Genomic DNA, 115,343 nt, shown 5'->3' on the forward strand with positions numbered 1-115,343 from the left:
CTCGTCACGGATGACGGGGATGCCGCCTCCACCTGCGCATACCACGGTGGTTCCGGCGTCGATAAGGGCGCGGATGGTGTCGATTTCGATGCACCGGGTGGGCTGGGGGGAGGGGACGACGCGGCGGTAGCCGTTGCCGTCGGGTTTGACGGTCCACCCATAGGTGGTGGCGAGTTTTTCGGCTTCTTCTTGGGTGTACATTTCGCCGACGAATTTGGTTGGGTTGTTGAAGGCAGGGTCGTTGGCGCAGACTTCGGTCTGGGTGATGAGTGCGGAGATTTTGTGGTTTGGTAGTTCGTTTTGGAGTGCTTGGAGGATCCAGTACCCGATCATTCCTTGGGTTTCGGCGCCGAGGGTGTCGAAGGGGTAGGGGTCGTTGAGGCGCTCGTCGTGGATGGATTCGAGGGCGAGGACACCGATTTGGGGGCCGTTGCCGTGGGTGAGGACCAGTTCGTGTTCAGCTGCGAGGGTGGCTAGTACGGCTGCGGCGTGTTTGACGTTTTCGATTTGGGGTTTGGCGTCGGGGGATTGCCCTCGTCGCATGAGGGCGTTGCCTCCGAGGGCGGCGACGATGCGCATTAGAGTCCCTCTCCTTCTCCGAGTGTGGCAACCATGACTGCCTTGATGGTGTGCATGCGGTTTTCTGCTTGGTCGAAGACGACGGAGGCGTCTGATTCGAAGACGTCGTGGGTGACTTCGAGGGACTCTATGCCGGTCTTTTGGTAGATGTCTTCGCCGACGGTGGTGTTGCGGTCGTGGAAGGCGGGGAGGCAGTGGAGGAATTTGACGTTGGGGTTACCGGTGGCGGCCATGAGTTCTTTGTTGACTTGGTAGGGCTTGAGTTGGGCGATGCGTGAGTCCCAAACCTCTTTGGGTTCACCCATGGAGACCCATACGTCGGTGTAGATGAAGTCGCATCCTTCGACGCCCTTGGTGGGGTTGTCGGTGATGGTGACGGTGGCTCCGGTTTCTTTGGCGAGGCGTTCTGCTTCTTCGCGGACGGAGTCTTCGGTGGCGAGTTCTTTGGGGCCAACCATGCGGACGTCCATGCCCATGAGGGCACCGGCGATGAGGAGGGAGTTGGCGACGTTGTTGCGGGTGTCACCGACGTAGGCGAAGGTGATGTCTTTGTAGTCTTTGCCACAGTGTTCGTGCATGGTGAGTTGGTCGGCGAGCATCTGGGTGGGATGCCATTCGTCGGTGAGGCCGTTCCAGACGGGGACTCCAGAGAGTTCTGCGAGTTGTTCGACGTGTTCTTGTTTCTTGCCGCGGAATTCGATGCCGTCGTAGTAGCGGCCAAGAACGCGTGCGGTGTCGGCGACGGATTCTTTGTGGCCCATTTGGGACCCGCTGGGGTCGAGGTAGGTGACGTTTGCGCCTTGGTCGTGGGCGGCTACTTCGAAGGAGCAACGGGTGCGGGTGGAGGTTTTTTCGAAGATGAGGGCGATGTTTTTGTTGGCGAGGTAGTGCTGTTCGCGGTTTTCTTTTTTGGCTGCTTTGAGTTCGGCGGCGAGGGTGAGCAGGGAGAGCCATTCGTCGCGGCTGAAGTCGAGCTCTTTGAGGAAGTGGCGTCCGTGGAGGGCGTGCTTTGCCATGGGGGGTCCTTTCGGTGGTTTTGGGGGTGTGTGTAGTGGTGAGTTGTGGTTAGTAGTTGATGGGGTCGCGGTCGATGGGGCAGGTCATGCAGTGGCCGCCGCCGCGTCCGCGTCCGAGTTCGTAGCCGGGGATTTCAAGGACTTCGATGCCGGCTTTGCGGAGGTTGTCGTTGATGGAGTGGTTGCGGTCGTAGGCCACGACGACGCCGTCGTCGAGGGCGACGACGTTATTTCCGTCGTCCCACTGTTCGCGTTCGGAGCCGAGGCGGCCTGCGGAGGAGGAGACGGGGTGGAGCTTTGTGCCGAGGGCGTCGCTGACGACGTCGATCCAGTTGCCTTCGTCGTGGGTGACTTCGATGCCTCCTCGTGCTGTGTCACTGGGGCGCAGGGAGAAGGCGGTGAGTTGTTCGACGACGGGTTCGTAGACGTTGACGACTTCGCGGGAGCAGAAGGTGAAGATGGTGTCTAGATGCATGGTGGCGCGGTCGCGGGGCATGCGTGCTGCGATGACGCGTTCGGCGCCGCCGCCCTCGAAGAGACCTTTCGCCAGGCGGGAGACTGCTTGATAGGTGGAGCGTTCGCCCATGCCTACTAGGACGATGCCGTTTCCGATGGGCATGATGTCTCCTCCTTCGATGAAGGAGTGTCCTTGGTTGCCTTCGGATGCGTCGAACCAGATGGGGAAGTCGTAATTGAATTCGGGGTGGAATTGGTAGATGGCTTTGACGAGGGTGCTTTCCCAACTGCGGGCGCCCCAGAACATGGAGTTGATGGAGACGCCTTGGTAGATCCAGGCGGAGTTGTCGCGGGTGAAGATTGAGTTGGGTAGGGGAGCGATGAGTAGTTCGGGCTCGTTGGTGTTGACGTGGTATGGCTTGATGCCGCTGCCGAAGAGGTCTTGGGGGACTTCATCGGAGACCAGGCCGCCGACGAGGTAGTCGGCGAGTTCGCTGGCAGGTAGTTCGTCCATCCAGGCTCGCAGGTCTTCGGAGACTCCGTAGCCCATGGTGCGGTGGGTGACGCGTCGGTCGAGGATCCAAGCGCGGTGTTTGGGCGTGTTGAGAACGTCGGCGAGTAGTTCGGTGAAGTTCAGGACTTTGATGTCTCGTTCTTCCATGAGTGAGACGAATTGTGCGTGGTGTTTTTGTGCTTGGGAGACGTTGAGGACGTCGTCGAAGAGTAGGCCGTGACAGTTGGTGGGGGTGAGGTGTTCATGGGCGCGTCCGGGTGGGCAGACCATGACTCTGCGCAGTTTTCCAGCTTCTGACCAGACGCCTTTGGTGGTTGCGGCCATGACGTTTCCTTTCGTGCGTGTCACGGGTGTGGCTGGTGTGGGCGGGGTTTTAGAGCGATAGGTGGCCGGTGCTTAGGCCCCAGATCGCGTATATGGAGGTGAAGAGGAAGAAGAGGAAGACGATGGTGTCGATCTTGTCGAACACTTTGAGGCCGGATTTTTTACGTGCGACGACGTAGAACGGGGTGCCGATGAGGTAGAAGAGGCCTACATAGAGCAGGTAGGTCAGGCCGGCTGCGTAGAGGAGCCAGAAGGCGTAGATAGTTCCTAGGAAGCCGACCAGGATGGCTGCGGTGGAGCGGCTTTCTTTGGCGCGGAAAGCTTCGAGTAGTTGGAAGGCTGCGGAGAAGAGGTAGGGCAGGAGGATGAGTGCTGAGGCTAGGACAACCAGTTGGGTGTAGGTGGATGAGTTGAACAGGGTCCAGATGAGCATGAGCTGGACGCAGATGCTGGTGAGCCACATGGCGCCGGCGGGGGTGCCGTTGTTGTTTGCTTTGCCGAACCAGGCGGGGAAGGTGTTGTCCAGGGCGGGGGCGCGGAGGATTTCGGCGCACATGAGGGACCAGGACAGGAGTGCACCGATGAGGGAAATAGCTAGTCCGAAGGCGATGATTTTGGCGCCCCAGGGGCCGACTGCTGCGGTGAGTACTCCGCCCAGGGATGGGTTGGCGAGGTTGGCTAGTTCGGCGCGGGGGACGATGCCGTAGCTGAGGATGTTGACGAATAGCAGTAGTGCTAAGACGGAGACGAAGCCGATGATGGTGGCTTTGCCGACGTCAGCGCGGGTGCGTGCGCGTTCGGAGAAGATTGATGCGCCTTCGACGCCGATGAAGACCCATACGGTGACGAGCATCATGCTTTTGACCTGGTCGAGGGTGGAGCCGAGGTTGGTGTCGGCGGTTCCCCAGAAGTCTGCGGAGAAGATGCCTGCGTCGAATGAGATGACTGCGATGATGATGAAGACGAGCAGGGGCAGGATTTTCGCGATGGTTACGACGAGGTTGATGAAGGCCGCTTCGCGCATTCCTCGTAGGAGGAGGAAGTGGTAGACCCAGACGAGGATGGAGGCTACTGCGATGGCTTGGGGGGTGTTGCCGTCGCCGAATCCGGGGAAGAAGACACCCAGAGCTGACATGAGTAGGACCATGTAGCCGACGTTGCCCATCCAGGCGGAGAGCCAGTATCCCCAGGCGGATGAGAAGCCGGTGTAGTTACCGAATCCGGCTTTTGCGTATCCGTAGACGCCTGCGTCGATCTCTGGGCGGGAGATGGCTAGGCGTTGGAAGACCATTGCGAGCATGAGCATGCCGAAGCCGGTGATGATCCAGCCGATGATGAGGGGGCCGGGGGCGGCGGCGCTGGCCATTTGGGAGGGGAGGGAGAAGATTCCGCCGCCGATCATCGAGCCGATGACGAGTGCAGTCAGGGCGGTTACGGAGATTGTGCCCGGTTTAATACTGGTGGGTTCTGTGTTGTTGGTGTCGTCTGTTTGTGTGGACACGGGGACCACTCCTTCGTGGGGTCCGAAGTGGGGTGACTTCGTAAACATAGTGGGTTTTTTGTGGATTTGAATAGGTAATTAGGGGGTAAATCTATTACCGATCCCCTGTATACATATGAAAATATACATGCGTATAGATGTGGTTTTCAGTTGTTTTGCGCCCTCCTGTGGGTCAGTGGATCACTGGCGGGTATTTATATTCCTGTTGTTTCAGGAGTGTTCACACTGATTTTGGGGCCTAGTAGGTCGCTGAGTGGTTCGATGAGTTGTTGGGCTGTGGAGGGGTCGTTGCAGATGAGGAGGACGGAGTCGTTTCCGGCGATAGTGCCAAGAGTCCCAGGGAAGTTGGCGCGATCGACGGCGCGCGCTACGTAGCTAGCCCCTCCGGCAACGGTACGGATGAGGATGCGGTGGTTAATAACCTGGAACGAGGACCAGAGTCCTTGTTTCCGTAATGGTTCGGTGGGGTCAATGCCGTGGCGGGTCCAGCGTGTACCTGGGCTTGGGAGACTGGTCGTGTCATCGTCCATGGTCTGAGTGCTCCGGTTGTGTTGCTTTATGGATGCGTGGAAAGCGTGGTCAGGCTAGTCCTCTTGACTGGGTATCTCTCGAGGTGGTGAAGGGGGGAGAGGGCAAAGAGCGGTGTAAATGTGATTTTCGACATTTTATTGTCAACAGTCTTGGTTTTCCCTCATTTAGGGGAGTATTTTGTTTATCTTACGGGGGGGGGGATTTAGCTGCGTTTTATTCGGCTAATTCATCATATGGATGAATAGTTTTAAACTCTTCTCTGGTGTGGTGGGGGATGAGGGGTGTGCGGTTTAGATACACCAAGGTTTATTGGTAGTGAAATGTGTGCGTGGCGGTAACCAATGCGTTGTTGGTTACCGCCACGCACACATTGTGTGAGGGGTGGTGACTAGGCGTTGCTGTGATCTCGGTGGATTTCTTCGGCTACGGCGAGGTAGTGGCCAGCGAATCTGGGTTGGGTTTCAGCGAGGTTGAGTCCTGCCGCGACTGCCGCAATTCCGGCTTCTCGGTAGGTGGGTTCGTTGAATTGCGTTCCGTACGTAACTAAAGCTCCGGCTAGTGCTGACTGTCCGCAAGGTTCGGCGTTGTCACCGCTGGTTTGGGGGGTGATGACGAGTTGGGGACAGTGGTCAGGAATATCAACAAAACCTCCGTGTCCGTCGCTGTAGTGGGCGAGCGCTTCGTCGAGCAGGAGGCGTGCGGCGTCGGCCCATCGCTGTTCTTGTGTTGCTGAATACAGATGCAGCAGTCCGGCGGCGAGGTTGCCCAGGTCGTCGCTGGTGGCAGGTGCGTCGCTACGGTTGCCGTCGAGGCTTACTCGTACGGGATGGTCTAGTCCTTCGATGTGTGTGGTGAGTATGGCTTCTGCGGCGCGTTCGGCGGCGGTGATGAGGTCGGGACGTTGCAGGGCGCGTGCTGCGTCGACTAGTCCAGTGATGGCTAGACCGTTCCAGGAAGCAATGACTTTGTCGTCGCGGGCGGGTTGTGGGCGTAGCCGGCGGGCTTGAAGGAGACGTTGCCGGGTTTGTTCCCACCAGGTGGTGTCGTCAGGGTCGTTGTGGAGTTGGAGGGTGGAGGTGCCGTTTTCAAAAGTGCCTTTTTCAGTGACGGAAAGGAGTTCCGCGGCGCGGTGACCATCGTCATCGAGTACGGCGTTAAGGGCGGCTGGTGTCCAGATATACGTGAATCCTTCGAAGGTGCCTCCTCCGGGCAAGGTGGTGTCGGCATCGAGGGAGGAAACGAAAGCGCCTTGGGCGTTGCGTAGCTCATTGAGCATGAACTCGGCGGTGGCGGTGGTGATGCGGGTGGCAAGTGGTGAGCGTGTTTTTTCTGCTAGGCGTGCGTAGACGCTCAGGAGTTGGGCGTTGTCGTACAGCATTTTTTCGAAGTGAGGTACGGCCCAGTCTTCGTCAACGGAGTAGCGGGAGAATCCTCCGGCGAGTTGGTCAAATATGCCGCCGCGCGCCATGGCTTCGGTGGTGACTTCGATGGCGTGGAGGGCACGGGGTGTGCCGGTACGGTCGTGATGGCGTAGTAGCCAGTCGAGGATCATCGATGGTGGGAATTTTGGTGCTCCTGCAAAGCCGCCTTTTTCCCAGTCAATTTCGTCTGCGATGGCTTCTTCGGCGGCGGCGAGTTGTTCGTGGAGGGTAGGTGCGTCGATGCCCGAAGCGGTGGGGATGGAGCCTTGGTATTCGCGCAGGGCGGTGGTGATGCGTGAGGCACTGGCGTTAACTTCTTCACGGCTGCCCGCCCAAGCTTCAGCGAGTTGGGTGAGCAGGGTGAGGAATTGTTGTTTGGGGAAGTAAGTTCCGGCGTAGAACGGTTCGCCGTCGGCAGTCATGACAACGGTCATGGGCCAGCCTCCACGGCCGGTGAGTGCTTGGGTTGCTGTCATGTAGACAGAGTCGACGCAGGGGAGCTCTTCGCGGTCGACTTTGATGTTGATGAACGCAGTGTTCATTACCCCTGCGATTTGGGGGTCTTCGAACGATTCGTGGGCCATGACGTGGCACCAGTGGCAGGAGGCATATCCAACGGATAGCAGGACGGGCAGGTCGCGTTTGCGCGCTTCTTCGAATGCTTCAGGACACCATGGCCACCAGTCAACGGGGTTGTCGGCGTGCTGGCGTAGATATGGGGAAAGGGCGTCGGTGAGGCGGTTTGGCATGCCTACACGGTAGGTGAGGTGGCGCGTCGGGCGCGATGCTGGGTCGGGTGGATGTGTCAGCGGGGGTGGGGGGTAAGCATGTGTGTGCTCCCCCCACCCCCACTGGATGTTGGTGTTTTAGGTCAGGCGAGAGCTTTAAGGGTTGCTTCGTAGTTTGGCTCTTGCCCGATTTCGGGGACCTGTTCGGTGTGGATGATGGTGCCGTCGGTGTCGATGACCACGATGGCCCGGGAGAGTAGTCCTGCGAGGGGGCCGTCAGTGAGGGTGACTCCGTAGTCCTGGCCAAAGGTGGAGCGGAAGGCTGAGGCGGAGGCGACGTTGTCGATGCCTTCAGCGCCGCAGAAGCGTTTCAAGGCGAAGGGCAGGTCCATAGAGATGGCTAGGACTGTGGTGTTGTCGAGTGAGGCGGCTTTTTCGTTGAACTGGCGTACCGATGCGGCGCAGACGTCGGTGTCGATGCTGGGGAAGATGTTCAGGACGATGCGACGACCTTTGAATGTGTCGAGGTTAATGTCAGACAGGTCGGCTGCGGTGAGGGTGAATGCTGGGGCTTGGGTGCCGTTGGTGGGTAGGGAACCAATGGAGTTGATGGGGCTACCGCCGAGGGTGATCTGTGCCATAGGCACGTTTCTAACAGACCCGGATGTGATGCGACAGATTGTTCTGCTGTGTGTTTGCTGGAGGTTGCGGTGACATGTCTGGTAGGTCAGGGCGAGAGTTGTGAGTAGAGCGTTGTTATTCGGGGCTGCTCGTGTCGTTGCTTGCCTGTATTCGTGTGTTGTTGTGGGTCAGGGGGCGTTTTTAGGCGATTCCGGGTAGGGGGCGGGCTTGTGAGCCCCATTCGGTGGCGTGAGTTTCGATGGCAGTGGCGCGTCGTCGGGTGGCGTTATAGCAGGTGGTACTAGTTTTGGCTGCGGTGGGGAGGGCGGCTATGAGTGTGTCTGTGAGGGTGTGTAGTGCAGTGGTGGCGGTGTGGCTGAGTTGTGTTGGCGTGGTGGGTTGGCTGTGGGGGTATCCCAAGGGGGGTGCTTGGGTGGGAGCGATATTGGCGGCGTGGGTGAGGTCATGGATGAGTTGGTTGATGGTGGTGAGCGTGGCGTTTGCGGTGGTTCGGGTTTTGTCGCTGGTGCGGGCTGCGACGATTTCGAGGGTGTAGCGGGTGGCGTGTGCGTGTTGATAGATCGTCTGTGCAGTGTTGGTGGGTAGGTGGGTGAACCCGTCTGTGGGGTGGGTGGTTTCGGGTTTGTTGTGTAGGAGGCGGGCGAAGGTGCCGCGGGCGGTGTGGATGGACCCGATGAGGAGGAGGTCCGGTGGGGCGGCGGTTGACCAGGTGGTGGTGTTGTTGGGGGTGTTGTTAAGGCCGTTGAGTTGGGCTTGGGCTGCGGTGGCGCGGTCTTGGGGGGTGGGGTTAGTGGAGGGTTGGGGTGGTGGTGGGGGTGTCTGGGGTGTGGCGTGCAGGCTGGTGAGTCTGGCGCGTAGCGCGTGGAGCTGTTTTTCGTGGAGAGTGACTAGGGGGGTGGCTCCGGCGGTTATGCAGGCGTGGTATGCGGTGGTGACGTGTTGTAGTTCGGTGGTGAGTAGTTCGGTGGTGGGGTGTCTTTCGTGGGGGAGGAAAGGTAGGTCCCCAGCATCGGCTTCCCAGCGCAGGCCGCAGCTGCTGAGGGCGAACGTTCCGGTAAGTGTGAGTGCGGCTGTTGCTGTGGTGCGGAGGAAGTTTCGGCGGGTGAGAGCGGTGTTGTGCGGGTGGGTTGCTTGGTCAGACACGTGCACGATCATGGCATCTAGATAGGTCGCGTCCCTGATGCCCGGTACAGTGGTCCGGGCGTTGGCGTTGTTGTGCTGGCTGAAGTTGGAGCGTTGGCTTGGTTGTAAGGCTGGGTTTTCGCGTTTTTTAGCGGTTACTGCGGCGTTTTTTCTGACCACAATAGGATCACCACAATCGGATAAGCGTGGGGTGCGTAATGACTGACACCGATCGGATCGCTACATTGACTGAGCTTGCTAGCCGGTGTGCGCAACCGCATGGCTTGACCGTTGAGGCGGTGACATTGACACCTGCTGGTCGCCGTCGTGTGTTGGCTGTGGTGGTTGACACGGATATCAGTGGTCTTAAGGCTGATGACGCCACTTCGCGGGTGGAAAGCGTGGATATGGACGCGGTGGCGGAGGTGACGCGGGATTTCGCGGCTGCGTTGGATGAGGTCAATGTTATGGGTGAGATGCCCTATACGTTGGAGGTTACTTCTCCAGGGGTTGGTCGACGGCTGGAGCGTTTTGATCAGTTTCGTCGCAATGTGGGGCGTAAATTGCGGGTGAGGTTTGCTGCTGCGGGGGTGGAGGTTCCTGCTGGTCTTTCTGTTGATGCCGCTGGCGTGGTCGAGGCGACTGGTCGGCTGTTGAGTGTCACTCGGGAGGCGTTGGAAATCGCTCCTGACCCGATTCGTTCGAGCCCGGGTGCCAAGCCCAAGCCGGTTGCCGATGTGCTCGTGCCGCTTGCATCCATTACCCACGCGAATGTCGAGATCGACTTCGCGAGCCATGAGGAGGACAACTGATGGACATCGATCTTGCTGCTCTGCGTTTGTTGGAGCGGGAGAGGGACGTCTCGATGGACGTCCTTATTCCTGCCATTGAGCAGGCGCTGTTGTTGGCGTATCACCGTACGGATGGTTCGTATCGGAATGCGCGGATTGAGCTGAATCGCAAGTCGGGTCACGTGGTGGTGTGGGCGCGTGAAGAGGCTCCGATTTTGGAAGATGGCAGCCGTGGTGAACCGGGGCCGGAGTTTGATGACACGCCGGATGATTTTGGTCGGGTTGCGGCCTCAACGGCTCGTCAGGTCATCATGCAGCGTTTGCGTGACATTGAGGATGATGCGGTTCTGGGTGATTTCCGTGGTCGTGAGGGCGACATCATTACGGGGGTTGTTCAGCAGAGTCAGGGCCGAAATGTTCTGGTGGATTTCGGGACGGTTGAAGGAATGCTTCCTGCAGCTGAGCAGGTTCCGGGTGAACGTTATCGGCATGGTGATCGGATCAAGTGTTATGTGGTGAGCGTTAAGCGCGGCCCTAAAGGTGCGCAGATTGGCTTGTCGCGGACACACCCGAACTTGGTGCGGAAATTGTTTGCGTTGGAGGTGCCAGAGATTGGTGACGGCACGGTGCAAATTGCAGCGTTGGCGCGTGAGGCGGGGCATCGCACCAAAATGGCTGTGTGGTCTAAGTCGCGTGATGTAAACGCTAAGGGCGCATGTATTGGCCCGATGGGTGCGCGTGTGCGTGCGGTGATGAATGAGTTGGGCGGAGAAAAGATCGACATTGTCGATTTCTCAGAGGATCCGGCTGAGTTTGTTGCTGCTGCTCTTTCGCCTTCTCGGGTGACGTCGGTCGAGATCGTAGATCCGCGTGCGCATGCTGCTCGTGTGTTAGTGCCGGATTATCAATTGTCTTTGGCTATTGGTAAAGAAGGACAGAATGCCCGTTTGGCGGCCAAGCTCACTGGGTGGCGAATTGATATTCGTCCGGATACTTCTCCGGAGACGCCGCAGAGTATGTCTGTGGCTACCCCGGACGGGGAGTAAAAGTGGCTGTGGCTTATACCCGTGTGGGCATGAGCCACAGCCTGCGCATGTGTCAAAGAGGGGACAGCGCGTTAAGATGTACAGGTTGATGCCGAGTTGTTCATGGCCAACTAATTGGTTTTTCCCTTCACCTGGGGCTCCGATGTCTCTGGTCTCCTGGTGGAGGCGCAGCAACTGGGCGGTGCGTACATGGGCGTCCTGAAAAAGGAACTGCAACGGCTGGATAGTCCATCCGTTGAGGGTCCGGTACGTACCTGTGTGGGGTGTCGACAGCGCGACGCACGTGCGCAGCTGCTTCGTCTTGTTCTTGACGAGACGGAAGGCACCACGCGTGTTCGACCAGATGTTGCAGGCCAGCTGCCCGGCCGTGGTGCGTGGTTGCACGCTACACCGCGGTGTTGGGAGTTGGCTGTTCGGCGACGTGCAGTAGGTAGAGCTTTACGTGCCGGGTCCGCGGTGGATACCGCGCTGGTAGAAGCTTTTCTGGCTGTTCAAGCCGATCACGTGGTTTCTGCTGTGGAAGCCACGGGAACACACAAGATCCAGTGATGGATCACCGAAATGACCGAAAGCGGGTTCGACGCTGATGAGCATCCGATGAGTACTCAGCGATGAGCAGCACCCACTAACGCGGTCCGAGAACATGTCGTCTCGGGCGGACCTTTCGAAGGCCGCCTCCTCGACTCGGGGCTCGGACCACAGATTGAGGAGAGAATGGCCAAGGTTCGGGTCTACGAGCTTGCAAAAGAGCTTGGAGTCGAGAGTAAGACACTGCTTAACCATCTGAAGGAACAGGGCGAGTTTGTTCGCTCAGCCTCGTCGACGATCGAGGCACCTGTAGTACGGAAAATCAAAGACACCTTCCCAGGTGCAAAGGAGAAGTTGAGCGAAGGCGCTGCTGACGCTCCGACTAAGCCCGCTGCACCTGCCCCGAAGCCAGCTGCGCCCAAGCCTGCGCCGAAGCCTGGTGCACACATGCCTAAGCCTGCCGCGCCGAAGCCTGCCGCGCCGAAGCCTGCCGCGCCTGGGCCTAAACCTGCTGCGCCGAAGCCTGCCGCGCCTGAGTCGGCGCCTGCGCCTGCGGAGGCACCCGAAGCTGCGCCAGCGCCAGCGCCTGCGCCGAAGCCTGCACCGGAGAAGCCGCAGTTTGCTTCTGCTGCGGATGCAGCTCCTAAGCCTGGTGGTGCTCCTAAGCCAGGTGGTGCTCCCAAGCCTGGAGCAGGCCCCAAGCCTGGTGGTGCTCCCAAGCCTGGAGCACGCTCGGGTGCGCCTAAGCCCGGCGGTCCACGGCCTGGTGGGCCTCGTCCTGGGAACAACCCCTTCTCATCTAGCCAGGGTATGCCTCGACCCGGCGGTAGCCGCGGTGGTCAAGGCGGCCAAGGTGGGCCTCGTCCTGGGAACAACCCCTTCTCATCTAGCCAGGGTATGCCTCGACCCGGCGGTAGCCGCGGTGGTCAGGGCGGCCAAGGTGGGCAAGGGCAGGGCGGACGTCCCGGTCCTCGTCCAGGCGGTAACCGTGGTGCACAAGGCGCACCTCAAGGCCGCGGTGGTCAGGGCGGCCAAGGTGGCCAAGGTGGGGCACGTCCAGCATCCCGTCCTGGGGCACCTCGTCCTAACCCGGGAATGATGCCGCAGTCTGCAGCGGTGCCCCGTCCAGGAGAACGCCCCACGCGCGGTGGTGGCGGTCGTAGCGGTGGCGGCGGTGGCTTCCGCGGTCGCCCTGGCGGTGGCGGTGGTGGAGGCGGTGGCTTCCGCGGACGTGGTGGCACCCAGGGCGCGTTCGGGCGTGGCGGTAAGCCAGCACGCGGGCGTAAGAGCAAGCGCGCGAAGCGCCAAGAGTTTGAGCAGATGCAGGCCCCCTCTATCGGTGGTGTGCACGTTCCTCGCGGTAGCGGTGACACGGTCATCCGTGTGCGCCGTGGTGCTTCTCTGAGCGACTTCGCTGACAAAATCAATGCAGATCCCGCGGCATTGGTGACTGTGTTGTTCCACCTCGGTGAGATGGCTACAGCTACACAGTCGCTGGATGAGGAAACATTCCAGCTGCTTGGTGCCGAGCTGGGCTACGACATTCAGGTCGTTTCGCCTGAGGATGAAGAGCGTGAGCTCTTCGAAAGCTTCGGTATCGACCTTGAGAACGAAGCTGAAGCCGAAGATGACGAGCTCCTAGAGCCGCGGCCTCCGGTGGTCACAGTTATGGGTCACGTTGACCACGGTAAGACGCGCCTGCTGGATGCTATTCGTAATGCTCATGTGATCGAGGGCGAGGCCGGTGGCATCACCCAGCACATCGGTGCATACCAGGTGACGACCGATCTCGAGGGCGAAGAACGCAAGATTACATTCATTGACACCCCCGGTCACCAGGCCTTCACGGCTATGCGTGCTCGTGGTGCCAAGGTCACCGACATTGCGATCTTGGTCGTGGCTGCAAACGACGGCGTTATGCCGCAGACGGTTGAGGCGTTGAACCACGCCAAGGCTGCTGGTGTGCCGATCGTGGTTGCGGTGAACAAGGTCGACTTGCCGGAGTCCAACCCTGACAAGGTTCGCGCTCAGTTGGCCGAGTATGGCCTCATCACTGAGGAGTACGGCGGCGACACGATGTTCGTCAATGTTTCTGCGAAGCAGAACCAGAACATCGACGGTTTGCTCGAAGCTGTTCTGCTGACTGCGGATGCGGCTTTGGACCTGCGTGCTAACCCGGACAAGGACGCACGTGGTGTTGCGATCGAGGCCAATCTGGACCGCGGCCGTGGTGCTACTGCCACTGTCTTGGTGCAGTCTGGAACGTTGGCTGTCGGTGACTCGATTGTCACCGGATCTGCCTACGGTCGTGTGCGCGCCATGCTGGATGAGCATGGCAACAACCTGGATGTGGCTTTGCCTTCACGCCCGGTGCAGGTCTTGGGGTTGTCTAGCGTTCCACGCGCTGGCGACACCTTCGTGGTGGCTCCTGATGATCGCACTGCTCGTCAGATCGCTGAGAAGCGTGAGGCAGCAGACAGGCAGGCATCCCTGGCGAAGGCACGTAAGCGGATCAGCCTTGAGGACCTCAACGAGGCTCTCGCGGCAGGCAAGGTTGACACTCTTAACCTCATCCTGAAGGGTGACGTGTCGGGTTCGGTCGAGGCTCTTGAGGACTCGTTGCTGCAGATTGATGTCGGTGATGAAGTTGACTTGCGGATTATTGACCGCGGTGTCGGCGCCATCACGATGGACAACATCAACCTTGCTGTGGCCTCTAACGCCATCATCATCGGCTTCAACGTTCGAGCTGAAGGCCAGAACGCTGAGTATGCCGAGCGCGAAGGCGTTGACATCCACTACTACTCGGTTATCTACCAGGCAATTGAAGAGGTGGAGGCTGCTCTGAAGGGCATGCTGAAGCCGGAGTACGAAGAGCGCGAGACTGGCTCTGCTGAGATCCGTGAGATCTTCCGTAGCTCTAAGTTCGGCAACATTGCCGGTTCGTTGGTGCAGTCGGGCACGATCAAACGTGGCTCCAAAGCACGCATTACCCGCGATGGTGTGGTTGTCGTTGAGGGGCTGGAGATCAGCGGTCTGCGTCGCTTCAAGGATGATGTCACTGAGGTCCGCGAAGGATACGAGTGCGGTATCAACCTCGGCTCGCACAACGACATCCAGCTTGGCGACTTGGTTACCACCTACGAGATGGTCGAGATCCCTCGCACCTGATGAGATAGGTAAATACCTTCATAACTGGTGGCCGTGTCCTTGCGAGGGCACGGCCACTGGCCGTACGTATGGGATTTTCTAGGGTGTTGTTCTGATTTGTGCGATCGGACGCCTGGGCAGGCAGGTATCAGGATCATCTAGGATGTGTCATCTGTGTGCACCTGCGCTGTGTTGAGGTTGTTATCCGCGGTGCTTGGCAGATAGAGACGGTTAGAGCCCGTAGGGAGCGTTCTGCTGCGGGAATGCACGGAAGGTGGAAGTTATGGCGGATCCTGCACGCGCCCGTAAGGTTGCAGATCGAGTTCAGGTTCTTGTTGCTGAGGCGTTACGTGAACGAGTCAAAGATGAGCGGATCGGCATGGTCACGATCACCGATGTGCGCGTAACGGGAGATCTTCAGCAGGCTACGGTCTTTTATTCGGTTCTTGGCGATGAGGAAGAGCGGGAACGGAATGCTGAGGCGTTGGCTGAGAACAAGGGGCGCATTCGCTCCTACGTCGGTAAGGGGTTAGGCATCCGCTTGACTCCTACTTTGGAATTTGTGCTTGATGCGCTTCCTGAGGGAGCAGCGCATATCGAGGAATTGCTGGCGGAAACGCGTAAACGTGATGCTGAGCTGGCTGCGGCCCGTGGCGCTCAGTTCGCAGGAGAAAGCGACCCGTACAAGCATGAGAGCGCTGGCGAGGAGCGAGACTGAGTCGTGGCACGCGCGATCGACCCGACGGTGGGGGATGGGCTTCTCGTAGTTGATAAGCCCGCTGGATGGACTTCGCATCAGGTGGTCGGTCTGTGCCGGCGCCTTGCTGGCACTCGCAAAGTGGGTCATGCAGGCACTCTTGATCCGATGGCAACGGGTGTGCTGGTCGTTGGAGTGAATAAAGCGACGCGTATGCTCACGTACATCGTCGGAGCGGATAAGACGTACACCGCTACGGTTTGCCTCGGTGTTGGCACGATGACAGATGACGCGGAAGGGGTAGCAACTTCCGTGGCGCCAGCAGGCTCTATTGAAGCGCTGTCTGATGAAGATATTCACAAAGCTGTTGCTTCTCTCACCGGGGATATTCTTCAGGTGCCTAGCACGGTGAGCGCTATCAAAATTGATGGGAAGCGTTCGTATACGCGTGCGCGAGCTGGAGAGGAAGTTGTTCTTCAGGGCAGGCCGGTTCGGGTTTCTACTTTCCATGTTCACCAGGTAAGTCGTGGGCAAGTAGTTCCCCCGCAGGAAGAGGCACAAGATCCTGCTGCGATTCATCGGCGTGAACGAGGCGAAGAGGTTTCTTCTCTGGTGCCGGTATCTGCTATTCCTGCTGACCCTGTTCCGGCTATTTTCCTTGATATTGAGGTGACTGTCTCCTCGGGTACGTATGTGCGTGCTTTAGCTCGTGACTTGGGGACTTTGCTGGGCGTCGGTGGTCACTTGACGGTGTTACGGCGCACTCGGGTAGGGGAAATAACGCTTGATCGCGCTTCTACCGTGGAAGAGCTTGAGCAGGCGCGAGCTGCTGGTGCTCCTCGCAATGGTGACAATCCGCAAGTGGGTACTTCTGGCTTGCCTTTGGTGTCGTTGGAAGAAGCGGCGCGTGCTTCTATCCCGGTTCGGGAGCTGGATAAAGATATGGCTGAGCAGCTTTCGCATGGGGTGCGTATTCCTGCAGAACTTCCAGGGCGGATTGGTCCGGTTGCTGCGTTTGGTCCTGATGGGAAGTTAGTCGCGATTCTTGATGAGTCGTCGTCGCGTGTGATGCCTGAGGTTGTTTTCTCTGCTCCCTGATTTTCGGGGGCAGTGTTCAAGGTGTGTATGCGTTGTGGGTGAGGGGCGTAATGCAGGTCGAGGAGGGGCAGCACTTGTTGGAAGATGCTCAAGGCGAGAAGATCGAGGCCTTCTGGGAGGAGGCAAAGCTGCGGGCGATGTTGAATCCTGTGCCTGTGGTTTTTGGTCCGAACGCCGGTGATAGTTTGCGCCCTCCTGCGTGGGCTTTTGGTACCTCAGCAGAGGAGGCAGATCGGGCTGTTCAGTTGATTTTGCAGGGTAAGAAAACTGCAACGGCGGCCGCGGCGTGGGATTACGAATTGGTTGGGGCTGATTTGCCGCAGGTGGGAGCGATGGGGATTGTGCTTGATGGGGTGGGCGATCCGCGTGCGCTGGTGGTGACGACGCAGGTGCGGGTGGTTCGTTTTGATGAGGTAGATGCTGAGCATGTGCGCGCGGAAGGCGAAGGGGATGGGGCGGTGTCGTCGTGGAAGCATACGCGCCGTCGCGAACTTGTTGATCAGGCTGCTCATGGTCGAGATTTCGCCGATGATATGCCAGTGGTTTTGGAGCGTTTCCGCGTTCTTTTCCCGTAAGGAATTTTGAGGACGGGTGGGCGTGTGGGGCGGCGTAGCGTGTGGCTATGTATGTTCCAGCGCATTTTCGGATGTCTGATGAGCAGGTGCATGGATATATAGCGTCTGCGCAGACTGCTGATGTGGTGACGGTGACTGATGGGGTTCCTGAGGCGACTTTTCTGCCTTTGCAGTGGGTTGATGACGGAACGCTATGGGGCAGGCTGCGCATGCATGTGGCGCGAAATAACCCGATTGTGCGTGATTACGGCCGGCGGGAGCCAGAGGAGCAGGCGTTAGTTATTGTTCGGGGCCCGGACGAGTATGTTTCGCCTGCTGGGTTGCCGTCGCACGAAGATACAGGTCGGGTTGTTCCTACATGGAATTACGTTGCTGTGCATGCGTATGGGCCTTTGCTATTGCATGAGGATTTGGTGTGGTTACGTGAACATGTGACTCAGTTGAGTGGCAGGTTTGAGTCTGGTTCTTCTGAGCAGTGGCGCACGGATGATGCTCCAGGGGATTTCATCGAAAAGATGTTGCGCGCAGTGGTGGGAGTTGAGATTCCGATTGAGCGCGTGGTCGCCAAATGTAAGTTCGCGCAGAACAAGACCCCTAGTGATGTGCAGATGCTTTTGCGCCGTGCTGAATCTCGTGGAGATGAGCAGTGTGCTGCGATTTATCGTGATATTGCGTTGCCTGCGGCGCGTGCGCGCGCTCAGACGTTGCGTAGCCTGCGCAGAGGGTAGAGGGCGGGCGATACAGTAGTCGTCGTGCTGCGCTGGAACCAGGTATCTGATCTGCCCGCCGATCTCGGCCCCACTGCCGTGACTATAGGAACTTTCGACGGTGTGCATCGGGGGCATCGAGCGGTGTTGAGCGCATTGAATTCGCAGGCTGCATCGCGGGGGGTGACTTCTGTGGCGATTACATTCGCGCAGCACCCATTGGCTGTGCTTCGTCCAGAAGACGCTCCGGAGATGGTGTGCAGCACTTCTCAGCGGTTGGATCGGATGGCTGATAGTGGATTGGGTGGCGTGCTGGTTTTGGATTTTACTGCGGAGTTTGCGCAGTTGAGTCCGCGAGAGTTTGTGCAGCAGGTGATCGTGGAGGGGCTTAACGCTAAGGCGGTCATTCTGGGCCGTGACAGTAGGTTTGGGCACCGTAATGCGGGCGATGTGGAGACGATGCGTGCGCTAGGTGAGGAGTTTGGATTCGAAACGGTGGTTCTTGATGATGTGGGGGTGTGTGCTGGCTCAGAGGCTGCTGTGCAGCGGTGGTCATCGTCGATGACGCGGGATTTCCTTGCTCGTGGTGAGGTGGGGGAGGCGGCCAAGGTTTTGGGGCGTCCGCATGTTGTCTCTGGTGAGGTGGTTCACGGGGATCACCGTGGGCGTGAGCTGGGGTATCCGACAGCTAATTTGAGTACGGACAGTGAGGGGCTTGTTCCTGCTGATGGGGTGTATGCGGGGTGGTTGATTCGGCCGGGGATGCCGGTTGGTTCGGCTGAACGTATGTTGCCGACGGCTATTTCGGTGGGTACGAATCCTACGTTTGAGGGCACGCAGCGGCGCGTAGAGGCCTATGTGCTTGACCGAACAGATCTGGATTTGTACGGCGAGCGTGTGAATGTTGAGTTTGTGAAGATGTTGCGGCCTACGTTGAAGTTTGACTCGGTGGAGGAGTTGTTGGAGTGCATGGAGCAGGATGTGGCACAGACAAGGCAGATTCTTTCGTCGGTGGTGCCGTCGGTATGAGTGCACAGTTCTTTGGGGGGCAGGTCCCGCTTCTTGAATATGACGCAGATGTGCGTGACTTTGTTGGTGATGGGCATCGTGCGGCTGAGGCTGGTAATGATCCGGTTTTGCCGCGGCGGATTGTGTTGGCGTTCCTTGGGGATGTGGTCCAGAAGTTCGCGGCGGCTCAGGGATGGCAGGTGGGGTTTGAGTTTGATCTCATCGCTGGAGTCGTACCGATGTGGGTGGGGGAGTACCAGGGTGAGCAACTTGCACTGGTAAATATGCCGGTGGGGGCGGCTGCGTCGGTGACGGTTGCTGAGCGTGCAGTGATGCTTGGCGTAGATACGCTTGTGGCGGTGGGGTCATGTGGCTCGTTGGTGCCGCACGAGGCGGGGGCGTTGATTCTTCCGACGAAAGCTTTGCGCGATGAGGGCACGTCGTACCACTACCTTCCTGCTGGCCGGTGGGTAGAAACTGATGCGCAGGTGCGTGCTGCGTGTGGCGAGGCGATTGAGGGGTTGGGGTTGGAGTTCGTGGAGGCTGCGACATGGACGACAGATGGGTTTTTCCGTGAGACTCCGGGAAAGGTGGCTGCTCGTCGAGGGCAGGGCTGCGAGGTTGTCGAGATGGAGTGCTCGGCTTTGTCTGCGATGGCACAGTTCCGTGGGGTGAGGTTTGGGCAGATTCTCTATTCGGCGGATAGTTTGGCTGCGGAGGTCCACGATCAGCGAGGTTGGGGTAGTAGCTTTCGGGAGATTGCGTTGAATGCGGCTCTTGATGCGGCGCTCAAACTTTGAATTATCTCGTTTAATGCGCGAATAGTGTTGAGTGCGGCGCGATTGGGATGAAGATCACCCCACGCATACCCTGGTGGTATGCGTGGAACCTCGAGAATCGACCAACTCGAGCCGCTGCTCGGAGCGGTCAATAAACCCATCCAATACCTCGGTGGCGAGATGAACAGCCAGGTCAAGGATTGGGATTGCGGTGGTTTCGCCACCGGACCTGATGGGGAGCAGCAGGAATTGACTGCTCGTTGGGCTCTTATGTACCCAGATGCTTATGAGGTGGGGCTGCCCAATCAGGGACTGATGATCCTTTATGAAGTGCTGAATGAGCGTTCTGATGCCCTGGCTGAGCGTACGTATGCAGTGTGGCCGGATTTGGCTGAGAGTATGCGTGCTTCGGGGGTGCCGCTGTTGACGGTGGATGCGCACCGTGCGGTGTGTGAGTTCGATGTTCTTGGGATTAGTTTTTCCACGGAGTTGAACTACACGAACATGTTGGAGGCGCTGGACCTGGCTGGGATTCCGCTGCATGCGCATGAACGCGGTGTTGATGACCCGATTGTTCTTGTCGGTGGTCATGCCAGTTTTAACCCGGAGCCAATTGCGCGGTTTATTGATGCCGCGATTATTGGTGATGGTGAGGCAGCAGTATTGAAGGCTAGCGAGATCATCACTGCGTGGAAGAAGGAGGGGCGCCCTGGTGGCCGGACGGAGTTGTTGACTCGTTTGGCTGTGGATGGGGGCGTTTATGTTCCTGGTTTTTACGAGGTGACGTACCGGGCCGATGGGTGTATTGAACAGGTCTGCTTGAAGGATGAGGCTTTGGCTGCTGGCGTTCCTGAACGGGCAGTGAAGCATACGGTTACGGATTTGGATGAGTGGCCGTATCCGAAACAGCCGATCGTGCCGATTGCTGAAACGGTGCATGAGCGGATGAGTGTAGAGATTTTCCGTGGCTGTACGCGAGGGTGCCGGTTTTGTCAGGCCGGGATGATTACCCGTCCGGTGCGGGAGCGCTCGATCACTGGTATCGGTGAGATGGTGGAAAGCGGTTTGGCTGCGACGGGGTATGAGGAAGTCGGCCTTTTGTCGTTGTCGAGTGCGGATCATTCGGAGATCGCTGAGATCACGAAGGGGTTGGCGGATCGCTATGAGGGGACGAATACGTCTTTGTCGTTGCCTAGTACGCGGGTGGATGCGTTCAATATCGATCTTGCTAATGAGTTGTCTCGTAATGGACGCAGGTCTGGTTTGACGTTTGCTCCCGAGGGAGGGAGTGAGCGTTTGCGTCGTGTGATTAACAAGATGGTGAGTGAGGACGATCTTATCCAGACGGTTTCGGCGGCGTATGGCGCTGGCTGGCGTCAGGTGAAGTTGTACTTCATGTGTGGTTTGCCCACGGAGACTGATGAGGATGTGCTGCAGATTGCGAAGATGGCTTCTCGGGTGATTGAGGAGGGCCGAAAGGTCAGCGGCAACAAAGATATTCGTTGCACTGTGTCGATTGGTGGGTTTGTGCCGAAGGCGCACACTCCTTTCCAGTGGGCGGGGCAGTTGTCGCCAGAGGAGACAGATGCTCGTTTGGTGAAGTTGCGTGATGCGATTCGGGCAGACAAGAAGTACGGAAGGTCTATCGGGTATCGCTATCACGATGGCAAGCCAGGTCAGATTGAGGGTTTGCTTTCGCGCGGTGATCGTCGTGTGGGTGAGGTCATTGAGGCGGTTTGGCGTGATGGTGGAAAGTTTGATGGTTGGAGTGAACATTTTTCACACACACGGTGGGTGACTAAGGCTGCAGAAGTGTTCGACGTGATGAACGATGAACATGGGTGGCCTATTGATTTGGCGTGGTACACCACGCGTGAACGCACTGAAGAAGAGGTGCTTCCGTGGGATCACATCGACTCTGGTTTGGATAAGGAGTGGTTGTGGGATGACTGGCAAGACGCTCTTGAAGAGGTGGAGCAGGACGACTGTCGTTGGACGCCTTGTTTCGACTGTGGGGTGTGCCCAACGATGGGGACGGATATCGAGATTGGTCCTACAGGGGCGACGTTGTTGCCTTTGACAGTGTTGCGGGATGGAGCTGAAAAACTCACGGAGAAAGTTGGGTGAGTCGTCCGTGCACTGAGTTTGCTTTAGGCGCAGTGCGTTGATTTGAAGATGCGGGGCGGCGTGAGTGAAAAGCTCGCGCCGCCCCGTCGTGGTGTAGGCAGGTAGTGCGGTGCCCAAGGCCGCGGTGAAGAGAGCGTGTGTATGCTCGTTTTTACGACAGGGGAGCGCAGACAGCGCTGAGAGTGCGGGTGTTCCGCAGACCCTCGAACCTGATCCGGTTAGTACCGGTGTAGGGAGTCGGGATCTTCTCGTGGGCGTCTATCAAATGGCGCCTATTCCCCGTGTGGCACCGCAATCGCGGTGAGAAACGGGTGTTCTGATGGCAGTAGGAACAGAAGCGCCGCGAAGCGGCGATGAGCGGGCACGTTTTGCAGTGGCACGTGGTGGGCCAGCAGCGTGGCGCGGGCTTGATTTCGTGACTCTGGCGATGTTGGGCGTCGCGTTCGGAGTGGCGTTCTGGGCGTGGGATGTTTTGCTCTATCCCTTTGTGAAGCTGGCTTTGGTGTTTCCGCCACTGATGTCGTTGACCTTGGGTGTGTGGCTGCTGCCGTGTGTTGTCGGAATGCTTATTGTGCGTCGGCCAGGTGCAGCAGTGTTTATCGAGTGTATTGCTGCTTTTGTGGAGATGGCGCTTGGTAATGAGTGGGGAGCGATGGTGATGGTTTCCGCCACGTTGCAGGGGCTGGGGGTTGAGACTGCATTCGCGTTATTCCGGTGGCGTCGGGCAGGCGTAAGCGTTGCGATCCTTGGTGGTTTTCTTGCCGCGGTCGTGGAGATTGCTGGTTATGAGTGGTGGGTTTATCAGGTTGAATATGCGTGGGTGTGGCGTTTTGTGTCGTTGGGTGCTGCCGCAGTTTCGGGTGTGCTTATTGCCGGGTGCGGTGGGTGGAGCATCATGCGTGCCCTTGCCTCGACGGGGGCGTTGCGGGCGTTGCCTGCGGGGCGTGATGCTCTTCAGCAGCCAGGTTTGGATTGCAGGCACTGATCGTGTCGGGTAAAAACCTGCCTCTCGGTGCAGTGCGTTTAGAAGGTCTGACGTGGATACCGGAGGGTCAACAGACTCCGGTACTGCATGAGGTTGATCTTCAAATAGACCCTGGTGAGCGAGTCCTTCTTATTGGTCCTTCTGGTGCGGGAAAATCTACGTTGCTGCATGCGATTGCTGGTGTTCTAGGCGAGGTTGATCCTGGCGTTTTGCATGGTTCGCTGCAGCGCGGAGGCAATGTTGGTCTTCTTACTCAAGATCCTGCGGATGCACTGGTGGCAGCCACGGTTGGTCGTGATGTTGCTTTCGGCTGTGAGAACGCTGCGATGCCTCGCTCAGATATTCATGTGGCTGTTCGGGAAGCTTTGGAGTTGGTGGGATTCCCTTACCCAACGTCGCGTTCGACTTTAGCGCTTTCTGGGGGTGAGGCTCAGCGGCTTGCCCTTGCGGGGGTGATTGCTCCTCGCCCTGAGGTGCTGCTGCTGGATGAGCCGACTGCCTGTCTTGATGAGGAGTCGTCAGCTGTGGTTCGTGATGCTGTTGATCAGTCGGTGAGTGCTCGGGGGAGCACTCTAATTGTGGTTGAGCATCGTATTGAGCCGTGGCTGCCTCTTGTTGATCGAGTGTTGGTGATGGGCGCTGAGGGTTCTCTTGTGTCGGATTTTCCGGTCAGTCATGTGGACACGTGTCGTGAGATGTTGTCGAGTTTGGGGGTGTGGGTGCCGGGTGTGTCTGATCCGGCACCGCTGCCTCTTCCTGAAGGGCTGTTTGTCGCGGGGCATGTGGAGAGAAAACGGCCTGCTTTTGGTGATGTGTTGATGGTGGCGGAGCAGGTTGAGTGGCTCCGTACTCCGCCGCGTTCGTTGACGCGGACGCGGCGCGCGCCGGTGCAGGTGCTTACTTCTACTGATGCGTGTGTGCGAGCTGGAGAGGTTTTGGGGATACAAGGGCGTAGTGGGGCGGGTAAGTCGTCTTTTTTGCGGCTTTTAGCTGGTCTTGCAGCGCCTACGTCGGGTTCGGTTCGGGCCACGTCTGCTCTTTTTGGTGAGGGTTTTATGGGTTCTTCTTCGCCTGCAGAGTGGAGTTCGCGCGTGCTCGCTGCGCGTGTTTCGTGGGTGCCGCAACGTTCTTCGCAGACGGTGGTGGCTGACACTGTCTGGGACAGTTTGGTGGCGACGGCTCGTGTTTTGGGTCTGGTGGGTGTTGAGCAGCGCGGTGAGCAAGTCGCTGAAGCGTTGTCTTTGGGGCATGTGTTGGGCCGTAATCCGCATTCTCTTTCTGGAGGGGAAAAGCGTCGTTTAGCTGTTGCTTCTGCGGTGTTGCACGGCCCTGGTTTTGTTGCTCTTGATGAGCCTACTGTTGGTCAAGATCGCGGTACGTGGGCGGCTGTTGCTGGTGTTATGAGTGTGATGTGTCAGGTGGGGGCGGGTGTCGTTGTGGCCAGTCATGATCGGTCACTGTGTGGGAGTTCGGGGTTAGTTGATAGCACGGTTGAGGTTTCCTGATGAGTGATGCTGGTTTGTCAGGGGGCCGGGGGGGATGTCGGGCCGGTTTTTTGGGGTGCCAGGCTGGGCCGCTTTCTCTTATGGGATTTTCGTTTCTTGTTGCCGTTGGGGGGGTGAGTATTTGGTCTTTGCCCGTGGCGGGTGTGGCTTTTTTGGTTGTTGTGGTTGTCACGGTGGGGATCGCGGGGCGGGCTGCTTGTGACTGGCGTCGGATGGTTCCTCCGGTGCTTGCGGTGGCTTCGGTGACTTGGTCGAATTGGTTGCTTGCTGAGGATTCGTCGTTAGCTGTGGCTGCGACGGCTGGGTTGCGAGTTGCGTATTTTGCGTGGCCGGGGGTTGTGATTGTTGGTTTGGTGGATGTCTCGCAGCTGGGGGATCACTTGGGGCAGCGGTTGCGTTTTCCTGCGCGCGCGGTGCTTTCTGCTGTGGCTGCGTTGCAGCGGTTGGATTCGTTGTCGCAGGAGTGGCAGGAGTTGAGGTGGGCGCGTCGGGTTCGGGGCGTGGCGGCTGATCGAGGTGTGTTGGGTAGGGCAGGGGAGTTGTGGCGGTTGACGATTGCGTTGTTGGTTGAGTCGTTGCGGCAGGCTGGGGTGGTTACGGTGGCGATGTCGGCTCGCGGGTATGAACGGTTGGGGGGGCCAGGGGTGCGGCGTACGTGGGTTGAGCCTGCGGTATGGAATCGATGGGATTTTGTGGTGATTTTTCTTGGTGGATTTTTGGCGGTGTTGCCGTGGTTTTTGAGTGTTTTGGGGCTATGAGGCTGTTCAGGTATGGGGGTGTTGGGGCTCACCGAGTTGAGCTAGGCGTGGGGGCAGTTAGGCTTTTGGGCCATGTCTAGTAGCGATACCACTGCAGAGCAGGCGTTGTTGACCGGCGGTGAATCTGATGCGGTAAAGACGTCGGAGAAGTCGGTGTCGCAGCCTGCGAAGAAGCGACGTCAGCGGGTTCCTACTGGACCAGCGCCGGATCCTGCGGTGCAGAAACTACGTATTCGTTATGCGAAGCGGGGGCGGCTGCGGTTTACTTCTACCCGTGATTTTCAGCGTGCGCTGGAGCGGGCTTTGCGTCGTGCAGCGATCCCGGTGGCGTATTCGGCTGGATTCCATCCGCACCAGAAAATTTCGTATACGAATGCAGCTCCGACAGGTACCGCGAGTGAGGCTGAGTATGTCGAGATTTCGGTGACTCGCCGGTTGGATCCGCAGGCCGTTTGTGAAGCTTTGGATGCTGCTTTGCCGGATGGGTATGGGGTAGTTGAGGTGGTTGAGGGTGTTGGTGGCTCGTTGGCTGAGTTGATGGAGGGGTCATTGTGGCGTGTGGAGTTTGGTGAGGTTTCTCAGGAGGAGCACGCCGAGTTGGATCGGGCGGTAGCTGCGTATCTGAGTTTGGAGAAGGCTGAGATCACGCGGGTGTTGAAGAAGGGGCCACGCACTTATGACACTCGCGAGGCGGTGTTGTCGATGCACTCGGTATCGGAGTCGGCTCCGTGTGCGATACTGGAAATGGTAGTGCGGCATACCACGCCCGCCGTACGCCCCGAAGATGTTCTTGCTGCGATGCGAGCAGCCGTAGATTTGAATGTTGCGCGTCCAGTTAAGGCGACGCGCTTGGCCCAAGGCCCGCTCGAGCTCGCAGCCGCAGCGGTGGCCGATCCATTCGCTGCCGGAACTGCTTCGGCTACTCCGTGAGGTGACGCGTGACCGCGAGCCCGTGGGGTTGGAGATCAGACTTTTAGTGGATCGGATACACCGGTTCCATAGGCGCTGACGAACATTGGCGCGCGCGGTGCAGAGGTTATGGGCGTGGTCGCCGTTGGCGTGCTGCGGGAAGGAATGCCAGATGGCTTCCGATGAAAAAAACACATCACATGCGCAGTTGGATGAAGTTATGGCTGTCTCTGGTGGATCGGCTGCAGCACCTGTGGGTGCAAGTTTTGGGTTGATTTTTCAGGCTCCCGATCCGACTGCCGTGACGACGGTGCGTCGTCGTGTGCGTTCTGAGCGGGTGGAGGTGAACGAGTCCTCGGCTGATGAAGTTGAGGAGCCGCAGCCGCGTGAGGGTAGTGATGACGGCGAGGACGAACGGGAATCTCGTGGTGCGCGGCGTAGTCGTCGCGGGCGTCGGGGTGGGCGTGGGGCTCGTCACCGCAGTGATCATGAAGGGGATGTGGAGCTGGAGGCTCCACAGGAAGATGTTGTTGATGGCGATCTGCAGGCAGATGTCGCTGAGGCTGAAGAGCGGCAGGATGGCGCTGATGAGTCTGAGCCCAGTGAGAGCCGCACCCGTCGACGTCGTCGGGGTGGGCGTGGACGGCGCCGTTCGTTGGGGGAGGATAACGAAGATGCGGTGAAGTCTGTTGACGAGGAATCTTCGTCGACAGATGAGGACACTGATGACTCTTCGAGTGATTCTTATTCGGACGGCGATGAGTATGAGGGTGGTGAGGATGAGGAAGGCCGTTCTAGCCGTCGGCGTACCCGGCGTCGTCGCCGTGCAGGGTCTTCGGTAGAGGCTCAAGAGGATGTGCCTGGTGTAACGACTCGTGTGCGTGAGTCGCGTAAGAGCCGTGATGAGGCGACTGGGATTAAGGGTTCAACCCGCCTGGAGGCGAAGCGGCAGCGGCGTCGGGATGGTCGTGAGGCTGGTCGGCGCCGCACGATCATCACGGAGGCGCAGTTTTTGGCGCGTCGTGAAAGTGTCGAACGGGTTATGGCGATCCGTGAGATTGATAATCGGATTGAGATCGGTGTGCTTGAGGATGGTGTGCTAGTTGAGCACTATCTCTCTGGCGCTGATGGCAGTGCTGGTGGTAGCTCTGGCGCAAGCAGCGTGGGTAACGTCTACTTGGGTCGTGTTCAGAATGTGTTGCCGTCGATGGAGGCAGCGTTCGTTGATATCGGTAAGAACCGTAATGGTGTGCTGTATGCCGGTGAAGTGAATTGGGATGCTGCTGGTCTTGAGGGTGGTAGTCAGCGACGTATCGAGAATGCTCTTTCGCCGGGGCAGAACGTGCTGGTGCAGGTGACCAAGGACCCGATTGGTCATAAGGGTGCTCGTTTGACGAGTCAGGTTTCGTTGCCTGGACGGTTCCTTGTGTATGTGCCGGATGGCTCTATGACGGGGATTTCTCGTAAGTTGCCAGACACAGAGCGTGCGCGGTTGAAGTCGCTGTTGAAAAAGATCGTGCCTGAGGACGCTGGCGTGATCGTGCGGACTGCTGCCGAAGGCGCCAGCGAGGAGGAATTGACCGCTGATGTGAAGCGTCTTGCGCGTCAGTGGGAAACAATCCAGAAGAAAGCGGCGAGTGGTCATGGGCCGGTGCTCTTGCACGGGGAGCCGGGGCTGACTGTCCGAGTTGTTCGTGACATCTTCAACGAGGACTTCTCGAAGCTTGTTGTTTCGGGAAGTAACGCGTGGGCGACGGTGAGTGAGTATGTGGAGTCGGTTGCTCCTGATCTGCGTGATCGTGTGACCCAGTGGACTGAGAAAGCAGATCTTTTTACGACTTACCGCATTGATGAGCAGCTGGCTAAGGCGATGGACCGTAAGGTCTGGCTGCCCAGCGGCGGTTCGTTGATTATTGACCGCACTGAGGCGATGACGGTCATCGACGTGAACACGGGCAAGTTTGTTGGTGCAGGCGGAAACCTGGAAGAAACCGTCACTAAAAACAACTTGGAAGCGGCTGAGGAGATCGTTAATCAGCTGCGTTTGCGCGATATCGGCGGCATCATTGTGGTCGACTTCATTGACATGGTGTTGGAGTCCAACCGTGAGCTGGTGGTTCGTCGCCTGGTTGAGTGCCTTGGGCGTGACCGGACTAAGCACCAGGTTGCTGAGGTGACCTCGCTTGGTTTGGTGCAGATGACGCGTAAGCGAGTCGGCGCCGGGCTGATTGAGGTGTTCTCTGAGACGTGTGAGCATTGTCATGGGCGTGGAATCATCGTTCGGAATACACCTAAGTTGCCTTCAGGTGAGCCTGATGGTGAGGGGCGTAAGGCACGTAAAGGTCGTAAAGGTAAGAATGCCGAAGCGCCTGAGCCTAAGCCGCAGGAAGTTGAGCTGGTCGAAGAAGTTATTGAGCCGGTCGAAGAGGTTCTAGAAGAGTCTGGTGAGGAGCGCCGCGGCGTTTCCGCTGCTGCTATGGCGAAGGTAGCGGCTGCGCTCAAGAGCGTTCCGGACCAGGTGGCAGCTGAGGGCGAGGCGCCTGAGCCAGTAAAGAAGCGGACTCGCCGTGCAGGTCGTCGTGCTGCAGGAGCGCCGCGCACCGCTGTGGGTGAGGCGGTGACTGCCATTGTTGCGACGGAGCCGGAGGTTGTTTCGCCTGTTGAGTCTGCCGAAGCAAAGGTCGAAGAGGCAGCAGCGCAAGTAGTGGCTTCGGAGGCGGAAGCGGTTAAACCGGAAGTTACTAAGAAGCGGACTCGCCGTGCGGGGCGTCGTGCTGCGAGCGCGCCATCGGGAGCCGCAGATAGTAGCGGTATGGGGCTGATGACTGTGCAGGAAGCTGCTGTGGTGGATGCTGCGCCGTTAACTCAGCTCGCAATGGTTGCATCTGTCGTGTCGGATGAGCCTGCTGAGGTTGAGGTATCTGTTGCTGAAGAGGCTGTTGCTCCGAAGAAGCGGACTCGCCGTGCGGGGCGTCGTGCTGCAGGAGCGCCTGCAGGTCCTCCGGCTGCTACGGGTGAAGTTGCTGCCGGTGGAGAAAGTAGCACCGCTGAGTGATCGTGTGCGTTTGGGTGACTTCCCAGCGCACGGTACAGTGATATGTCGTGCGTCCACCGTGACTCGTGCCATTCGGGCGACGGGCCGGTAGCAAGCGGCGCAGCAACCCCAGAAAGTGAGTGTGTTTACGTGTACGCGATTGTTCGCGCCGGTGGCCGCCAGGAGAAGGTGGCAGTTGGCGACAAGCTCCTGGTCGACAAGATTGATGCCGAGCCCGGTTCTAACATCGAACTCACTCCGGTGTTGCTCGTTGACGGTGACAAGGTGACTGCAGGCGCCGAAAAGCTCGGTAAAGCCACTGTTACCGCTGAGATCGTGAAAGCCGCGAAGGGCCCCAAGATCTCCATCGTTAAGTACAAGAACAAGACGGGTTACCGCAAGCGTCAGGGCCACCGTCAGCCCCTCACGCAGATCAAGATCACCGCGATCAACGCCTGATTTTTCGTCGTCGTAAGAGAGGTTTGACATGGCACACAAGAAGGGTGCATCCAGCTCCAAAAACGGTCGTGACTCGAACGCGCAGCGCCTTGGTGTGAAGCGTTTTGGTGGTCAGCTGGTCAACGCTGGTGAGATCATCGTCCGTCAGCGTGGCACGCACTTCCACCCTGGCGTGAACGTCGGCCGTGGCGGCGATGACACGCTGTTCGCCCTCTCCGCTGGTGCGGTTGAGTTCGGCACCAAGCGTGGCCGCAAGGTCGTTAGCATTGTGGAGCCCGTCGCTGCTGAGTGACGCCCCATCGAGTTTGTTATAAAAACGAGCCAGTCATGACTGACTGGCTCGTTTTTATAACGTGTGAATATTTACTGGGTACTTCTGATGAGTCACCGCTTGGAGGGGCATTTCTTTGCTGCAAGCCACTGACGTGCTGCCTCATCAGCTGATTCATTCTCGCTGTGCTCATCTGGTTGGAGGGGCTTCTCGGCTAGGTTGTTACCAAAGCGGTCGAGATAAAGATTTTTCGTGAGTGTCAATGTGGCGCCGTCGTAGAGTCGTGGCGTGACACTTCCTGAAGTGTGGCCAGCTGTTGGCGTCCCGAAAGTTCTCACGTGGGGCAGCCCACGAAGAGCTGTGACTACTGCTTCACCGCTGGCGGATGTTTGTTCTCCGTGAAGTACTGCTATGGGCGCATGTGTTCGTTTGATTCGATCACCAACAGAGATGACTGTGCCTGCGACACCTGCGCCGTCGGAGTGTGTTGTTACTTCTACGCGGGCATCTTCTCGAGTGGCGAAAATGACGGAGACTCCGTTCGGTATGAGTGCAGTTATCCCTGACAGTAGGGGGTACATGTTTTTTCCTGAGTTGTTCCGCACATCGACGATGTATCCGCATGTGCTCGGGGCGGCTTGGTCGATTCCGTCAGCGATAACTCGTGCGTAGCGTGCTTGGGACTCTGCGTCCACCATGCCGAGGGAAGGCATCGTCACTGTAGTGACGGAAGGGTGCTTGGCTGTTGCGCCCGCGGCAGGTGCAACGGTGGGGGTGTGGAACACAGGCGCAGGTAATGACTGAGCAGGGGGTGCGGGTATCAGTTGGGAGTTTTTCCCACCAGCTATTTTTGCAGCTTTGGCTAGTACTGGGTGAAGGTCATCGTATGAATTAGCTGTACTGATTGCTTCTTCTACCTCGGCGCGCATCTGTTCCCATGCTGGTCCTGATGCGTATACCCCTTCGTCGAGAATATTGAGAGCTATCTGGCCGTAACGCTGCATCGATGGCGGCATGATGTAAAGGCCAAAGATAGGGCCAAAGGTATATGTCGCAGATATGCCACCGACAGTCACACCTGTGACGACAAGAAAGCCTGTGATAAAACGAGTCAAGAATGCACGTTTGCCAGGCTCGGTGGAGTCTTTTACGGCCATAGGGCAACTCTGACTGACAACGGGATGTAACGTCATCGTTCTTCGGTATGTCGGTGGTCTCAGAAAAGTACGACTACGGTCGTATCTTTCACAGTCATGGGGGTAGCTGCGAGGTTCCTCGAAAAGAACACGGCCTGGCAGCACAGGTGTGAGCTGGATTTACCACCTATTCGCGCGCATGTGATGATGGGGATCATGCCTGCATTCGTCGATCGCTGCGTCCTTCATGTCACCGCCGGTAATGGTGGTCACGGATGCGTTTCTGTTCACCGTGAAAAGTTCAAGCCCCTCGGTGGCCCTGACGGCGGCAATGGAGGTCATGGCGGTGATGTCATTTTCCGTGTGGATCATCAGCTGACCACTTTGCTTGAATACCACCACAGCCCACATCGCAAAGCGAGTAACGGACGTCCGGGGGAAGGTGATGAGCGTAATGGTGCGCGCGGTGAGGACCTCATCCTTCCTGTTCCAGATGGCACTGTGATTTCTACCCGTGATGGACAGGTCTTGGCCGATCTTGTTGGCGAGGGGACGGAGTTCACCATCGTTGAGGGCGGACATGGTGGTCTGGGGAACAAAGCTCTTGCCTCCACGAAACGTAAGGCGCCTGGCTTTGCTCTGATGGGAGAACCCGGTGAAGAGGCGGAAGTTGTTCTCGAGCTTAAAACTCTGGCTGATGTCGCGCTGATCGGGTACCCCTCGGCCGGTAAATCTTCTTTGGTTTCTGTGATGAGCGCCGCGAAACCAAAAATTGCGGACTATCCGTTCACCACGCTCGTGCCGAATCTTGGCGTTGTCACTGCGGGGAGTGCCCGCTACACCGTCGCCGACGTTCCTGGCCTGATCCCGGGTGCGCATGAAGGCCGGGGGCTTGGATTGGAGTTCTTACGGCATGTTGAGCGATGCCATGTGCTTGTGCATGTCATTGACTGCGCAACCCTTGAAGCGGATCGCGACCCGATGAGTGACCTCGATGTTATCGAGCATGAATTAGCGGAGTATGTTCCCGAGTCCACGCTGGGGGGGCGCCCTCTTTCGGACCGCACCCGCATCGTCGTGCTCAACAAAGCTGACGTGCCGGAAGCTAAAGAGCTGGCTGAATTCGTCAAACCTGACTTGGAAGCACGTGGTCTAGAGGTGCATGTCATTTCGGCGGTGGCGCGTACTGGGCTGAAAGAGCTTTCTTTCTCGCTTGCTAAACATGTTGCTCAAGCCCGTGCTCGTGTTGCTTCTGAGCAAGAAGAACAACCTCGTCGTCGAATTACGATTCGGCCGAAGGCTGTGGATGAGACCGGCTTCGAAGTGCGCCGTGAAATGGAGTCTACGGGCCCGGTGTACCGCGTTATCGGAGATAAAACCACGCGGTGGGTGCGGCAGACTGACTTCGCAAATGATGAGGCTGTTGGGTTCCTCGCAGACAGGCTTGCCAAAGCTGGCGTGGAGGACGCCTTGGTTAAGGCAGGTGCAGTGGCAGGGGACACCGTTTATATCGGCCCAGAAGACAGTGCTGTGGTGTTTGATTGGCAACCGTCGATTACTGCTGGTGCTGAGTTGCTTGGTCCTCGTGGAACGGACCTGCGACTTGAGGACATGCATCGCCCCACTCGCGCTGAGAAACGCAAGGCTTATGACGAGCGCAGAGCATCGCGGGCTGCTGCACGGGCGCAGTTTGATGAGGAGCGTCGTGCTGGGTTGTGGACGGACCCTTCTCACGATGAGTGAGTGAACGATGGTGTGGTTCTCTTTCTTCGAAGAAAGAGAACCACACCATCGTTGTGCACATCTTCCCTGGTCAGATGGCCAGAACGGTTTTACTTTGATCGTTCTTAAATACACGCTGTCATGCTGTACAGGGGAGTCATGTTGATTATCGATGTGCGTTTGCCGCAACCGGTGACTCCGCCTGTGCCTGCTGTGGTTAAAGCGGACGCTTCTGCTACATCTACAAGCGCTGAGCGTTTTCCGGTGATTCATCGGGGCGAGCGCCGTGTCCGTCGTTCTAGCGCCCCCGATACGTCTCTTCTTAGTGCTGCTGATATCGAATTGATTCACGTGGTGACGGGAGAGCGGTTGTACGGTACGGGAATCGTTAATGGGGAGGATCTTCAACCGTTCAGTTTGCAACTAGTTCTTGATCGGCATGACGGTGTTCTTCCTCGGGGGGTTGAAGTGAGCGTGTCTTACCTTCATCGTCGTGGGAAAGCACTACTTCGCAGTGGCCACTTGAACCCTTACTCCGGTGCTGAGCTGACTCGAGCTGAGCGGTATCTTGCTTCGCGACACTCTGGTGGCGTGGACGTCTCCCTTTAGCGGTGGGGCCAGCTCGCGATACTGGTCCGTTTCATCTGAACGTATTGGTGTTGGGCTGTTCTTCAGACTGAACACAATAAGTGTGCGATGGGGAAGACCACATGTGCTTCTCGGGGCGGATGTGGATACGGTTTCCTCATGAGTCAACAGATCGTCCGCGCGCACGTGCGAGACATCGCGAAGGTTAAGCCTCTGTGGAAGCAGATGGTCAGCGAATACGCGACTATTTCTGGTGGGAAATGGCGCGTGCTTGAGCCTCATGAGGCGTGGCAGCTGCGTTTTCAGGAGTATTTGGCCTGGATCAACGATGCCAGCGGTTTAGTTTTTATCGCGATTGACCAGACTCCTGACGAGAACGGAAACGTTGAGGATAAGGCAGTAGGGTACGCCGCTATACGTTTTGTCTCGCCAGACTCGACCTTCGATATGGGTGAAACACGAGGTGAGCTGGAATCTCTCGTAGTTTTACCTGACTATCGTGGGCGCGGTATCGCATCAGATCTTCTCTCTGCGTGTCGGAAAGAGCTGATGCGGCGTGAAATTTCTTACTGGACTACGAGCACTCTCACTGACAACGCTGCCACCATTCACCTCTTCCAAAAGAACGGTTTTAAGCCTTTTCTCTTGCGTATGGGGCAGCGTCTTGAAGATGACTGAGCTGTGTATCGAAAATTAGTCGGCTGTGTGGCCGCGCCTGTATGTCAAAAATTCATGGTTGCGCAGTGGCCTGATGAAGGTGAGAAAGCCACGGTAGAACACGGACTGGGAGTGGAGTTTCTCGATGCTTGTTGTAGGCGCCTCCAGGATGAAGCGTTAGCGGATTGAGCCCGAGTGCTTCTTTGGTGTTCGAGTGGGTCGTGTTCGATTCCCGTCGCTTCCCCGATGCGTGGCAGGATCGGCAGTATGGAAGGTTCCGAAGTACGTAAGCTCGCAGCTCTCGAAGACAACCACTGGTGGTACAGGGAGCGTCGTCACATCCTCAAGAAGCTTCTCGAGGGGCGTACCCCTGGTCGCGCTCTTGATGTTGGCGCAGCCGGTGGGGGTAACACACGCGTGCTGCGGGACATGGGGTGGCAGGTCTCTCCGCTGGAGTATGGCCCTGAAGGCGCGGAAGTGGCAAAGGAACGTGGACTAGCTGTCATGCGCGCTGACGCCATGCAGCTTCCGCTATCGGATGCCAGCCTTGATCTCGTTACTGCTTTTGATGTGCTTGAGCACCTCGAAGAAGATGATCGCTGTGTCAAAGAGGTGGCACGCGTACTCAAACCGGGTGGAGCTTTCCTGGTAGCTGTTCCAGCGGATCCGAAACTGTGGAGCTCTCACGACGTAGCTGTGTCTCACCTTCGCCGATACACCCGCGAGACTCTCACCCAGGTTCTGGACCAGCCAGGCTTCCGTTTGGAGTGGATGAAGTCGTGGATGGTTTTGCTTCGACCAGCTGTTGCTCTTCGCCGCTCTTCATCGAGCGGCAGCGACCTACAGCCGATGAACCCCATCGTCAATGCCGGGCTTTCTGCTGTGGTCGCTGCCGAGCGTTACTTGCCGGTTTCCTCGCTTCCGGGAGTGAGCTTGTTTGCTGAGGTGCGTCGTACCGCCTGACGGGCTTCGGCGTCGATCATTTGTGTGCGGGGGGTATCCGGTTGGGCGCCCTCCGCAGCTTCACCAGAAGCGGTCACGAGCGCAGGCTCGGTGGCCGTTTCTTCGTATGCGCGGGTGAAAGCGGTGACAGGCGCTACTGCTGGTTTCTCTGCGGCGGATTCGTTTTCGGTTGTGGTGGCAGCATCAGGTGTGGTGAGTGAGGCTGGTGTTTCTGGTGCCGTTGCTTTTGCGGTTGCTGAAGGCGTATCGGCTTTACGGGACATGGGAATTTCGCCGGTGGCAGGGACGTCAAGGTCGGCGAGTTCGGTGAGGAAATCGCGGTCACCGCTGGTGTCGTGGTGGGTGGGTTCGTTTTCTCCGATGTTTTCGTGGCTGATGAGGTCGGTGTCATGGGCGACGAAGTAGGTTGGGCGGCCTTGCATCATGCTGTACATGCGGCCGACGTATTCACCAAGGATGCCGACGCAGATCAGCTGTGCGCCGCCAACAGCTGAGACCGCCATAACGGTAGATGTCCATCCGGCTACAGCGCGGTCGGTCAGTGAAGAGATGAGAGCGTAGAAGAAAATGAGTACAGCGCCGACAAATCCGAGTACGCCGAACCATGTTGCTAGGCGCAGCGGCGCCATGGAGCCAGCAGTGAGGCTGTCAACAGACAGGGCGATCATTTTACTGAGGGGATATTTTGATTCCCCTGCGGCGCGTTCTTCACGTTTGTAGTAGACCTCGCCTGATGGGAATCCGAGTTGGGGCACAACCAGGCGTAGCACGCGGTGGTGTTCGGGAAGAGCGTTGACAGCATCGACGGTGGCACGCGACATGAGACGGAAGTCGCCGGCATTGGCGGGGGCGTCAGTTTTTGATAGGTGCCGCAGGGTGGCGTAGAAGGCTTGGGCAGTGCCGCGTTTAAAGGCGGTGTCGGTGCTGCGGTCGCTGCGGATGCCGTAGACAACGTCGAGTTTCTTCTGTTGTGCTAGCTCGAGCATTTCCGCGATGGTTTCGGGTGGATCTTGCAGGTCTGCGTCGATGGTGACGACGTAGTCGCCGTGTGCGCGAGCTAGACCAGCGGAGATGGCGGCCTGGTGGCCGGAGTTCGCGCGAAGGCGGATGATGCGAAATTGCGGCCAAGATCGTCGCAAACGGGCCATGACCAGTGCAGATTTGTCCTTACTGCCGTCGTCGACCGCGACGACCTCGTAGGTCTGGCCAAGGCCGTCGAGTACGGGACGGAGCCGCTCCACCATGAGAGGGAGGACTTCCTCTTCGTTGTAGACGGGGATAACGACGGACAACACGGGATGCATGCCCCATACCCTATGCATCATCAGCTTCGTGCACTGTTAGTGGTGAGGTGGGCGTGGTGGGTTGTGAGGTGGTTGGGTGTTGTGTCTTGCTAGAGGTGCTGCGCGGGCAGCGAGCACGGGTACGCTGGATCACATGTCCACTCACGTTTTTAGTCTTGCGGCTCACGCGCCTCACGTCGTGAATCATTTGCCAATGCCTGCTTGGGTTTTCGGTGCGATTGCTTTGGCTGTAGGTGTCCTTTTGCTTGTTTTTACGTGGATGTTCCGTCACTCGGCGCAGGCCATGATTGAGGGGCGGGATATCCATGGCGGTGCTAGCCATGGTCATGTATCTCAGGAGCATGGATCCGCCGAGGCTGGGGGATCCCACTGACGCACAGGGTAGGCGTGATGGGGGGAACGTTTGATCCGATCCATCATGGCCATCTTGTTGCGGCAAGTGAGGTTCAACACCGTTTTGGTTTGGATGAGGTGGTGTTCGTTCCTACTGGGCACCCGTGGCAGAAAAGCGGTCGGAAAGTTTCGCCTGCTGAGCACAGGTATCTCATGACGGTGATTGCGACCGCTTCAAACCCCCGTTTTACTGTCAGCCGCGTCGATATTGATCGACCAGGGTTGACGTACACGATCGATACGTTGCGGGATTTACATGAAGAGCGCCCGGAGTCGGAGCTGTTTTTTATCACGGGAGCGGATGCATTGAAACGCATTCTGTCCTGGAAAGATGTTGACGAATTGTGGTCGTTGGCTCATTTCGTGGGGGTGACCCGCCCCGGGCATGAGCTGACATCAGAGGGTTTGCCCAGTGAAGGGTTGAGCTTGGCGGAGATCCCAGCGATGGCGATTTCGTCGAGTGATTGCCGTGAGCGTGTCGCGGCGGGACAGCCGGTTTGGTATTTGGTGCCAGACGGGGTGGTCCAATACATCGCTAAACATTGTTTGTATCTAGATGGGCAGGAGACCCAGTGACGGTTGTCGCACCAATTAAGGAACTAGTCGATGTGGCTGCTTTAGCCGCTGATGAGAAAAACGCAGAAAACATCGTTGCGTTGGATGTGACTGGCCGATTCGCGCTGGCTGATGCATTTGTGCTCGTTTCCGCTGAATCTGAGCGCCAAGTGCAGGCGGTGGCTGAAAACATCCAAGACCGTCTGCGGGAAGTTGGTGCTAAGCCGATCCTTATGGAGGGGTTTGCTGGCGGGCGTTGGGTGCTCATGGACTTTGACGGAGTGATTGTGCATGTGCAACACACCGAAGAGCGTGAGTTTTATCAGTTAGAGCGTCTCTGGAAGGACAGCCCTGCGCTTGAGTTGCCGGAGTTTCCTACGGCTGCGCAGTTGTCGTGACGTGTAGGTCCAGGGGGTGCGTGGTAGCAAGGTGGGGTGATTGATAGTGACGCGTCGTTTGCTGGTGATGCGGCATGGGGTTACTGCGCACAATCGTGATCGGGTGGTGCAGGGGCATTTGGATATTCCTTTGTCTGATGAGGGGCGCGCCCAAGCCAGGCAGGCAGCAGGTTTTGTGGCGGGTTTTTCTCCTGAGTTCATTCTTTCTTCGGATCTTTCTCGTGCCGCTGAGACTGCTGAGCAGGTCGCGGCGGTTCTCGGGGTTTGTGTTGAGTTGGATCCGCGGTTGCGTGAATCTCACAGTGGTATGTGGCAGGGCAAGCGAGTTACGGAGCTGGAGCCTTGTCCGGACTGGGCCACCTTTGCTGTCTCGGATAAGCGTGGTGGTCCGACGGGGGAGTCGGTGCTTGATGTGGTGGAACGCGTTCGGCCTTTGTTGGCTGAAGTGGATGCGCGGTTATCAGCTGGGGGAGTCGGGCTTTTGGTAACTCATGGGGTGACTGCGCGCGCTTTGGTTGCCGAGCAGGTGGGGCTGGATCAAGCGGTTGCGTGGCGGATGCTCGGTGGTTTGCAGAACTGTGCTTTGGCTGAGTTGGAGGACTCTGATCGGGGATGGCGGGTACGTTCGTGGAACGTTCTCCCTAGCCAGGCTGCCGATTTGGGTTTAAACCCGGAGTATGGCTAGTATTAAAGGGTCGCCGCGGGAACGGGGCGAAAGTATTACGAATGTAGTACGGGGCTATGGCGCAGTTGGTAGCGCGCTTCCATGGCATGGAAGAGGTCTGGGGTTCGAATCCCCATAGCTCCACTTAAATAAAAAGGATTGGGCCCACCTATTAGGTGGGCCCAATCCTTTTTATTTTCTTCAGGGTGTTCTCTCCTCTCTTTCGTGATGGCTCGTGTGCTTCTGAAATGTGAGGTGTCGCCGAAATTGAGGGCACGTGGGCGTGAGTGACTTCATGCGAGTGCCTTATGACTTGGGTGTCCATAAAGCGCTAGAAGCCGTTGAATCATTGAATTTTGAGCGCCCGGCAGGGGTGTCGGCGTGTCGCTCGTGTACATGCTTAATGCGCTCCACTTCTCCCCACATGCGCATTTCGCACCCATCACCACATGGTTTGTGTTCATAAATGACCTGAGTCACATTTATTTGGATCCATGGCCCTGAACTGCGCTTTTGTTCCGATTGAAGGTGATATTCAGTGTTGTGAGGGTGGTTTTCTCTTAGGTGTAGATAGGTGGTTGCACCTAGGGGGGAGGTTGATGACAGAGGTGGCTCAGGTTGAGTGTATGTACTTGCTGACGTGCGTTTTTAGCGGCTAATTGAACCTGGATACGTTCCCTTCGCGCTGCGGGAGGAGCGAAGTGGAGTAAAGTGGAGGGCGCTGGAGGGGAAGGTCCGGCAAACCATAAGGTCCACGAAGATGCCCCATCAGAGGTGGCGTCGATCCCGCGGAGGGAAGGGGTGTTGCGAGATGTTTCTCGGTACTCACAACCCCCGTCTCGATGAAAAAGGGCGCTTGATCCTTCCCGCCAAATACCGGGAACGTCTGGCCCCCGGGCTGGTCGTGACGCGCGGACAGGAACACTGCCTCTACATCTTTCCGATGGATGAATTCGTCCGTGTGGCCGATGGTTTGCGTTCTGCTCCCATGACCAGCAAAGCCGCGCGTGATTACATGCGGGTCTTTTTGTCTGGTGCATCAGATGAAATACCGGACAAACAAGGTCGCTTCACGATTCCACCTGCGTTGCGTCAATATGCCGGACTCAACAAAGAGCTCACCGTCATTGGTGCTGGCTCTCGCCTTGAAGTCTGGGACAGCACAGCGTGGGAGGAGTATCTCGCGGCATCCGAGGAATCTTTCGCGGCTCAGGCCGAGGAGGTGGTTCCTGGCCTCTTCTGAGGTGTCGGATCTGTCCATGTCCGTTTAGCGGGAGTTTGACCACACTGCTGTGGCTTTTCGCCCGCCCGATGCTCGGGATGCTCTGCCCCCTGCCGGTCGACTTCCCTCCGCTCAGTTTTTGCTCCGACGTACTTCCCCGGCGCCGGAACAAGAATGAATCCGCAGGCCTACCCAGCTAGTTGGATTCGTCAAGAGTCAGGCCACCCAACCTGACTAAGAAGCGGTGGGGGATCCGCCGGCACGGTGCAGTCGAGCGGTCATTACCTCAACGGCACAATGCAGTTCACGTATGTGAGCAAAGTTTGTCGAAGCGGAACCTTGCTAGTGACACGCTCGTTGCATTTCGCACCGGAAGTGAATATGCGTTAACTAAGTGTGTGTAGCCACACGCTGCAGACCGACCCCGTCACCACGGCGGGACACGCCTCGAACAGACAAAGGAGGGACGATGCGTCACGAAGACCCCGCATCGCTCCACCGTCCCGTGATGCTCCATCGCGTCACCGAAATTCTTCTACCAGCCCTCACTGGTCCAGAAGCTGCCGAAGGCACACCCGTGCACGTAGACGGCACTTGTGGAATGGGCGGACACATCGAAGCCATCCTCGAGGCCTGCCCCATCGCCATCGCCATCGGCATCGACCGCGACACCGAAGCCCTCGAACTAGCAAGCTCCAGACTTGCTCGCTTCGGTGACCGGTTCCGGCCCTTCCATGCCACCTACGACGAAATCAGCGACGTCATCACCGATGCCGGTTTTTCCCACGTCAACTCCATCCTCCTGGATCTGGGAGTTTCTTCCCTTCAACTCGATGCCGATGACCGTGGCTTTGCCTACCGTGTCGATGCACCTCTAGACATGCGCATGGACCAAACAACAGGCCCTACCGCAGCCGACCTGATCAACACCCTCAGTGCAGACGAACTCACCCGCATCCTGCGCGAATACGGCGAAGAACGGTTCGCTGGACGCATCGCTCGCCGCATTGTCCAAGCCCGCGCCGACCAGCTTTTCACCACCTCAGCCAGACTCACCCAACTTATTGACCAAGCCATCCCTGCGGCATCTAGCCGCACTGGCGGACACCCAGCAAAACGCACGTTCCAAGCCCTGCGCATTGCAGTCAATGCTGAACTCGACTCTTTAGCTGGTGCCCTTCCAGAAAGCCTGCGCGTACTCAAACTTCGAGGTCGAGCAGCGGTGCTCTCGTACCACTCCCTTGAAGACAGAATGGTCAAAAGAGTTTTCACTGCTGCAGCGACCAGCTCTGCACCTCCGGGACTACCCGTCGAACTACCTGAACATGCCCCCACTCACCAACTCCTCACTCGCGGCGCTGAAGAGCCTGATAGTCAAGCCATCGCAGAGAACTCTCGAGCCGCCTCAGCACGCCTTCGCGCAGCTTGCCGAATCCGTGAAGGAAACCGCCCACAAACAGTTTCCGCACAAACAGCTTTCCCCATTCAACGCCGCTCGAAAGGACGCCACCGATGAGCCAGCAACCACTGACTTCTCGGCCTGTCCGCCGCGCTACCCCACGCCCCACCACACCCCAGCGGCCGCCTCTGCGTGTCGTCGCGCCCACCCCACGACGAGTCGGACGCATTCCCTTCATCGTCTTCTGCAGCATCCTCATGACACTGGGACTCGGTGCGCTCCTGGCTCTTAACCTCTCCCTCGTCGCAGGAGCCTACGAACTCCACGACGTCACCGAGCAAGTAGAAGCACTACGCGCACAAGAATCTGAACTCATCGAAAAAGTTGCCCTCCGATCCACCCCCTCGGAACTGGCAACCCGAGCCAAAGAACTCGGCATGGTCACTGGCGGGACCCCTGCCTACCTCAAACTCAAAGATGGATCTGTCGTCGGTAACCCAACACCCGCCCCTTCTGGAGCACCCAACCGTCAAATACCCCCACCCCCAAACTCCTCACCCACAAGCGACAACAGCCCTAACCCCAACCCCAATACCGCAGAACCCAGCCAAACACCTGGCACGCAAAACAGTGGCAATGACCCCAGCACAATTCCTGAGGCCAATACCTCCGACGTTGCCCCAACGCCGCTGACCAATGACGCACCAACCAACACACAATGAGGTGAGGACGTGAGCAACGGACCCAGCAACAAAAAGCCGCCACGCCGCACCCCTCGCCCCACCACGCCCCAGGGCAAACGCAAGCACCCGCATCGCCCAGCAAATCCCAATCAGAACCGAAAAAACCAAACAAAGAAACCCAGCGCACCCCCGAGCCCCACTAAACCCACCGCGCCCTCACCAGCGGGCCCGGATACACCCCAAAACACCAATCCAGCACGTCCTCCACAAGGACCAGGCGAAACAACAAAAGCCACTAAAAAACGCACAGCTGGTGACCCCAGACGCCGCAGCAGAGCCATGTTCATCGCTCTGCTCTTCATCTTCACTGTTTTCGCTGCCCAACTAGTGCGGCTCCAAGCCATCGACGCTGAAACCATCGCTCAACAAGCCCAAAGGCTCCGTTCTCGACCCACCCCAATCCCCGCCAAACGCGGCACCATCCAAGACCGCTACGGAGCACCCCTAGCTGAATCCAGCGAACGCTTCGACATCGTCGTTGACCAAGTTGCCGTAGCCGAATACACCAAAAAAGATCCCAATACGAAAAAAAGCACCAAAGTTGGTGCTGCCGGTGCCGCAGCGGACCTAGCCCCCATCCTTGGCATTGACGAAAAACAACTCGCCACCAGCATGACCGGACGAAAACCATGGGTACCCATCGCCCGATCCGTGGTTCCCACTACCTGGCTCAAAGTCCAAGGCCTCAAAATCCCCGGCATCACTAACGAACTTGTTCCCATCCGCTATTACCCCGGTGGAGAGCCCGCAGCCGCCACCGTCGGATGGGTCGGATCTGATGGCACTGCCAAAGGAAACACCGGTGGCGGACTCGAGTACCTCTACAACCAAGCCCTCACCGGCCGTCCAGGAAAAATCGTTCGCGAATACTCTCTCGATAACCGCGTCATCCCCATGGGCAACTCAAAAATCACCCCGGCCGTACCCGGCGAAGTCATTCGCACCACTATTGATAACGACCTCAACTGGTTTGCCCACGACGCCATCGCCAAACAAGTACAAGACCTCGGAGCCGAAGCCGGAGTCATCGTCATCATGGATAAACAAGGACGACTACTCGCCGTCACCCAAGCGCCCTCCTTCGACCCAGCAGACCGCGGTCGCAACAACTCAGACTTCTCCAACATGGCTTTCCAAGGCGCCTTCGAACCTGGGTCAGTCACCAAAATCATCACTGCCGGAGCAGCTCTCGACCTTGGACTCACTACTCCCACCACCCAGTGGGAAATCCCCAACCGTTACACCGTCGACGGCCAAGAATTCCGTGACTCACACGACCACCCCACCGAACACCTCACCACAGCAGGTGTTCTCGCTAAATCCAGCAACATCGGCACCGTCAAACTTGCTCAGCTCTATCCCCGCGAAAAACTCGCCGAGTATATGCAACGTTTCGGACTAGGTGAACGCACTGCTGTCGGATTCCCCGGCGAATCTGCCGGCTACCTCGGGGACCCCAGCACGTGGGACGGTCGAAGCCGCTACACCATTTCCTTCGGTCAAGCCTTCACCGCTACCCCAGTGCAAGTCACCGGAATCATGCAAACCATCGCTAACAAGGGAATCCATATTCCTCCCTCCCTCATTGCTGGCCGCACTGACGTCGAAGGTCAATACCACCCCCAACCACTGCCACAACAGACTCAAGCGGTTTCTAAAGAGACCGCCAGCCAGCTTGGTTCCATGCTCCAATCCGTCGTTTCTAACGAAGGAACCGCGCTACAAGCGGCTGTCCCAGGCTTCAACATCGCAGGAAAAACTGGAACCTCTAACCGCTACACAGGTAAAGGAGGATACGTCTCCTCATTTGTCGGATACGCACCCGCCGACGATCCGCAATTCGTCATGGGTGTTTTTCTCGTCAACCCGAAAAAAGACATCTACGGCGGTTCCACCTCAGGCCCAGTTTTCTCCTCAGTCATGTCACATGCCCTCCAGAAATACGGAATCGCTCCCAGCGGCGCCAAAATCGCTGAATTCCCGCTTACCTTCAATCCCTCCCAGGCGACTCCTACTCCACAAAGCGCACCCGCCGGCGATAACAAACCTCAAGCAGTGCCGCCCGACACCCCAGAAACAAAAACTGGACTCCAGCCACCTGCCGTGTCACCTACGGACAACACCTCCACGGCCAGACGCAGGTAGTGTCCTGCACGTGGTGATCACAGTGAACCGGCCAGAACACGTATCAGGCACATCGATCGCGCAGATCGTCGATCTCATCCGGGGTACCGGCGTCGACGTCAAATTACGCGGTGCAATAACCGAAACCGATAAACTCCTTACCGGAGCCACCCTTGATAGCCGCGAAGTGCAACCCGGTGACCTCTACGCTGCGCTTCCTGGAGCCAATGTGCATGGGGCCCAGTTCGCACAGGCAGCAGTGGCATCGGGTGCTCAAGCAATCCTTACCGACCCCCACGGTGCCGAACTAAGTGCTAACTGCAACACCACGCTCATTGTGGTTCCGGATCCACGAGCCGTTCTAGGTGCAGTATCAGCAGCTATTTATAACAACCCCACCGCTCACCTAGGCATGGTCGGTATTACCGGAACTAACGGCAAAACCACTACTGCCTACCTTGTCGAATCTGCATGGAGGGCGCTCGGTCGCACCACCGGACTCATCGGCACCATCGAAACCCGTATTGCAGGTAGCGTCCTGCGCAGCTCACACACCACGCCTGAATCCCCCAAACTCCAGGGTGTTTTGACACTCATGCGAGAGCACGAAGTCAGTCACTGCGTGATGGAAGTAAGCAGCCACGCCCTGTCACTGCACCGCGCTGACGCTATCCGCTTCGACACCGCAGTTTTCACAAACCTCTCTCAAGATCACCTCGACTTCCACGAGTCCATGGAGGACTACTTCCAAGCCAAAGCCAGCCTCTTTACCCCTGAGCACGCTGCGACGGGAGTCATCTGCATCGATGACGCTTGGGGACGTCGCCTCGCCCAGCAATCGACCATTCCCACCATCACACTTGCCACCCCGTCTTTCAGCGACAGCACCCGCGCGACAACTGACCAAACATCACCAGCTGCTGAAGACACGCCAACCCCGGACTGGCGCCTAGTCACTACTGGAGACAAAGCAGATACCGCATTCGAACTTGTTCGTGAAGGTACTCACGCCGGTCCAGGAAGACTTCGGCTCAACAGTGCGCTGCCTGGTGAGCACAACCGCGTCAACACAGCACTTGCTGCACTTGTCTTGCTCGCTTCAGGGCTTCCCGTCAACGAGATCGAACGAGCCATGGGGGCCCGACCTCGTGTTCCTGGACGTATGGAGAATGTTCCTCTTCGCACATCGACATTGAGCAGTACAGAGAATGCGCTCGCCCCAGAGGCTTATGTTGACTTCGCGCATACGCCCGACGCCATTACTGCCACTCTTACTGCCCTGCGCGCTCGAGCCGACCAGCGGGGAGGTAACCTCGTTGCAGTCATTGGGGCAGGTGGCGACCGCGATGCGGGGAAACGCCCGCTTATGGGAGCCGCTGCTGCAGCCCTGGCTGATGTTGTTGTCGTCACCGATGACAATCCACGTTGCGAAGACCCAGCTCTTATCCGATCTGCCGTCACCGCGGGCACTCATAATGCTTCGCACACCACTGTGCTGGAACAAGCAGGTCGTGCAGAAGGAATCGCAGCTGCAATCAGGCACCTCGAACCTCAAGGAATCCTTGCAGTGCTTGGCAAGGGCCACGAAAGCACCCAAACAATCGGGACGGAAACCATTCCTTTCGATGACCGCGAAGCCATTGCGGCAGCGTGGGCCTCACATCTGGGATCGGATCAGGAGGATCGATGATTCCACTTACTTTAGGCAAGATCGCTTGCATCACTTCAGGACGTCTGAGCTCTCCTGAAGCAGCTGACATCCTCGTGAAGGGGGCGGTAGTCACCGATTCGCGCGCTGCTGAGGAAGGGTCGCTTTACATTGCTCGAATTGGTGAGCATGCAGATGGACATGCCTATGCAGCTTCTGCTGCAGACAATGGTGCTGTGGCTGCTCTAGTCACCACGCCTATCGAGGATCTTCCCTACGTTCAGGTTGACGACGTCCAGGATGCATTTGCAGCGCTGGCCTCTTTTCTCATCGAAACACAAGAGGCAACAGGTGAACTCACCGTAATCGGCGTCACTGGCTCAAGCGGAAAAACCACAACGAAAGATCTCATTGCGCATGTTCTGAGCTTCCAGGCAAACACAGTTGCCAACGTCGGTTCTTTAAATTCTGAAGTCGGTGTCCCGCTGACTGTGTGTCGGATTACGCCGCAAACCCGATACCTTGTGCTTGAAATGGGAGCTCGCGGTATTGGCCATGTCAACTACCTCACTACCATGACGCACCCAAGCGTGGGCGTGGTCCTTAATGTGGGAAGCGCGCACATTGGTGAATTTGGATCTCGTGAAGCCATTGCACGCGCAAAATCTGAACTGCCTATGTCTTTGCCTAAGGGCGGGCTTGCCGTTCTGAACGCCGATGACGAGCTCGTCAGTGCGATGTCAGTAGCTGACCAAGCCAGCACTATTCATTTTGGCACGAGTGAAGGCAGCGATATCCGTGCGTCACACATCGTCGTCGGTGAGGATGGGTGCCCATCCTTCACACTGACTATCGATGAGGAGTCCATCCACGTTGACTTAGGCCTCATGGGGGACCATCAAGTTTGGAATGCTCTCGCCGCTGCTGCCGTTGCTACGTGGGCCGGGATGGACTTAAGCGAACTGAAGACAGCGTTGGAAACAGCTCGTCCAGCAAGCCGGTATCGCATGGAGCGTCATGATCGGCCCGATGGGGTCACCGTGATCAATGATGCTTACAACGCCAACCCTGAATCCATGTCTTCGGCCATCCGAACCCTTTCGGTAATGGCGGGACAGGGCGAAACACGCCGTCGCACATATGCCGTTTTGGGTGCAATGTTCGAGCTTGGTGATGAAGAAGAAGCTGAGCATCGAGCGGTCGGTCAATTGGCGGCTAGTTTGGGTATTGATGAAATCGTGGCGGTGGGTGAACGCCCTGGCGTCGAGGCTTATGTTGATGGTGCCAATAGCGAGATTCTGCCTGGTTCGCCGAATTTGCATATTCAGCACGTCGCTACTGTGGAAGCGGCACTTGAGAAGCTCGAGAGCATGCTCCAAAACGGAGATTTAGTTCTCGTCAAGTCGTCCCATGGTGCAGGTTTGTGGCGCCTTGGTGAGGATTTGGTGCGAGGGGGAGGAAACGCGTGAGACTCATCATTGTTGCAGCCGGGACAGCGCTCCTGGTTGCGTTGTTCGCCACCCCATGGTTCATCAAATTCTTAGTGAAAAAGCATTACGGCCAGTTTATTCGAGATGATGGCCCTACAAGTCACCACACCAAGCGCGGAACGCCCACGATGGGCGGTGTAGTCATTATTGTGGCCACTGTTTTTGGATATTTAATTGCCCATATTGTCACGATGCATCCGGTTTCTTCCAGCGGATTAGCAGTTTTGTTTCTCGTCGTTGGTATGGGGACAGTTGGTTTTCTTGACGATTACATTAAAATCAGTAAGGCGCGAAGTCTTGGTTTACGGGCATGGCAAAAACTCGTAGGTCAAACTTTGGTTGCCTCTGTTTTCGGTGCAGTCGTTATCATGTTTCCGAATGCAAATGGTATAACTCCCGGATCGACGGCCATATCTTTTGTTCGTGATACCGAATTCGACTTTCGTGAGCTGGGTGTCGGTGCCGCGATCGGCATCGTGCTTTACCTCATATGGGTGAACTTGATGGTTGCGGGAACTACGAATGCGGTGAACCTCACCGATGGTCTCGATGGGTTAGCTACAGGGGCTACAGCAGCAGTAGCCGCTTCTTACCTGCTCATTGGGCTGTGGCAGTTCAATCAGAACTGTTGGATGCCTGCACCATCGCCTAAGTGCTACCCCACCCCTGATCCGCTTGATCTAGCGATTGTCGCTGCTGCGCTTCTTGGTGCCTGTGTTGGTTTCTTGTGGTGGAATGCTTCTCCAGCTCGGATCTTTATGGGTGACACGGGATCTCTGGCTCTTGGTGGTGCTGTTGTGGGGCTTGCTATTACCTCACGCACACAGTTGTTGTCGGTCATTCTTTGTGGTCTGTTTGTGATCATCACTATGTCAGTGATTATCCAAGTTGCTTCTTTTAAGCTTCGTAAGAAGCGTGTTTTCCGCATGGCGCCTTTGCAACACCATTTTGAGCTTTTGGGTTGGGCTGAGGTAACTATCGTCATTCGGTTCTGGATTATTGCTTGCTTGTTCTGCGGTTTGGGTGTGGCTGCTTTCTACGCAGAATGGATGACCGGAGGGACGGTGTGAGCGTGACAGAAGGTATGAGCGGTTCATCGATCGAGAAAACAGTCCAAGCGTGTGAAAGCGGCGGATTTGTCACTACTTCGGTGGTGGGACTGGATCCTCGTCCTGGCCTTACTCACCGCGATGCGAATTGGGCTGGGCTGCGAGTACTCGTTGCGGGGCTAGGGGTCAGTGGATTTGCTGCTGCAGATGCGCTACTGGAGCGAGGAGCGCGCGTAACGGTGGTGGATGGTGCCCAGGCTCCTGCGGAGAGTGTTTTGGCTGAGAAAGCCAAAATTTTGCAGATCTTGGGTGCTGTAACCTTATTGGGTCAGGAAGGCCAGGCTGCGATTGGGGCACCGGAAACAGTCTCTGAGATTGATTTGGTTGTCACCTCGCCCGGGTGGAGGCCGGATAATTCCCTCCTTGTTCGTGCTGCCCAGGCAGGCGTGCCGATTTGGGGAGAAGTGGAGCTGGCTTGGCGTATGCGGCCAGCGGAGAACCCTGCGCCATGGTTATGCGTCACTGGAACTAATGGAAAAACCACGGCTGTCACAATGGTTGCTTCTATTCTCTCTGCCGCGGGATTGAGATCGGTCGCGGCAGGGAACGTGGGAACGCCTCTTCTTGAAGCGGTTTTGCATCCAGATCCGTATCAAGTGATAGCGGTGGAGCTGTCGAGTTTTCAACTGCATTGGCAGCGTTCGATTTCTCCTGCTGCATCGGTTTGTTTGAACGTTGCGCCTGATCATGTCGATTGGCACGGGTCGATGGAGGCCTACGCGGCAGATAAGGGAAGAATTTACGAAAACACGCAGATCGCGTGCATTTACAACGGGGCGGACCCTGTCACAGAGCAGCTCGTTCGAGATGCGGATGTTATCGAGGGGTGCCGAGCAGTGGGGTTCACCCTAGGTATGCCTGGGCTATCGATGTTGGGCGTAGTCGAGGATGTGTTGGCTGATCGAGCTTTTGTCGAGGACCGAGCTAATTCGGCAGCTGAAATCGGAACTTTGACTGATCTGTCGCGGGGATCGCTGCCGCCAGCGCCACATTTTGTTGCTAACGCATTGGCTGCAGCAGCTTTAACTCGGGCGATTGGTGTTCCTGCTTCAGTTGTGCAGGCTGGTCTGCGCAAGTATGAAGTAGAGAAACATCGCATCGCGGAGGTTGCAGTCGTTGATGGAGTTACGTTCATTGATGACAGTAAGGCAACAAATCCGCATGCGGCTGCTGCGTCTTTGGGGTCTTTTGCGAGTGTGGTGTGGGTTGCAGGTGGATTGCTTAAAGGCGCTGACGTCGATGAGCTGGTGCGGACCAGAGCTGATCGGTTGCGAGGTGTGGTTTTGCTGGGGCGTGACCGAGCGATTCTGGCGGACGCATTGGAACGCTATGCGCCCTGCGTTCCCGTGATTGATGTGGGTGACGAGGCGGCTCCGGAAAGTTCGGAGCTGATTATGGAACGCATTGTTCGTGAAGCCTCGGCTTTAGCGCAGCAAGGGGATGTTGTCTTGTTGGCCCCTGCGGCGGCATCAATGGATATGTTCCTTAATTACGGTGCTCGCGGGGATGCTTTTGCTGAGGCTGTTAGACGTTTCGCTGGTGACACGTGTGCCGGGGAGTCTGAGTAGCCATGAGTAAACAGCTGCGTGACCGAGAACGAGTCATCGGTGAGCGAGAGCGTGAGAGGCCGTCATTGTGGGATCGACTGGAATCTCCGCTGTCGACGTATTACTTGTTGCTCACGGCGACTGGCATGCTTCTCATCATCGGTTTGGTGATGGTTTTGTCGGCAAGTTCTGTCACGCAGCTGAATAACAATAAATCTCCCTTTAATCTTTTTTTCCGCCAAGGTGTTTTCGCTGTGGTGGGAGTAGGGGCAGCATGTGTGACAGCACGATTGCCTGTGCGCTTTTGGAAACGTATTGGATTGCCCCTTCTTTTTGTTTCTGTTTGTTTGCAGATGCTGGTCTTTACGCCACTGGGCCATACGGTAAACGGGAACCGGAACTGGGTTAGTATTGCTGGAGTTCAGTTACAGCCGTCTGAAATTGGCAAAGTTGCTCTCATCTTGTTTTCTGCTGCAGTTTTAGCGAAAAAGAAAAAACTGCTGGGCGACTGGCGCCATGTGGTTATTCCAGTCTTTATGCCGGCCGCTTTTGTTGTGGTTGGTTTAGTGTTGCTTGGTCGTGATTTGGGTACAGCGCTAGTTTTACTTGCCGTGCTGGCTGGAATTCTGTGGGTTCTCGGTATTTCGTGGAAGTTTTTTGCGATTTCGGCAGGAGTTGGTGCTGTCGGAGTTCTGGCTTTGGTGGTTGGGTCGAGTAACCGAACTGAACGTATTAATGCTTGGCTGAGTTGCACGAACGTTTTGCAGTGCTGGCAGTCGAGGCACGGGCAGTTTGCGCTGGCTGACGGAGGGTTGTCAGGTCTTGGGTTGGGTGGGTCTCGGGAGAAATGGCTATGGCTCCCAGAGCCGCATAATGATTTTATTTTCGCGATTGTAGGAGAAGAGCTAGGAATTGCTGGCACATTAATGATTCTTCTCCTCTTTGGTGCTTTGGCGTTGGGGTGCTATCGCTTGATTCGTCACAGTGATGACATGTTTGTTCGATTGGTGACGGCTGGTGTTATGAGCTGGATTTTGGTGCAAGCTGTCATCAATATTGGTTCAGTAATCGGGTTATTGCCGATTATTGGTGTCCCTCTTCCTTTAGTGAGTTATGGCGGTTCTGCCTTGGTCGCTACTTTGGGCGCGTTGGGGATTCTTATTTCTTTTGCAAGGAATGAGCCAGCCGCTCGTCGGGCATTGCAGGCACGTCCTCGCGTGCTTATTCGTACTCTTGCGGCTGTTCCGCGCAGACATGGAGGTCCTCGTCGATGAATATGGGTAGTGAGTCAGTAAAGATGCCAGCTTCGGTTCTATTAGCTGGGGGTGGCTCGGCGGGACATGTGTCGCCTTTGTTGGCGACGGCGGATGCGTTGCGGCGACGTGACCCACACGTGCGAATTACGGCTTTGGGTACGCGTGAAGGGTTGGAGGCGCGTTTAGTTCCTGCGCGTGGCTATGATTTGGCTTTTGTTCCCAAGGTTGCTTTTCCACGGCGTCCTAATCGCGCGGCTTTGAAATTTCCAGGGAAGCTAGTGGAAGAAATTCGTGCCGCCGATCGGGCAATCCTTGATACGGAAGCTGAGGTTGTGGTGGGATTCGGTGGCTACGTGTCTACCCCTGCATACTTGGCGGCTAAACGCCGGGGCGTGCCGATTGTTGTTCACGAAGGTAATGCGCGGCCAGGGCTAGCGAATAAAGCTGGTTCGCGGATGACGGAGTTCGTGGCGACTACGTTCAGCTCAACGAGTCTTCCAAATGCTCGGTATATCGGGATGCCAATGCGGGCAGAAATTACACGGTTGGATCGTGCTGCGTTGCGGGATGAGGCTTTGGCTCATTTTGGCTTGCGCGGGGATGCGCCGGTGCTTTTGGTGACGGGTGGGTCATTAGGAGCCAAGCGGTTGAATGATGCTTTCTCTGCTTCTGTGCGGGATCTGCAGGAGGCGGGAGTACAGGTGTTGCATTTGGCTGGTGGCGGTAAGGGGTTTGAGCCTGATCTGCGGGTGGATGGGCCGGCTTATCGAGTTCTTGAGTATGCAGATCGTATCGAGCTAGCTTATGCGGCAGCGGATCTGGTTGTTTGCCGTTCAGGTGCGAATACGGTTTGTGAGTTGACGGCGGTGGGGTTGCCTGCCATTTTCGTTCCTTTGCCGATTGGAAATGGGGAGCAAAGAATCAACGCTGATGACGTGGTTGCCGTTGGTGGGGCTTTGCTGGTTGATGATGCTCAAGTCTGTCGTGAATGGGTTACCGGGACAGTTATTCCTTTGATGCGTGACCGTGAGCGGCTCTCTTTGATGGCTGATGCATCGGCGCGTGTAGGGGTCCGCACGGCTGATGATCAGCTGGTGGACATGATTATTGCTGCTGGAGCGAAGGGTGCTGTTCGATGAGGCCGACGCGTTTTGATGTCACGGGTGAAGTTTTGCCGGTTGCTGAGTTGGGGCGTACCCATGTGCTGGCTGTGGGTGGCGCGGGGATGTCTGCGGTGGCGCGCCTGCTGTGTGCAGCGGGTTTGTCGGTGAGCGGATCTGATGCCAAAGATTCTGCGATTCTCGATGGTTTGCGTCAGGCAGGTGTTGACGTACATGTCGGGCATGATGTTGCTCACCTGGAAGGTGTTGAAACGGTAGTGGTTTCCTCTGCTATTCGTGACGACAACGTGGAGCTGGTGGCGGCTCGTGAGCGTGGTTTGCGTGTCTTGCATCGCTCGATGGCGTTGGCGAGTGTGACGAAGGACGTTCGCCGCGTTGCGATTGCAGGTGCGAATGGGAAAACCACGACTACAGCGATGACTGCAACGTTGTTGCGTGATGCAGGTGTGGACCCCTCTTTCGCCGTTGGCGGTGATTTGGTGGCGACGGGGTCAAATGCAGAGCTGGGCGCTGGTGATGTTTTTGTTGTGGAGGCTGATGAGTCGGATGGGTCGTTCCTCGCTTATCGGCCTGACGTGGCGGTGGTGACGAATGTGCAGCCGGACCATCTGGATTTTTACGGCACGTTTGAGGCGGTTCAGGATGCATATCTGGAATTCGTGATGTCGATGCGTCCGGGGGGACTGCTGGTTACGTGTGCTGATGATGAAGGCGCTTTGCGCCTGGCCGAGCGAGCCGGTCTGGCCGGTATTCGGGTGGTCACGTACGGGCAGTCTGCCGATGCTGACGTCCGTGTTGAAGCAGTCGAGTTTGTGGGCATGATGAGTCGGGCGCGTGTGCGTATGCCTGATGGGGGAGCGTTTGCGCTTGAACTGCCGTTGCCGGGTTTGCACAACGTGTTAGATGCGGTGGCCGCATTGACGGCCGCCACAGTAGGGCTTGGAGTGTCGCCTGAGGCCGGGGTGGCCGGATTGGCCGGTTATGGAGGTGTGCGGCGGCGCTTTGAAATTAAGGGTTCGTCGGGGGATGTCACAGTTATTGATGACTATGCGCATAACCCCGGCAAAGTTCGAGCTTTGGTGCAGACAGCGCGCGAATTGGTGGGTTCTGGGCGGCTGGTTGTGCTTTTTCAGCCGCATTTGTATTCGCGTACTAGAGATTTTGCTGAGCAGTTTGCTCAGGGGCTGGCCCCTGCTGATGAAGTGTTTGTTTTGGATGTTTATGGGGCTCGGGAAGAGCCGATGCCGGGGGTGAGTGGGTGTTTAATTACAGAGCATCTTTCTGCTTTGCCAGGGCGGCGAGGAGTGCACTTCGTGGCGTGTTTGTCTGATGCGGCGTCGGTTGTGGCGGATCATGTGCGGGAAGGTGATGTGGTTTTGACTGTGGGTGCTGGTGATGTGACCACGGTTGGTCCTGCGTTGCTGACGTGTTTAGCTGACCGTTCTGTGTGAGGTGGTGTGGTGCGTTCTCGATCACGGGCTAAGGACGCGGGGGCGCGAGGATCCGGGCAGGCGGCGGCGAAGCCGAAGGTGACTCCGCATAAACGTTTTGTGCAGCGGGCGCGTCGTGTGCGGTTGCGGGTGTGGCGTCTTGTGGCCTGGCTTTTGCTTGTGGCGGGGGTTGCTGGGGGTGTTTATTGGCTGTTGACGCAAAGTGACTGGTTTCGTGTGGATCAGGTGACTATTGGAGGGGCATCGGCGCATCGGGAGACGATTATTCGGGACCGGACGCAGTCTCTTTTGGGTCAACCTCTGGTTGAGGTTGACCTTGTGGAGGCGCGTGATGCAGTGGATCAGGTGCATTTGTTCTCTGCTGTGAGGGTGCGGCGTGCCTGGCCAAATGGAGTGCATGTGGAGGTTTCCGAGCGGACGCCGGTGGCTGCTGCTGCTTTGCCTTCGGGAGCATATCGATTGATTGATAAAGCTGGAGTTGGGTATGAGAGTGTGCCTGCGCCTCCCGCTGGTGTTCTTCCAGTCAAAATTGCTAATCCGCGTGACTCTAGGTCGCTTGCCACTGCCGCTGCGGTGGGAACTTCTATGCCTGCTGGTTTGGTTGCCAGGGTGAAGAACTTCGAGGTAGATGATAGTGCGCGTGGCTCATTTGAACTCTCTGGGGTTCGAGTGATGTGGGGTGACTCTTCAGAGGGGCGCGTCAAGGCTGCTGTATTGGAGCCGCTGATGCGGCGGGGAAAGATCTCAACCTTGGATTTGTCGGCTCCGTTGAGTCCTGTAACGACGCGGTGATAAGGATCGTTTCTTCCGCGAGTTCCCTACGGATCAACTGGAGGTCGAGACATCCCGGCGTGTTAGGAATGCGTAGACAAGGCGTATAACTCACGTAGGATGGTGTGGAGGTCAAGAGCGACCGCTCGAGAACTCAGACGGTCCGTCTGTCAAGATGTATTGCATCTGAAACCCGTTGATGTCGTGGATAGGTCTTCCTGAAGTGGCAGCATCGTTGTCAGAAGAGGGATCGCCCCGGGGAGTCGACCGGTATGGGAATCAGGCGATCGGGAATACCTCCTCAACATTGACTTGAAGTCGAGGGTTTTACTGAAGGTGAAATCACTCGCCACATCGTTAACATCTCCGTCTCGAAAGGCCCCCCAGTGGCAGCTCCACAGAACTACCTGGCCGTCATCAAGGTCGTCGGTATCGGCGGGGGCGGTGTCAATGCGGTCAACCGGATGATCGAGGTCGGCCTCAAGGGTGTCGAGTTCATTGCGATCAACACTGACGCGCAGGCGCTGCTCATGAGTGACGCCGACTTGAAGCTGGATGTCGGTCGTGAACTTACTCGTGGCTTGGGCGCTGGCGCCGACCCTGAGGTCGGTAAGAAAGCGGCTGAGGATCATGCCGAGGAGATCGAAGAGGCGCTTCGTGGCGCCGATATGGTCTTCGTTACCGCCGGTGAGGGTGGCGGTACCGGTACCGGTGGCGCGCCCGTTGTCGCGCGAATCGCTAAAGGCTTGGGTGCGTTGACCATTGGTGTGGTCACGCGTCCATTCACGTTTGAAGGCCGCCGTCGAGCCAACCAGGCTGAGTCGGGTATTGGTGCTCTTCGTGAAGAAGTTGACACGCTCATCGTTATTCCTAATGACCGTTTACTGTCTATTAGTGACCGCGCGGTTTCCATGCTTGATGCGTTCCGCAGCGCAGACCAGGTGTTGCTTTCCGGTGTGCAGGGCATCACCGATCTCATCACCACGCCTGGTCTGATTAACCTTGACTTCGCTGATGTGAAGTCTGTTATGCAAGGTGCTGGCAGTGCTCTTATGGGTATTGGGTCGGCACGTGGTGATGATCGTGCAGTGCAAGCTGCTGAGCTTGCTATTTCCAGTCCGTTGCTGGAGGCAAGCATTGATGGTGCACATGGTGTGCTGTTGTCTATTCAGGGTGGCAGTGATCTTGGATTGTTTGAGATCAATGAGGCTGCTCGTTTGGTGCAGGAAGCAGCTCACCCCGAAGCGAACATTATCTTCGGTGCGGTCATTGATGATGCTCTTGGTGACGAGGTGCGGGTGACGGTTATTGCGGCGGGTTTTGATGGGGGGACTCCCCAGCCCCGCCGTGAGCAGCAGTCGCAGGGGTCTTCTGCACAGCAGGGGCAGCAGGCTCCTCCGCGTTCTGCGCCGCGTCCTGCTCAGCAGGTGGCTCCGCAGGCGGAACGACCTATGGTGCCCAGTCAGCCGCAGGCGGCCGCGGCTTCTGCTGGACGTCCGGGGCAGGTTCAGCCTCAGCCGATCAGTCCGCGTCCTGCCCCTGCGCAGCCGGAGGCTGAGCAGGAAGCTCCTGCTGAAACGCATCGTGAGGCAGTGCGTCCTCCACGAACGGTTACGTTCGATGAGGGTGATGATCTGGATGTTCCAGATTTCCTTAAGTGATGTAGTTCATTGACCGCGAAGAAGCGCTCCCTCGAGGGAGCGCTTCTTCGCATATTTCGAGGGTGATGTTGTGTTGTATGCGTGTGGAGTTCTTCCGATGGATCATCGCCTCGGTGATGATGAGCATCGAGTTGCGTGGGGGTTCACAGATGCGGGAGGGCATTTACCGGAGTCTGGTCTGGAGGGGCCGGCATATGGTGAGTTCAACGTGGGGGGGCATGTTGGTGATGACCTGGCGCGTGTGATGGCTAATCGTGTAGCCCTGGCACGTGAGATGGGGGCGGGGCCTGGTGGGGTGGTGTTCATGAATCAAGTGCATGGAAATGATGTTGCGGTGGTAGATGGGCCGTGGGGACAGAGGCCTGTCGCAGATGTAGATGCGTTGGTGACAACGCGTCCGGGGCTGGGATTGGGGGTTTTGGTGGCGGACTGTGTACCGGTTGTTTTCGCTGATGTGCGTGCTGGTGTGGTGGGTGTTGCGCATGCTGGGCGTCGAGGCATGTTGTCTGGTGTGGCTACGCGTACGGTGACAGTGATGCGTGAATTGGGTGCGGAGCGGGTTGTGGCTTGGATTGGTCCCTCGATTTGTGGTGAGTGTTATGAGGTGCCTGTTGAGTTGGCGAGGGAGGCTGAGTTGGTTCGTCCGGGGGTGCGGTCGCGGACTCGTTGGGGTAGCGCGGGTATTGATGTGGTTGCCGGGGTGGAGATGGAGTTGAGGGCGGCTGAGGTCGAGGTGAATCGGATTTCAGGGTGCACGCTGGAGGATAGTTCTTTGTACTCGTTTCGGAGGCATAAGGTGACTGGGCGTTTTGCTGGGGTTGTGGTGCTTGATCCGGCAGTATGAAGGGCTGTTGTGAGTAAGGCGGGTGCTATGGGTGAGGGGTTAGAGGGCACATTGGTGGAGCGTGAGTGTGAGTTGCGCAGGAACCTTGAGATGGTGCGTGGGCGGATTGAGTCTGCGTGCGTGCGTTCTGGTCGTTCTGTTGATTCTGTGCAGCTTGTTGTGGTGACGAAGTTTTTTCCTGCGACTGATGTGGCGGCGCTGGTTAGGTGTGGTGTGACTGACGTGGGGGAGAGTCGTGATCAGGAGGCTGTGGCCAAAGTTGGCGAAGTTGCCCGTTTGTGTGGTGAGATATCCCTGCCTCGTTGGCATTTCGTTGGTCAGGTGCAGTCGAAGAAAGCAGTTTCGATTGCGCGCTACGCGGATGTCGTGCAGTCAGTGGATCGGCCTAAGCTTGTGACGGCTTTGGCTGGTGCTGCGAGTCGAGCGGGGCGAAGGCTTGATGTGCTGCTGCAGGTGGACCTGCGTTCGTCTGAGGCGATCTCTGAAGATCCCGGGCGGGGTGGTGTTCCCCCAGCTGAGCTTGCTCGGTTGGCTGACTTTGTAATGCAGCACAAGGATTTGCGACTACGAGGCCTGATGAGCGTCGCTCCAAGAAACGTTGAACCCGCCGCCGCATTCGCGGAACTGTTCTGTGCGCGTGAGCGTTTCTTGTGTAATCACCCCAGTGCCACTTGGCTTTCCGCGGGGATGAGCGGCGATTTTGAAGAGGCTATCCAAGCGGGGGCCACGCATGTGCGTGTCGGTAGCGCAATCCTGGGGTCCCGGTCTACGTACGGGTAGTTTGAGGCGAAATCACGCATCGGGCTCCCCGGTGTGCCGCTGATTGATGTGAAAGTCAGTGGGGGGTGGTTGTTGGCCGGAGACTCGGTCCATTAAACGTGAAGTGGAATTCAATGAGGAGCGAGCGATGGCAGGTGCCCTGCACAAGGCAATGGTGTACCTGGGTCTGACCGATGAGGTCGACCGTTATGACGAGGAGTACGCCAACGGATACCGTCGTGCCACAGATGGCGCAGCGGATGGTCGCGATCACCGGTCTAGGGGGCATCATGCTGCGTCCGCTGTGTCGGATCGGGAAGCTCAGGGGGATGAGTGGGGGGCTTCGCAAGCAGATGCTCCTACTCCTATCCGTCGTTCGGCGCCGGTGTCGTCGGCTGCGGCGGTTGCCCAGGAGGATGTGCATGATAGTGAGGAATATCACGCTGAAGTGGCGCAGTTTCCGCGTCGGGTTCCTGTTTCAGAGGTAGTTGACGATGTGGAGGTCATGGGCGTGCATCGCATTACCACCATTCACCCTCGTACGTATAACGAGGCTAAGAAGGTGGGAGAGGCGTTCCGTGATGGGACGCCGGTGATCATGAATCTGTCGGATCTGGATGACGCGGATGCTAAGCGTTTGGTGGATTTTGCGGCGGGTTTGGTGTTTGGGTTGGCTGGGTCGATTGAGCGGGTGACGAACAAGGTGTTTCTTTTGTCGCCTTCTGATGTGGAGGTGACGACCACGTCTGAAGTCGAGGACGGTGGTGCACATGCCGGAGTGTTTGATCAGCACTAAGCGCCGCGGTCGGTTCTATGTGGGTCCGGTTGTGTGCATGTGTTGTATGCGTTGAATTGATGAGGTCGGTCCTTTGAAGTGGGGGCCGACCTCACCTGTGTGCGTGGCGTTTTCGTGGGTGTGAAGTGGTTGTGGGTATTGGGCTGTTGTGGGTGCCCAATAAGAGTTGGTGTGGCGTTAGTGGAGCGAGGGTTTGGCCCTCGGGAGAGCTAGGGATACTTAGGTTATGCAGGGATTTTTTGCTCTTGTGGCGTGGTTGCTGAACCTCTATATGTTCGTGTTGATTGCCCGGCTGGTCATTGACTGGATTCAGCTCTTGGCGCGTGATTGGCGGCCTAAGGGTGTGATTCTTATGCTTTGTGAGGGGGTCTACACGATGACGGATCCGCCTCTGAAAGCCTTGCGGAAAGCTATTCCTCCGCTGCGTTTGGGGGCTGTTGCATTGGATCTGTCGTTCCTCGTACTCATTCTCATGATTTCCTTGCTGGTAGGCTTTTTTCAACAGCTCAGTTGAAATGTGCTCGTCTACACGTTGATCGTTTCCGTGTTTTCGGGTCGGCCGTCCTGGTCAGATCAGTTCTCGTCGTGCAGAATCGTCGGGTCTGGTCGGGTCCGTGTTCGTGCCTGACCAGCGGTCCAGCGATTTGTCGTGGTGTCGAGTGTTCGGGGGCTCGGCTATGGTTGCCGATCATCTGGGCACACGCTTCCGCCAATGCAAAGGGGACGGTTGATGGCTCTCACGCCAGAAGACATTCTCAACAAAAACTTCACAGCCACTCAGTTCCGTCGTGGGTACGACGAGCAGGAGGTCGATGACTTCCTCGACGAGATCGTTGCGGAGTTCCGTCGACTCAACGCTGAGAACGCGGACTTGCGGCGGCGTGCTGAGACCGGTGGTGGCGGCGCCACCGATGGTCGCATTGACCCTGCACAGCTCGAGGCCGAGGTGGCCGAGCGTATCGCTGCGGTGAAGCGGCGTGCCGAAGAGCAGGTTGCTGCGGTTGAGCGTGAGGCAGAGAAGAGGATCGCCGCGGCTCGTGAGGAGGCAGCTGCTCAGGCGAGTGCAGCTCCGCCTGCGCCGAGTCCTGTGGCTGAGTCTGGCTCTACTGATGCTGCCGGTGTTATTGCCCTGGCTCAGCGAGTGCACGATGAGTACGTTGCGCAGGGTAAAGCCGAGCACGAGCGCTTGGTGAATGAGGCGACGGTTACTCGCGACAAGATGATGAGCGAGGTTCGGGTTCAGCGGGATTCCATGCTTGCTGATGCCACCACTAAGCGTGACACGTTGCTGCGAGAAGCTCAGCAGCGGCATGACGACTTGGTCCGTACTGGTCAGCAGAAACATGCGGACTTGGTTTCCTCCGCGCAGGAGCAGCATGATCGGTTGACGGGCGAGGCCCAGGCCACGCATACGCGTTTGCTTGGTGAGGCGCGTAGTGAAGCTGATCAGCTTGTTGGTGAGGCGCAGCGCCGTCGTCAGGAAATTTTGGCGGCTCTGGAGGGAGAGAAATCTTCTCTGGAGGCTGCTATCAGTGGCTTGCGTTCTTTTGAGTCTGAGTACCGTACGCGCCTGCGTTCGTACCTGGAGAAGCAGCTGGGCGCTCTTGAGTCGCAGGCTCCTATGGCACCTGCTGGTCTTGGTGACGCCTGACTGTAGAAGGAAGTCAGCGAGGACGCTCCGCCTTGGTGTGCCGGGTGGGGCGTCCGCACGTCTTCGTCGATGATTAGTTGTGGTGGGGTGGTTGGGGCACCATTCTTGGTGTGATGCTCTGGAAAAAAATCGATTCGCGTGCTGCCTATGGAGCTGCACGGCTGATGCCAGGTGTTCTTGTGCTGCTCATTGGCGCGGTCGTGTTTGTCTTGGATCAGTGGTCGAAGTGTGTGGCTTTGCGCACGTTGGAGGAAGGGCCAGTCGCCGTTATTGGGGATTGGGTTCGTTTTCGTTTGGTTTTTAATCCGGGTGCTGCGTTTTCTGTGGGCGAATCTATTACTCCTGTGTTCACGGTTTTTCAGGCTGTGGTTGGGTTGGCAGTGTTCGTGGCTGCCTGGCGTTTGAGGTCTATGTGGTGGGCTGTGACGTTAGGGCTTGTTTTTGGTGGTGCGACTGGAAATCTTTTTGATCGGCTGTGGCGGCCACCTTCGTTTGGTTATGGGCATGTCGTTGACTTCATCTCGGTCGGGTCGTTTCCAGTTTTTAACGTTGCTGATTCGGCGATCACTGTGGCTGCGGTGATGATTTTTGTGGCAGCTGTGGCTGGTTGGGAGGCGTTTTCGGTGGCGGCACCTCAGGAGGGGGATATGAAGTTTGGTGAGGCGATAAGTGGGCAGGAACGCGAATGAGTGAAGTGAGACGGTTTCCGGTTCCGGAGGGTCTTAGCGGCGAGCGTGTGGATGCTGTGTTGGCCAGGCTGTTTGGTTTGTCGCGTTCCAAGGGCAGCAAATTAATTGAAGCTGGCGATGTGCTCGTTGATGATGTGGTGGTTTCTAAGGGGGACAGGGTTTCAGCGGGCGCAATTTTGGAAGTGTCATTGCCGGGGCCAGAGTTGCCTTCTGGTTTAGAGGTTAAGGCTGAGCCTGTGCCGGGTATGCGTATCGTGCACGACGATTCGGACATTGTAGTGGTCGATAAGCCAGTGGGTGTGGCTGCGCATCCCAGTGTGGGGTGGTCTGGTCCGACTGTTGTGGGTGGGTTGCGTGCAGCTGGTTATCGGATCTCTACTTCGGGGGCTCCTGAGCGCCAGGGCATTGTGTCGCGTCTTGATGTAGGGACGAGCGGCTTGATGGTTGTTGCGAAGAGTGAACATGCCTATTCGGTACTCAAGCAGGCTTTCCGTGACCGTACTGTTGACAAGACTTATCACGCTGTTGTGCAGGGGCTGCCTGATCCGATTGTCGGTACCATCGATGCTCCGATCGGAAGGCATCCCGGGCATGATTTCAAGTTTGCTGTCATGCGTTCTGGTAAGCCGAGTGTGACGCATTATGAAGTGCTTGAGGCTTTTCGTGAGGCTTCTCTCATTGAGGTTCATCTAGAGACTGGTCGCACACACCAAATTCGTGTGCATTTTGCAGCGACAGGGCGTCCGTGTGTGGGGGATCCCTTGTATGGAGCTGATCCGAAGCTGGCAGCTCGTCTAGGTTTGATACGCCAATGGCTGCATGCAATGAAACTTGGTTTTATCCATCCGGATTCTGGGCGGTACGTGGAATTCACCAGCTCTTATCCCGCGGATCTTGCCGATGCAGTAGATCTTTTGCGTGCAGGATGAGCTGCTAGCTTCCGCACACGTACGCCACCTGGGTAACTGTCGAGGACTGCTTCGAGGTAGCGTCAGGGTTTAGTTGTACGTGCATCTGCTTGTGTGAGGTGCACGGCGGCGTACCCTTAAGCAACCTTGAAGAAAGTGATCGAGCAATGACTGCAGATCGCGTGGTCTTGATGGCACCGATGACTGGTGCTGTTGTGCCCTTGGAGGAGGTCCCCGACCCAGTCTTCGCGAAGAGGATGGTCGGGGATGGATTCTCCATCTATCCGATGAGTTCGGAGCTGTGTGCGCCTGTAGATGGTGAGGTGATTGATCTTCATCCTTCTAAGCATGCGGTGACTATTCGGACAGGTGAAGGTCTCGAAGTGCTGATGCACATCGGACTTGAGACCGTGCGTCTTGATGGAGAGGGTTTCGAAGCCCTGGTCGAGACTGGACAGGTTGTTCGAGTTGGTGAACCGTTGGTGCGCTTCGATTTGGCAGTGGTCTCTGAGAAAGCAACTAGCACCTTGACCGAGGTGGTTATCACCAATGGCGAGTTGGTCAGTGGTGTTGAGGTCGTTGGTGGACTAGTGACTGTCGGGGAGGACGCTGTCGCTCGAGTCACGCTTGTGCCTGGGGCGCAGCTTTCTGCTCAGGTGGAATCTGCCTTTGAGGGGGACTTTGTTGTTTCCGAAGAGCTGATCATTCCGAACCCAACGGGTATGCACGCGCGTCCGGCTGCCACTTTGGTGACGTTGGCTAAAGAGCTTGGTGGCGAGTCTGAGCTGCGCTATGCGGGAAAATCTGCAAATGCGACGAGCATCACTAGTGTGCTGGCTCTTGGATTGACTCGGGGTTCTGCTGTGCAGGTGGCTGCGCGTGGCGATAACGCGCAGAAGACGGTGGAGCGTTTGGCTGCGGCAATTCTCAGCGGTCTTGGCGACGATATTGGTCCGGATGCGGGGTCTAGTGCCGCTGTGGCTGCGAGTGATTCTTCTGTCGATTCTTGGTCGGGGCCACGGTCAGGGGATCCGAATCTGCTTCTTGGTGTTGCGGCCTCAACAGGATTGGCGATTGGGCATGTTCGGCAGTTGCATGTTGATATTGCTGACTTTGCCGAAGACGCATCTGATCCTGCTGAAGAGTTGCGAGTGCTCGATGCGGCCATTGAGCGGGCGCGTGAGCAGATTGTGGCGTTGAGTGAGCGCGTTGCTAGCGACGATGAGAAAGCAGCGATTTTCGCCGCGCATAGTGAGATCATCGCTGACCCCGAGTTGCGGACGGGTGCTGTTGCACAGATTAATGCCGGTAGAAGTGCGCCATTTGCTTGGCAGCAGTCGTTTATGGCGCAGGCGGCACAGTTGGCTGCGCTCCGTGATGAGGTTTTGTCTGGGCGGGCGACAGATATTCGTGATGTTGGTCGGCGAGTGCTTGCTGAGCTGACAGGCAATTCCGGCGAGGTGATGGAGTTTGAGGAGGGAACCATCCTTGTTGCTGAGGAACTCACTCCGTCTGACACTGCAGCCCTTGATCGCAGCAAGGTTGTTGGGTTTGCTACTACCGCTGGTGGAGCCTCGAGCCACGTAGCGATTATTGCCCGCAGCATGGGGATTCCTGCGGTGGCTGGTATTGAGCGCGCAGCGCTGGAAGTGCCTGACGGAACGCGGGTTATTCTCGATGGCGCAGCTGGTACTTTGCGTATGGGGGCTGATGATGCCGAGATCGCGCGTATTGAAGAACGTCAGGCAGCATTGGCTGCTAAGCACGAGGCAGACCTATCTCACGCGCATGAGAGTGCGGTGACGACGGATGGATACTCCATTGAGGTTGTAGCCAACATTGGCAACGTTGAGGATGCATGTTCGGCGATGAAATATGGCGCCGAGGGTGTTGGCTTGTTGCGGAGTGAGTTTATTTTCTTGGGGCGTTCGTCTGCTCCAAGCGAAGATGAGCAGACGAGTATTTATCGCGAGATTTCTCGTTCGCTGCATCCCGGGCAGCCGTTGGTGATTCGCACGCTTGATGTTGGTGGGGATAAGCCATTGCCCTACCTACCTATTGAGCGTGAAGAAAATCCCTTCCTCGGTGTTCGGGGGGTGCGTGTGGGATTGGAGCGACCGGAGGTGTTGCGCACTCAGGCCAGGGCAATTCTCCGCGCCGCAGATGGTGGCACGAATTTGCAGGTCATGTTTCCGATGATCGCTACTCTTGAAGAATTCCGTGCCGCCAAGGCGATCTTTGATGCTGAGGCTGTTTCCCTTGGTGTAGCGCGCGTGCCGTTGGGAATCATGGTTGAGGTTCCTTCTGTGGCTGTGATGGCTTCACAATTCGCAAAAGAAGTCGATTTCTTTAGTGTCGGCACTAATGATTTGACGAGTTATACGCTTGCGATGGATCGCGGGCATCCTAAGCTGGCCAGTCAGGTGGATCCGTGCAATCCGGCGGTACTGCAACTGATTGGTCGAGCAGCGAAAGCTGCACATTCTGAAGGAAAGTGGCTGGGAGTTTGCGGCGGAATAGCGTCTGATCCTCAAGCCGTTCCTTTCCTTATTGGGCTTGGCGTGGATGAGCTTTCGTGCTCGATTCCTGCTATCCCGGAGATTAAAGCCGCAGTACGTGCGGTTTCATTTGAAGACTGTCGTGTGTTGGCCGACAAAGCCCTTGAAGCTGGCACTGCGACTGAGGTGAGAGCCCTCAATCCCCTTGATGGTCAGTCCACGTCGGCCTGACCCGGAAAAATCAGGAAGTCAAAATGGCAAATAATGAAGCGAGCGAGATTCTCGCTGGCGTTGGTGGGGCAAACAATGTCGTAGGCCTCACACACTGTGCCACCCGCTTGCGGTTTCAGCTGGTGGACAGCTCTAAGGTAGACGCGGCTGCCTTGGAGCAACTCCCCGTGGTTATGGGTGCCGTGCCACAAACCGGTGATCGGTACCAGGTAGTTATTGGCGGCCACGTCGATAGCGTCTATAACCACATCATGGCCTTGCCAGGCATGGCTGAGGGTGGTAGCGGAAAGAAATCTTTCGAGGACGAGATGGCAGCGACCAAGGCTGCAGCTCGGGCTGGGGGGATTCGGGGGAAGTCCGCGGCAGTTGACTCCTTCTTCGAGTTCCTCTCTGATAGCTTCAGACCGATTATTGGCGCGTTGCTCGGCGCTTCGTTGTTCATCACATTCATGTCGTTGATGGCGACCTTGCAGGTTATTGGCAACTGGGCTGATCCGCGCGTGCAACTTGACGGTGGATGGCCATTCATTAACTTGATGTGGCAGGGTGTCTTCACCTTCCTGCCCTTGATGATCGCCTACAACGCTTCTAAAAAGCTGGGTGCGGATCCGTGGGTTGGATTCGGCATCATGGCTGTGTTGATGTTGCCAGCCTTTTCTGAAGGTCTCGGCAAGATGGCCGGCACAGCAACTGTGTTCGGGTCTGAGGTGAAGATCTTCTCTGTCTTTGGTTTGCCGTTGACGATCTTTAACTACGGCAGCTCAGTATTCCCTCCTCTTCTTATGGCTGCGGTGCTTGGCCCCTTATACAAGTGGTTGAAGAAGATCATTCCGACGAGCTTGCATCTGATCTTCGTCCCATTCCTAGCCATGCTTATTATGATCCCGCTTACTGCGTTCCTGATTGGTCCTATCGGGGTGTATGCAGGCGCGGCTATTGGGCAGGTTCTTAAGTCTATTAATGACTTCAACGCACTGATTTTTGCGATTGTCATTCCTTTGGCCTACCCGTTCATGGTGCCGTTGGGTTTGCACTGGCCTATTAACGCAATCATGCTTCTCAATATTCAGACCCTTGGGTATGACTTTATCCAGGGGCCGATGGGCGCATGGAACTTCGCCTGCTTTGGTGCCACGGCTGGGGTTTTGTTCTTGGCGGTTAAGAACAAAGAAGTTCAGATGCGCCAGACCGCTACGGGGGCTTTGGCTGCGGGTCTGTTAGGTGGTATTTCTGAGCCGAGCCTTTATGGAATTCACTTGCGTTATAAGCGCATCTACCCCCGAATGCTCATCGGATGTGGTCTAGGTGGTTTGGTCGTCGGTCTTGGTGGTGGTTTGCAAACGAAGGCATTCGTCTTCACTTCATTGCTCACTATCCCGGCGTTTGACAATGTGCTTCTATACACTATTGCTATTGCTGTTGCTTTCTTCACTGCAATGATTTTGGTCATTGTTGCGGACTACATGACTCCTGAAGAGCGTGCAGCTCAGCGTGCAGCACTTGCTGCTGAAGATGGAGTCGTCACTACGGAGGAAGAGAAACCAGCCGTTGCCGAGGTGATTGTTGGTGACCGGAAGAACATTCCTTCTCCGCTTCAGGGCGTTGTTAAGCCGTTGTCTTCTGTTTCTGATGATGCTTTCGCTATCGGCGCAGTTGGTCCTGGTGTGGCAATCGAAGTAACTGGTACAGAGGTCTTTGCGCCTGCTGATGGCACAGTGAGCTTCATCGCTCAGGGTGGGCAGGCTGTGGGAGTCCAACTTGAGAACGGTGTTGAGCTTCTTGTGCACGTCGGAACAGGAACTGCTTCTCTTGGCGGGCGAGGTTTCGAGGCCCACGTGAAGCGTGGAGACAAGGTCTTTGCTGGTCATAAGCTAGTTACCTTCGATCCCGCTGTCATCCGCGAGGCTGGGCATCCGCTGCTTTCGCCAGTGGTTGTTTCTAACCGCAACGAGTTCTCGCTCGTGGAGGGTGTTGCCAGTGGTGAGGTCAAAGTCGGTGATGAGCTGATCGTGGCTGTTGCTCAGGTGGTGACTGAACCGGCTGGTGCATGAGTTGAAGGTTTAACGCGCTAGTTATGGGGCTGTGTCAGGAGGTTTCTGACACAGCCCCTCTGCGTTGTATAGTTATTGTGGTGTGGAACTGCGCAGCAAGGTCTGTATGCACGAAGACGCACGCAGTGGTCCGTCGACCATGAGGGTAAGGCGTTCTAGAGTGGGATCACCATGTCAATGCACGCACCCGAAGCCGCCGCGCCTGTTGTACAGGACGCTGCGCCCCAGTCGCCGTCAGAAACTCCTAGCGTTAGTTCAGCGCCGTCAACTGAATTAAAGTTGACGAAACATAATGATTCTTTCGTGCATCTGCACAATCACACCGAGTATTCAATGCTTGATGGTGCTGCAAAGATTGACGATCTGTTTGCGGCAGCTAAAAAGATGGGCATGCCTGCTGTTGCTACAACAGATCATGGATATATTTTCGGCGCTTATGAGTTCTGGAAAAAATCAAAAAAGCACGATGTGCGGCCCGTTATTGGAATCGAAGCATATGTAACGCCGGGAACTCAACGCGCTGATAAAACACGTGTGAAGTTTGGTCCGGGTGGTCGTGATGATGTTTCAGGTTCAGGTGCCTACACCCATATGACTATGTGGGCGCCTACAAACGATTCTTTGCTTAATTTGTTTCGTATGTGCTCAATTGCCTCGATCGAGGGGCATTATTTCAAGCCGCGTATGGATCGGGATCTTCTGGAACAGTACGGCAAAGGAATTATTGCAACTACCGGCTGCCCTTCTGGGGAAGTTCAGACGAGGTTGCGTCTAGGGCAGTATGAGGAAGCAAAACAGGCCGCTAGTGACTTTCGAGATATTTTTGGTCCGGAAAACTATTTTTGTGAGTTAATGGATCATGGTCTAGACATTGAGCGACGTGTTCAGCGTGATCTTCTACGACTGGCAAGAGAACTGAATCTTCCTTTAGTTGCCACAAACGATCTGCACTACACGCATGCTGAAGATGCAAAAGCGCATGCTGCTCTTTTGTGTGTTCAATCTGGATCTACGCTTATGGATCCCAATCGCTTTAAATTTGATGCTGATGAGTTTTATCTAAAGTCTCCAGCACAGATGAGGCACTTGTGGCGTGAGTTGCCAGAAGCTTGCGATAACACTTTGGCTATTGCGGAAAGGTGCGAGGTTTCTTTCACTGAGGGGGAGGGGCGTTTTATGCCTAAGTATCCCTGTCCTCCAGGTGAAGACGAGACTAGTTGGTTTATTAAAGAGGTGGAAACGGGGCTACGTGAGCGCTTCCCAGACGGTGTCCCTGAGTATGCGCGCAAGCAAGCAGAATATGAAGAGGAAGTCATTATTGGAAAAGGTTACGCTGGATATTTTCTTGTCGTAGCTGACTATATTAAGTGGGCAAAGAATAACGGGATTCGCGTAGGGCCTGGGCGCGGTTCTGGTGCAGGATCTATGTGCGCATATGCAATGAAAATCACGGATCTGGACCCGTATGAGCATGGGCTTATTTTCGAGCGTTTTTTGAATCCTGAGCGCAAGTCGATGCCTGACTTCGATGTTGACTTCGATGATCGTCGTCGCCCTGAGGTTATTAAGTATGTAACCGAGAAGTATGGGACAGAACGAGTGGCAATGATCGTGACGTATGGCACGATCAAAGCCAAGCAAGCGGTTAAAGATGCTGGTCGCGTTATGGGATTTCCCTTTGCATTAGGGGAAAAGCTTACGAAGGCTATGCCGCCTGACATTATGGGAAAGGGCGTACCTCTGTCTGGGTTATATGATCCCGAACATAAGAGGTACGCAGAAGGTCAAGATTTCCGTGAGGTAGTAGAAGCAGACCCTAATGCGCAAGAAGTTGTAGAGACAGCTAGGGGAATTGAGGGGCTTAAGCGTCAATGGGGAGTGCACGCCGCTGGCGTCATTATGTCCTCTGAACCCCTTATCGACGTGATCCCGATTATGAAGCGGGAGCAGGACGGTCAAATCATTACCCAGTTTGATTACCCGACGTGCGAAACGTTGGGGCTGGTGAAGATGGACTTCCTCGGGCTGCGCAATCTTACGATTCTTGATGATGCACTTGAGAATGTGAAAATGAACCGCGGCGAAGAAGTTGATTTGGATGCTTTGCGGCGTGACCCAACGGATAAGGCTACTTATGATTTGTTGACTCGTGGCGATACGCTGGGAGTTTTTCAGTTTGACTCCACTGGTTATCGGTCTTTGTTGCGTCTAATGCGTCCGGACAACTTTGAAGATATTTCAGCTTTGGGTGCTCTTTATCGTCCTGGTCCCATGGGTGCAAACGCGCATACTAACTATGCCCTACGTAAAAATAAACAGCAGGAAGTTGAGTATCCTCACCCAGAGCTTGCTGAGGCTTTAGAGCCGATCCTTGGTGATACGTATGGCTTGATCATATATCAGGAGCAGGTTATGGCAATTGCTCAGCGTCTTGCCGGATACACGCTCGGTAGCGCTGATCTGCTTCGTCGGGCTATGGGTAAAAAGAAAAAAGAAGTCCTTGATGCGGAGTTCCCTGCTTTTGAGAAGGGGATGCTGGATTCGGGGTTTTCAAAAAAATCTATTCAGACTTTGTGGGATGTTCTAGTTCCTTTCTCGAACTATGCATTCAATAAGGCGCACTCTGCAGCCTACGGCGTAGTGTCTTATTGGACCGCTTATTTAAAAGCTCACTATCCTGCCGAGTATATGGCGGCTTTGTTGACGAGTGTTCGTGAAAATAAAGACAAGTCGGCTCTTTATTTGAATGAATGTCGACACATGGGAATTAAAGTTCTCCCTCCAGATGTGAATGCTTCTGTTGAGAAATTTGCTGCCGTCGGCGAAGATATCAGGTTCGGGTTATCTGCGATTCGCAACGTTGGTGGGCCTGTGGTGGAGGGGATCATTAACTCCAGGGAAGAGAAAGGGGAGTTCACATCTTTTAGTGACTTCTTAGGTAAAGTACCCTCAGTTGTTTGCAATAAGCGTACGGTTGAGTCGCTGATTAAATCTGGTGCTTTTGATTCGATGGGGAATGCTCGCTCTGGCCTTGTGTCTGTCCATGAGCAGTATGTAGATGCGCTAGTTGATGTCAAGCGTAAGGAAGCAGTGGGGCAGGATTCCTTGTTCGGTGCCTTCGGAGACGAGGCCGACGAGTCAGTGGGGATGATGAGTGCCCTGCCTGCTATCCCTGACAAAGAGTGGGATAAAAAAACACTTTTGTCTTTCGAGCGGGAAATGCTCGGTCTGTATGTTTCAGATCATCCGCTATATGGGCTTGAGCATATTCTTGCAAAACATGCCGATACGTCGATTGCTTCTCTTTTGGTTGAAGAAGGCGGGAGGGGCGATGGGGCAACGGTCACGATTGCCGGTCTTATTACGAACCTTTCGCTTAAGCGTACAAAAAATGGCGATTTGTGGGCAATTGTTCAATTAGAAGACCTCGATGGAGGGATCGATTGCCTTTTCTTCCCGAAGACTTATCAAACAGTGTCGACTATGTTGGCGACTGATGTTGTTTGTGCTGTTCGTGGTCGAGTAAATCGACGTGATGATCAAGTTTCGATTTATGCACAGGATCTGATTATTCCGGATTTGACGGATGGTGGTGCTCGCGGTCCGGTGATGGTTTCGATTCCCCTTGCGCGTGCAACTGTGGAAATGGCAAACAAGCTGAAAGCTGTTTTGAGTGAGCATCCTGGAGGCACGGAAGTTCACGTTCGTTTGACGCAGCCGGGTCGTTCGGTGGTGATGCGTCTCGATGACACATTGCGCGTAGAGGCTACTCCTGCGTTGTTTGGTGATTTGAAGGCTTTGCTTGGGCCTTCTTGTCTTGGGTAGTTAAGAAGCTGCTTCGCCTCTGCTTACTTCTGGGGTTGTGTCATCCAGGACAGTGGCCACGCTGCGCGCCAATTGTCCTTGTTGAGCGACTGCTTGCCGGATGTTTGTATTGGGCTGAGTAGGCCGGGGCACAGTATTTGTTGAGGTTTTCCACCATCCTCGTGCCCGTCCTAACGCGGGTACGAGGATGGTGGTGAAGTAGGTTCGCCAGTCGAATCCGTGGAGATCGACTGCTGTTCCTCCGTTGGTGCGGTATTCGGCGAGTAAAACGCTGGTTACGGCCGCGTTGAACGCAGTAGAACTGTCGAGGTAGGGCCCAAAGGTTTCGTGATGCCGAAGATTGGTGGCCAGGTCAGCCCGTGTTGGTTTAGGTGCGCCGAAAAGACGGTTGCGCAGTTCGTTGCCAGTTTTTCTAAGTTGCTCTGTGAATTGTTGGCGACGTGTGGTCGGGGCAGGATCGGCGGCTTCAGTGTGTTCTTTTGGCCGACCGTGGGCTTGCAGCGCGGCATCCAGGTGTGTGAGAAGGGCGTCTAAACGCAGTGGTGCTGTTGTGCTAGTGGATTGGTGAAGATAGCGGGCTCTTCCTGGGCGTCCTGGTAGAGAGGCAGCTGCTCGGATGATGTCAACGACAGCGTCGACAGGGACGATGTCGAAGGTGGCTGTTGCGGGTGCTGGTTTCTCTTCTATGTCGCCGTGTATGTATGCCTTGATAAGTGGTTCGAGGGCGGTGGTGCCGCGGAACCATCCGGGGTGTGGGTGTACGGCAGCGCTGGCAAGCATGCTTGGGCGGACGATGGTGAGTTGGTTCCCTGCTCCTGCCCAGAGGTCTTCGGCTACGCGTTCTCCAAGCGCTTTTGTGTAGGTGTAGGCGTCTACCCAGCCTTCGCGGCGAGCGTAGGCACGTCCTGCCTGTGGGTCGCAGGCAAGGTCAGGTTTGCCGGCGATGTGCGTAATTTCTTCGCGCCAACGCAGGTCGTGGCGAACGGGCCCTTCGTAGGCGAGGGCTGTACGTCCTGCTTGGGTGTACGCGGATGAGATGTGGATGACATGCGGGGTTGCCCCGGTTGTTGCGAGTGCCCGATAGAGAGATTCGGTGCTTGCGACGTTAGCTTCGATGAGTGGGCCAAGAGGGTGTTCGAGGTGTGTGTCAGCGGCTGCGTGGATAACGAGGTCGATGTTTGTTGGAAGGGGTAGGTAACGAGGTGTGCGGGGGTCTATGTCGCGCAGGCTGCCTGGTAGGAGGGTAATGCGTTCACGTAGGGGTGTACGGGCTGTGCGTAGAGCGTCAAAGGCAGAGGTTCGCAGAGTGGTGAGGAGGCGTTCAGCGGCGGGCAGGTCGGCGTCGCGTACTAGAACTGAGATATGTGCGTCGCTTGTGCGGAGCCAGGATTCGAGTAGGGCGGTGCCTAGAAGTCCTGTGGCGCCGGTGATGAGCACGTGTGTGGGACGTGCTGGACCGTTGGTCACGGTGGCCTCTCTCGTGCGTGGTGGTGTTCGGTGCGTGGGGGCAGACTTCCAGTCGTCACGTGTGGTGCTTCGCTGAACCTGTTGTGTGATGCGCATGTGGTTGGCGGGCGTGACGAGTTGCGGTGGCTTGTTGCCCCCGGGTGCTGTTGCTGTGTTCTTCCCCCAGAGTTGATCTTATCGGGTGGTGGTGGGCGTGTTCATGCGGGTGTTGGGGAGAGGTCGTGGAAGGTGCTGGCGGGTTTGTAGAGTTAGGGCATGTCTGCATTGATGCCCCCTTGCCCTGTTCGTGGCGATCGTGTTCGTGTGGTGCACGGGGATGCTGTTGCTGATCCGTATGCATGGATGGCCAATGTGGAGGATGCTCGTGTTATTGAGCATGTAGAGGCTGAGAATGCGTATGCAGAATCGGTTATGGCTGATTTGGGTCCGTTGCGTGAATCGATTGTTTCGGAAATTCGTTCGCGTACGCAGGAAACTGACATGTCGGTTCCTGTGAGTTATCGGGGTTGGTGGTATTTCTCACGGACGGTTGAGGGCGGCCAATATGGAATTGCTTGTCGTGTTCCGGATGTTGATGGTGAGCGTCCTGAGGTAGGGGTAGAGACGTTGCCTGAAGAGCAAGTGCTACTTGATGGCAATGTTGAGGCCGGGGATGCGGAGTTTTTCACTGTTGGTTCGCAGGTTGTGAGCTCTTCGGGTGAGTTGTACGCGTATTTGGTGGATTTGACGGGCGATGAGCGTTTTGATCTGCGGATTCGTCGTATTTGTGATGGCCAGGTGGTTGATGATGTGGTCCGTGGGGTGGGGTATGGGCTGGTGTGGTCCAGCGATGACCGGTTTGTGTTTTACACGCGGGTGGATGATGCGTGGCGTCCGTGTGAGGTGTGGCGTCACGAGGTGGGGTCTTCTGCTGAGAATGATGTACGTGTTTTTGTGGAAGAAGATGAGCGTTTTTGGGTGGGAATTAGCGATTCGTCGGATGAGCGTTTTCTTGTGATTTCTTCGGGATCGAAGAATACGAGTGAGACGCATTTGCTGGAGTTGGGTGACCCGTGTGGTGATTTGAGGTGCGTTGCTCCACGTATTGAAGGTGTGGAGTATGACGTGGAGCCTGCGGGGGACGTCATGTTTGTTACGCATAATGCGAACAATGCTGACTTTGAGGTGGCGTTTGCTCCGGTGGAATCGTCTTCACGGGAGGATTGGGTGAGGTGGTTGGAGCCTGCCAAGGATGAGCGGGTTGTTGGGGTGAGTGCGTTTGCGCGTGATGTGGTGGTGGCGGTGCGCTCAGGTGGATTTACGCAGTTGAGGGTGGTGCGCCGGTTGGGTGTTCTCGATGGTATAGAGGCTCCGGCTGGGCAGGAGTCATGGTTGCCTGGAGCGTGGCGGAGTGATCCGTGGCAGATTCCTACGGACGAGGTTTCGCATACGATTGGTTTGTGGTCTAACCCGGATTACGAAACGTCTGAGTTGTTGTATTCCTATGAAACGCTTGTGACGCCACCGAGTGTTGTTTCGTTGGATCTTGGGTCGCGTCATCGGGTGACGTTGAAGACCAGGCCTGTTCTTGGTGGTTTTGATCAGGCGGATTATGTGAGTCGTTCAGTGATGGCTGTGGCAGCTGATGGTACGCAGGTGCCGATGTCGTTGGTTGCGCGAGCGGATACTCCGTTGGATGGCACGGCTCCAGGGGTTTTGTATGCCTATGGTGCGTATGAAGTGAGTTTGGATCCGTGGTTTTCTGTGCCGCGTTTGTCCTTGTTGGATCGTGGGGTGGTGTGGGCTGTTGCTCACGTGCGTGGTGGCGGTGAGTTGGGACGTTCTTGGTATGAGCAGGGGCGGCTTTGCAACAAGGCGAATACGTTCTCTGATGTAGTGGCGTGTGCGGATGCTTTGGTTGAGGGTGGGTTTGTTGCTCCGGGTCGTTTGGCTTTGGAAGGTGGGTCTGCAGGTGGTTTGACGGTGGGGGCTGCGGTGAATTTGGCTCCGGAGAAGTTTGCTGTGGTGCATGCGGCGGTTCCGTTTGTGGATGCGCTTAATACGATTCTTGATCCCTCATTGCCGTTGACGGTGACGGAGTGGGAGGAGTGGGGGAACCCTCTGCATGATGCGGATGTGTATGCCTATATGAAGGCATATACCCCTTATGAAAATGTGCGGCCTGTGTGTTATCCGGCTGTGTTGGCGACGACGAGTTTGAATGACACGAGGGTTTCGTTTGCTGAGCCGGCGAAGTGGGTGGCCCGGTTGCGTGAGGTGGCGACGAATGGGCAGGACCGCCCGATTCTTCTTGTGACTGAGATGGTGGCAGGTCATGGGGGGCGTAGTGGTCGCTATAAGGCGTGGGAGCAGTATGCGCGTGAGGAGTCGTTTGTTTTGGCGCAGTTGGGGGCTACTGAGCGCGTAGCGCGTGGGTAGGTAGTTCCACTCTAGGTACCCGCTATCGAAAGCAGGTGAAGTCGTGAGCAGCGACAACAAGAAGCCCACCGAAGTGAGCCTCGAAGATGTTCGGAGTGAAGACAGGGCTCCAGTGGCTACAAAACCGGTAGGGCATGACGGAGCTCGTGTCGATGTTGCGGAGCGTAGAGCTTGGTCTATTGACGGATTTGTTGCTCTCTTCGTCGGCTTGGCGCTTATCGTCGGTGGAGCTGCGATGGCTGTAGTTTTTGTGACTTCTGCTGATTCGGGGGAGCCGTTCGCACTAGCAGGGCTACTGGCACTGCTAGTGCTTGCATTGGGAGCGCTGGCACTGTCGTCTTTGACTATCGTGTCACCAGGTCAGACGAGGGTTGTGCAATTTTTTGGTCGTTATGTAGGTACGTTGCGCACTCCCGGTCTTTTGATGGCGCTGCCATTGACCTCGAAGCGGTTGATATCCGTGCGAGTGCATAACTTCGAGACGAATTTCATCAAGGTCAACGATTCAGGTGGCAACCCTGTTGAGGTTGGGGCGATTGTGGTGTGGCAGGTTGCTGATACTGCGCGGGCGACGTTTGCTGTGGAGGACTATGAGTCTTTCGTGCGTACGCAAGCTGAGTCTGCGTTGCGTCACGTAACGGGCAGTCATCCTTATGACGATTATGACGGTTCTGGAACATCGCTTCGTGGTTCGACAGATGTAATTTCCGAACAGTTGGCTTACGAAGTAGCAGAGCGAGTTTCTCTGGCTGGTATTGAAATCATTGAGGTTCGTATTTCGCACTTGGCGTATGCGCCGGAGATCGCTCAAGCGATGTTGCAACGTCAGCAAGCGGGGGCTGTAGTGGCTGCGCGTGCGCAGATTGTTGAAGGAGCTGTGGGAATGGTTGAGATGGCGCTTGCGAAGTTGGAGGCGGAGTCCATTGTGGAGCTGGATGATGAACGTAAAGCTGCGATGGTCAGTAATTTGCTTGTGGTGTTGTGCGGTGAGAAGTCTGTGACACCTGTAGTTAATTCGGGATCGTTGTACAGCTGAGATGGCTGTGGAAAAAGGGGTTGAGGAGGGCGCGGTAGATGAGGATTCCGCGCCTTCTGATGGTAGTCGGCGGGTTGAGCGTAAGAAGATTTTGTTGCGTCTTGACCCGGCGGTGCATGAGGCCTTGGCGAAGTGGGCGAATGATGAGCTTCGCAGTGTTAATGCTCATATCGAGTTTGTGCTGAGACGGGCTCTGCGTGAGGAGGGGCGAGCGCCGAAAGATGCTGCTCCTATGCGTAAGCGTGGCCGTCCGAGAAAGTAGATGTGAGGTTGGTCGGTGGCTGCATTTTTGTCGTTTTGATTGTCAGAGAGCCCTTTTAGACTGGCTGCTGTCATTTTCTGGGTTTGATGTTCATTCGTGAATGTTGGTGCCAGGGAGTCTCGTGGTTGGCTCTGAAATCTGTCTTCGTGTTTATTCGGGGAATATCTGTGTCGCAGGTGTGATTGACGCATCCTGCGCTTTGGGTTTGTTGGGCATTGCGCGCAGTGAGAGTTTCTGCGGCGTTGCCGTGTGTTTTGCCTGCGAGAATGTGGAGACGGCCGAGAGTAAGGGAGATCGGGATGTTTGAGACCACCGCGCAGTTCGTGGGGGCATCGTCCGGTCCCTGTGTAGTCGATTTCGGTAAGAGCCGGTTAGTGAATAGTTCTGCGTTTGGCCTGATGCGTGATGTTGCAAGGGTCATGTTGCTGTCGTTGGAGATGCTGTCTGCTGTTGTGCGTGTGGTTCAGGTGAACCCGCGGGTGGGGGAGATCTCTAATGCCAAAGGTGCTCACTGATCTGGGCGCCGCGGGTGGGCGCATTGCGATGGCGGATCAGGGGGTTTTGTTGTCTACGGGGCGTTCTTCGGCGGTGGTGGCGTGGGCGCAGAGGGGGATTGCTGAGGTTGGAGTAGCTTCAGTTGAGGGGTGGACGTTGCTTTCTCCTGCGGGACCTAGCCGGGTTCGTTTTCCGTATGACGACCCAGTGCGGGCGTTGGCGGGGCGTCCAGTGAGCATGGGGATGCGGCCGGCTATCGGGATTTTTCGTGTGGGGCAGCAAACAGCGGTGACCCTGCATCCTCGTGGTTTTCGTCGTGAGGTGAGATGGATTATTTGGACGCCGGGGGAGGGGATCGTGCCGCCTGCGGGGCTGTTGGAGGCAGATATTGCGGATGTGGTTGCTTCTTCTGGGCTGCCTCAGTCTCGTCAGGCGCATGCGTCAGCTGTTTTGCACCGGGTTTTGGTGGATGGTGGTGGTGTCGCTGCGGAGGTTGTGGATGCTGTGTTTGAAACGTTGGCTTTGCCGGGGGTGGAGCTGTTTTCTGAGCACGGTGATGTGAGGGCGTTGCCTGGAGTGCGGGTGGTTGCTCCGCGTGAGAAATATGCGCGAGAGTTCGAGAAAGTTGTGGATGAGCTGGTTCGAGAGCGTGGTGTTGAGGAGGGGACTAAGGAATGAGTCCTGTTGTTGCGGTGCTGGAGTATGGAGTTGGCGATGTTCGACCAGTTGCTGCTGTGCTTGAGCGTGTGGGGGCAAGGGTAGTTGTGACTTCGGATCGGTGTGAGTGTCAGGATGCTGATGGGCTTGTGGTGTCAGGTTTTGGTGATTTCCGTGTGTGTATGGAGAAGTTGTCTGCGGTTTTTGGGCCACAGGTGATTGAGACTCGGTTGTGTGGTGGGCGGTCGGTTCTGGGGATTGGCCTAGGGATGCAGGTGATGTTTGAAGGTGTGGTGGATGCGTTAGGGGGTGAGGTTGCTGGTTTGGGGGAGTGGCCTGAGGTTCTGGAGCCGGTGAAAGGAGAGGCGGTGCCGCAGGTTGGGTGGGTTGTGGTTGATGCGGCTGAGGGGTCGAAGTTGTTTGTTGGCGTGGGTGGGGAGCGTTTTTATTTCGAGCACGAGTATGCGGCGCATTCGTGGTCGCTGTGTCCGACGGGCTCGTTTGAGGTTGTGAGGCCGTTGGTGTCGTGGTCGGATTATGGCTGTCGTTTTGTTGCTGCGGTGGAGAACGGCCCGTTGGTGGCTACACAGTTTTATCCCGAGAGTTCGGGTGCGGCAGGTGAAGTGGTGTTGCGGAATTGGGTTGGAACTTTGAAGCGGTAGATGGGTTGTGCTGGTCGTTGTGAGTCGCCAACATTGCAGTGGGGCGGGCAAGACCTAGATGGTCTTGCCCGCCCCACTGCAATGTTGGCGTTTGGTCAGATGATGATGTGAGCGAGGGCGAATCCGATGGTTACTGCATAGGTGATTGCCAGTACGCCGGGGATGAGGAATGGATGGTTGAAGACTGCTTTGCCGATGCGGGTGCTTCCGGTGTCGTCCATTTCGACTGCTGCGAGCAGGGTCGGGTAAGTCGGTAGAACGAAGAGAGCAGATACGGCGGGGAATGCTGCCACTGCTGCGCCGGGGGCTACGCCTAGGGCTAGAGCTGAGGGTATGAGTGCTTTGGCTGTGGCGGCTTGTGAGTAGAGAAGGGATGCGGCGAAGAAGAGAACTACTGCAAGTAGCCAGGGGTATTGGGTGAGTAGGGTTCCTGCAGCTCCTTTGATTGCGGCGGTGTGTGCGTGGACGAAAGTTGTTCCCAGCCATGCAACGCCGAGCACGCAGATGGAGGCGCTCATACCTGATTTAAAGGTTGATGCGTTGAGGACTTCACTGGCGGGGACTTTGCTGATGAGCACGATGGCCGCAGCGATTGTCAGCATAAAAGCGATGATGGCTTGGTCACGGGTCATCGGGGGGTTTTCAATGAGGCCGACTTTGTCAGAGATCGCAGTGGCGTAGCTCATGACGGCGATAAGGCCGATGAGGAAGATGAGGACTGATGTGCGGGCGTTGGGGGATGGTTCTTGGTTTTGGTGTTTGCGTGATTCGACGGTGCCTGCTGCAAGTCGTTCTTGATAGATCGGGTCTTTGTGAAGGGGACTGTTGGGGTTGAATTTGTCGATGAGCATCATTGTGAATGCGGTGAGCATGCATGCGATGAATGTGGATGGTATGGCTACGCCGAGTACTTGTAGGTAGCCGATTCCTTGTTTTTCGAGGGTGCTTGAGAAGAACACCACTGCCGCTGAGATGGGGGAGGCGGTGATGGCGATTTGGGAGGCGACCACGGCTACTGAGAGTGGGCGTGAGGGGCGGATGTCGTTTTCTTTAGCTACTTCGGTGATGACAGGCATGGTGGAGAAAGCTGTGTGCCCGGTGCCTGCCATGAGGGTCATGAGGTAGGTCACGACGGGGGCGAGGATGGTGAGGTGTTTGGGGTTTTTTCGGAGGAGTTTTTCGGCGAGGTTGACGAGGTAATCCATTCCGCCTGCTACTTGCATTGCTGCGATGGCGCAGATGACGGACATGATGATGGAGATCACGTCGAGTGGCATGTCGCCGGGGGATACGCCTAGGAGGGCTAGTGCGAGTACTCCTAGGCCGCCGACGAAACCGATGGCGATGCCGCCGAGTCTCGCGCCGAGGAGGATTGCGGTGAGGACGATTAAAAGGTGAATCCAGATCATCGAGCAGCCTGTGGGTCGGAGGGAGTCCCGTTTTCTGCGAGTTCGCGCAGGTCGCGGGGGCGCATGAGGTTTTCGCGTGAAAGTACGCGATCGAGCAAGTCTGCGTCCATGAGTTCTCGTTCGAGGACGATTTCGCGGACGCTTTTACCTGTTGCGGCGGCTTCTTTGCCGACGGCGTCACCGGCTGTGTGGCCGATGTAGTCGTTGAGGTAGGTAACCACGCCGATGGAGTTCGTGACGTATTCGTGGCATACGTCGGGGTTGGCGGTGATGCCTTGAATGCATTTGGTGCGCAGGGTAGTGCAGGCGTTTTTAAGTAGTGAGATGGACTCGAAGAGCGCTTGGGCAATGACAGGTTCCATGACGTTGAGTTGGAGTTGTCCGGCTTCTGCGGCGAGGGAGACGGTGAGGTCGTTGCCCATGACTTTGAAGCAGACCTGGTTAACGACTTCAGGTATGACGGGGTTCACTTTGGCGGGCATGATCGATGATCCTGCTTGCATTTCGGGCAGGTTGATTTCGTTGAGTCCTGCGCGGGGTCCGGAGGATAGGAGGCGTAGATCGTTGCAGATTTTGGAGAGTTTGACAGCAAGGCGTTTGAGTGCTGCGTGGGCCATGACGTAAGCCCCGCAGTCGCTGGTGGCTTCAATGAGGTTGGGGGCGGGGACGCAGGGGCGGCCGCTGACTCGAGCGAGGTTGACGAGGGCGAGGTTGGCGTATTCGGGGGGTGTGTTGAGTCCGGTTCCGATAGCTGTGGCACCGAGGTTCATTTCGAGTAGGAGGGTGCGGGCATTGTCGAGGTGGCGGAGTTCTTCTCCGAGGGTGACGGCGAAGGCAGTGAATTCTTGGCCGAGGGTCATGGGGACGGCGTCTTGAAGTTGAGTGCGTCCCATTTTGAGGATTTCGGTGAATTCGTCGCCTTTGTTGGCGAAGGTGGCGTTGAGTTCGCCCAGTGTGTCTGCTAGGTCGCCGAGCATGGTGTCGACGGCGAGGCGGAATCCGCAGGGGTATGCATCGTTGGTGGATTGGCTGCGGTTGACGTCATCGTTGGGGTTGACGATTTTGTAGCTTCCTTTGGGCTCACCGAGGTGTTCGAGGGCTAGGTTGGCGATGACTTCGTTGGTGTTCATGTTGAGGGATGTGCCGGCGCCGCCTTGGAATACGTCGATGGGGAATTGGTCCATGCAGCGGTTGTTGTCGAGCATTTGGTCGCAGGCCCAGATGATTGCGTCGGCGGTTTCGGGTTTGAGTGCTCCGAGGGTTTTGTTGGTCATTGCTGCGGCTTTTTTGACCATGACCATGCCGCGGATCATGGCGGGGGTGTCATTGATGGTGTGTCCGGAGATGGGGAAGTTTTCGATGGCTCTGGTGGCGTGGATGCCGTAGTAGGCGTTGGCGGGGACGTCTTTGCTTCCGAGTAGGTCGGTTTCGGTGCGGGTGGTGCTCATGTGTGTCTCCTTGTTTTGGTGTGTGGGATTCTGTTGTTGAAGGTGCGGTCTGGTGGTTTAAGCATGCTCTTTTGGTGATGTGGCCGGGCTTGTTTTGGGGGTGTATTAGCTGGATGTGAGGGGGTTATCAGGGCGGTGCTGGGGGTCACGTGGGAAGAGGTTGTTGAAGGTGGTAGGTCGGTGGGGTGATCTGGTCTTCGGTGGGGATTCTTGATAAGATGGTGAGTCGACCGGTCGGCCTGCGTATGCAAAGTCATTCATCTGTGAAAGATGTTGTGGTTTAGCGGTGTAGGTGGACATCAAGTGAGGCGCTCCCTGCTTCCACCTGTTTATCGCTTTTGCGTTCGGGTCACGGGTCTTCGACATTGATTTGTCGTGTGTCGGGTCTTTCGGGGACCTGAGTCTCGTGTTGGGTGATGCCTTTCGTGATGTCTGCGAGAGGCATTTTTTGTGTCCCAGGTGTCCGTGGTTCGAGAAGTTTGTGGAGGTTTGCTCTGCTGGCTTCTCGAGGCATGGCCTCTGTGGGCAGCCTGGCCGGGCGAGGTGTTCAAAGAGGATCGCCTCGTTAGGGATCCACGAGATTAAAGGAGCGCGACATCAGCGAAGCCCGTATTAATGACCGCATTCGAGTGCCCAAGGTTCGATTGGTTGGACCGAACGGCGAGCAGGCCGGGATCGTCAATATTGATGAGGCCTTGCGTCTGGCTGCGGAGGTTGATCTCGACTTGGTCGAGGTTGCCCCTAATGCCAATCCGCCGGTGGCCAAGCTCATGGATTATGGCAAGTACAAGTACGAAGCCGCTTTGAAAGCCCGTGAGTCCCGCAAGAACCAGGTCAATACGGTCATCAAGGAGATCAAGCTCCGACCGAAGATCGATGCGCACGACTATGAGACGAAGAAGGGCCATGTTGTCCGATTCCTTTCTGGTGGTGACAAGGTCAAGGTGACGATCATGTTCCGTGGTCGGGAGCAGTCCCGCCCGGAGTTGGGGTTCCGTCTGCTCCAGCGTTTGGCTGATGATGTCGCCGAACTAGGAACGGTGGAAAGTCAACCAAAGCAGGATGGCCGGAACATGGTGATGGTGGTCGCTCCAACGAAGAAGAAGTCAGAAGCTAAGGCTGAGCAGCGTCGTAAGCGTGACGAGTCTGCTCGGGCGGCTGCGCAGGCTAAAGCTGAGAAGCAAGCGCCGGCAGCAGCGGCTGAGACTGCAGCTGAAGAGCCAGTCGAGCAGGTCTGAGGCTCTGCTTCACAGGATCGGCTCGCTGATCCTTTTGGCGGATGTTGTTTCATGCTTCGTCCGTATCGCCGGTTTACCGGCAGTAATAGCGCCAACCGGCGCCCATCCGCGTGTTTCGCGTGTGATGGCCCGACAGCGACAAGGAGATCGGCCCATGCCGAAGAACAAGACTCACAGTGGTGCGAAGAAGCGCTTCCGCCTTACCGGTACCGGCAAGGTTATGCGCGAGCAGGCGGGCCAGCGTCACCTTCTCGAGCGCAAGTCGAGCAAGCAGATTCGTCGTATGCAGGATGACCAGGTTCTTGCGCCGCAGGACGCCAAGAAGGTCAAGAAGCTTCTCGGCAAGTAAGCCACTCGCACACCGAACATATTTTCCGCTGTAAGGCTTTAAGTCTTCCGGTGCCCGGCCTGTAAAGGCCGTGAGGTGCGGGTGCGGATCCGATTAGCAAGGAGAATCACGTGGCACGCGTGAAGCGGGCGGTTAACGCCCATAAGAAGCGTCGTACTACCCTCGAGCGAGCCAGCGGTTACCGCGGTCAGCGTTCTCGCCTGTACCGCAAGGCGAAGGAGCAGGTCACTCACTCATTCGTTTACAGCTACCGCGACCGTCGCGCGCGCAAAGGCGACTTCCGTCGTCTCTGGATTCAGCGCATCAACGCTGCAGCTCGTGCGAACGGTATGACGTACAACCGTTTCATTCAGGGACTGAAAGCTGCTGAGGTTGATGTCGACCGCCGTATGCTAGCTGAATTGGCTGTTTCTGACCCTGCTGCGTTTACTGCGCTAGTGGAGATCGCCAAGGCGAACGTTCCGGCTCAGTCGAAGGGTGAGCAGGACTCCTGATCCTCAGCGCAGCTACGATCGCTGCGTGAGTATTCAAAGCAATCGACGAACCCGTTCCCTCCTCGATAATCCGAGAGCGGAGCGGGTTCGTCGTGTTCGTGCATTACTTCGCCGGAGTGTGCGGCAAAAAGAGGGAAGATTTCTCGCAGAGGGGCCACAAGCAGTTCGGGAGGCAGTGGCTTGGTGCCCACGATCAATTATTGATGTTTATGTTGATCCGCATGGTCGCGAGCGGCATAAGGACATTGTCGATGCGGCGTTGGCTGCGGGAGTTTTCGTTCATGAGGTGACTGCTGAAGTATTGGCTGTGATGGCCGATACGGAGAGCCCGCAAGGCGTTTTGGCCGTGGTTGAGAAAGTAGACGTGCCATTAGAGAAGATCCTTGAAGAGGGATCTGATCGTCCTCGGATGCTTGTCATGCTGGCTGCGGTGCGTGATCCAGGTAATGCAGGGACCGTTTTGCGGGGCGCAGACGCGATGGGTGCGGATGCGGTTTTGGTTGGTTCTTCAAGCGTGGATTTGTACAACCCGAAGGTAGTTCGCTCAACTGTGGGTTCGTTGTTCCATCTGCCTGTTGTTACGGGAGTCGATGTGCAGAGCACGTTGATGCGGCTTCGTGAAGAGGCTGGTGTGGTTGCTTATGCCGCAGATGGTGAGGGAGATACACCTATTGCTGAGGCAGATTTGACGCGTTCTCATGTGTGGGTGATGGGAAATGAAGCTTGGGGGCTCACGGAAGAGATGAGTGCTTCTTGTGATCAGGTTGTCTCAATTCCTCTTCATCGAGCAGAGTCGCTAAACCTTGCAATGGCAGCCACGATTTGTATGTTCGCTTCGTCTCAGGCGCGTGGTTGATGGTGCTGATCTTTTAAATGGCGTAGTCGATGATGACGGGACAGTGATCGGAGATACGGGAGTCTGGAGAGCTGTCTTTGTCTGTGGTGTCGTTAACGGCGGTTTCGGCGAGTTTTGGTGTGGCTAAGTGGTAGTCGATACGCCATCCGACGTCTTTGGTAAAAGATTGTCCGCGCCAGCTCCACCAGCTGTACGGTCCGGGGGTGGGGCCGTGACGGTGCCGGATGACATCAATGAATTTTCGGGGCGAGAGGATTTTGCTGAGCCACTCTCGTTCGATGGGAAGGAAGCCTTCAGAGCGGCGATTTGCTCGCCAGTTGGTGACATCCCAGTTTTCGTGGGCGATATTGAAGTCTCCCATGACGAGTAGTTCGCGGCCTCGTGCTTTTGCTTGCCTTCGTGCGCGGGTGAGTTGTCTATCTAGTCCGGTGAGAAAATCCATTTTCCGGAGGTGTTTTGCACCGCCGTCCATAGGTTCGCGAGAGTTTCCGGGGCGTTGTAGTTCTGCTGGTAGGCCTCCTTTGGGTACGTATAAAGAGATGACTGTGATTGGTGCTTCTGCCAGGTCTACTTCGATCCAACGGCCTTCGTGTATGAATTTTTTGAGTTCGCGTGCCAGGTGCGTGGGAGAACTCTCTCGCTGTGGTGTTGGGTAGGAATCGGCTTCGCCATTGTTGGGGGTGAAGATGGTTGCGGGGTGAGTAAGGTTCCAGGTGCGTACATCTTCGGGTGGTTGTTTTGTGAGGATGGCGACGCCGTTTCGGCCGGGGAGTGTGCCGGGGTTGTAGGCGGTGTAGTAGGGGCCGAAGGCATTGGTGGGGAGTACTTCGAGTGAGGCTCGTACTTCTTGGAGTGCGATCACGTCGCAGTTGCGTTCTTGAAGCCAGCAAGTGAATCCGCGGCGGTGTGCGGCACGAATGCCATTGATGTTGAAGGTGGCGATACGCTGCATTTTTACAAGAGTAGTGCTGTGTGATTGTGCAGAAGCGTCCGTATGGGTGCGGCACTCATGCGCTCTCGCCTTTAGGATCAGGTACGTGTCCGGACCCAATACGAATTACGATCCTGTAGAGGTGAGCGCTTTGTCGGCCGAGTCGGTCGAGGCTGCGCTTGCAGATGCCCTTGCTGCTGTGGAGGCTGCGGGGGATCTGGATGAGTTGAAAGCTGCGCGTGTTGCGCATGCTGGCGAGAAGAGCCCGTTGGCTTTGGCGAATCGTGAAATTGGAGCGTTGCCGCCAAGTGCTAAGGCTGAAGCTGGCAAACGTGTCGGTGCTGCACGTGGGCAGATTGGTCGTGCTTTGGCTGCACGGCAGGAGATCTTGGAGGCTGAGCATGAAGAGAAGATGCTGGCCGAGGAGACTATCGATGTAACGGTCGTTCCTGAACGTCGCCGTATTGGTGCTCGGCACCCGATCTCACTGATGTCAGAGCGGATTGCTGACATTTTTGTCGGTATGGGATGGGAAATCGCTGATGGTCCGGAAGTCGAGGCGGAGTGGTTTAACTTTGACTCTTTGAACTTTGCTCCTGACCATCCGGCGCGGGCGATGCAGGACACCTTTTTCGTGGAGCCTGCCGATGGTGGGTTGGTGTTGCGGACGCATACTTCGCCAGTTCAGATGCGAGTGTTGCACGAGCGGGATTTGCCTGTATACGTGGCCGTTCCGGGCAAGGTTTTCCGCACGGATGATTTGGATGCCACGCATACACCTGTCTTTCACCAAATTGAAGGTTTGGCGGTTGATAAGGGCCTGACGATGGCCCATCTGCGGGGTACCTTGGACCGATTCTTGTCTGAGTTGGTTCAGGCAGAGGTGGTGACGAGGCTGCGGCCGTCGTTCTTCCCGTTCACTGAGCCAAGTGCTGAGATGGATGTGCAGTGCTGGGCGTGTGCCGGTGGTGAGGCATCGTGTCGGGTGTGCGGAGGTACTGGTTGGATCGAGCTTGGTGGCTGCGGCATGGTTAATCGGAACGTGTTGCTGGCTGCTGGAATTGATCCGGAGGTTTATACCGGTTTTGCGTTTGGGTTGGGTATTGAGCGTGCCTTGATGTTGCGGCACGGGGTGAAAGACATGTTTGACATCGTTGAGGGTGACGTGCGTTTCAGCACCCAGTTTGGCTTGGAGATCTGATGCGGGTACCGATTTCGTGGTTGAGGGACATCGTGGGCAAGAACTCCTTGCCTGATGAGATGACTGCTGAGCAAGTGGCAGCAGCATTGGTGCGCGTAGGCCTTGAAGAAGAGGCCATTCTTGGCGGTGAAATCTCTGGGCCGTTGGTGGTTGGCCGCGTGCTGACGCGTGTTGAAGAGCCCCAGAAGAATGGCAAAGTCATCAACTGGTGCACGGTGGATGTTGGTGAAAACGGGCAGCGTCTTTCTGAACAAAAAGATCAGGAGATTGTGTGCGGGGCACACAACTTTGATGTTGGTGATCTTGTTGTTGTTGTGCTTCCTGGCGCCGTGCTTCCTGGTGGGTTCGAGATCAGTGCCCGTAAGACGTATGGGCATATGAGTAACGGCATGATTTGTGCAGAAGATGAGCTTGGTCTAGGTGAAGATCACGAGGGAATCATCGTTCTGACGGAGTACTTCAAGAACAATCCGGACAAGCTTGCTCGTTGCGTGCCTGGTGCGGATGCTATTGAGTTGCTCGGTCTGGATGAGAAAGTTGTTGAAATCAACGTCACGCCTGATCGGGGTTACGCCTTCTCGATGCGCGGGGTGGCTCGTGATTTTGCTTTGTCGGTAGGCGCTCCGGTGGTGGACCCTGCTGTAGATGCGGCTTCGCGGGCACCGGAGGGCAACGAATCTGGTTATGAAGTTCGCCTGGAAGACGAAAATCCTATTCGCGGTAATGATGGGTGTGATCGTTACGTTGCGCGTGTTGTGCGTGGCGTGAATCCTGATACGCCTACGCCTGAGTGGATGGTTCAGCGGCTGGTGCAGTCGGGGATGCGTCCGATTTCATTTGTGGTTGATGTGACGAATTACGTCATGTTGCTGCTTGGCAATCCGTTGCATGCGTTTGATCTTTCTCAGCTTGAAGGACCGATCGTGGTTCGTCGGGCTAGGCCTGATGAGAAGTTGACGACGCTAGATGGGGTGGAGCGGGAGCTCCATGGCGAGGATCTCGTTATTACTGACTCAGGTGAGAAACCGCTGGTGTTGGCGGGTGTGATGGGAGGAATGGGGGTTGAGGTCACCGATAAGACGACAGATGTTTTGATTGAAGCTGCTTGTTTTGATCCGGTGAGTGTTGCTCGTTCTTCGCGGCGTCATCGGCTGAGTAGCGAGTCGTCGAAGCGTTTTGAGCGAGGTGTCGATCCTGCTCTTGCTCCGGCTGCTGCGGAGATGGTGGCAGATTTGTTGGTTCGTTATGCCGGTGGTACGGCGGATGAAGGTGTTACGGATGTGGGGGAGCGTGTTGCGCTGGCGCGTATTACCACACCGTTCACCATGTCTATGCATGAGCCGGAGCGGCTAGTGGGGCTGAAGTGGACGCCGGCGCAGATTGGTGAGGAATTGTCGCGGCTGGGAGTGTCAGCCACGGGCAATGGTGATGGAACGTTGAGCATTGTTGCGCCCTCATGGCGTCCAGATTTGCGGACAGGAGCCGATGTTGTTGAAGAGTTGGCTCGTTTACGGGGGTATGAGCAGATTGGGTCTGTTCTCCCCGCGGCTCCTGGTGGTCGAGGTTTAACGGTTGCTCAGCGTGTTGTGCGTCGTGTTTCGGATACTTTGGCGAATGCAGGATTCGTTGAGGTGCTGACGTATCCCTTTGTGGCTTCTGAGCGTTTCGATGAGTTGCAGTATGGCGAGAAAGATGAGCGTCGTGTTGCGCGTCGTCTGGTGAATCCGCTTCGCGCTGAGCAGCCGTTATTGCGTACGACGGTTTTGTCAACGCTGGTTGATGCTGCGGCGCGTAACGTGGCTCGAGGAATTCGGGATGTTGCTGTTTTCGAGGTGGGCCGTGTTGTGCACGGTGTTGAGGAGCCGGTAGCAGCGCCAGTGCCTGCTGTGGGTGCCAAGCCTGAAGCGGAGGTTTTGGCGCAGATTGATCAAGCGCTGCCTCAGCAACCGCATCATGTGGCTTTCGTGGCTGCGGGAGCTGCGGTTTCTGCTGCGCCTGATGTTGAGGCGCGTGCGTTTGATGCAGCTGATGTCATTGGTGCTGTGCTTGAAGTCGGTCGAGCATTGGGGCTGAACTTGGTAGTTGAAGCTGCTGAGTGCGCGCCGTGGCATCCGGGACGTTGTGCCAAGGTTTCTACAGAATTTGGTGAGTGTGTCGGTTATGCGGGTGAGTTGGCTCCGCGTGTTTGCAAGGCAGTTGATTTGCCTGCGCGCACGTGTGCAGCAGAGCTGAACGTTGATGTTTTGATCGATGCGTTCGCTGCTTGTCGTGCTCAGGCTGTGAAGTTGTCAACGTTGCCTGTAGCGAATACGGATGTCGCCTTGGTTGTGGATGAGGTGGTTTCGGCAGCAGAGGTGGAGTCGGCCTTGCGTGAAGGGGCCGGGCCGTTGTTGGAAGAGTTGACTCTGTTCGATGTGTTCCGTGGGGAGCAGGTCGGTGAGGGTAAGAAGTCGTTGGCATATCGGTTGACGTTCCGCCCTCGGGAGAAAACGCTTAAGACGACGCAGGTTAGTGCACTGCGTGATGATGCGGTTGCAGCAGCTAAGAAGGCTACTGGAGCGGAGTTGCGTGGTTGATGTGAGTGTGAGCGGTGTGCGTAGCGCGCCGGTCGCTGTTGTGACAGGTGCGTCTCGAGGTATCGGGGCGCATCTGTCTGCAGCATTTGCGGCGGCTGGTTATGTGGTGGAGAAGTCTTCTCGTAGTGGTGAGGGGGCGAAGGTTCGGGTTCTGGATGTGTCGGATCCGGCTGCGGTGAAGGCGTACGTGGATGAGGTTGTTGAACGCTGGGGTCGCCTTGATGTTCTTGTCAATAACGCTGGTGTTATTGATGACGAAGTGGTGTTGTGGCAGGCAGATCCGGATCAATGGTGGCGCACAGTTGAGGTGGATGTGCGGGGACCGTTTTTATTAGCGCGTTTTGCTGTTCCATATATGTTGATGGCTGGTGGTGGCCGTGTCATTAATATTAATTCTGGTGCTGGTACTCGCGCGAGCGATATATCGACTGCTTATTATGTGGCGAAAACGGCTTTGAGCCGGATAACTGGTGGGTTGCATGCCGCCGGGTTTGTTCGTGGTTTGCGTGCTTTTGATTTGGCGCCTGGTGTTGTGCAGACCGATATGACTGCGGGTATGGGAGTGCATGCGGGGCGTGATGACTGGACTGATCCGGCTGCGGTTACTGATTTGGCACTGGGGTTGGCTTCGGGGTGTCTAGATGCATGGTCTGGTCGCATGGTTCGGGCGGGGGTTGACACGGTCGAGTCTTTGAAGGCTGTAGGCGACCGTGGCTTGAGGCCTGATTCACGAACTGTGGGGTTGCTTAGTTTTGGTGAGGACGATCCTTTAGGGCAGTGAAAATGAACCTAATCTACATACTCATGCATATCCCTGTATCAGTATGTAGATTAGGTTCATGTATTTTTTGCTGCGATATGCGTCTGTAGCTAGGTGTGTTTCTGGGGTGTGGTGTGGCTGGATGTCGGGGATGCCTCTGAGATGTAGGAGCTGCTGGGTCACCTTCTCAGGACGGGTGTGAGTGATGGGCGCAGTTCAGTCGCGTAGCGCCCGGTTGGCTCGTATCGCGGAAATTTTAGAGAGCTGTGATGTTGGTTCACAGGCAGAGTTGTCGGATGCGTTGAATGCGGATGGGTATTCGGTTACGCAAGCAACTTTGTCGCGTGATCTGCTCGAGTTGGGGGCAGTAAAGGTTCGGCGTGGCGCTCAATTGGTTTATTCGATCCCGGGTGATGATGCAGGTTCTGGTGGGGTTCCTCGTGAAGAGGTAAATGCTCGGCTGCGTCGTTTGTGTGCGGAATTGATGATTTCTGCGGATGCGTCCGGGCCAATGGTTGTTTTACGTACTCCTCCGGGGGCTGCGAATTACCTTGCAGCGGCGATAGATAAAGCTTTGGTCTCTGGCGAAGGTTCTGCAATTGGGACTGTGGCGGGGGATGACACGGTGTTGATTGTGGCGGCTGATGCTTCTGGCGGTGATGCGTTATTGAAGCGTTTGTCATCGATGGCGTCGGGAGAAGGCAGATCGGTTACGGGCGGGTAGCGTCTGGCATCGAGATGGTTTGTTGGTGTGTGGGAAGGATGTGGGTGTTGTGAGCGACGTGAATGTAGTTGAAGGTTTGGCGTTGTGGGGAGGGAGGTTTTCGGGTGGCCCTGCAGATGCCTTGGCAGCTTTGTCGAAATCTACGCATTTTGATTGGCGGTTGGCTCGGTATGACTTGGCTGGCTCTCAGGCACATGCGCGGGCATTGCATCGGGCGGGTTTGCTGTCTGATGAAGAGGTCGAGACGATGCTTGAGGGGCTTGGGCAACTTGCTGACGATGTTGAGTCAGGAGAGTTTATTGCTGAAGAAGGTGATGAAGATGTGCATACGGCGTTGGAGCGTGGCTTGATTGAGCGGGTTGGGGCTGAGTTGGGCGGGCGTTTGCGGGCGGGGCGGTCGCGAAATGATCAAGTGGCGACGCTGTTTCGTATGTATCTGCGGGATAGTTCTCGGGTGGTTGCTGGGCTAGTTTTGGATGTAGTCGATGCGTTGCTAGATCAGGCGGATGCGAATTTTGATGTGATCATGCCTGGTCGTACGCATTTGCAGCATGCACAGCCTGTTTTGTTGGCACACCATCTTGCTGCGCATGCGTGGGCGCTTTTGCGTGATGTGGAGAGATGGAGGGATTGGGATGAGAGAACTGCTGTTTCGCCGTATGGGTCTGGGGCGCTGGCTGGAAGTACTCTAGGTTTAGATCCAGATCAAGTTGCTTATGATTTGGGGTTTTCTGGCGCTGTCGAGAACTCGATTGATGGAACAGCTTCTCGTGATTTTGTGACAGAGTTCTCTTTTGTATCTGCCCAGACAGGTGTTGATATTTCACGTATTGCTGAAGAAGTTATTCTTTGGGCTACGAAAGAGTTCGGTTTTATTGTGCTGGATGACTCTTTCTCGACAGGGTCCAGTATCATGCCTCAAAAAAAGAATCCAGATGTTGCTGAACTTGCTAGAGGTAAATCGGGAAGGCTGATTGGTGATTTAGTAGGTTTGTTGAGTACCTTGAAGGGGCTCCCGTTGGCATATAACCGTGACTTACAAGAAGATAAAGAGCCAGTTTTTGATGCGATAGACACCTTAGAGGTGTTGTTGCCGGCATTTTCGGGGATGGTTTCGACGTTGACTTTCTGCGGTAACCGTATGGGAGATTTGGCTCCGCAGGGATTCTCGCTGGCGACGGATATTGCGGAATGGTTGGTGCGGCAAGGTGTTCCGTTCCGTGTGGCTCATGAAGTCGCTGGGGCTTGCGTGCAGGAGTGTGAGAAGCGGGGCATTGAGCTGGATGAGCTTTCGGATGAGGACTTTGAGAGCATCTCGGAGCATTTGCATGGGGGAGTGCGGGATGTCCTGACCGTTACTGGTTCTGTGGAGTCACGGGATGGTAAGGGTGGCACGGCCCCTATGAGGGTGAGGGAGCAGTTACTGAAGGCTCGGCAGGTAAGTGCCTGGCAGCGAGGATGGGTGGGTAAAGTTCCTGCATGGCGTGGTTGACTGATCTTGTGTGGGAATGTGTTGCATAGCGCTTCCTGCGCAAGATGATGGGCGTTATCGGTGCACTATGACGAGAGAGGTCGAACGAGCGTGACGCATGTGCTCGACGAGCTGGAATGGCGTGGCTTGATTCACGCGACTACCGATGTAGAGAAGCTTCGGGAGGAGCTTTCGACGCCTACGACGGTCTATTGCGGTTTTGATCCGACGGCGCCGTCTTTGCATTTTGGTAATCTCGTTCAGTTGGTGGTGTTGCGGATTTTTCAGCGGCACGGTCACAATGTGATTGCTTTGGTGGGTGGCTCGACTGGTTTGATCGGAGACCCGCGTCCGACGAGCGAGCGGATTTTGAAAACAAAAGAGCAGACTGCTGAATGGGTGGAACGCTTAAAATCACAGATGCGCCCTTTCTTGGAGTTTGAGGGTGACAATCCAGCCCGAATGGTTAATAACCTAGATTGGACTGAAGGATTATCTGCGCTCGATTTTTTGCGTGATTTTGGCAAGCACTTTCGCGTGAATCATATGGTGAAGAAAGATGCAGTTGCTGCGCGCCTGAACTCTCAGGAGGGTATTTCTTACACTGAGTTCAGTTATCAGATCCTTCAGGCGATGGACTTCCGGTTCCTCTATAAGGAGTACGGGTGCACGGTCCAGACGGGCGGAAGTGATCAGTGGGGGAATCTCACAGCTGGAGCGGACTTGGTGGGCCGCATGGATGGCGGTCAGGTGCACGCTGTAGTGACCCCGATCCTGACGGATAGCTCAGGTGAGAAATTCGGTAAATCTGCAGGTAATGCTGTCTGGCTGGATCCTGCTATGACGAGTCCTTATGCGTTCTACCAGTACTGGCTGAACGTTGAGGATGCATCGGTGATCAAGCTGTTGAAGGTTTTCGGTAATCGTGATGCTGCTCAGGTTGAGGCTCTGGAGCGCGCGGTTGCTGAGGAGCCTTTCCGTAGGGCGGCGCAGAAAGCCTTGGCGCACGATGTCACTCTTTTGGTTCACGGGGAAAAAGCGGTGAGCGATGTGGAGGCTGCGTCAGCTGCGCTTTTTGGTGGAGCTTCCTTGGCTGATCTGGATGCACAGACTCTTGTGGATGCTACGTCTGAGTTGCCCAGTGCGACTGTGGTTGCTGGCGCAGAGGTAGTTGATCTTCTTGTGGCGACGAAGCTTTCTGAATCGCGTAAGTCGGCACGTCGCACTATTGGCGAGGGGGGGGTGTCGATCAATAACGTCAAGCTGCTAGATCCTGCCGCTGTATTGCGAGAAGAAGACTTCCTAGGTGGCAAGGTTGCGGTGCTTAAGCGAGGTCGGAAAAACATGGCCGCGGTGTATCGCGAGAGTTAGAGGAGAGAATCCTCTTGCATGCTCATGCGGCGCTCCTCTTCAGAGGCTCTGATCAGCAGATTTGTCAGTTTAAGTGCCGCATGAGTAATGTTCTTCTTGTTCGCCCGGCAGGGAGGAACAGGAACGGCTTCTCGGCTGTGGCTAGTCTCGCTTCGAAGTTACCTTCGAGAAAAGCGGGAAGTTGCACCGAGCTGAGTGGCCTGGTAAGATTGCTTCTCGGCTCAAGCGCTTAAGTAGCGCTGGTCGAAGATAGTCGATTGCCTCTGATGGGGAAATTCTTGTACTAGAGTTTCTTAGTCGTGTGCGTCCGATGCTTGAGAACTCAACAGCGTGCCATGAATAATCGATGCCAATTGTTTGTTGGTTGAAGTCAATTCGGACAATAGTCGCTATAAAGAATGTAGTGACATTAATTGTCAGTGTTGTTTCGGCCAGGATTTTCCTGCGTTCGTGGTAACTAGTTCTCTAGTTACGTGTACGTGGGCGTGATTTCTTTTTGGAGAGTTTGATCCTGGCTCAGGACGAACGCTGGCGGCGTGCTTAACACATGCAAGTCGAACGATGAAGCCCAGCTTGCTGGGTGGATTAGTGGCGAACGGGTGAGTAACACGTGAGTAATCTGCCCCTCACTTTGGGATAAGCCCCGGAAACGGGGTCTAATACTGAATATGACCTTTCCTCGCATGAGGTTTGGTGGAAAGTTTTTTCGGTGGGGGATGTGCTCGCGGCCTATCAGCTTGTTGGTGAGGTAACGGCTCACCAAGGCGACGACGGGTAGCCGGCCTGAGAGGGTGAACGGCCACACTGGGACTGAGACACGGCCCAGACTCCTACGGGAGGCAGCAGTGGGGAATATTGCACAATGGGCGAAAGCCTGATGCAGCGACGCCGCGTGAGGGATGAAGGCCTTCGGGTTGTAAACCTCTTTCAGCAGGGGAGAAGCGAAAGTGACGGTACCTGCAGAAGAAGCACCGGCTAACTACGTGCCAGCAGCCGCGGTAATACGTAGGGTGCGAGCGTTGTCCGGAATTATTGGGCGTAAAGAGCTTGTAGGCGGTTTGTCGCGTCTGCTGTGAAAATCCAGGGCTTAACCCTGGACGTGCAGTGGGTACGGGCAGGCTAGAGTGTGGTAGGGGAGACTGGAATTCCTGGTGTAGCGGTGAAATGCGCAGATATCAGGAGGAACACCGATGGCGAAGGCAGGTCTCTGGGCCATTACTGACGCTGAGAAGCGAAAGCATGGGTAGCGAACAGGATTAGATACCCTGGTAGTCCATGCCGTAAACGTTGGGCGCTGGGTGTGGGGTCCATTCCACGGATTCTGCGCCGTAGCTAACGCATTAAGCGCCCCGCCTGGGGAGTACGGCCGCAAGGCTAAAACTCAAAGGAATTGACGGGGGCCCGCACAAGCGGCGGAGCATGCGGATTAATTCGATGCAACGCGAAGAACCTTACCAAGGCTTGACATACACCGGAAAAGTGCAGAGACGTACTCCCCTTTTTGGTCGGTGTACAGGTGGTGCATGGTTGTCGTCAGCTCGTGTCGTGAGATGTTGGGTTAAGTCCCGCAACGAGCGCAACCCTCGTCGCATGTTGCCAGCACGTAATGGTGGGGACTCATGTGAGACTGCCGGGGTCAACTCGGAGGAAGGTGGGGATGACGTCAAATCATCATGCCCCTTATGTCTTGGGCTTCACGCATGCTACAATGGCCGGTACAGAGTGCTGCGATACCGTGAGGTGGAGCGAATCACTTAAAGCCGGTCTCAGTTCGGATTGGGGTCTGCAACTCGACCCCATGAAGTCGGAGTCGCTAGTAATCGCAGATCAGCAACGCTGCGGTGAATACGTTCCCGGGCCTTGTACACACCGCCCGTCAAGTCACGAAAGTTGGTAACACCCGAAGCCGGTGGCCTAACCCTTGTGGGGGGAGCCGTCGAAGGTGGGACTGGCGATTGGGACTAAGTCGTAACAAGGTAGCCGTACCGGAAGGTGCGGCTGGATCACCTCCTTTCTAAGGAGCCCCTCTTAATAGAGGCACCCTTTATGTTCGTCGAGTGTACGAACTGGGGTGTTGCTCATGGGTGGAACATCGATTATGTGGCTTACCTGTTTTTGGTTTTGGAGTACTGCTTCTGTTTCTTTATTGAGACGTATGAGCGTGGAAACAAAGACAGTTTCGGTTAGGTCACGTTTGGCGCGTTGTTGGGTTTTGAGGTATCGGCCGTATAGCTGGTAACTCTACGAATGTGCCTCTCTCGAAAACGGGTAGGTTTTCTACTTGGATTCGGGTGTGGGCTGGTGTTTTGAGAACTGCACAGTGGACGCGAGCATCTGATTCTTTGTGTGTCAAGTTTTTAAGGGCGCACGGTGGATGCCTTGGTACCAGGAACCGATGAAGGACGTAGTAATCTGCGATAAGCCTCGGGTAGTCGATAAACAGGCTGTGATCCGAGGATTTCCGAATGGGGAAACCCGGCTGGAGTCATGTCCAGTCACCTACACCTGAACACATAGGGTGTGTGGAGGGAACGCGGGGAAGTGAAACATCTCAGTACCTGCAGGAAGAGAAAACAATAGTGATTCCGTGAGTAGTGGCGAGCGAAAGCGGATGAGGCTAAACCGATTGCATGTGATAGCTGTCAGGCGTTGTGTGATCGGGGTTGTGGGATCGTGCGTGCACCACTGACATGGTGCGGCGGAGTGATAAATACGTGTCATAGTCGAAACGTCTTGAATGGCGTGGCGTAGAGGGTGCGACCCCCGTAGACGAAATGGCGTGTACTCCGTGTGCGTTTCCCGAGTAGCACGGGGCCCGTGAAATCCTGTGTGAATCTGTCGGGACCACCCGATAAGCCTAAATATTACCTGGTGACCGATAGCGGACTAGTACCGTGAGGGAAAGGTGAAAAGTACCCCGGGAGGGGAGTGAAATAGTACCTGAAACCGTGTGCCTACAATCCGTTGGAGCCTCTTTGTGGGGTGACAGCGTGCCTTTTGAAGAATGAGCCTGCGAGTTAGTGCTTCGTGGCGAGGTTAACCCGTGTGGGGTAGCCGTAGCGAAAGCGAGTCTGAATAGGGCGTTTGAGTCGCGGGGTCTAGACCCGAAGCGGAGTGATCTACCCATGGCCAGGTTGAAGCGACGGTAAGACGTCGTGGAGGACCGAACCCACTTAGGTTGAAAACTGAGGGGATGAGCTGTGGGTAGGGGTGAAAGGCCAATCAAACTCCGTGATAGCTGGTTCTCCCCGAAATGCATTTAGGTGCAGCGTCACGTGTTTCTTGCCGGAGGTAGAGCTACTGGATAGCTGATGGGCCTTACCAGGTTACTGACGTTAGCCAAACTCCGAATGCCGGTAAGTGAAGCGTGGCAGTGAGACTGCGGGGGATAAGCTTCGTAGTCGAGAGGGAAACAGCCCAGATCATCAGCTAAGGTCCCTAAGCGTGTGCTAAGTGGAAAAGGATGTGGAGTTGCAGTGACAACCAGGAGGTTGGCTTAGAAGCAGCCATCCTTGAAAGAGTGCGTAATAGCTCACTGGTCAAGTGATTCCGCGCCGACAATGTAGCGGGGCTCAAGTACACCACCGAAGCTGTGGCAACGAAAGTTGGGTAGGGGAGCGTCGTGTAGCGTGTGAAGCTGCGGAGTGATCCAGTGGTGGATGCTACACGAGTGAGAATGCAGGCATGAGTAGCGAATGACGGGTGAGAAACCCGTCCGCCGAATAACCAAGGGTTCCAGGGTCAAGCTAATCTGCCCTGGGTAAGTCGGGGCCTAAGGCGAGGCCGACAGGCGTAGTCGATGGATAACGGGTTGATATTCCCGTACCGGCGAAACACCGCCAATACTGAGGCCTTTGATGCTAAGCGTGTGATGCTTGCTTATGGCCCTTCGGGGTTGTTTGCGGGTTGAGTGCGTGATCCAATTTGGTAGTAGGTAAGCGATGGAGTGACGCAGGAAGGTAGCCTCCGCGTGGCGATGGTTGTCCACGTTCAAGCATGTGAGGTGCCGGGTAGGTAAATCCGCCCGGTGTGTCCTGAGGTGTGATGATGACCCCTTTTGGGGGAAGTAGGGTGATCCTATGCTGCCTAGAAAAACTTCTAGCGAGGTGTGAGCCGCCCGTACCCTAAACCGACTCAGGTGGTTTGGTAGAGTATACCGAGGCGATCGAGTGAATCATGGTTAAGGAATTCGGCAAAATGCCCCCGTAACTTTGGGAGAAGGGGGGCCGGAGCCCTGAAGACTTTTCTGTCTAGGGGTGATGGCCGCAGAGACCAGGGAGAAGCGACTGTTTACTAAAAACACAGGTCCGTGCGAACATGTAAGTGGATGTATACGGACTGACGCCTGCCCGGTGCTGGAACGTTAAGGGGACCGGTTAGCCTTTCGGGGTGAAGCTGAGAACTTAAGCGCCAGTAAACGGCGGTGGTAACTATAACCATCCTAAGGTAGCGAAATTCCTTGTCGGGTAAGTTCCGACCTGCACGAATGGCGTAACGACTTCTCTACTGTCTCGACCATGAGCTCGGCGAAATTGCAATACGAGTAAAGATGCTCGTTTCGCGCAGAAGGACGGAAAGACCCCGGGACCTTTACTATAGCTTGGTATTGGTGTTCGGTGCGGCTTGTGTAGGATAGGTGGGAGACTGTGAAGCATGCACGCTAGTGTGTGTGGAGTCGTTGTTGAAATACCACTCTGGTCGTATTGGATGTCTAACTTCGAACCATGATCTGGTTCAGGGACAGTGCCTGGTGGGTAGTTTAACTGGGGCGGTTGCCTCCTAAAAGGTAACGGAGGCGCCCAAAGGTTCCCTCAGCCTGGTTGGTAATCAGGTGTTGAGTGTAAGTGCACAAGGGAGCTTGACTGTGAGACGGACGTGTCGAGCAGGGACGAAAGTCGGGACTAGTGATCCGGCCGTGGTTAGTGGATACGCGGTCGCTCAACGGATAAAAGGTACCCCGGGGATAACAGGCTGATCTTGCCCAAGAGTCCATATCGACGGCATGGTTTGGCACCTCGATGTCGGCTCGTCGCATCCTGGGGCTGGAGTTGGTCCCAAGGGTTGGGCTGTTCGCCCATTAAAGCGGTACGCGAGCTGGGTTTAGAACGTCGTGAGACAGTTCGGTCCCTATCCTCTGCGCGCGTGTGAGATTTGAGAAGGGCTGTCCCTAGTACGAGAGGACCGGGATGGACGAACCTCTGGTGTGTCAGTTGTCCTGCCAAGGGCATGGCTGATTGGCTACGTTCGGGAGCGATAACCGCTGAAAGCATCTAAGCGGGAAGCGTGCTTCAAGATGAGATCTCGATGCCTCCTTGCGAGGTGTGAGGCTCCCACTAGACGAGTGGGTTGATAGGCCAGGTGTGGAAGCGCAGTGATGTGTGGAGCTGACTGGTACTAATTGGCCGATGGCTTGATACACACTTTTAAGAGTTTTGTTCGCGTCGACTGTGCGGTTCTTGGGGCATCAGCCCTACGGGATCATGAAGGATGTTTTTCTGATTGGTTCTGTTGGTTTTTCGGTGGTTATAGCGTTGGGGAAACGCCCGGTTACATTCCGAACCCGGTAGCTAAGCCCTTCAGCGCCGATGGTACTGCACTGGGGACGGTGTGGGAGAGTAGGTCACCGCCGGAATATATGTAATGGAAAGGGCCTGGAACATTGTTCCAGGCCCTTTCCTCATACCCAAAAACACCACAACCAGCTAGGCCTATCCTCATCACTGGTAGCGTCGACGCTGCGAATTTATGAACAGAGGAGCAGGAACATGGCGGAAACATCCGGGTCATCGCGGTGGAAAAAACCTCGGCACAACAACCGTGGCCAAAACAACCAGAACAGTGCATCTGATAACGAACGCCGCTCCTACCGGAACCGTTACGACGACCGCCCTCGACGCAGCTACTCCAACGAGAACGACACCCGCTACCAAAGCGATAAAGAACAAAGCGGTCGACGCTACGAAAAGCAATCTGACCGCAACAGCCAAACACGCCGCAGTTACCGCGAGGACCGTAGCCGCGGTAACGAAAACCGCTCCGATTACTCCCCACGCGAAAAAGCACACCGCGATAACCGCAATAATTCAGTAAATCGCCAAGAACATGGCGAATACCGCTCCCATGCGTCCCGAGACCGAGGAAACCCTGCACGCGTCAAGTACCGCTCCAGTGAAAACAACACCACACAAAACAGGGACGAAAACCCACGCATCTACCGCCGTACTGACGGCCAATCTGAATCACGCTGGTCCAGCCGCCGTAACGAACGCCAGAACGGCTTCAAACCCCGCGAAGAAAACCGCGAAAACTTCCGCCACAACGGAAAACCCGAACGAGGACCGCGACAAGACCGTCGTGACAACCGCGCATTCGATAACGAACGCCGCAACAGGCCATACGACCGACCCCAAAAAGTCGCGCCTGAGCCTCGCATCGACGATGACGTCACCGGCAAAGAAATCTCCCCAGCAGTTCGCCGAGAACTCCGCACCCTCAGCAAAGACAACGCAGCAGGCGTAGCCCAACACCTCGTCATGATCGAACGCCTCCTCGAAACCAACCCCGAACAAGCCCGAGCCCACGCCGAACACATCGTCGGTCGCGCCGGCCGCGTCCCCAGCGTCCGTGAAGCCCGAGGCCTCGTTGCATACCAAGAAGGCGACTGGAAAACCGCCCTCAAAGAATTCCGTACCGCCCAACGACTCTCCGGCAGCAACCACCTCCTGCCCTACATCGTCGACTGTGAACGCGGTACCGGACGACTCGAACGCGCACTCGACATCGCCCGCAGCCCCGAAGCCCAAAAACTCGATCAAGCAGAAAAAATAGAACTAGCCATCATCGTGGCCGGTATCCGTCGTGACCTCGGAGACCTCAAAGCCGCACTCGTACACCTACGCGGCCCCGAACTCGACCCCACCAAACGCCACCCCTGGTCAGGTCGACTCTTCTACGCCTACGCCGACATCCTCCAAGCACTCGGACGCAGCGACGAAGCACGCGAATGGTTCGCTGCAGCAATCGACGCAGACGCACAACTAGGCACCGACGCAGCCGAACGCGTCGACGACATCGACGGCACAATCTTCATCGACACAGCAGACGAAACCATCGACGACGAAACAGACGAAACCACCCCCGAAAACACCGACAACAGCCAAGACCTCCTCAAAGAAAACGACACCCCCACCAAAAACACCCCACACCCAGAGGACTAACGGCAGCAACAACCACGAGGAAGGACCAACACAGATGAACACACTCATCGACAACTACACCGGTTTAATCTCTGACCTCGACGGTGTTGTCTACCGCGGAGCCCAAGCCGTACCCCACGCCGTCGCAGCACTCAACGCAGCCCACGACGCAGGAAAACGCATCGTCTACGCCACTAACAACGCGGCCCGAACCCCAACCCACATCGCAGAACACCTCACCGAACTTGGCATCAACCTCACCCCCCACGACGTCATCAACTCCTCCCAAGCAGGAGCCCGCCGCGTCGCCGAACTCGTACCACCCGGATCCCGCGTCCTAGCCATCGGCGGCCCCGGCGTCACCGAAGCCCTCCTCGAAAACGGACTCACCCCCGTCTACACCCCGGAACTCGAAAACGCCCAAAAAAACGCAACGACACACGAACCCCTCGCAGCCGTCCTCCAAGGCTACGGCCCTGACGTCTCCTGGCACGACCTCGCCCAAGCAGCCTTCGCCATCCAAGCCGGCGCCATCTGGGTAGCCACCAACACCGACTCCACCCTCCCCTGGCACAAGGACTCGCCCCCGGGAACGGATCACTCGTCGGCGCAGTACGCAACGCCGTCGACACCGACCCCATCGCCGTCGGCAAACCCAACACCCCCCTCTACGAATACTCCGCCCAAGCACTCAACATGCCCCTGTCCAACGTCCTAGCCCTCGGAGACCGCCTCAACACCGACATCGCCGGAGCAACAAACACCGGCATCGACTGCCTCTACGTCACCACCGGCGTAAGCAACCCCGTCGACGTCGCGCTCGCCACCACAACCGAACGCCCCACACACCTAGCCATCGACCTACGCGCACTCAGCGAAAAATACACTTATCCCACCACAGAAACCGGCCCATCCAACACCGGCACTGCCACCACCTTCCACCGCGCCCGATGCGGCCAAGCCACCGCCACCTGGGACAACGGCCTCCACCTAGAAGAAACAGGCAGCGCCAACGAACGCCTCCGCGCATTCATCGCCACCACATGGTCAGCCATCGACGCCGGAGAACACATCACTCCCACCGACCTCACCCCAGCCCTCGACTGGATCGAACGCGCCAAATGAGCACACCCACCCCCGGGGACACCCCCGGGCACAGCGCCGTCACAATCCGCGAAACAGCCACCGCCTTCGCCAACTCCGACCCCACCGACCTCACCACCACCCTCCAACACGGCCACCACCTCGCCGAACAACTAGAAAACGCACTAGACACCCACACATGAGACTCGACGCCCACCTCGTCACCCACAAACTCGCCCGATCACGCGGCCATGCCCGCGAACTCATCAACGCCGGAGCCGTCACCATCGACGACACCATCATCACCCGCCCCTCATACCCCGTAAAACCAACCGACAACATCAAAGTCACCACAACCGACACCTGGGTCAGCCGAGCAGCACACAAACTCCTCGGCGCACTCAACCACTTCACCACCCCCACCCAACAACCACTCTCCACCATCATCCCCGGCACCCGATGCCTCGACCTGGGCGCCTGCACCGGCGGATTCACCCAAGTCCTCATCACCCACGGTGCAGCCCACGTCACCGCCATCGACGTCGGACACAACCAACTCGCCACCTGCCTACGCAACGACCCCCGCGTTCACAACATCGAAGGACTCAACGTCCGCCACCTCACCCCCACACAACTTGGCAATCCCTACGACATCATCGTCGGCGACCTCAGCTTCATCTCACTACGCCACATCCTCCCCACCATCACCAACCACCTCACCCCCACCGGCCTAGCTATCCTCCTGGTTAAACCCCAATTCGAAGTAGGCCGCGAACGACTCGGCAAAAAAGGCCTCGTCCGCGACCCACGCCTACGCCAAAACGCCCTGCGCGAAGTACTCCACCACGGCATCAACGTCGGCCTCACCCCACTCGACACCACCATCTCACCCATTCAAGGCACTAACGGCAACATCGAGTACCTAGTCTTATGGGAGAAAACCCACACCACCTCACCCCAACCCAACATCGACAACCTCATCACCTGCACCTGACCCTGCGCGAAGGACCGACATGACACGACGCATCCTGCTCGCCCCCCACGGCCGACGCACGGACATGCACCAACTTGTGGGCGTCGTCGCAACACAACTAGCCGCCCACAACATCGAATGCGTCATGTCACCCGACACCTACCAACAACACGACGACAAACCCAACCTCACCCCCGCCGACCACACCAACCCCGCCAATGGGTGCGAACTCGTTCTCGTTCTCGGCGGCGACGGCACCATCCTGCGCGCAGCACACTGGGCACACACCGCCGACATCCCTCTCATCGGCATCAACTACGGCCACGTCGGATTCCTTGCCGAAGCAGAACCCAACAACCTTGCCACCACCATCGACCGAATCGCCACCGGTAACTATCACATCCACCCCCGCATGACCCTCGCCATCGAAGTATGGAACGGCGACCAACTCATCGACACCGACTGGGCCCTCAACGAAGTCACCGTCGAAAAAGCCTCCCGCGCCCGCATGATCCAAACCATCATCGAAATCGACGACCGTCCCCTATCTACATGGGGATGTGACGGCGTCATCCTCGCCACCCCCACCGGATCAACCGCCTACGCATTCTCCAGCGGAGGCCCCGTTGTCTGGCCCGACGCCGACTCCATCCTCATCGTCCCCATTGCAGCCCACGCACTCTTCGCCCGTCCCATGGTCGTCTCACCCACCTCCGTCGTTGCCGTCGAACTATCCGGACACGACATGGGAGCAGCCATCCTCGTCAGCGACGGATGCCGCTCTACCGACCTGCCTCCCCACTCCCGCATCGTCATCCGCCGAGGCGAAAAACCCGTCCACCTCGCCAAACTCGACAACGAACCCTTCACAGACCGAATCGTCCACAAATTCCACCTGCCCGTACGCGGATGGCGCGGCGCAGGACCCACCGAAGAACGCTGAAACCCAACCCTGTCACCACCGCAACCTAGGGTGAACACATGCTCGACCGCATCCGCATCCGCGACCTCGGAGTCATCGACGACGCAGAAGTCGACCTCGCACCAGGTCTCAACGTCCTCACTGGCGAAACTGGCGCAGGAAAAACCATGGTGGTCAGCGGACTCAACCTCCTCTTGGGAGCCCGCGGAGACGCCGCAGTCGTACGCACCAACGCCACCACAGCCTGGGTCGAAGGCATCATCAACATCGATACCACCCACCCCATCCGCGACCGCATCCGTGACGCCGGCGGCGACGCCGACGACGACATCATCATCGCCCGCGCCATCACCAACGCAGGACGCTCCCGCGCCCACGCCGGCGGTCGCTCCGTCCCTGTGGGCATGCTCGCCGAAATCGGACACAAACTCGTCGCCGTGCACGGACAAACCGACCAATGGCGACTCAAAAAAACCGACCAACACCGCGAAATGCTCGACGCCATCGGCGGGCCCAAACTCGCCGCAGCACTCGCCGAATACACCCACTGGTACCAACGACTCACAGAACTACACACAGAACTTGAACGCGTCCGAGAACTAGAACGCAACCGCCACCTCGAAACACAAATGCTCCTCACCGGGCTCGAAGAAATCGAACACACCGACCCCCAACCCGGCGAAGACGAAAAACTCCGCGAAGAAGACGAACGACTCACCCACGCAGAAGAACTACGACGCAGCGCAGCCACCGCACACGCAGCACTCGCCGGAGACGACATCAATGACACCGGCAGCATTGAAACCACTCTCGCCCACGCCCGCAACGAACTCGCTACCGCAGCCATCCACGACCCAGCCCTACGCGAATTCGAAAACAGAACAGCCGAACTCGGATACCTCGCCGCCGAACTCGCCACCGACCTATCCGCCTACCTCACCGATCTAGACATCGATCCAGCCCGACTCGAACACGTGCAACAACGCAGAGCCGAACTCAACCGACTCACCCGTACCTACGGCCAGACCATCGACGACGTACTTACATGGGCAAAAAACGCAGCCGCCCGCCTAACCGAACTCGAAGGTGCCCAAGCACGCCTGAGCGAAATAGAAACCGAGACCACCCACGCCCGCACACAAGCGGCTCAAGCTGCACGGACCCTCCACGATATCCGCCTCGCCACCGCAGCCACCCTCGGCACCGAAGCCACCAACGAACTCGCCCACCTCTCCATGGGCAAAGCCACCCTCACCGTCGACATCCACACCACCCCAGACCCCCACGGACTCGACCTAGGCGAAGAACACCCCACCCCACTGGCCTACACCCCCCACGGCGTAGACACCGTCGAAATTAAACTCGCACCCAACCCCGGAGCCCCCGCACGATCCGTTGCCAAAGCAGCCTCTGGCGGAGAACTCTCCCGCGTCATGCTCGCACTCGAAGTCGTCACCGGACGACGCGCAGCAGAAGATAACACCGCCATCGCCACATTCGTCTTCGACGAAGTCGACGCAGGCATCGGCGGCCGCGCCGCCCTCGACGTTGGCGCCAGACTCGCCGCCCTGGCCGAACACGCACAAGTCATCGTCGTCACCCACCTCGCCCAAGTCGCAGCCTTCGCCGACCGACACCTCGTCGTCCGTAAATCCGACGACGGCGCCATCACCAGCTCCGGAGTAGAAATCGTTACCGGAGACAATCAACTACGCGAACTCGCCCGAATGATGGCCGGCACTGATTCACCCACCGCACTCCAACACGCCGCCGAACTACGAACCCAAACCGAGAACATCCGGCAACGACACAGCGCCTAACCCCACCCCAACAACATCACAGCCCCAACGCCTGCGCAGCCTCAGCCGAACTATCACGCAAAAACACACGACACCGCTGCTCCTCATCACCCTCACCAAGAGCCGAAGCAGCTAACGCCAACGCAGCCAACGAACGCAAAAAACCTCGATTCGGCTCATGTGACCACGGCACCGGACCAGTCCCACGCCACCCAGCTCGGCGCAACGCATCTAACCCACGGTGATACCCCACCCGTGCAAACGCATACGCCTGCACAAACTCACCACACGCCAACGACTGCTCCGCCAAAGCAGCCCACGCAGCCAAACACAACGGATCCGCAGCTGCCACCACCTGAGCATCCTCACCAGCAACCAAACGCTCAACCGAAGAATCCACCGGCAACAAAGTTGGCTCTGGCCCCAGCAAATTCTTCCGAACCTCGTGCTCACCCATAAAAAACTCCTCAATCACAACGAAGAAAACCGACAAGCAAAAACAACCACGCCAACCCTAATGCGACACAGCCAACGCAACCCCCACAACAACCCACCCAAAAACAAGCCCCTACAACCACACCTAACCCCACCCCAGTACAAACATCAACGGAAACAGCACACCCCCACCATGCGATAAGCTCGAAGTCCGTGGTCAATACAAAACACATCTTCGTCACCGGAGGAGTCGCCTCCTCACTCGGCAAAGGCCTCACCGCATCCAGCCTCGGACTACTCCTACGCGGCCGCGGCCTCGCAGTGACAATGCAAAAGCTCGACCCCTACCTCAACGTAGACCCCGGCACCATGAACCCCTTCCAACACGGAGAGGTGTTCGTCACCGAGGACGGAGCAGAAACCGACCTCGACATCGGCCACTACGAACGCTTCCTTGACACCCCCCTGTCCGCCCAAGCCAACGTCACCACCGGCCAGGTCTACAGCAGCGTCATCGCCAAAGAACGCCGCGGCGAATACCTCGGCGACACTGTGCAAGTCATCCCGCACATCACCAACGAAATCGCCGCCCGCATGCGGGAACAAGCCCACACCACCCCCGCACCAGACATCATCATCACCGAAATCGGCGGCACCGTCGGCGACATCGAATCACAACCATTCCTCGAAGCAGGACGCCAAGTCCGCCAACAACTTGGCCGCGACAACGTCTTCTTCCTCCACGTCTCCCTCGTGCCCTACCTGGCACCCAGCGGAGAACTCAAAACCAAACCCACCCAACACTCCGTCGCCGCCCTACGCGCCGCAGGCATCCAACCCGACGCCATCGTCCTACGCGCCGACCGCGACATCCCCGCCGAGATGAAGCGCAAAATCGCCGCCGCCACCGACATCGACCTCGAAGGCACCATCTCCTGCAAAGACGCCCCATCCATCTACGACATCCCCAAAGTCCTCCACAGCGAAGGACTCGACGCCTACATGATCAGACGCCTCGGACTGCCCTTCCGTGACGTCGACTGGACCGGATGGGACCGCCTCCTCGAACGCGTCCACCGACCAGCACACCGCGTCGAAATCGCACTCGTCGGCAAATACATAGACCTCCCCGACGCCTACCTCTCCGTCACCGAAGCACTACGCGCCGGCGGTTTCGCCAACGACACCCGCGTCAAAATCCGCTGGGTCGCCTCCGACACATGCGAAACCCCAGAAGGTGCACAAGAAGCCCTCGAAGGAAGCGATGCCATCCTCGTCCCCGGAGGCTTCGGCATCCGAGGCATCGAAGGAAAACTCGGCGCACTGCGCTGGGCACGCGAAAACCGCATCCCCACACTCGGGATCTGCCTAGGCCTCCAAGCCATGGTCATCGAATACGCCCGCAACGTCGCCGGAATCGACAACGCCAGCAGCAGCGAATTCGACCCCCAAACCAGCGAACCCGTCATCGCCACCATGGCTGAACAGAAACAATTCATCGACGGCGCCGGAGACATGGGCGGCACTATGCGCCTAGGCGCATACCCCGCCACCCTCGAAGCCGACAGCCTCGCCGCCACCACCTACAAAACCCAACACGTCACCGAACGCCACCGCCACCGCTACGAAGTAAACAACGCCTACCGAGCCCAACTCGAAGAAGCCGGACTGTGCTTCTCAGGGCTCTCACCCGACGGAAACCTCGTCGAATTCGTCGAACTGCCCACCAACCAACACCCCTACTACATTTCCACCCAAGCCCACCCCGAATTCCTTTCCCGACCCAACCGCGCACACCCTCTCTTCAGCGGACTCGTCGCAGCAGCACTCAACCACCAAAACCAAGCCGCACCCGCCGACTCCCGCGAAAAATAAACACCCCAGCGGCGGGTGGTACCCAACCACCCGCCGCCCAAAACACCCAAAACCAGTCACAACAGCGACCAGAAGCATTAAGCACCAACAGAAGACACTGCTAGCGTGCGATGCTGTGACCCCACAAAAACCAGCCCAACAGCACCAGCCACACACCCCGCTACCCGGCGAACGACTACGCCGAGCAGGGCGAGTCATCACCCTCACCGCCCTCCTACTACTGCTGACATCAGGACTGGGAATCGGATACGCCCTCCTACAGATCAACGACGATCACATCAACGAACTGGTCAACGAAAAAAGCGCCCACATCACACAAGGGCATGCAGAGATAACACATGGCGGGCGACAAATTATCCTCGCCGAAAAACACGAAACCACCTGCACAGTCCACTCCTCATCCGGCTCACCCATCCCCGTCAACCCAGGCAAATCACACGTCAAAGGAGACGGAAAAGCCACTTCGGAATCGGAGCCTTCGAAGCACCCGCAGGCACCTACGACATCACCTGCACCCCAAACAAAGGAGTCGTCATACTCCCAGAAGCAGCAATGGAATCCCTCAAAACCGCCGGAACCATCGCCGCTGTTTCAGTTGTAGGAATCCTCGTATTCACAATGATCGCTCTCAGCGGGGCAGTGCTATGGGCCAGTGGCGCCCGAAGCCGCGCAAAAGCAATAGCCGCCAACCAACAGCCCACATACCGTTAAACACAGCAACAAAACACAAAAACACCACCAGATTTAAAAGCGCCAAACAGCACGGGGTTTCGCCCCCACCGCGCCCCCACAGGCCGCTACCGTGAACCCTGCCGACACAACAAAACACCCCCCGCACGAAACGGAGCAGCCACATGTCGCTCGAGGCACCCCTCCTCTCGACCGACCAACTTTTCGACGAATACGGACAAAAAGACGTCGATAGCCTCATGACCATCGCCGACGGAGCCGTCTTCGGATTCGATCGAGCCCGCGTCGACCTAGGCCTCACCGGTGGCCTCGTCACCCGCGAATACCTCACCCACCCAGGGGCAGTCGCCGTCCTCGCCCTACGCACCACCTGCGCCGGCAACGACCAAATACTCCTCATCAAGCAATACCGACACGCCGTGGGAATTCACGAATGGGAACTACCCGCAGGCCTACTCGACAACGACGACGAACCCCCCGCTGAAGCAGCAGCCCGCGAACTCGAAGAAGAAGCGGACATCCGCGCCGCAACCTGGCACACCCTGACCCAATTCGCACCCAGCGCAGGGGCAAGCACCGAAACCATCCGCATCTACCTCGCCCGCGACTTCACCGACGTACCCAGCGACCAACGCTATGAACGATGCGGCGAAGAAGCAGACATCCGCACCGCCTGGGTCGACCTGGACACACTCTACGAAGCAGTCATCGCCGGACAACTCGCAAACGCCCCACTCATTATTGGGGTCCTCACCGCCCACGCTGCCCGCGAACGAGACTGGAAGACCCTGCAACCCGCAGACGCGCCCTTCCCGCTCCATCCCGCACACCGCGACTTATAACACCCCAAATAACCCACAATCAATGTGGTACGGACCACACCTGTCACTAGTGTGGAACGAACGACTCCCACCACGAGTCCACACAATGATCCTCGCGCAGCAGCACCAATGGGGCGCGTAGATCCACCGCAGTACCTGGTGCACAATCGCCTACAGCGACTCCGCGCGATGTATCGACATGACAACCCTGGAGGCGCGCATGACGAAGATGTACATCGACGGACAATGGCGTGACGCCCACGACGGCGCCACCCGAGACATCACCTGCCCTGCAGACAACACCCACGTCACCACCGTCGCAGAAGGCAACACAGCCGACGCCCACGACGCAATCCGCGCCGCACGCAAAGCATTCGACAACGGACCCTGGCCCACAACCCCAGCACCAGAACGCGCCGCCCTCCTGCGCACAGTCGCCGACCTACTCACCGCCGAATCAGACGACGTCGCCCGCCTCGAAGCCCTCGACACCGGAAAACGCTTCGTCGAATGCCAAATCGACGTCACCGACATCATCAACGTCTTCCGCCACTTCGCCAGCCTCGCCCAAGAAAACGCAGGCCGCGTCGTCGACCCCGGCACCCCCAACGTCTCCAGCCGCATCGTCCACGAACCCATCGGCGTCTGCGCACTCATCACCCCCTGGAACTACCCCCTGCTCCAAACCTCCTGGAAAGTAGCCCCCGCCCTCGCCGCTGGAAACACCTTCATCCTCAAACCCAGCGAGCTGACCCCCTCCACCAGCATCTGGCTCATGAACGCCCTCGAACGCGCCGGACTACCCGCCGGCGTCGCCAACCTCGTTCTCGGCCCCGGAGCAACCGTCGGCCAAGCCCTCACCGAATCCCCAGACGTCGACCTCGTCTCCTTCACCGGCGGGCTAGCCACCGGCACCAACATCATGCGCACCGCCGCAGACACCGTGAAAAACATCGCCCTCGAACTCGGCGGCAAAAACCCCAACGTCATCTTCGCCGACGCCAACATCGACGCCGCCATCGACAACGCCCTCACCGCAGTATTCCTCGACTCCGGCCAAGTCTGCTCCGCAGGCGCACGCCTCATCGTCGAAGAAACAATCCACGACCGCGTCGTCGACGAACTCGTCCGCCGAGCCAGCGAAATCCGCATGGGCGGCCCCTTCGACCCCGACGCCGAAACCGGCCCCCTCATCTCCGCCACCCACCGCGACAAAGTCGAAAAATACGTAGCCAACGCCCTCGAAGAAGGCGCCACCCTCCGTGTCGGCGGCCAACGCCCCGGCGGCGACCTCGAAAAGGGCTACTACTACCCACCCACCATCCTCGACAATTGCCACACCTCCATGCGCTGCGTCCAAGAAGAATCCTTCGGACCCGTGCTCACCGTCGAAACCTTCACCGGCCAAACAGACGAAGAAAAAGAACGCAACGCACTCACCATTGCCAACGACACCATCTACGGCCTCGCCGGAGCTGTCTGGACCGAAAACGCAGGCCGCGCAGAACGCCTCGCCCGCGGACTGCGCCACGGAACTATCTGGATCAACGACTACCACCCCTACGTCGCACAAGCCGAATGGGGTGGCTACAAACGCTCCGGAATCGGCCGCGAACTCGGCCGCCACGGCCTAGGCGAATACCAAGAAACCAAACACATCTGGCACAACACCAGCCCCGCCCGCGCCGGCTGGTTCAACGACAGCCAAGCCTGAACCACCCCCAAGGAGGCGCGCACACCCCTGCGCGCCCCCACACCCATGCCCACACGGGCACACGAGGACGAAGAAAAGACGAAGGAGAAAAACCACATGGCAACCTACGACTACGTCATCGTCGGCGGCGGATCAGCAGGATCCGTCCTCGCACACAGGCTCAGCGCCGACCCATCCACCACCGTCCTCGTCCTCGAAGCAGGACGCTCAGACTTCAAATTCGACCCACTCATCCACATGCCCGCCGCACTCATGTTCCCCAGCGGGAACCCCCTCTACGACTGGGCCTACGCCTCCGAACCAGAGCCCCACATGAACGGCCGCCGCATCGCCCACGCACGCGGCAAAGTCCTCGGCGGATCCTCCTCCATCAACGGCATGATCTTCCAACGCGGCAACCCCACCGACTACGACCGCTGGGCCCGCGAAAACGAAGGCATGGAACACTGGGACTACGCCCACTGCCTGCCCTACTTCAAACGCATGGAAACCGCAGCAGACGGAGCCAACGCATGGCGAGGAGCCTCCGGCCCCCTAAAAATGTCTAAAGGCCCCGCCTCCTCCCCACTCTTCCAAGCCTTCTTCGAAGCAGCCCGCCAAGCCGGCTACCCCATGACCGACGACGTCAACGGATACCGCCAAGAAGGCTTCGCACCCTTCGACCGCAACCTCATCGACGGGCACCGCCAAAGCGCATCCCGCTCCTACCTCTGGCCCATCCGCAACCGCAAAAACCTCACCATCCACACCCTCTCGATGGTCACCGGGCTCAAATTCGACGGAAACCGCGTCACCGGAGTCGAATACAAACGCGGACGCAAAAACGAAACCGTTACCGCCGGAGACGTCATCCTCTGCGGAGGCGCCTTCAACTCCCCACAACTACTCCAACTCGCCGGAATCGGTGACCCCGAAACCCTCACCGCAGCCGGCGTAACCCCCCGCATCAACCTCCCCGGCGTCGGCGCCAACATGCAAGACCACCTCGAGGTCTACCTCCAACATAAATGCGCCGAACCCGTCTCCATCGGTCCCTGGCTCAACTACTGGAAAGCCCCCTTCATCGGCGCCTCCTGGCTCCTCGGAAAAGGCGTCGGCACCTCCAACCACTTCGAAGGCGGCGGCTTCATCCGCACCAACAACGACGTGGAATACCCCAACCTCATGTTCCACTTCCTCCCCATCGCCGTGCGCTACGACGGCTCCGGCGAAAAAGGATCCCACGGCTATCAAGTCCACATCGGCCCCATGAACTCCGACGTCATGGGAACCCTCAAAATCCGCTCCACCAACCCCTTCGAACACCCCGAACTACGGTTCAACTACCTCTCCACCGAAAAAGACCGCCGCGAATGGGTCGAAGTTGTCCGCGCTGCACGCTACATCCTCGACCAACCCGCCATGCGCCCCTTCGACGCCGGCGAAACCTCACCCGGACCCGATGTCCAATCCGACGAAGCCATCCTCGAATGGGTCAAAAACGACGCAGAAACAGCCCTCCACCCCTCCTGCACCGCAGCCATGGGTAAAGGCGACATGAGCGTCGTCAACCCCGACACCATGCAAGTCCACGGAGTCGAAGGCCTACGCGTCGTCGACGCATCCGTCATGCCCACCATCACCAACGGCAACATCTACGCACCCACCATGATGATCGCCGAAAAAGCAGCCGACCTCATCGCCGGCAACACCCCACTACCCCCCGAACACGCACCCGTCTACCTCGCCAAACACGACATGCCCATCTACCCCGACGGCGACGCACGCAACAACGGATGGGACGCCCGCCGCGACCTACCCTCCGCCACCGAACTAGCAGCCAAACAGCAGGGAGAAAACCAGTGACTGTTCCCCTCACACCGGGGAACACACTCACCAGCAAGATCAAAAACGCCGGAGTCCAATGGCCCGTATTCATCGCCTCCAGCGTGGTGATCCTCGTCATTGCACTCTGGGCCATCCTTGACACGACACGTGCCGGGGCCATCCTCGGCACCGTCGTGGCCTGGACAGGGAAGTGGTTCGGCTGGTTCTACGTAGGACTAGCCGCATTCAGCCTCCTATTCGTGTTGATCCTCGCGACATCCGGAAAAACCGGCCGCATCAAACTCGGCCCCGACACCTCCAAACCCGAATACACCTTCTTCGCCTGGGCCTCCATGCTCTTCGCAGCAGGAATCGGCACCGACCTCATGTTCTTCTCGGTCGCCGAACCCGTCGCCCAATACCTCGCACCACCGGCAACCCAGCCACAAACCGTGCAAGCAGCGAAAGAAGCCACCGTATGGACCCTGTTCCACTACGGAATCATCGGATGGGGAATGTACGCCCTCATGGGCATGGCACTGGGCTACTTCGCACACCGCAAAGGACTACCCCTAGCCGTGCGATCAGCCCTACACCCCATGTTCGGTAAACGCCTCGCCGGGGCCCCCGGCCACGCAGTCGACACCGCCGCCATCGTCGGCACCATCTTCGGCGTAGCTACCACCCTGGGCATCGGAGTCGTCCAACTCAACGTCGGACTCGAAATCATGTTCGGCATCCGCCAAGGACTGCCCGCACAAATCGTCCTCGTTGTCATCGCCGTCGGAGTAGCCACCATCTCGGCCACCTCCGGCGTCGACAAAGGCATCCGCATCCTGTCCCAACTCAACGTGCTCCTCGCACTCTTCCTTGCCTTCTACGTCCTCGCAGCAGGCAAGACAGACTTCCTCCTCAACTCTCTGGTCATGAATATCGGCGACTTCGTCTCCATGTTCCCCGGCATGGCAATGGACACCCTCGCCTACAACAACGCCAGAGAATGGATGAACGCCTGGACACTGTTCTTCTGGGCCTGGTGGATCGCCTGGGCCAGCTTCGTCGGCATGTTCCTCGCCCGCATCTCCCGCGGACGAACTATCCGCGAATTCGTCATCGGCACACTCACCCTGCCCTTCGCCTACATCCTCATGTGGGTATCCATCTTCGGCAACGCAGCCATCGACAGAATCCGCAGCGGAGACAGCGCCTTCGGACAACAAACACTCAAAGTCCCCGAATACGGGTTCTACGCCCTACTGCAGCAATACCCAGCAGCGTTTTTCATCGTGGGGCTCGCCACCATCGTCGGACTGCTCTTCTACGTCACATCCGCTGACTCCGGAGCACTCGTCATGGCCAACCTCAGCTCCACCCGCGTGACACCCCGCACCGATGCACAGCCCTGGCTACGCATCTTCTGGGCCGCCGTCACCGCGCTGCTCACCATCGGCATCCTCATGGTCGGCGGAATCCCCGCCCTCCAAAACGCCACCATCATCATGGGACTACCCTTCGCCATCGTGGTGCTGCTCGTCATGGTCGGCCTATGGAAAGCACTCGCCGACGAAGGACGCCGCATCGAATCCAGACACCGCGTGGTCGAGCCATCCATCCTCGGCTCCTCCACCATGGTTCGCCAACGCCCCTCCTGGCGATCCCGGATGTCCAAGGCATTCAACACCGTCTCCCGCCGCCGAGCGGAGGAATACCTCAACCGGGTCGTCATCCCCGCCCTGGAAGACGTAGCCACCGCATTCCGCGACGAAGGTACCACAGCCGAAGTTATTTCCGGCGAAGACGAAGACATGAGCCTCATCGACGCAGGCGACGAACCCACCAGATACGTCGCACTCGTGGCCCAATGCGGAGAAGAAGAAACCTTCCGATACCGCGTCTCAATCCGAACCGTAGCCGCACCCTCATACGGGCGAGCCCTCGACGTCGAAGACGTCACCACACGACTCGAAGTCAACGGGATCTCCGACGAACCCTACGACGTGTTCGGCTACAGCACAGACGAACTCAGACACGACATCCTCGACCACTACGAAAGGTACGTCGACTTCCGACGAATCTACGAAATCGAATCCTCGATCACATAAACCCCACAAAAACACCACCGATGCCCCGATCACCACAACCGGTGACCGGGGCATCACCATGCACCAAGGCAGGATGAGACACGAAAACAGAAACACCGACAGGAGACAGCCATGGCAAGTTCGGCATTCGGCACCGGTGCCAGCTTCGGCGCACCCCGAAAACACCACACCCCCATCGAAGGACAACAACTACCCGACAACGCCCCCTGCCCCTGCGGATCAGGCCGCACCTACATCGGATGCTGCGGAGCCCTCCACCACGGACTACGCCGAGCAGGCACCGCCGAAGCACTCATGCGCTCCCGCTACAGCGCATTCGCCCTCTACAACGGCAAATACCTCCTCGACACCTGGCACCCCACCACCCGCCCCGAACACATGCGCCTAGACCCAGAACACACCTGGACCGCACTCGACATCCTCGACACCCACCACGGAAACACCACCGACACCACCGGAACCGTCACCTACCGAGCCCATGCCCGCGCACGCGACGGACGCACAACCACCCTCACCGAACACAGCAGATTCCAACGACTCAACGGCGCCTGGGTCTACATCGACGGCGACATCCTCGACTAACTACACACAAACCGGTGGGGCCGGCCATCCGCAATGACCAGCCCCACCAAACACTCAACAGAGAACGTCAGAACAAACCGACAATCTCACCGTTCTCATCAATATCCATACGCTCTGCCGCAGGATGCTTACCCAATCCCGGCATCGTACGCATCTCACCAGCAATCGCGTACACATACCCCGCGCCAGCAGCCAAACGCACCTCACGCACAGGCAACCGCCAACCAGTCGGCGCACCCTTCAACTTCGGATCATGCGAGATAGACAAATGCGTCTTAGCGATAACAACCGGCAAATTGCCGAAACCAAGATCCGTGAACCGAGCAAGCTCCTTACGCGCCACCGCAGACAGATCCACACCATCGCCGCCGTACACCTTCGTCGTCACCTTGTGGAGCTTGTCCTCCAACGAATCCGACATCTCATAGCTCGGCGTGAAAGTGGTTTCACTGTTCGCAGCAGCGTGCACAGCCTCAGCCAGCTCCTCAGCACCACGGCCACCATCAGCCACATGCGTAGAGACAGCAACATGAGCACCCATCTCCTCAGCGATCTCACGAATCGCCTGATGCTCTGAAGCAAAATCACCCGGGAAAGCATTAATAGCCACAACCGGAGCAACACCGAAACCACGAATAATCTCGATGTGCTTACGCAAGTTCGCGGCCCCCTCACGGACGAGATCAGGGTTTTCCGTCTTCATCTCCTCCGGCAGATCCTTACCCGCCGTGATGGTGAACCGACCCGAGTGAGACTTCAACGCTCGCACCGTTGTGACCAGCACCGCCGCATCCGGAGTCATTCCCGAAACACGACACTTGATATTGAAGAACCGCTCGGCACCCATATCTGCACCGAAACCAGCCTCTGTGATCAAATACTCACCCATCTGACGGCCAATCAGGTCACCAACCACAGACGAGTTACCCGTGGCGATGTTCCCGAACGGGCCAGCATGGAACAACGCTGGCGTGTGCTCCAGCGTCTGCAACAAGTTGGGCTTAATCGCCTCTTTCAAAAGCACCGTCATCGCGCCCGCAGCTTTCAAATCCTCAGCCGTGACCGGTTTGCCCTCATACGAGTAGCCAATAACGATGCGACCCAAACGCTCACGAAGATCATGCAGCGACGTCGCCAAAGACAAAGCGACACCGACCTCAGAAGCTGCAGTGATGTCATAGCCCGTCTCACGCGCCACCCCATCCATGCGTGAACCCAAACCGACAATCACATTCCGCAACGCTCGATCATTCATATCGACGACGCGCTTCCACGAGATCGCACGCGTGTCAATACCCAGCTCATTACCGTGATGCAGATGGTTATCCACCATCGCGGCCAACAAACTATGCGCCGCCGTCACAGCATGAAAATCACCCGTCAAATGCAGGTTCAACTTCTCCATCGGCACGGCCTGGCTGTAACCAGCACCTGCCGCGCCGCCCTTAATACCGAAAATCGGGCCCATCGATGGCTGACGCAAAGCCAACGTTGCCGGATGTCCGATCCGAGACAATCCCTGGGCCAAACCCACCGACGTTGTGGTTTTCCCTTCACCGAACGGAGTAGGGGTAATGGCGCTAACCACAACATATTTCGCGCCACCTGCAACCTTGGAAGGGTTATTCACCGCATCCAACGACACTTTCGCCACATAGTGGCCATACGGATCCATTTGCTCCGTGGACAGACCGGCGGCCGCACCGATCTCTGAAACGGGACGCAATTCGGCATCCCGAGCAATGTGCAGATTCGAAGGCATGGAGCTGCTCATGTCCTTCATCATGACGCAGCTAACACGCTTACGCAGCAGCTAACTCAGACTGTCGCCCAACTTCGTGCGTTCGAGAACACGAATACACCCCGCGTAGGATCGAAGAAGACCCCATGCGCCCACACCGTCTATGTGGGCGCGAAGAAAGGAACATGCATGCTCCGCACCCATACAGCCGGCTCACTCCGCTCCAGCGACGCAGGGACCGAGGTCGTTCTTGCAGGATGGGTTGATTCCCGCCGCGACCACGGTGGCGTCGAATTTATTGATGTTCGTGACGCCAGCGGTATCGTGCAGGTGGTTTTCCGTGA

96 protein-coding genes, 1 tRNA gene, 3 rRNA genes and 1 riboswitch (2 of these 101 only partly in view) are annotated in these 115,343 nt (G+C 57.0%); of the genes, 84 read left to right on the forward strand and 16 right to left on the reverse strand.

Translation table 11 applies throughout. The annotated features are described in order from the left end of the window. The 8 genes from arcC to DXZ77_RS02235 form a co-directional block, all read right to left on the reverse strand. On the reverse strand, positions 1-579 hold the 5' portion of the coding sequence (arcC, locus tag DXZ77_RS02200; protein ID WP_115029609.1) for a carbamate kinase. The gene continues 348 nt to the left of window position 1, outside the view; only the first 579 of its 927 coding nucleotides appear in the window; the start codon lies at positions 577-579; the stop codon falls past the left edge of the window. Beyond that, the gene (gene argF / locus DXZ77_RS02205) at positions 579-1,595 is read right to left on the reverse strand and encodes an ornithine carbamoyltransferase (RefSeq protein WP_115029610.1); all 1,017 of its coding nucleotides are present in this window, start codon (positions 1,593-1,595) and stop codon (positions 579-581) included. The genes arcC and argF overlap by 1 nt, the downstream gene beginning before the upstream one ends. A 49-nt stretch (positions 1,596-1,644) precedes the next feature. Further along, positions 1,645-2,889, reverse strand: coding sequence for an arginine deiminase (locus tag DXZ77_RS02210; RefSeq protein WP_115029611.1), 1,245 nt, complete (start codon positions 2,887-2,889; stop codon positions 1,645-1,647). Positions 2,890-2,938: 49 nt separating this feature from the next. Beyond that, positions 2,939-4,390: an arginine-ornithine antiporter gene (gene arcD / locus DXZ77_RS02215; RefSeq protein WP_220181580.1), complete on the reverse strand. Its 1,452-nt coding sequence runs from the start codon at positions 4,388-4,390 to the stop codon at positions 2,939-2,941. A 194-nt stretch (positions 4,391-4,584) separates the two neighbouring features. Next, positions 4,585-4,920, reverse strand: coding sequence for an arginine repressor (locus tag DXZ77_RS02220; RefSeq protein WP_115029613.1), 336 nt, complete (start codon positions 4,918-4,920; stop codon positions 4,585-4,587). Between the two features lie 389 nt (positions 4,921-5,309). Further along, positions 5,310-7,091: a thioredoxin domain-containing protein gene (locus DXZ77_RS02225; RefSeq protein WP_115029614.1), complete on the reverse strand. Its 1,782-nt coding sequence runs from the start codon at positions 7,089-7,091 to the stop codon at positions 5,310-5,312. A gap of 122 nt (positions 7,092-7,213) precedes the next feature. Further along, positions 7,214-7,711: a thiol peroxidase gene (gene tpx, locus DXZ77_RS02230; protein WP_115029615.1), complete on the reverse strand. Its 498-nt coding sequence runs from the start codon at positions 7,709-7,711 to the stop codon at positions 7,214-7,216. 181 nt (positions 7,712-7,892) lie between these two features. Beyond that, the gene (locus DXZ77_RS02235; RefSeq protein ID WP_147279162.1) at positions 7,893-8,855 is read right to left on the reverse strand and encodes a hypothetical protein; all 963 of its coding nucleotides are present in this window, start codon (positions 8,853-8,855) and stop codon (positions 7,893-7,895) included. A gap of 197 nt (positions 8,856-9,052) precedes the next feature. On the opposite strand from DXZ77_RS02235, the gene rimP reads away from it, so the two are divergent. From rimP to rpmA, 18 genes are all read left to right on the forward strand, one after another. Next, a complete protein-coding gene (gene rimP, locus DXZ77_RS02240) occupies positions 9,053-9,646 on the forward strand; it encodes a ribosome maturation factor RimP (RefSeq protein WP_115029617.1) in 594 nt (197 codons plus the stop codon). After that, on the forward strand, positions 9,646-10,671 hold the full coding sequence (nusA, locus tag DXZ77_RS02245) for a transcription termination factor NusA (RefSeq protein WP_115029618.1): 1,026 nt from the start codon (positions 9,646-9,648) through the stop codon (positions 10,669-10,671). The genes rimP and nusA overlap by 1 nt, the downstream gene beginning before the upstream one ends. Before the next feature lie 189 nt (positions 10,672-10,860). Further along, the gene (locus DXZ77_RS02250) at positions 10,861-11,220 is read left to right on the forward strand and encodes a YlxR family protein (RefSeq protein WP_115032427.1); all 360 of its coding nucleotides are present in this window, start codon (positions 10,861-10,863) and stop codon (positions 11,218-11,220) included. A 165-nt stretch (positions 11,221-11,385) separates the two neighbouring features. Beyond that, a complete protein-coding gene (gene infB, locus DXZ77_RS02255; protein WP_115029619.1) occupies positions 11,386-14,370 on the forward strand; it encodes a translation initiation factor IF-2 in 2,985 nt (994 codons plus the stop codon). Positions 14,371-14,632: 262 nt separating this feature from the next. After that, on the forward strand, positions 14,633-15,067 hold the full coding sequence (gene rbfA / locus DXZ77_RS02260) for a 30S ribosome-binding factor RbfA (protein WP_115029620.1): 435 nt from the start codon (positions 14,633-14,635) through the stop codon (positions 15,065-15,067). A 3-nt stretch (positions 15,068-15,070) separates the two neighbouring features. Next, positions 15,071-16,144, forward strand: a complete 1,074-nt coding sequence (gene truB, locus DXZ77_RS02265; protein WP_115029621.1) for a tRNA pseudouridine(55) synthase TruB — start codon at positions 15,071-15,073, stop codon at positions 16,142-16,144. A gap of 50 nt (positions 16,145-16,194) precedes the next feature. Beyond that, entirely contained in the window at positions 16,195-16,719 is a 525-nt protein-coding gene (locus DXZ77_RS02270; RefSeq protein WP_115029622.1) for an ASCH domain-containing protein, read from the forward strand. A gap of 47 nt (positions 16,720-16,766) precedes the next feature. Further along, complete coding sequence (locus tag DXZ77_RS02275; protein WP_115029623.1) at positions 16,767-17,447, forward strand: FMN-binding negative transcriptional regulator; 681 nt, start codon at positions 16,767-16,769, stop codon at positions 17,445-17,447. 24 nt (positions 17,448-17,471) lie between these two features. Then, positions 17,472-18,455: a bifunctional riboflavin kinase/FAD synthetase gene (locus DXZ77_RS02280; RefSeq protein WP_115029624.1), complete on the forward strand. Its 984-nt coding sequence runs from the start codon at positions 17,472-17,474 to the stop codon at positions 18,453-18,455. After that, positions 18,452-19,234: a nucleoside phosphorylase gene (locus DXZ77_RS02285; protein WP_115029625.1), complete on the forward strand. Its 783-nt coding sequence runs from the start codon at positions 18,452-18,454 to the stop codon at positions 19,232-19,234. The genes DXZ77_RS02280 and DXZ77_RS02285 overlap by 4 nt, the downstream gene beginning before the upstream one ends. A gap of 78 nt (positions 19,235-19,312) precedes the next feature. Further along, a complete protein-coding gene (locus DXZ77_RS02290) occupies positions 19,313-21,340 on the forward strand; it encodes a TIGR03960 family B12-binding radical SAM protein (RefSeq protein ID WP_115029626.1) in 2,028 nt (675 codons plus the stop codon). A 148-nt stretch (positions 21,341-21,488) separates the two neighbouring features. Next, positions 21,489-21,593: riboswitch (TPP riboswitch) on the forward strand. Between the two features lie 66 nt (positions 21,594-21,659). Further along, positions 21,660-22,325, forward strand: a complete 666-nt coding sequence (locus tag DXZ77_RS02295; RefSeq protein WP_115029627.1) for an ECF transporter S component — start codon at positions 21,660-21,662, stop codon at positions 22,323-22,325. Between the two features lie 2 nt (positions 22,326-22,327). Further along, positions 22,328-23,830, forward strand: a complete 1,503-nt coding sequence (locus DXZ77_RS02300; protein WP_181815995.1) for an ABC transporter ATP-binding protein — start codon at positions 22,328-22,330, stop codon at positions 23,828-23,830. A gap of 113 nt (positions 23,831-23,943) precedes the next feature. After that, positions 23,944-24,588, forward strand: coding sequence for an energy-coupling factor transporter transmembrane component T family protein (locus DXZ77_RS02305; protein ID WP_181815996.1), 645 nt, complete (start codon positions 23,944-23,946; stop codon positions 24,586-24,588). Between the two features lie 216 nt (positions 24,589-24,804). After that, positions 24,805-25,518: a TIGR03936 family radical SAM-associated protein gene (locus tag DXZ77_RS02310; protein ID WP_258553299.1), complete on the forward strand. Its 714-nt coding sequence runs from the start codon at positions 24,805-24,807 to the stop codon at positions 25,516-25,518. A gap of 151 nt (positions 25,519-25,669) precedes the next feature. Further along, complete coding sequence (locus tag DXZ77_RS02315) at positions 25,670-28,552, forward strand: Rne/Rng family ribonuclease (RefSeq protein ID WP_115029631.1); 2,883 nt, start codon at positions 25,670-25,672, stop codon at positions 28,550-28,552. A gap of 129 nt (positions 28,553-28,681) precedes the next feature. Further along, positions 28,682-28,990 carry a 50S ribosomal protein L21 gene (gene rplU / locus DXZ77_RS02320; protein ID WP_028326940.1) on the forward strand — a complete coding sequence of 103 codons (309 nt, stop codon included), beginning with the start codon at positions 28,682-28,684 and terminating at the stop codon, positions 28,988-28,990. A 28-nt stretch (positions 28,991-29,018) separates the two neighbouring features. Then, the gene (gene rpmA, locus DXZ77_RS02325; protein WP_028326939.1) at positions 29,019-29,282 is read left to right on the forward strand and encodes a 50S ribosomal protein L27; all 264 of its coding nucleotides are present in this window, start codon (positions 29,019-29,021) and stop codon (positions 29,280-29,282) included. A 92-nt stretch (positions 29,283-29,374) separates the two neighbouring features. On the opposite strand, the gene DXZ77_RS02330 is transcribed toward rpmA, so the two are convergent. Beyond that, positions 29,375-30,418: a S41 family peptidase gene (locus tag DXZ77_RS02330; RefSeq protein ID WP_220181581.1), complete on the reverse strand. Its 1,044-nt coding sequence runs from the start codon at positions 30,416-30,418 to the stop codon at positions 29,375-29,377. Positions 30,419-30,613: 195 nt separating this feature from the next. Between DXZ77_RS02330 and obgE the strand changes: the two genes are divergently transcribed. The 4 genes from obgE (at position 30,614) to DXZ77_RS02345 (ending at position 34,327) form a co-directional block, all read left to right on the forward strand. Further along, positions 30,614-32,140, forward strand: a complete 1,527-nt coding sequence (gene obgE, locus DXZ77_RS02335) for a GTPase ObgE (protein ID WP_115032429.1) — start codon at positions 30,614-30,616, stop codon at positions 32,138-32,140. A gap of 138 nt (positions 32,141-32,278) precedes the next feature. Next, on the forward strand, positions 32,279-32,728 hold the full coding sequence (locus DXZ77_RS11655; RefSeq protein ID WP_147279163.1) for a hypothetical protein: 450 nt from the start codon (positions 32,279-32,281) through the stop codon (positions 32,726-32,728). 138 nt (positions 32,729-32,866) lie between these two features. Then, positions 32,867-33,385 carry a GNAT family N-acetyltransferase gene (locus tag DXZ77_RS02340; RefSeq protein ID WP_115029633.1) on the forward strand — a complete coding sequence of 173 codons (519 nt, stop codon included), beginning with the start codon at positions 32,867-32,869 and terminating at the stop codon, positions 33,383-33,385. Between the two features lie 246 nt (positions 33,386-33,631). Further along, positions 33,632-34,327, forward strand: coding sequence for a class I SAM-dependent methyltransferase (locus DXZ77_RS02345; RefSeq protein WP_115029634.1), 696 nt, complete (start codon positions 33,632-33,634; stop codon positions 34,325-34,327). On the opposite strand, the gene DXZ77_RS02350 is transcribed toward DXZ77_RS02345, so the two are convergent. Next, a complete protein-coding gene (locus tag DXZ77_RS02350; RefSeq protein ID WP_115029635.1) occupies positions 34,264-35,631 on the reverse strand; it encodes a glycosyltransferase family 2 protein in 1,368 nt (455 codons plus the stop codon). The genes DXZ77_RS02345 and DXZ77_RS02350 overlap by 64 nt on opposite strands. 193 nt (positions 35,632-35,824) lie before the next feature. On the opposite strand from DXZ77_RS02350, the gene DXZ77_RS11660 reads away from it, so the two are divergent. From DXZ77_RS11660 to dnaE, 28 genes are all read left to right on the forward strand, one after another. Then, complete coding sequence (locus tag DXZ77_RS11660; RefSeq protein ID WP_147279164.1) at positions 35,825-36,004, forward strand: hypothetical protein; 180 nt, start codon at positions 35,825-35,827, stop codon at positions 36,002-36,004. Further along, on the forward strand, positions 35,995-36,600 hold the full coding sequence (gene nadD, locus DXZ77_RS02360) for a nicotinate-nucleotide adenylyltransferase (RefSeq protein WP_258553300.1): 606 nt from the start codon (positions 35,995-35,997) through the stop codon (positions 36,598-36,600). The genes DXZ77_RS11660 and nadD overlap by 10 nt, the downstream gene beginning before the upstream one ends. Then, on the forward strand, positions 36,597-36,977 hold the full coding sequence (rsfS, locus tag DXZ77_RS02365) for a ribosome silencing factor (protein ID WP_115029638.1): 381 nt from the start codon (positions 36,597-36,599) through the stop codon (positions 36,975-36,977). Before nadD ends, rsfS begins: the two co-directional genes overlap by 4 nt. A 46-nt stretch (positions 36,978-37,023) precedes the next feature. Next, positions 37,024-37,662, forward strand: a complete 639-nt coding sequence (locus DXZ77_RS02370; RefSeq protein ID WP_258553083.1) for a histidine phosphatase family protein — start codon at positions 37,024-37,026, stop codon at positions 37,660-37,662. A 50-nt stretch (positions 37,663-37,712) separates the two neighbouring features. After that, a tRNA-Ala gene (locus DXZ77_RS02375) sits at positions 37,713-37,785 on the forward strand. A gap of 667 nt (positions 37,786-38,452) precedes the next feature. Then, positions 38,453-38,884, forward strand: a complete 432-nt coding sequence (mraZ, locus tag DXZ77_RS02380) for a division/cell wall cluster transcriptional repressor MraZ (RefSeq protein WP_115029642.1) — start codon at positions 38,453-38,455, stop codon at positions 38,882-38,884. A 448-nt stretch (positions 38,885-39,332) separates the two neighbouring features. Then, positions 39,333-40,379 (forward strand): 16S rRNA (cytosine(1402)-N(4))-methyltransferase RsmH, encoded by a 1,047-nt coding sequence (rsmH, locus tag DXZ77_RS02385; RefSeq protein ID WP_115029644.1) that lies wholly within the window; start codon positions 39,333-39,335, stop codon positions 40,377-40,379. Further along, positions 40,376-40,984 carry a cell division protein FtsL gene (ftsL, locus tag DXZ77_RS02390; protein ID WP_115029646.1) on the forward strand — a complete coding sequence of 203 codons (609 nt, stop codon included), beginning with the start codon at positions 40,376-40,378 and terminating at the stop codon, positions 40,982-40,984. The genes rsmH and ftsL overlap by 4 nt, the downstream gene beginning before the upstream one ends. 9 nt (positions 40,985-40,993) lie before the next feature. Continuing rightward, on the forward strand, positions 40,994-43,150 hold the full coding sequence (locus DXZ77_RS02395) for a peptidoglycan D,D-transpeptidase FtsI family protein (RefSeq protein ID WP_115029648.1): 2,157 nt from the start codon (positions 40,994-40,996) through the stop codon (positions 43,148-43,150). A 10-nt stretch (positions 43,151-43,160) separates the two neighbouring features. Beyond that, entirely contained in the window at positions 43,161-44,819 is a 1,659-nt protein-coding gene (locus tag DXZ77_RS02400) for a UDP-N-acetylmuramoyl-L-alanyl-D-glutamate--2,6-diaminopimelate ligase (protein ID WP_181816160.1), read from the forward strand. Further along, the gene (locus DXZ77_RS02405; protein WP_115029652.1) at positions 44,816-46,246 is read left to right on the forward strand and encodes a UDP-N-acetylmuramoyl-tripeptide--D-alanyl-D-alanine ligase; all 1,431 of its coding nucleotides are present in this window, start codon (positions 44,816-44,818) and stop codon (positions 46,244-46,246) included. Before DXZ77_RS02400 ends, DXZ77_RS02405 begins: the two co-directional genes overlap by 4 nt. Next, positions 46,243-47,337, forward strand: coding sequence for a phospho-N-acetylmuramoyl-pentapeptide-transferase (mraY, locus tag DXZ77_RS02410; RefSeq protein ID WP_115029654.1), 1,095 nt, complete (start codon positions 46,243-46,245; stop codon positions 47,335-47,337). Before DXZ77_RS02405 ends, mraY begins: the two co-directional genes overlap by 4 nt. A gap of 14 nt (positions 47,338-47,351) precedes the next feature. Continuing rightward, a complete protein-coding gene (gene murD / locus DXZ77_RS02415; protein WP_115032431.1) occupies positions 47,352-48,944 on the forward strand; it encodes a UDP-N-acetylmuramoyl-L-alanine--D-glutamate ligase in 1,593 nt (530 codons plus the stop codon). Between the two features lie 125 nt (positions 48,945-49,069). Continuing rightward, on the forward strand, positions 49,070-50,197 hold the full coding sequence (ftsW, locus tag DXZ77_RS02420) for a putative lipid II flippase FtsW (protein ID WP_371667025.1): 1,128 nt from the start codon (positions 49,070-49,072) through the stop codon (positions 50,195-50,197). After that, positions 50,194-51,318, forward strand: coding sequence for an undecaprenyldiphospho-muramoylpentapeptide beta-N-acetylglucosaminyltransferase (gene murG / locus DXZ77_RS02425; RefSeq protein WP_258553084.1), 1,125 nt, complete (start codon positions 50,194-50,196; stop codon positions 51,316-51,318). Before ftsW ends, murG begins: the two co-directional genes overlap by 4 nt. Then, positions 51,315-52,751, forward strand: a complete 1,437-nt coding sequence (murC, locus tag DXZ77_RS02430) for a UDP-N-acetylmuramate--L-alanine ligase (protein WP_115029657.1) — start codon at positions 51,315-51,317, stop codon at positions 52,749-52,751. The genes murG and murC overlap by 4 nt, the downstream gene beginning before the upstream one ends. 9 nt (positions 52,752-52,760) lie before the next feature. Next, complete coding sequence (locus DXZ77_RS02435) at positions 52,761-53,543, forward strand: cell division protein FtsQ/DivIB (protein WP_181815998.1); 783 nt, start codon at positions 52,761-52,763, stop codon at positions 53,541-53,543. Between the two features lie 365 nt (positions 53,544-53,908). Next, positions 53,909-55,183: a cell division protein FtsZ gene (gene ftsZ / locus DXZ77_RS02440; RefSeq protein ID WP_115029661.1), complete on the forward strand. Its 1,275-nt coding sequence runs from the start codon at positions 53,909-53,911 to the stop codon at positions 55,181-55,183. Positions 55,184-55,280: 97 nt separating this feature from the next. Beyond that, positions 55,281-56,027: a purine nucleoside phosphorylase YfiH/LACC1 family protein gene (locus DXZ77_RS02445; protein WP_115029664.1), complete on the forward strand. Its 747-nt coding sequence runs from the start codon at positions 55,281-55,283 to the stop codon at positions 56,025-56,027. Positions 56,028-56,036: 9 nt separating this feature from the next. After that, positions 56,037-56,807 carry a YggS family pyridoxal phosphate-dependent enzyme gene (locus tag DXZ77_RS02450; protein WP_258553085.1) on the forward strand — a complete coding sequence of 257 codons (771 nt, stop codon included), beginning with the start codon at positions 56,037-56,039 and terminating at the stop codon, positions 56,805-56,807. A gap of 127 nt (positions 56,808-56,934) precedes the next feature. Further along, positions 56,935-57,582, forward strand: coding sequence for a cell division protein SepF (locus DXZ77_RS02455; RefSeq protein ID WP_181815999.1), 648 nt, complete (start codon positions 56,935-56,937; stop codon positions 57,580-57,582). Between the two features lie 226 nt (positions 57,583-57,808). Continuing rightward, on the forward strand, positions 57,809-58,096 hold the full coding sequence (locus DXZ77_RS02460) for a YggT family protein (RefSeq protein ID WP_115029666.1): 288 nt from the start codon (positions 57,809-57,811) through the stop codon (positions 58,094-58,096). A gap of 216 nt (positions 58,097-58,312) precedes the next feature. After that, positions 58,313-59,233 (forward strand): DivIVA domain-containing protein, encoded by a 921-nt coding sequence (locus DXZ77_RS02465; protein WP_028326920.1) that lies wholly within the window; start codon positions 58,313-58,315, stop codon positions 59,231-59,233. A gap of 113 nt (positions 59,234-59,346) precedes the next feature. Beyond that, positions 59,347-59,922, forward strand: a complete 576-nt coding sequence (lspA, locus tag DXZ77_RS02470) for a signal peptidase II (RefSeq protein ID WP_115029668.1) — start codon at positions 59,347-59,349, stop codon at positions 59,920-59,922. Continuing rightward, a complete protein-coding gene (locus DXZ77_RS02475; RefSeq protein ID WP_115029670.1) occupies positions 59,919-60,851 on the forward strand; it encodes an RluA family pseudouridine synthase in 933 nt (310 codons plus the stop codon). Before lspA ends, DXZ77_RS02475 begins: the two co-directional genes overlap by 4 nt. A gap of 146 nt (positions 60,852-60,997) precedes the next feature. After that, positions 60,998-63,559 (forward strand): phosphoenolpyruvate--protein phosphotransferase, encoded by a 2,562-nt coding sequence (ptsP, locus tag DXZ77_RS02480; protein WP_115029672.1) that lies wholly within the window; start codon positions 60,998-61,000, stop codon positions 63,557-63,559. Positions 63,560-63,582: 23 nt separating this feature from the next. Continuing rightward, positions 63,583-65,610: a glucose PTS transporter subunit IIA gene (locus DXZ77_RS02485; protein WP_115029674.1), complete on the forward strand. Its 2,028-nt coding sequence runs from the start codon at positions 63,583-63,585 to the stop codon at positions 65,608-65,610. Positions 65,611-65,943: 333 nt separating this feature from the next. Next, positions 65,944-69,435 (forward strand): DNA polymerase III subunit alpha, encoded by a 3,492-nt coding sequence (dnaE, locus tag DXZ77_RS02490; protein ID WP_371667481.1) that lies wholly within the window; start codon positions 65,944-65,946, stop codon positions 69,433-69,435. On the opposite strand, the gene DXZ77_RS02495 is transcribed toward dnaE, so the two are convergent. Continuing rightward, on the reverse strand, positions 69,436-70,902 hold the full coding sequence (locus DXZ77_RS02495) for an SDR family oxidoreductase (RefSeq protein ID WP_181816000.1): 1,467 nt from the start codon (positions 70,900-70,902) through the stop codon (positions 69,436-69,438). A 255-nt stretch (positions 70,903-71,157) separates the two neighbouring features. Here DXZ77_RS02495 and DXZ77_RS02500 point away from each other — a divergent pair, with 255 nt between their 5' ends. The 6 genes from DXZ77_RS02500 to hisH all read left to right on the forward strand — a co-directional run bounded on the left by DXZ77_RS02500 (position 71,158) and on the right by hisH (position 76,432). Continuing rightward, a complete protein-coding gene (locus DXZ77_RS02500) occupies positions 71,158-73,320 on the forward strand; it encodes a S9 family peptidase (RefSeq protein WP_258553087.1) in 2,163 nt (720 codons plus the stop codon). 43 nt (positions 73,321-73,363) lie between these two features. Continuing rightward, complete coding sequence (locus DXZ77_RS02505) at positions 73,364-74,356, forward strand: SPFH domain-containing protein (protein WP_306746471.1); 993 nt, start codon at positions 73,364-73,366, stop codon at positions 74,354-74,356. Between the two features lies 1 nt (position 74,357). Then, entirely contained in the window at positions 74,358-74,618 is a 261-nt protein-coding gene (locus DXZ77_RS02510) for a type II toxin-antitoxin system antitoxin (protein WP_115029680.1), read from the forward strand. A gap of 299 nt (positions 74,619-74,917) precedes the next feature. Further along, positions 74,918-75,133, forward strand: a complete 216-nt coding sequence (locus DXZ77_RS11665) for a hypothetical protein (RefSeq protein WP_147279166.1) — start codon at positions 74,918-74,920, stop codon at positions 75,131-75,133. After that, complete coding sequence (locus DXZ77_RS02525) at positions 75,114-75,791, forward strand: hypothetical protein (RefSeq protein ID WP_147279167.1); 678 nt, start codon at positions 75,114-75,116, stop codon at positions 75,789-75,791. Before DXZ77_RS11665 ends, DXZ77_RS02525 begins: the two co-directional genes overlap by 20 nt. Continuing rightward, positions 75,788-76,432, forward strand: coding sequence for an imidazole glycerol phosphate synthase subunit HisH (hisH, locus tag DXZ77_RS02530; protein ID WP_115029687.1), 645 nt, complete (start codon positions 75,788-75,790; stop codon positions 76,430-76,432). Before DXZ77_RS02525 ends, hisH begins: the two co-directional genes overlap by 4 nt. 95 nt (positions 76,433-76,527) lie before the next feature. Here the strand turns inward: hisH and DXZ77_RS02535 are convergent, their stop codons facing one another. Further along, the gene (locus DXZ77_RS02535) at positions 76,528-77,841 is read right to left on the reverse strand and encodes an anaerobic C4-dicarboxylate transporter (protein WP_115029689.1); all 1,314 of its coding nucleotides are present in this window, start codon (positions 77,839-77,841) and stop codon (positions 76,528-76,530) included. Further along, on the reverse strand, positions 77,838-79,289 hold the full coding sequence (aspA, locus tag DXZ77_RS02540) for an aspartate ammonia-lyase (RefSeq protein ID WP_115029690.1): 1,452 nt from the start codon (positions 79,287-79,289) through the stop codon (positions 77,838-77,840). The genes DXZ77_RS02535 and aspA overlap by 4 nt, the downstream gene beginning before the upstream one ends. Before the next feature lie 629 nt (positions 79,290-79,918). Here aspA and infC point away from each other — a divergent pair. The 4 genes from infC to DXZ77_RS02565 all read left to right on the forward strand — a co-directional run bounded on the left by infC (position 79,919) and on the right by DXZ77_RS02565 (position 82,226). After that, positions 79,919-80,527, forward strand: coding sequence for a translation initiation factor IF-3 (infC, locus tag DXZ77_RS02550; RefSeq protein ID WP_371667033.1), 609 nt, complete (start codon positions 79,919-79,921; stop codon positions 80,525-80,527). Between the two features lie 154 nt (positions 80,528-80,681). Further along, complete coding sequence (rpmI, locus tag DXZ77_RS02555) at positions 80,682-80,876, forward strand: 50S ribosomal protein L35 (protein ID WP_028326906.1); 195 nt, start codon at positions 80,682-80,684, stop codon at positions 80,874-80,876. A 110-nt stretch (positions 80,877-80,986) separates the two neighbouring features. Further along, positions 80,987-81,370 (forward strand): 50S ribosomal protein L20, encoded by a 384-nt coding sequence (rplT, locus tag DXZ77_RS02560; RefSeq protein WP_115029695.1) that lies wholly within the window; start codon positions 80,987-80,989, stop codon positions 81,368-81,370. Between the two features lie 25 nt (positions 81,371-81,395). After that, a complete protein-coding gene (locus tag DXZ77_RS02565; RefSeq protein ID WP_258553088.1) occupies positions 81,396-82,226 on the forward strand; it encodes a TrmH family RNA methyltransferase in 831 nt (276 codons plus the stop codon). 13 nt (positions 82,227-82,239) lie between these two features. Here DXZ77_RS02565 and DXZ77_RS02570 read toward each other — a convergent pair whose 3' ends face one another. Further along, on the reverse strand, positions 82,240-83,178 hold the full coding sequence (locus DXZ77_RS02570) for an exodeoxyribonuclease III (protein WP_115029697.1): 939 nt from the start codon (positions 83,176-83,178) through the stop codon (positions 82,240-82,242). Between the two features lie 85 nt (positions 83,179-83,263). Here DXZ77_RS02570 and pheS point away from each other — a divergent pair, with 85 nt between their 5' ends. The 16 genes from pheS to recN all read left to right on the forward strand — a co-directional run bounded on the left by pheS (position 83,264) and on the right by recN (position 103,254). Further along, positions 83,264-84,358, forward strand: a complete 1,095-nt coding sequence (gene pheS / locus DXZ77_RS02575; protein ID WP_115032444.1) for a phenylalanine--tRNA ligase subunit alpha — start codon at positions 83,264-83,266, stop codon at positions 84,356-84,358. Further along, positions 84,358-86,934 carry a phenylalanine--tRNA ligase subunit beta gene (gene pheT, locus DXZ77_RS02580; RefSeq protein WP_115029699.1) on the forward strand — a complete coding sequence of 859 codons (2,577 nt, stop codon included), beginning with the start codon at positions 84,358-84,360 and terminating at the stop codon, positions 86,932-86,934. The genes pheS and pheT overlap by 1 nt, the downstream gene beginning before the upstream one ends. Before the next feature lie 40 nt (positions 86,935-86,974). Further along, positions 86,975-87,715 carry an SDR family NAD(P)-dependent oxidoreductase gene (locus DXZ77_RS02585; protein ID WP_258553089.1) on the forward strand — a complete coding sequence of 247 codons (741 nt, stop codon included), beginning with the start codon at positions 86,975-86,977 and terminating at the stop codon, positions 87,713-87,715. Between the two features lie 184 nt (positions 87,716-87,899). Continuing rightward, entirely contained in the window at positions 87,900-88,418 is a 519-nt protein-coding gene (locus DXZ77_RS02590; protein ID WP_115029700.1) for an arginine repressor, read from the forward strand. Positions 88,419-88,467: 49 nt separating this feature from the next. Continuing rightward, positions 88,468-89,910, forward strand: coding sequence for an argininosuccinate lyase (argH, locus tag DXZ77_RS02595; protein ID WP_115032448.1), 1,443 nt, complete (start codon positions 88,468-88,470; stop codon positions 89,908-89,910). Between the two features lie 90 nt (positions 89,911-90,000). Continuing rightward, positions 90,001-91,260 (forward strand): tyrosine--tRNA ligase, encoded by a 1,260-nt coding sequence (gene tyrS / locus DXZ77_RS02600; RefSeq protein ID WP_115029702.1) that lies wholly within the window; start codon positions 90,001-90,003, stop codon positions 91,258-91,260. A 493-nt stretch (positions 91,261-91,753) separates the two neighbouring features. Further along, a 16S ribosomal RNA gene (locus tag DXZ77_RS02605) occupies positions 91,754-93,274 on the forward strand. 333 nt (positions 93,275-93,607) lie between these two features. Next, positions 93,608-96,678 (forward strand): 23S ribosomal RNA (locus DXZ77_RS02610). 97 nt (positions 96,679-96,775) lie between these two features. Then, a 5S ribosomal RNA gene (gene rrf, locus DXZ77_RS02615) occupies positions 96,776-96,892 on the forward strand. Together the 16S, 23S and 5S rRNA genes form the textbook arrangement of a ribosomal RNA operon. Positions 96,893-97,025: 133 nt before the next feature. Beyond that, positions 97,026-98,477 (forward strand): hypothetical protein, encoded by a 1,452-nt coding sequence (locus tag DXZ77_RS12330; protein ID WP_115029704.1) that lies wholly within the window; start codon positions 97,026-97,028, stop codon positions 98,475-98,477. Positions 98,478-98,511: 34 nt separating this feature from the next. Beyond that, complete coding sequence (locus DXZ77_RS12335; RefSeq protein WP_258553090.1) at positions 98,512-99,174, forward strand: HAD-IIA family hydrolase; 663 nt, start codon at positions 98,512-98,514, stop codon at positions 99,172-99,174. Continuing rightward, positions 99,153-99,581 (forward strand): HAD hydrolase-like protein, encoded by a 429-nt coding sequence (locus tag DXZ77_RS12340; RefSeq protein ID WP_258553091.1) that lies wholly within the window; start codon positions 99,153-99,155, stop codon positions 99,579-99,581. Before DXZ77_RS12335 ends, DXZ77_RS12340 begins: the two co-directional genes overlap by 22 nt. Further along, positions 99,578-99,742 carry a hypothetical protein gene (locus DXZ77_RS11990; protein WP_181816001.1) on the forward strand — a complete coding sequence of 55 codons (165 nt, stop codon included), beginning with the start codon at positions 99,578-99,580 and terminating at the stop codon, positions 99,740-99,742. Before DXZ77_RS12340 ends, DXZ77_RS11990 begins: the two co-directional genes overlap by 4 nt. Then, complete coding sequence (locus DXZ77_RS02630) at positions 99,739-100,533, forward strand: TlyA family RNA methyltransferase (RefSeq protein WP_115029706.1); 795 nt, start codon at positions 99,739-99,741, stop codon at positions 100,531-100,533. The genes DXZ77_RS11990 and DXZ77_RS02630 overlap by 4 nt, the downstream gene beginning before the upstream one ends. A 19-nt stretch (positions 100,534-100,552) precedes the next feature. After that, a complete protein-coding gene (locus DXZ77_RS02635; RefSeq protein ID WP_115029708.1) occupies positions 100,553-101,455 on the forward strand; it encodes an NAD kinase in 903 nt (300 codons plus the stop codon). 38 nt (positions 101,456-101,493) lie between these two features. Beyond that, positions 101,494-103,254, forward strand: a complete 1,761-nt coding sequence (gene recN, locus DXZ77_RS02640; RefSeq protein ID WP_115029710.1) for a DNA repair protein RecN — start codon at positions 101,494-101,496, stop codon at positions 103,252-103,254. Between the two features lie 16 nt (positions 103,255-103,270). On the opposite strand, the gene DXZ77_RS02645 is transcribed toward recN, so the two are convergent. Continuing rightward, entirely contained in the window at positions 103,271-103,690 is a 420-nt protein-coding gene (locus DXZ77_RS02645; protein ID WP_115029712.1) for a DUF3151 domain-containing protein, read from the reverse strand. A gap of 191 nt (positions 103,691-103,881) precedes the next feature. Here DXZ77_RS02645 and pyrG point away from each other — a divergent pair, with 191 nt between their 5' ends. The 7 genes from pyrG to DXZ77_RS02680 all read left to right on the forward strand — a co-directional run bounded on the left by pyrG (position 103,882) and on the right by DXZ77_RS02680 (position 113,258). Then, entirely contained in the window at positions 103,882-105,543 is a 1,662-nt protein-coding gene (gene pyrG, locus DXZ77_RS02650) for a CTP synthase (protein ID WP_115029714.1), read from the forward strand. Between the two features lie 115 nt (positions 105,544-105,658). Continuing rightward, on the forward strand, positions 105,659-106,144 hold the full coding sequence (locus DXZ77_RS02655; RefSeq protein ID WP_115029723.1) for a hypothetical protein: 486 nt from the start codon (positions 105,659-105,661) through the stop codon (positions 106,142-106,144). A gap of 253 nt (positions 106,145-106,397) precedes the next feature. After that, positions 106,398-107,075, forward strand: coding sequence for an NUDIX domain-containing protein (locus DXZ77_RS02660; RefSeq protein WP_115029725.1), 678 nt, complete (start codon positions 106,398-106,400; stop codon positions 107,073-107,075). A 199-nt stretch (positions 107,076-107,274) separates the two neighbouring features. Next, positions 107,275-108,768, forward strand: a complete 1,494-nt coding sequence (locus tag DXZ77_RS02665) for an aldehyde dehydrogenase family protein (protein ID WP_115029727.1) — start codon at positions 107,275-107,277, stop codon at positions 108,766-108,768. Positions 108,769-108,864: 96 nt separating this feature from the next. Next, positions 108,865-110,613 (forward strand): choline dehydrogenase, encoded by a 1,749-nt coding sequence (gene betA / locus DXZ77_RS02670; RefSeq protein WP_115032449.1) that lies wholly within the window; start codon positions 108,865-108,867, stop codon positions 110,611-110,613. Beyond that, a complete protein-coding gene (betT, locus tag DXZ77_RS02675; RefSeq protein ID WP_258553092.1) occupies positions 110,610-112,676 on the forward strand; it encodes a choline BCCT transporter BetT in 2,067 nt (688 codons plus the stop codon). The genes betA and betT overlap by 4 nt, the downstream gene beginning before the upstream one ends. 111 nt (positions 112,677-112,787) lie before the next feature. Beyond that, positions 112,788-113,258 (forward strand): YchJ family protein, encoded by a 471-nt coding sequence (locus tag DXZ77_RS02680; RefSeq protein ID WP_115029731.1) that lies wholly within the window; start codon positions 112,788-112,790, stop codon positions 113,256-113,258. 67 nt (positions 113,259-113,325) lie between these two features. Here the strand turns inward: DXZ77_RS02680 and DXZ77_RS02685 are convergent, their stop codons facing one another. Then, entirely contained in the window at positions 113,326-115,032 is a 1,707-nt protein-coding gene (locus tag DXZ77_RS02685) for a formate--tetrahydrofolate ligase (protein WP_208303165.1), read from the reverse strand. Positions 115,033-115,188: 156 nt separating this feature from the next. On the opposite strand from DXZ77_RS02685, the gene aspS reads away from it, so the two are divergent. Beyond that, positions 115,189-115,343: the beginning of an aspartate--tRNA ligase gene (gene aspS / locus DXZ77_RS02690; protein WP_115029735.1), read on the forward strand. It continues 1,669 nt past the right edge of the window; the window shows 155 of its 1,824 coding nt (coding positions 1-155); the start codon lies at positions 115,189-115,191; its stop codon lies beyond the right edge, outside the window.

It is taken from the genome of Dermatophilus congolensis, assembly GCF_900447215.1.
GTDB classification, from domain to species: domain Bacteria; phylum Actinomycetota; class Actinomycetes; order Actinomycetales; family Dermatophilaceae; genus Dermatophilus; species Dermatophilus congolensis_A.

Coding starts and splice junctions, on each gene's coding strand:
- DXZ77_RS02590 (WP_115029700.1), top strand. CDS start 87,900: ATGGGCGCAGTTCAGTCGCGTAGCGCCCGGTTGGCTCGTATCGCGGAA.
- DXZ77_RS02405 (WP_115029652.1), top strand. CDS start 44,816: ATGATTCCACTTACTTTAGGCAAGATCGCTTGCATCACTTCAGGACGT.
- DXZ77_RS02210 (WP_115029611.1), bottom strand. CDS start 2,889: ATGGCCGCAACCACCAAAGGCGTCTGGTCAGAAGCTGGAAAACTGCGC.
- hisH (WP_115029687.1), top strand. CDS start 75,788: ATGAGTCCTGTTGTTGCGGTGCTGGAGTATGGAGTTGGCGATGTTCGA.
- argF (WP_115029610.1), bottom strand. CDS start 1,595: ATGGCAAAGCACGCCCTCCACGGACGCCACTTCCTCAAAGAGCTCGAC.
- DXZ77_RS02290 (WP_115029626.1), top strand. CDS start 19,313: ATGCGTGGAACCTCGAGAATCGACCAACTCGAGCCGCTGCTCGGAGCG.
- DXZ77_RS02285 (WP_115029625.1), top strand. CDS start 18,452: ATGAGTGCACAGTTCTTTGGGGGGCAGGTCCCGCTTCTTGAATATGAC.
- DXZ77_RS02660 (WP_115029725.1), top strand. CDS start 106,398: ATGTCGCTCGAGGCACCCCTCCTCTCGACCGACCAACTTTTCGACGAA.
- dnaE (WP_371667481.1), top strand. CDS start 65,944: ATGCTTGATGGTGCTGCAAAGATTGACGATCTGTTTGCGGCAGCTAAA.
- DXZ77_RS11655 (WP_147279163.1), top strand. CDS start 32,279: ATGTTGATTATCGATGTGCGTTTGCCGCAACCGGTGACTCCGCCTGTG.
- rpmI (WP_028326906.1), top strand. CDS start 80,682: ATGCCGAAGAACAAGACTCACAGTGGTGCGAAGAAGCGCTTCCGCCTT.
- ptsP (WP_115029672.1), top strand. CDS start 60,998: ATGACTGCAGATCGCGTGGTCTTGATGGCACCGATGACTGGTGCTGTT.
- ftsW (WP_371667025.1), top strand. CDS start 49,070: ATGCTTCTCATCATCGGTTTGGTGATGGTTTTGTCGGCAAGTTCTGTC.
- DXZ77_RS02680 (WP_115029731.1), top strand. CDS start 112,788: ATGGCAAGTTCGGCATTCGGCACCGGTGCCAGCTTCGGCGCACCCCGA.
- DXZ77_RS12335 (WP_258553090.1), top strand. CDS start 98,512: ATGAACACACTCATCGACAACTACACCGGTTTAATCTCTGACCTCGAC.
- DXZ77_RS02525 (WP_147279167.1), top strand. CDS start 75,114: ATGCCAAAGGTGCTCACTGATCTGGGCGCCGCGGGTGGGCGCATTGCG.
- DXZ77_RS02485 (WP_115029674.1), top strand. CDS start 63,583: ATGGCAAATAATGAAGCGAGCGAGATTCTCGCTGGCGTTGGTGGGGCA.
- DXZ77_RS02665 (WP_115029727.1), top strand. CDS start 107,275: ATGACGAAGATGTACATCGACGGACAATGGCGTGACGCCCACGACGGC.
- DXZ77_RS02510 (WP_115029680.1), top strand. CDS start 74,358: ATGGCTGTGGAAAAAGGGGTTGAGGAGGGCGCGGTAGATGAGGATTCC.
- DXZ77_RS02465 (WP_028326920.1), top strand. CDS start 58,313: ATGGCTCTCACGCCAGAAGACATTCTCAACAAAAACTTCACAGCCACT.
- DXZ77_RS02500 (WP_258553087.1), top strand. CDS start 71,158: ATGTCTGCATTGATGCCCCCTTGCCCTGTTCGTGGCGATCGTGTTCGT.
- DXZ77_RS02220 (WP_115029613.1), bottom strand. CDS start 4,920: ATGGACGATGACACGACCAGTCTCCCAAGCCCAGGTACACGCTGGACC.
- lspA (WP_115029668.1), top strand. CDS start 59,347: ATGCTCTGGAAAAAAATCGATTCGCGTGCTGCCTATGGAGCTGCACGG.
- murG (WP_258553084.1), top strand. CDS start 50,194: ATGAATATGGGTAGTGAGTCAGTAAAGATGCCAGCTTCGGTTCTATTA.
- rsmH (WP_115029644.1), top strand. CDS start 39,333: ATGCGTCACGAAGACCCCGCATCGCTCCACCGTCCCGTGATGCTCCAT.
- rimP (WP_115029617.1), top strand. CDS start 9,053: ATGACTGACACCGATCGGATCGCTACATTGACTGAGCTTGCTAGCCGG.
- infB (WP_115029619.1), top strand. CDS start 11,386: ATGGCCAAGGTTCGGGTCTACGAGCTTGCAAAAGAGCTTGGAGTCGAG.
- rpmA (WP_028326939.1), top strand. CDS start 29,019: ATGGCACACAAGAAGGGTGCATCCAGCTCCAAAAACGGTCGTGACTCG.
- DXZ77_RS02250 (WP_115032427.1), top strand. CDS start 10,861: ATGGGCGTCCTGAAAAAGGAACTGCAACGGCTGGATAGTCCATCCGTT.
- DXZ77_RS02340 (WP_115029633.1), top strand. CDS start 32,867: ATGAGTCAACAGATCGTCCGCGCGCACGTGCGAGACATCGCGAAGGTT.
- DXZ77_RS12330 (WP_115029704.1), top strand. CDS start 97,026: ATGGCGGAAACATCCGGGTCATCGCGGTGGAAAAAACCTCGGCACAAC.
- DXZ77_RS02630 (WP_115029706.1), top strand. CDS start 99,739: ATGAGACTCGACGCCCACCTCGTCACCCACAAACTCGCCCGATCACGC.
- tpx (WP_115029615.1), bottom strand. CDS start 7,711: ATGGCACAGATCACCCTCGGCGGTAGCCCCATCAACTCCATTGGTTCC.
- DXZ77_RS02330 (WP_220181581.1), bottom strand. CDS start 30,418: ATGGCCGTAAAAGACTCCACCGAGCCTGGCAAACGTGCATTCTTGACT.
- DXZ77_RS02315 (WP_115029631.1), top strand. CDS start 25,670: ATGGCTTCCGATGAAAAAAACACATCACATGCGCAGTTGGATGAAGTT.
- DXZ77_RS12340 (WP_258553091.1), top strand. CDS start 99,153: ATGCCCCTGTCCAACGTCCTAGCCCTCGGAGACCGCCTCAACACCGAC.
- murC (WP_115029657.1), top strand. CDS start 51,315: ATGAGGCCGACGCGTTTTGATGTCACGGGTGAAGTTTTGCCGGTTGCT.
- DXZ77_RS02635 (WP_115029708.1), top strand. CDS start 100,553: ATGACACGACGCATCCTGCTCGCCCCCCACGGCCGACGCACGGACATG.
- DXZ77_RS02270 (WP_115029622.1), top strand. CDS start 16,195: ATGCAGGTCGAGGAGGGGCAGCACTTGTTGGAAGATGCTCAAGGCGAG.
- DXZ77_RS02460 (WP_115029666.1), top strand. CDS start 57,809: ATGCAGGGATTTTTTGCTCTTGTGGCGTGGTTGCTGAACCTCTATATG.
- mraZ (WP_115029642.1), top strand. CDS start 38,453: ATGTTTCTCGGTACTCACAACCCCCGTCTCGATGAAAAAGGGCGCTTG.
- DXZ77_RS02645 (WP_115029712.1), bottom strand. CDS start 103,690: ATGGGTGAGCACGAGGTTCGGAAGAATTTGCTGGGGCCAGAGCCAACT.
- DXZ77_RS11990 (WP_181816001.1), top strand. CDS start 99,578: ATGAGCACACCCACCCCCGGGGACACCCCCGGGCACAGCGCCGTCACA.
- DXZ77_RS02455 (WP_181815999.1), top strand. CDS start 56,935: ATGGCAGGTGCCCTGCACAAGGCAATGGTGTACCTGGGTCTGACCGAT.
- ftsL (WP_115029646.1), top strand. CDS start 40,376: ATGAGCCAGCAACCACTGACTTCTCGGCCTGTCCGCCGCGCTACCCCA.
- DXZ77_RS02685 (WP_208303165.1), bottom strand. CDS start 115,032: ATGAGCAGCTCCATGCCTTCGAATCTGCACATTGCTCGGGATGCCGAA.
- betA (WP_115032449.1), top strand. CDS start 108,865: ATGGCAACCTACGACTACGTCATCGTCGGCGGCGGATCAGCAGGATCC.
- DXZ77_RS02345 (WP_115029634.1), top strand. CDS start 33,632: ATGGAAGGTTCCGAAGTACGTAAGCTCGCAGCTCTCGAAGACAACCAC.
- DXZ77_RS02350 (WP_115029635.1), bottom strand. CDS start 35,631: ATGCATCCCGTGTTGTCCGTCGTTATCCCCGTCTACAACGAAGAGGAA.
- recN (WP_115029710.1), top strand. CDS start 101,494: ATGCTCGACCGCATCCGCATCCGCGACCTCGGAGTCATCGACGACGCA.
- DXZ77_RS02475 (WP_115029670.1), top strand. CDS start 59,919: ATGAGTGAAGTGAGACGGTTTCCGGTTCCGGAGGGTCTTAGCGGCGAG.
- DXZ77_RS02445 (WP_115029664.1), top strand. CDS start 55,281: ATGGATCATCGCCTCGGTGATGATGAGCATCGAGTTGCGTGGGGGTTC.
- DXZ77_RS11665 (WP_147279166.1), top strand. CDS start 74,918: ATGTTTGAGACCACCGCGCAGTTCGTGGGGGCATCGTCCGGTCCCTGT.
- aspA (WP_115029690.1), bottom strand. CDS start 79,289: ATGAGCACCACCCGCACCGAAACCGACCTACTCGGAAGCAAAGACGTC.
- DXZ77_RS11660 (WP_147279164.1), top strand. CDS start 35,825: ATGCCTGCTTGGGTTTTCGGTGCGATTGCTTTGGCTGTAGGTGTCCTT.
- DXZ77_RS02570 (WP_115029697.1), bottom strand. CDS start 83,178: ATGCAGCGTATCGCCACCTTCAACATCAATGGCATTCGTGCCGCACAC.
- DXZ77_RS02535 (WP_115029689.1), bottom strand. CDS start 77,841: ATGATCTGGATTCACCTTTTAATCGTCCTCACCGCAATCCTCCTCGGC.
- DXZ77_RS02225 (WP_115029614.1), bottom strand. CDS start 7,091: ATGCCAAACCGCCTCACCGACGCCCTTTCCCCATATCTACGCCAGCAC.
- murD (WP_115032431.1), top strand. CDS start 47,352: ATGAGCGGTTCATCGATCGAGAAAACAGTCCAAGCGTGTGAAAGCGGC.
- pheT (WP_115029699.1), top strand. CDS start 84,358: ATGCGGGTACCGATTTCGTGGTTGAGGGACATCGTGGGCAAGAACTCC.
- rbfA (WP_115029620.1), top strand. CDS start 14,633: ATGGCGGATCCTGCACGCGCCCGTAAGGTTGCAGATCGAGTTCAGGTT.
- nusA (WP_115029618.1), top strand. CDS start 9,646: ATGGACATCGATCTTGCTGCTCTGCGTTTGTTGGAGCGGGAGAGGGAC.
- obgE (WP_115032429.1), top strand. CDS start 30,614: ATGCCTGCATTCGTCGATCGCTGCGTCCTTCATGTCACCGCCGGTAAT.
- DXZ77_RS02275 (WP_115029623.1), top strand. CDS start 16,767: ATGTATGTTCCAGCGCATTTTCGGATGTCTGATGAGCAGGTGCATGGA.
- DXZ77_RS02295 (WP_115029627.1), top strand. CDS start 21,660: ATGGCAGTAGGAACAGAAGCGCCGCGAAGCGGCGATGAGCGGGCACGT.